Annotated in this window: 111 protein-coding genes (2 of these 111 cut by a window edge); 41 read left to right on the top strand and 70 right to left on the bottom strand. The window is 32.0% G+C overall.

Annotated elements, in window-relative coordinates; all coding sequences use genetic code 11:
• From D3P13_RS17585 to D3P13_RS17565, 5 genes are all read left to right on the top strand, one after another.
• On the top strand, window positions 1–71 hold the final stretch of the coding sequence (locus D3P13_RS17585; RefSeq protein ID WP_117884189.1) for a DUF7793 family protein. The gene continues 304 nt to the left of window position 1, outside the view; only the last 71 of its 375 coding nucleotides appear in the window; its start codon lies beyond the left edge, outside the window; the stop codon is at window positions 69–71.
• A gap of 30 nt (window positions 72–101) precedes the next feature.
• Window positions 102–1,061, top strand: coding sequence for a helix-turn-helix domain-containing protein (locus D3P13_RS17580; protein WP_117884188.1), 960 nt, complete (start codon window positions 102–104; stop codon window positions 1,059–1,061).
• Between the two features lie 130 nt (window positions 1,062–1,191).
• Window positions 1,192–1,665: a MauE/DoxX family redox-associated membrane protein gene (locus D3P13_RS22475; protein WP_394336474.1), complete on the top strand. Its 474-nt coding sequence runs from the start codon at window positions 1,192–1,194 to the stop codon at window positions 1,663–1,665.
• 5 nt (window positions 1,666–1,670) lie between these two features.
• Window positions 1,671–2,735: a hypothetical protein gene (locus D3P13_RS17570; RefSeq protein ID WP_157972954.1), complete on the top strand. Its 1,065-nt coding sequence runs from the start codon at window positions 1,671–1,673 to the stop codon at window positions 2,733–2,735.
• 83 nt (window positions 2,736–2,818) lie between these two features.
• The gene (locus tag D3P13_RS17565) at window positions 2,819–3,079 is read left to right on the top strand and encodes a DUF6520 family protein (RefSeq protein ID WP_157972953.1); all 261 of its coding nucleotides are present in this window, start codon (window positions 2,819–2,821) and stop codon (window positions 3,077–3,079) included.
• Between the two features lie 171 nt (window positions 3,080–3,250).
• Here D3P13_RS17565 and D3P13_RS17560 read toward each other — a convergent pair whose 3' ends face one another.
• From D3P13_RS17560 to D3P13_RS17550, 3 genes are all read right to left on the bottom strand, one after another.
• Window positions 3,251–5,617: a zinc-dependent metalloprotease gene (locus D3P13_RS17560; RefSeq protein WP_117884185.1), complete on the bottom strand. Its 2,367-nt coding sequence runs from the start codon at window positions 5,615–5,617 to the stop codon at window positions 3,251–3,253.
• A gap of 69 nt (window positions 5,618–5,686) precedes the next feature.
• Window positions 5,687–7,114, bottom strand: a complete 1,428-nt coding sequence (locus D3P13_RS17555; protein ID WP_232829233.1) for a RagB/SusD family nutrient uptake outer membrane protein — start codon at window positions 7,112–7,114, stop codon at window positions 5,687–5,689.
• Between the two features lie 4 nt (window positions 7,115–7,118).
• On the bottom strand, window positions 7,119–10,118 hold the full coding sequence (locus D3P13_RS17550; RefSeq protein WP_232829232.1) for a SusC/RagA family TonB-linked outer membrane protein: 3,000 nt from the start codon (window positions 10,116–10,118) through the stop codon (window positions 7,119–7,121).
• Between the two features lie 813 nt (window positions 10,119–10,931).
• Between D3P13_RS17550 and D3P13_RS17545 the strand changes: the two genes are divergently transcribed.
• Window positions 10,932–11,192, top strand: coding sequence for a helix-turn-helix domain-containing protein (locus D3P13_RS17545; RefSeq protein WP_157972952.1), 261 nt, complete (start codon window positions 10,932–10,934; stop codon window positions 11,190–11,192).
• 48 nt (window positions 11,193–11,240) lie between these two features.
• Here D3P13_RS17545 and D3P13_RS17540 read toward each other — a convergent pair whose 3' ends face one another.
• The 10 genes from D3P13_RS17540 to D3P13_RS17490 all read right to left on the bottom strand — a co-directional run bounded on the left by D3P13_RS17540 (window position 11,241) and on the right by D3P13_RS17490 (window position 20,285).
• Window positions 11,241–12,632 (bottom strand): type IV secretory system conjugative DNA transfer family protein, encoded by a 1,392-nt coding sequence (locus tag D3P13_RS17540; RefSeq protein ID WP_232829231.1) that lies wholly within the window; start codon window positions 12,630–12,632, stop codon window positions 11,241–11,243.
• Window positions 12,633–12,846: 214 nt separating this feature from the next.
• Entirely contained in the window at window positions 12,847–13,866 is a 1,020-nt protein-coding gene (gene mobB, locus D3P13_RS17535; RefSeq protein ID WP_117884181.1) for a MobB family relaxase, read from the bottom strand.
• Window positions 13,867–13,869: 3 nt separating this feature from the next.
• Window positions 13,870–14,604, bottom strand: coding sequence for a BfmA/BtgA family mobilization protein (locus D3P13_RS17530; RefSeq protein WP_117884180.1), 735 nt, complete (start codon window positions 14,602–14,604; stop codon window positions 13,870–13,872).
• 254 nt (window positions 14,605–14,858) lie between these two features.
• Window positions 14,859–15,056, bottom strand: a complete 198-nt coding sequence (locus D3P13_RS17525) for a hypothetical protein (protein WP_117884179.1) — start codon at window positions 15,054–15,056, stop codon at window positions 14,859–14,861.
• Between the two features lie 17 nt (window positions 15,057–15,073).
• The gene (locus D3P13_RS17520) at window positions 15,074–15,523 is read right to left on the bottom strand and encodes a JAB domain-containing protein (RefSeq protein ID WP_117884178.1); all 450 of its coding nucleotides are present in this window, start codon (window positions 15,521–15,523) and stop codon (window positions 15,074–15,076) included.
• A 78-nt stretch (window positions 15,524–15,601) separates the two neighbouring features.
• Window positions 15,602–15,946: a single-stranded DNA-binding protein gene (locus D3P13_RS17515; RefSeq protein ID WP_117884177.1), complete on the bottom strand. Its 345-nt coding sequence runs from the start codon at window positions 15,944–15,946 to the stop codon at window positions 15,602–15,604.
• An 833-nt stretch (window positions 15,947–16,779) separates the two neighbouring features.
• Window positions 16,780–17,274: a VOC family protein gene (locus D3P13_RS17505; protein WP_117884175.1), complete on the bottom strand. Its 495-nt coding sequence runs from the start codon at window positions 17,272–17,274 to the stop codon at window positions 16,780–16,782.
• Between the two features lie 75 nt (window positions 17,275–17,349).
• Window positions 17,350–18,165 (bottom strand): AraC family transcriptional regulator, encoded by an 816-nt coding sequence (locus tag D3P13_RS17500; protein ID WP_117884174.1) that lies wholly within the window; start codon window positions 18,163–18,165, stop codon window positions 17,350–17,352.
• Between the two features lie 414 nt (window positions 18,166–18,579).
• Window positions 18,580–19,275 carry a LytR/AlgR family response regulator transcription factor gene (locus tag D3P13_RS17495; protein ID WP_117884173.1) on the bottom strand — a complete coding sequence of 232 codons (696 nt, stop codon included), beginning with the start codon at window positions 19,273–19,275 and terminating at the stop codon, window positions 18,580–18,582.
• Complete coding sequence (locus D3P13_RS17490; RefSeq protein ID WP_117884172.1) at window positions 19,275–20,285, bottom strand: sensor histidine kinase; 1,011 nt, start codon at window positions 20,283–20,285, stop codon at window positions 19,275–19,277. Before D3P13_RS17490 ends, D3P13_RS17495 begins: the two co-directional genes overlap by 1 nt.
• 258 nt (window positions 20,286–20,543) lie before the next feature.
• On the opposite strand from D3P13_RS17490, the gene D3P13_RS17485 reads away from it, so the two are divergent.
• From D3P13_RS17485 to D3P13_RS17475, 3 genes are all read left to right on the top strand, one after another.
• Window positions 20,544–21,764: a serine hydrolase domain-containing protein gene (locus D3P13_RS17485; protein WP_117884171.1), complete on the top strand. Its 1,221-nt coding sequence runs from the start codon at window positions 20,544–20,546 to the stop codon at window positions 21,762–21,764.
• A 29-nt stretch (window positions 21,765–21,793) separates the two neighbouring features.
• Window positions 21,794–22,663: a PD40 domain-containing protein gene (locus D3P13_RS17480; RefSeq protein WP_117884170.1), complete on the top strand. Its 870-nt coding sequence runs from the start codon at window positions 21,794–21,796 to the stop codon at window positions 22,661–22,663.
• Window positions 22,664–22,784: 121 nt separating this feature from the next.
• On the top strand, window positions 22,785–23,678 hold the full coding sequence (locus D3P13_RS17475) for a TolB-like translocation protein (RefSeq protein WP_117884256.1): 894 nt from the start codon (window positions 22,785–22,787) through the stop codon (window positions 23,676–23,678).
• A 21-nt stretch (window positions 23,679–23,699) separates the two neighbouring features.
• Here D3P13_RS17475 and D3P13_RS17470 read toward each other — a convergent pair whose 3' ends face one another.
• Together D3P13_RS17470 and D3P13_RS17465 are read right to left on the bottom strand one after the other, a co-directional pair.
• On the bottom strand, window positions 23,700–24,398 hold the full coding sequence (locus D3P13_RS17470) for a LytR/AlgR family response regulator transcription factor (protein WP_117884169.1): 699 nt from the start codon (window positions 24,396–24,398) through the stop codon (window positions 23,700–23,702).
• 5 nt (window positions 24,399–24,403) lie between these two features.
• Window positions 24,404–26,086: a histidine kinase gene (locus D3P13_RS17465; RefSeq protein WP_157972951.1), complete on the bottom strand. Its 1,683-nt coding sequence runs from the start codon at window positions 26,084–26,086 to the stop codon at window positions 24,404–24,406.
• A gap of 157 nt (window positions 26,087–26,243) precedes the next feature.
• Between D3P13_RS17465 and D3P13_RS17460 the strand changes: the two genes are divergently transcribed.
• Both D3P13_RS17460 and D3P13_RS17455 read left to right on the top strand, forming a co-directional pair.
• On the top strand, window positions 26,244–27,131 hold the full coding sequence (locus tag D3P13_RS17460; RefSeq protein ID WP_117884167.1) for a TolB-like translocation protein: 888 nt from the start codon (window positions 26,244–26,246) through the stop codon (window positions 27,129–27,131).
• A 55-nt stretch (window positions 27,132–27,186) separates the two neighbouring features.
• Window positions 27,187–28,098, top strand: coding sequence for a hypothetical protein (locus D3P13_RS17455; protein ID WP_117884166.1), 912 nt, complete (start codon window positions 27,187–27,189; stop codon window positions 28,096–28,098).
• A gap of 346 nt (window positions 28,099–28,444) precedes the next feature.
• Here the strand turns inward: D3P13_RS17455 and D3P13_RS17450 are convergent, their stop codons facing one another.
• From D3P13_RS17450 to D3P13_RS17405, 10 genes are all read right to left on the bottom strand, one after another.
• Entirely contained in the window at window positions 28,445–30,370 is a 1,926-nt protein-coding gene (locus D3P13_RS17450; RefSeq protein ID WP_117884165.1) for an alkaline phosphatase family protein, read from the bottom strand.
• A gap of 66 nt (window positions 30,371–30,436) precedes the next feature.
• A complete protein-coding gene (locus D3P13_RS17445) occupies window positions 30,437–31,294 on the bottom strand; it encodes a helix-turn-helix domain-containing protein (RefSeq protein ID WP_117884164.1) in 858 nt (285 codons plus the stop codon).
• A 49-nt stretch (window positions 31,295–31,343) separates the two neighbouring features.
• Window positions 31,344–31,703 carry a YciI family protein gene (locus D3P13_RS17440; RefSeq protein ID WP_117884163.1) on the bottom strand — a complete coding sequence of 120 codons (360 nt, stop codon included), beginning with the start codon at window positions 31,701–31,703 and terminating at the stop codon, window positions 31,344–31,346.
• Window positions 31,704–31,728: 25 nt separating this feature from the next.
• On the bottom strand, window positions 31,729–32,130 hold the full coding sequence (locus D3P13_RS17435; protein ID WP_117884162.1) for a DUF1761 domain-containing protein: 402 nt from the start codon (window positions 32,128–32,130) through the stop codon (window positions 31,729–31,731).
• Between the two features lie 6 nt (window positions 32,131–32,136).
• Window positions 32,137–32,541 carry a YciI family protein gene (locus tag D3P13_RS17430; protein WP_232829230.1) on the bottom strand — a complete coding sequence of 135 codons (405 nt, stop codon included), beginning with the start codon at window positions 32,539–32,541 and terminating at the stop codon, window positions 32,137–32,139.
• A gap of 79 nt (window positions 32,542–32,620) precedes the next feature.
• Window positions 32,621–33,883: an RNA polymerase sigma factor gene (locus D3P13_RS17425; RefSeq protein ID WP_117884160.1), complete on the bottom strand. Its 1,263-nt coding sequence runs from the start codon at window positions 33,881–33,883 to the stop codon at window positions 32,621–32,623.
• A gap of 170 nt (window positions 33,884–34,053) precedes the next feature.
• Entirely contained in the window at window positions 34,054–34,299 is a 246-nt protein-coding gene (locus tag D3P13_RS17420; protein WP_117884159.1) for a DUF1059 domain-containing protein, read from the bottom strand.
• 78 nt (window positions 34,300–34,377) lie between these two features.
• Window positions 34,378–34,722: a TfoX/Sxy family protein gene (locus tag D3P13_RS17415; RefSeq protein ID WP_117884158.1), complete on the bottom strand. Its 345-nt coding sequence runs from the start codon at window positions 34,720–34,722 to the stop codon at window positions 34,378–34,380.
• A gap of 12 nt (window positions 34,723–34,734) precedes the next feature.
• Window positions 34,735–35,178 carry an SRPBCC family protein gene (locus tag D3P13_RS17410; protein WP_117884157.1) on the bottom strand — a complete coding sequence of 148 codons (444 nt, stop codon included), beginning with the start codon at window positions 35,176–35,178 and terminating at the stop codon, window positions 34,735–34,737.
• A gap of 46 nt (window positions 35,179–35,224) precedes the next feature.
• Window positions 35,225–35,587: a nuclear transport factor 2 family protein gene (locus tag D3P13_RS17405; protein WP_117884156.1), complete on the bottom strand. Its 363-nt coding sequence runs from the start codon at window positions 35,585–35,587 to the stop codon at window positions 35,225–35,227.
• Between the two features lie 106 nt (window positions 35,588–35,693).
• On the opposite strand from D3P13_RS17405, the gene D3P13_RS17400 reads away from it, so the two are divergent.
• Entirely contained in the window at window positions 35,694–36,107 is a 414-nt protein-coding gene (locus D3P13_RS17400) for a winged helix-turn-helix transcriptional regulator (protein WP_117884155.1), read from the top strand.
• Window positions 36,108–36,232: 125 nt separating this feature from the next.
• On the opposite strand, the gene D3P13_RS17395 is transcribed toward D3P13_RS17400, so the two are convergent.
• The 17 genes from D3P13_RS17395 to D3P13_RS17315 all read right to left on the bottom strand — a co-directional run bounded on the left by D3P13_RS17395 (window position 36,233) and on the right by D3P13_RS17315 (window position 48,969).
• Window positions 36,233–36,619: a hypothetical protein gene (locus D3P13_RS17395; protein ID WP_117884154.1), complete on the bottom strand. Its 387-nt coding sequence runs from the start codon at window positions 36,617–36,619 to the stop codon at window positions 36,233–36,235.
• Between the two features lie 11 nt (window positions 36,620–36,630).
• Window positions 36,631–37,221 carry a hypothetical protein gene (locus D3P13_RS17390; RefSeq protein ID WP_117884153.1) on the bottom strand — a complete coding sequence of 197 codons (591 nt, stop codon included), beginning with the start codon at window positions 37,219–37,221 and terminating at the stop codon, window positions 36,631–36,633.
• Entirely contained in the window at window positions 37,211–37,681 is a 471-nt protein-coding gene (locus D3P13_RS17385) for an RNA polymerase sigma factor (RefSeq protein WP_117884152.1), read from the bottom strand. The genes D3P13_RS17390 and D3P13_RS17385 overlap by 11 nt, the downstream gene beginning before the upstream one ends.
• Complete coding sequence (locus D3P13_RS17380) at window positions 37,681–38,613, bottom strand: alpha/beta hydrolase (protein WP_232829229.1); 933 nt, start codon at window positions 38,611–38,613, stop codon at window positions 37,681–37,683. The genes D3P13_RS17385 and D3P13_RS17380 overlap by 1 nt, the downstream gene beginning before the upstream one ends.
• Window positions 38,614–38,806: 193 nt before the next feature.
• Window positions 38,807–39,253, bottom strand: a complete 447-nt coding sequence (locus D3P13_RS17375) for a DoxX family protein (protein ID WP_117884150.1) — start codon at window positions 39,251–39,253, stop codon at window positions 38,807–38,809.
• An 11-nt stretch (window positions 39,254–39,264) separates the two neighbouring features.
• On the bottom strand, window positions 39,265–39,618 hold the full coding sequence (locus D3P13_RS17370) for a SnoaL-like domain-containing protein (protein WP_117884149.1): 354 nt from the start codon (window positions 39,616–39,618) through the stop codon (window positions 39,265–39,267).
• 91 nt (window positions 39,619–39,709) lie between these two features.
• Complete coding sequence (locus D3P13_RS17365) at window positions 39,710–40,222, bottom strand: Crp/Fnr family transcriptional regulator (protein WP_232829228.1); 513 nt, start codon at window positions 40,220–40,222, stop codon at window positions 39,710–39,712.
• Window positions 40,223–40,417: 195 nt separating this feature from the next.
• Window positions 40,418–41,305, bottom strand: a complete 888-nt coding sequence (locus D3P13_RS17360) for an alpha/beta hydrolase fold domain-containing protein (RefSeq protein ID WP_117884147.1) — start codon at window positions 41,303–41,305, stop codon at window positions 40,418–40,420.
• A 239-nt stretch (window positions 41,306–41,544) separates the two neighbouring features.
• A complete protein-coding gene (locus tag D3P13_RS17355) occupies window positions 41,545–41,973 on the bottom strand; it encodes a VOC family protein (protein WP_117884146.1) in 429 nt (142 codons plus the stop codon).
• Between the two features lie 241 nt (window positions 41,974–42,214).
• Window positions 42,215–43,033, bottom strand: coding sequence for a TolB-like translocation protein (locus D3P13_RS17350; protein WP_157972950.1), 819 nt, complete (start codon window positions 43,031–43,033; stop codon window positions 42,215–42,217).
• A 267-nt stretch (window positions 43,034–43,300) separates the two neighbouring features.
• Window positions 43,301–43,978, bottom strand: coding sequence for a hypothetical protein (locus D3P13_RS17345; RefSeq protein WP_117884144.1), 678 nt, complete (start codon window positions 43,976–43,978; stop codon window positions 43,301–43,303).
• Window positions 43,979–44,135: 157 nt separating this feature from the next.
• Entirely contained in the window at window positions 44,136–44,603 is a 468-nt protein-coding gene (locus D3P13_RS17340) for a GyrI-like domain-containing protein (protein WP_117884143.1), read from the bottom strand.
• Between the two features lie 177 nt (window positions 44,604–44,780).
• Complete coding sequence (locus D3P13_RS17335; RefSeq protein WP_117884142.1) at window positions 44,781–45,167, bottom strand: hypothetical protein; 387 nt, start codon at window positions 45,165–45,167, stop codon at window positions 44,781–44,783.
• Between the two features lie 190 nt (window positions 45,168–45,357).
• On the bottom strand, window positions 45,358–45,783 hold the full coding sequence (locus tag D3P13_RS17330) for a hypothetical protein (RefSeq protein WP_117884141.1): 426 nt from the start codon (window positions 45,781–45,783) through the stop codon (window positions 45,358–45,360).
• A 35-nt stretch (window positions 45,784–45,818) separates the two neighbouring features.
• Window positions 45,819–46,286, bottom strand: coding sequence for a histidine triad nucleotide-binding protein (locus D3P13_RS17325; protein WP_198680059.1), 468 nt, complete (start codon window positions 46,284–46,286; stop codon window positions 45,819–45,821).
• 22 nt (window positions 46,287–46,308) lie between these two features.
• Window positions 46,309–47,046 carry a DUF3108 domain-containing protein gene (locus tag D3P13_RS17320; RefSeq protein WP_117884139.1) on the bottom strand — a complete coding sequence of 246 codons (738 nt, stop codon included), beginning with the start codon at window positions 47,044–47,046 and terminating at the stop codon, window positions 46,309–46,311.
• A 714-nt stretch (window positions 47,047–47,760) separates the two neighbouring features.
• Window positions 47,761–48,969 (bottom strand): serine hydrolase domain-containing protein, encoded by a 1,209-nt coding sequence (locus tag D3P13_RS17315; protein ID WP_117884138.1) that lies wholly within the window; start codon window positions 48,967–48,969, stop codon window positions 47,761–47,763.
• A 267-nt stretch (window positions 48,970–49,236) separates the two neighbouring features.
• Between D3P13_RS17315 and D3P13_RS17310 the strand changes: the two genes are divergently transcribed.
• Both D3P13_RS17310 and D3P13_RS17305 read left to right on the top strand, forming a co-directional pair.
• A complete protein-coding gene (locus D3P13_RS17310; protein ID WP_117884137.1) occupies window positions 49,237–50,313 on the top strand; it encodes a sensor histidine kinase in 1,077 nt (358 codons plus the stop codon).
• A gap of 4 nt (window positions 50,314–50,317) precedes the next feature.
• The gene (locus D3P13_RS17305) at window positions 50,318–51,022 is read left to right on the top strand and encodes a LytR/AlgR family response regulator transcription factor (RefSeq protein WP_117884136.1); all 705 of its coding nucleotides are present in this window, start codon (window positions 50,318–50,320) and stop codon (window positions 51,020–51,022) included.
• Between the two features lie 182 nt (window positions 51,023–51,204).
• Here the strand turns inward: D3P13_RS17305 and D3P13_RS17300 are convergent, their stop codons facing one another.
• The 9 genes from D3P13_RS17300 to D3P13_RS17260 all read right to left on the bottom strand — a co-directional run bounded on the left by D3P13_RS17300 (window position 51,205) and on the right by D3P13_RS17260 (window position 58,158).
• Entirely contained in the window at window positions 51,205–51,657 is a 453-nt protein-coding gene (locus D3P13_RS17300) for a nuclear transport factor 2 family protein (RefSeq protein WP_117884135.1), read from the bottom strand.
• A 75-nt stretch (window positions 51,658–51,732) separates the two neighbouring features.
• A complete protein-coding gene (locus D3P13_RS17295) occupies window positions 51,733–52,293 on the bottom strand; it encodes a Crp/Fnr family transcriptional regulator (protein ID WP_117884134.1) in 561 nt (186 codons plus the stop codon).
• A 202-nt stretch (window positions 52,294–52,495) separates the two neighbouring features.
• Window positions 52,496–53,071 (bottom strand): PD40 domain-containing protein, encoded by a 576-nt coding sequence (locus D3P13_RS17290; protein ID WP_198680058.1) that lies wholly within the window; start codon window positions 53,069–53,071, stop codon window positions 52,496–52,498.
• A gap of 619 nt (window positions 53,072–53,690) precedes the next feature.
• The gene (locus D3P13_RS17285) at window positions 53,691–54,089 is read right to left on the bottom strand and encodes a hypothetical protein (protein ID WP_117884132.1); all 399 of its coding nucleotides are present in this window, start codon (window positions 54,087–54,089) and stop codon (window positions 53,691–53,693) included.
• A 102-nt stretch (window positions 54,090–54,191) separates the two neighbouring features.
• Entirely contained in the window at window positions 54,192–55,082 is an 891-nt protein-coding gene (locus D3P13_RS17280) for an alpha/beta fold hydrolase (RefSeq protein WP_117884131.1), read from the bottom strand.
• Window positions 55,083–55,115: 33 nt separating this feature from the next.
• Complete coding sequence (locus D3P13_RS17275; protein WP_117884130.1) at window positions 55,116–55,865, bottom strand: helix-turn-helix domain-containing protein; 750 nt, start codon at window positions 55,863–55,865, stop codon at window positions 55,116–55,118.
• Between the two features lie 805 nt (window positions 55,866–56,670).
• Complete coding sequence (locus D3P13_RS17270; protein ID WP_117884129.1) at window positions 56,671–57,609, bottom strand: HipA domain-containing protein; 939 nt, start codon at window positions 57,607–57,609, stop codon at window positions 56,671–56,673.
• A complete protein-coding gene (locus tag D3P13_RS17265; protein ID WP_117884128.1) occupies window positions 57,599–57,934 on the bottom strand; it encodes a HipA N-terminal domain-containing protein in 336 nt (111 codons plus the stop codon). The genes D3P13_RS17270 and D3P13_RS17265 overlap by 11 nt, the downstream gene beginning before the upstream one ends.
• Complete coding sequence (locus D3P13_RS17260; RefSeq protein WP_117884127.1) at window positions 57,934–58,158, bottom strand: helix-turn-helix domain-containing protein; 225 nt, start codon at window positions 58,156–58,158, stop codon at window positions 57,934–57,936. Before D3P13_RS17260 ends, D3P13_RS17265 begins: the two co-directional genes overlap by 1 nt.
• Before the next feature lie 664 nt (window positions 58,159–58,822).
• Between D3P13_RS17260 and D3P13_RS17255 the strand changes: the two genes are divergently transcribed.
• Window positions 58,823–59,719, top strand: coding sequence for a serine hydrolase (locus tag D3P13_RS17255; RefSeq protein ID WP_117884126.1), 897 nt, complete (start codon window positions 58,823–58,825; stop codon window positions 59,717–59,719).
• 27 nt (window positions 59,720–59,746) lie between these two features.
• Window positions 59,747–62,569, top strand: coding sequence for an MFS transporter (locus D3P13_RS17250; RefSeq protein ID WP_117884125.1), 2,823 nt, complete (start codon window positions 59,747–59,749; stop codon window positions 62,567–62,569).
• On the opposite strand, the gene D3P13_RS17245 is transcribed toward D3P13_RS17250, so the two are convergent.
• From D3P13_RS17245 to D3P13_RS17235, 3 genes are all read right to left on the bottom strand, one after another.
• Entirely contained in the window at window positions 62,566–63,828 is a 1,263-nt protein-coding gene (locus D3P13_RS17245) for a serine hydrolase (RefSeq protein WP_317124800.1), read from the bottom strand. The two genes, D3P13_RS17250 and D3P13_RS17245, sit on opposite strands and share 4 nt — an antisense overlap.
• A 4-nt stretch (window positions 63,829–63,832) precedes the next feature.
• The gene (locus D3P13_RS17240; RefSeq protein ID WP_117884123.1) at window positions 63,833–66,748 is read right to left on the bottom strand and encodes a PEP/pyruvate-binding domain-containing protein; all 2,916 of its coding nucleotides are present in this window, start codon (window positions 66,746–66,748) and stop codon (window positions 63,833–63,835) included.
• Window positions 66,749–67,135: 387 nt separating this feature from the next.
• Window positions 67,136–68,830 carry a histidinol-phosphatase HisJ family protein gene (locus D3P13_RS17235; RefSeq protein WP_117884122.1) on the bottom strand — a complete coding sequence of 565 codons (1,695 nt, stop codon included), beginning with the start codon at window positions 68,828–68,830 and terminating at the stop codon, window positions 67,136–67,138.
• 629 nt (window positions 68,831–69,459) lie between these two features.
• On the opposite strand from D3P13_RS17235, the gene D3P13_RS17230 reads away from it, so the two are divergent.
• The 10 genes from D3P13_RS17230 to D3P13_RS17185 all read left to right on the top strand — a co-directional run bounded on the left by D3P13_RS17230 (window position 69,460) and on the right by D3P13_RS17185 (window position 84,757).
• Window positions 69,460–69,873 (top strand): HYC_CC_PP family protein, encoded by a 414-nt coding sequence (locus D3P13_RS17230; RefSeq protein WP_117884121.1) that lies wholly within the window; start codon window positions 69,460–69,462, stop codon window positions 69,871–69,873.
• 108 nt (window positions 69,874–69,981) lie between these two features.
• Window positions 69,982–73,782 carry an efflux RND transporter permease subunit gene (locus D3P13_RS17225; RefSeq protein WP_117884120.1) on the top strand — a complete coding sequence of 1,267 codons (3,801 nt, stop codon included), beginning with the start codon at window positions 69,982–69,984 and terminating at the stop codon, window positions 73,780–73,782.
• Complete coding sequence (locus D3P13_RS17220) at window positions 73,772–75,007, top strand: TolC family protein (protein WP_117884119.1); 1,236 nt, start codon at window positions 73,772–73,774, stop codon at window positions 75,005–75,007. Before D3P13_RS17225 ends, D3P13_RS17220 begins: the two co-directional genes overlap by 11 nt.
• A 67-nt stretch (window positions 75,008–75,074) precedes the next feature.
• Entirely contained in the window at window positions 75,075–77,372 is a 2,298-nt protein-coding gene (locus D3P13_RS17215) for a multicopper oxidase domain-containing protein (protein ID WP_117884118.1), read from the top strand.
• Between the two features lie 37 nt (window positions 77,373–77,409).
• On the top strand, window positions 77,410–77,796 hold the full coding sequence (locus D3P13_RS17210; RefSeq protein ID WP_117884117.1) for a DUF302 domain-containing protein: 387 nt from the start codon (window positions 77,410–77,412) through the stop codon (window positions 77,794–77,796).
• A gap of 54 nt (window positions 77,797–77,850) precedes the next feature.
• Window positions 77,851–78,513: a DUF3347 domain-containing protein gene (locus tag D3P13_RS17205; RefSeq protein WP_232829227.1), complete on the top strand. Its 663-nt coding sequence runs from the start codon at window positions 77,851–77,853 to the stop codon at window positions 78,511–78,513.
• Entirely contained in the window at window positions 78,514–78,969 is a 456-nt protein-coding gene (locus D3P13_RS17200; protein WP_117884115.1) for a heme-binding domain-containing protein, read from the top strand.
• 139 nt (window positions 78,970–79,108) lie between these two features.
• Complete coding sequence (locus D3P13_RS17195; RefSeq protein WP_117884114.1) at window positions 79,109–80,458, top strand: APC family permease; 1,350 nt, start codon at window positions 79,109–79,111, stop codon at window positions 80,456–80,458.
• Between the two features lie 14 nt (window positions 80,459–80,472).
• Window positions 80,473–82,983, top strand: a complete 2,511-nt coding sequence (locus tag D3P13_RS17190) for a heavy metal translocating P-type ATPase (RefSeq protein WP_117884113.1) — start codon at window positions 80,473–80,475, stop codon at window positions 82,981–82,983.
• A 4-nt stretch (window positions 82,984–82,987) separates the two neighbouring features.
• The gene (locus tag D3P13_RS17185) at window positions 82,988–84,757 is read left to right on the top strand and encodes an efflux RND transporter periplasmic adaptor subunit (protein WP_117884112.1); all 1,770 of its coding nucleotides are present in this window, start codon (window positions 82,988–82,990) and stop codon (window positions 84,755–84,757) included.
• A 210-nt stretch (window positions 84,758–84,967) separates the two neighbouring features.
• On the opposite strand, the gene D3P13_RS17180 is transcribed toward D3P13_RS17185, so the two are convergent.
• From D3P13_RS17180 to D3P13_RS17145, 7 genes are all read right to left on the bottom strand, one after another.
• Window positions 84,968–86,152 carry a WG repeat-containing protein gene (locus D3P13_RS17180; protein WP_117884111.1) on the bottom strand — a complete coding sequence of 395 codons (1,185 nt, stop codon included), beginning with the start codon at window positions 86,150–86,152 and terminating at the stop codon, window positions 84,968–84,970.
• 551 nt (window positions 86,153–86,703) lie between these two features.
• Complete coding sequence (locus D3P13_RS17170) at window positions 86,704–88,005, bottom strand: toxin-antitoxin system YwqK family antitoxin (RefSeq protein ID WP_117884109.1); 1,302 nt, start codon at window positions 88,003–88,005, stop codon at window positions 86,704–86,706.
• A gap of 224 nt (window positions 88,006–88,229) precedes the next feature.
• Window positions 88,230–89,174, bottom strand: a complete 945-nt coding sequence (locus D3P13_RS17165; protein WP_117884108.1) for an L-histidine N(alpha)-methyltransferase — start codon at window positions 89,172–89,174, stop codon at window positions 88,230–88,232.
• Window positions 89,167–90,534, bottom strand: a complete 1,368-nt coding sequence (locus D3P13_RS17160; protein WP_117884107.1) for a mercuric reductase — start codon at window positions 90,532–90,534, stop codon at window positions 89,167–89,169. Before D3P13_RS17160 ends, D3P13_RS17165 begins: the two co-directional genes overlap by 8 nt.
• Window positions 90,535–90,574: 40 nt before the next feature.
• Window positions 90,575–91,735 (bottom strand): ergothioneine biosynthesis protein EgtB, encoded by a 1,161-nt coding sequence (egtB, locus tag D3P13_RS17155; protein WP_394336475.1) that lies wholly within the window; start codon window positions 91,733–91,735, stop codon window positions 90,575–90,577.
• Window positions 91,736–91,765: 30 nt separating this feature from the next.
• Window positions 91,766–92,275, bottom strand: coding sequence for a peptide-methionine (S)-S-oxide reductase (locus D3P13_RS17150; RefSeq protein ID WP_117884106.1), 510 nt, complete (start codon window positions 92,273–92,275; stop codon window positions 91,766–91,768).
• Window positions 92,276–92,354: 79 nt separating this feature from the next.
• Entirely contained in the window at window positions 92,355–92,636 is a 282-nt protein-coding gene (locus D3P13_RS17145; protein ID WP_117884105.1) for a DUF427 domain-containing protein, read from the bottom strand.
• Between the two features lie 331 nt (window positions 92,637–92,967).
• Here D3P13_RS17145 and D3P13_RS17140 point away from each other — a divergent pair, with 331 nt between their 5' ends.
• The 5 genes from D3P13_RS17140 (at window position 92,968) to D3P13_RS17120 (ending at window position 95,660) form a co-directional block, all read left to right on the top strand.
• Window positions 92,968–93,549: a sigma-70 family RNA polymerase sigma factor gene (locus D3P13_RS17140; RefSeq protein WP_117884104.1), complete on the top strand. Its 582-nt coding sequence runs from the start codon at window positions 92,968–92,970 to the stop codon at window positions 93,547–93,549.
• Between the two features lie 14 nt (window positions 93,550–93,563).
• The gene (locus D3P13_RS17135) at window positions 93,564–93,842 is read left to right on the top strand and encodes a hypothetical protein (RefSeq protein WP_157972949.1); all 279 of its coding nucleotides are present in this window, start codon (window positions 93,564–93,566) and stop codon (window positions 93,840–93,842) included.
• 75 nt (window positions 93,843–93,917) lie between these two features.
• Window positions 93,918–94,385, top strand: coding sequence for an OB-fold protein (locus tag D3P13_RS17130; RefSeq protein WP_117884102.1), 468 nt, complete (start codon window positions 93,918–93,920; stop codon window positions 94,383–94,385).
• Window positions 94,386–94,431: 46 nt separating this feature from the next.
• Window positions 94,432–94,977 carry a YceI family protein gene (locus D3P13_RS17125; protein WP_117884101.1) on the top strand — a complete coding sequence of 182 codons (546 nt, stop codon included), beginning with the start codon at window positions 94,432–94,434 and terminating at the stop codon, window positions 94,975–94,977.
• Window positions 94,978–95,156: 179 nt separating this feature from the next.
• Window positions 95,157–95,660 carry a DinB family protein gene (locus D3P13_RS17120; protein WP_117884100.1) on the top strand — a complete coding sequence of 168 codons (504 nt, stop codon included), beginning with the start codon at window positions 95,157–95,159 and terminating at the stop codon, window positions 95,658–95,660.
• A 179-nt stretch (window positions 95,661–95,839) separates the two neighbouring features.
• On the opposite strand, the gene D3P13_RS17115 is transcribed toward D3P13_RS17120, so the two are convergent.
• From D3P13_RS17115 to D3P13_RS17090, 6 genes are all read right to left on the bottom strand, one after another.
• Window positions 95,840–96,724, bottom strand: coding sequence for a DUF6268 family outer membrane beta-barrel protein (locus tag D3P13_RS17115; RefSeq protein WP_117884099.1), 885 nt, complete (start codon window positions 96,722–96,724; stop codon window positions 95,840–95,842).
• Window positions 96,725–96,923: 199 nt separating this feature from the next.
• Complete coding sequence (locus tag D3P13_RS17110) at window positions 96,924–97,877, bottom strand: AAA family ATPase (protein WP_117884098.1); 954 nt, start codon at window positions 97,875–97,877, stop codon at window positions 96,924–96,926.
• Between the two features lie 54 nt (window positions 97,878–97,931).
• A complete protein-coding gene (locus D3P13_RS17105) occupies window positions 97,932–99,305 on the bottom strand; it encodes a peptidylprolyl isomerase (protein ID WP_198680057.1) in 1,374 nt (457 codons plus the stop codon).
• A 1-nt stretch (window position 99,306) separates the two neighbouring features.
• Window positions 99,307–100,146, bottom strand: a complete 840-nt coding sequence (locus D3P13_RS17100; protein WP_117884096.1) for a peptidyl-prolyl cis-trans isomerase — start codon at window positions 100,144–100,146, stop codon at window positions 99,307–99,309.
• Window position 100,147: 1 nt separating this feature from the next.
• On the bottom strand, window positions 100,148–102,046 hold the full coding sequence (locus D3P13_RS17095; protein ID WP_117884095.1) for a peptidylprolyl isomerase: 1,899 nt from the start codon (window positions 102,044–102,046) through the stop codon (window positions 100,148–100,150).
• An 80-nt stretch (window positions 102,047–102,126) separates the two neighbouring features.
• Window positions 102,127–102,408, bottom strand: coding sequence for a DUF493 family protein (locus tag D3P13_RS17090; protein WP_117884254.1), 282 nt, complete (start codon window positions 102,406–102,408; stop codon window positions 102,127–102,129).
• A gap of 108 nt (window positions 102,409–102,516) precedes the next feature.
• Here D3P13_RS17090 and D3P13_RS17085 point away from each other — a divergent pair, with 108 nt between their 5' ends.
• The 9 genes from D3P13_RS17085 to D3P13_RS17045 all read left to right on the top strand — a co-directional run bounded on the left by D3P13_RS17085 (window position 102,517) and on the right by D3P13_RS17045 (window position 110,456).
• Complete coding sequence (locus tag D3P13_RS17085) at window positions 102,517–103,077, top strand: AAA family ATPase (protein WP_117884094.1); 561 nt, start codon at window positions 102,517–102,519, stop codon at window positions 103,075–103,077.
• Window positions 103,077–104,972 (top strand): RecQ family ATP-dependent DNA helicase, encoded by a 1,896-nt coding sequence (locus tag D3P13_RS17080; RefSeq protein ID WP_117884093.1) that lies wholly within the window; start codon window positions 103,077–103,079, stop codon window positions 104,970–104,972. Before D3P13_RS17085 ends, D3P13_RS17080 begins: the two co-directional genes overlap by 1 nt.
• The gene (gene fmt / locus D3P13_RS17075; RefSeq protein ID WP_198680056.1) at window positions 104,969–105,922 is read left to right on the top strand and encodes a methionyl-tRNA formyltransferase; all 954 of its coding nucleotides are present in this window, start codon (window positions 104,969–104,971) and stop codon (window positions 105,920–105,922) included. The genes D3P13_RS17080 and fmt overlap by 4 nt, the downstream gene beginning before the upstream one ends.
• 229 nt (window positions 105,923–106,151) lie before the next feature.
• A complete protein-coding gene (locus D3P13_RS17070) occupies window positions 106,152–106,424 on the top strand; it encodes an HU family DNA-binding protein (RefSeq protein ID WP_117884092.1) in 273 nt (90 codons plus the stop codon).
• A 246-nt stretch (window positions 106,425–106,670) separates the two neighbouring features.
• On the top strand, window positions 106,671–107,228 hold the full coding sequence (locus tag D3P13_RS17065; protein ID WP_117884091.1) for a YqgE/AlgH family protein: 558 nt from the start codon (window positions 106,671–106,673) through the stop codon (window positions 107,226–107,228).
• Window positions 107,229–107,330: 102 nt separating this feature from the next.
• A complete protein-coding gene (locus D3P13_RS17060) occupies window positions 107,331–107,726 on the top strand; it encodes a hypothetical protein (protein WP_117884090.1) in 396 nt (131 codons plus the stop codon).
• Window positions 107,727–107,944: 218 nt separating this feature from the next.
• Window positions 107,945–109,138 (top strand): dipeptidase, encoded by a 1,194-nt coding sequence (locus tag D3P13_RS17055; RefSeq protein ID WP_117884252.1) that lies wholly within the window; start codon window positions 107,945–107,947, stop codon window positions 109,136–109,138.
• Between the two features lie 355 nt (window positions 109,139–109,493).
• Window positions 109,494–109,868 carry a hypothetical protein gene (locus D3P13_RS17050; RefSeq protein WP_117884089.1) on the top strand — a complete coding sequence of 125 codons (375 nt, stop codon included), beginning with the start codon at window positions 109,494–109,496 and terminating at the stop codon, window positions 109,866–109,868.
• Window positions 109,869–109,976: 108 nt separating this feature from the next.
• Entirely contained in the window at window positions 109,977–110,456 is a 480-nt protein-coding gene (locus D3P13_RS17045; protein ID WP_117884088.1) for a hypothetical protein, read from the top strand.
• Window positions 110,457–110,693: 237 nt separating this feature from the next.
• Here D3P13_RS17045 and D3P13_RS17040 read toward each other — a convergent pair whose 3' ends face one another.
• From D3P13_RS17040 to D3P13_RS17030, 3 genes are read right to left on the bottom strand one after another with little or no spacing between them, the layout of a single operon-like run.
• On the bottom strand, window positions 110,694–112,490 hold the full coding sequence (locus D3P13_RS17040; protein ID WP_117884087.1) for a M61 family metallopeptidase: 1,797 nt from the start codon (window positions 112,488–112,490) through the stop codon (window positions 110,694–110,696).
• Window positions 112,491–112,547: 57 nt separating this feature from the next.
• On the bottom strand, window positions 112,548–113,261 hold the full coding sequence (locus tag D3P13_RS17035; protein ID WP_317124799.1) for a gluconate 2-dehydrogenase subunit 3 family protein: 714 nt from the start codon (window positions 113,259–113,261) through the stop codon (window positions 112,548–112,550).
• A gap of 1 nt (window position 113,262) precedes the next feature.
• On the bottom strand, window positions 113,263–114,984 hold the full coding sequence (locus D3P13_RS17030) for a GMC family oxidoreductase (protein WP_117884086.1): 1,722 nt from the start codon (window positions 114,982–114,984) through the stop codon (window positions 113,263–113,265).
• A gap of 161 nt (window positions 114,985–115,145) precedes the next feature.
• On the opposite strand from D3P13_RS17030, the gene D3P13_RS17025 reads away from it, so the two are divergent.
• Window positions 115,146–115,343, top strand: partial view of a GlmU family protein gene (locus tag D3P13_RS17025; protein WP_117884085.1) — the beginning only. It continues 981 nt past the right edge of the window; only the first 198 of its 1,179 coding nucleotides appear in the window; its start codon is at window positions 115,146–115,148; the stop codon falls past the right edge of the window.

Below are 115,343 nucleotides of genomic sequence, written 5' to 3'. Positions count from 1 at the left end.
AACCGTTGGTACCTTCAAAATTATTCAAAAACTATCATGAAGCCATTGAGTTTTTAAATAATTTTTTGTAAAACAATGAATGTTAGTATAGACATAACGCCATGTTAAACACCTTTGATAAAATAAGAATAAACAATATCTATAAAATGCTATTGGAAATGTCAGAAGGCAGGTTCTCGTTTCAGATTGAGAGGAATGATATTGATGATGAAATTGAGGCTCTAGTGGTCTTGGTTAATTTAATGGCTCAAGAGATTCAACAAACATTGCGATATTATAGCCAATTAAATTCCCCTGAGAGTATTTTTCAATTTGTCCAAATGATTTTTATTCTTGACAGTAACTTCCAAATCATTTATGTAAATGATGATGTTATGAATCACTTGATTAAAGATAAAAAAGAATTTATTGGCCAATCATTTATAAAAATATTGTGTGATAATTCAACACATGACTGGAAGCGAATTGCAGATAAATTACTGATAAATAATTACTATCAAATTAAGAAAAAACTACATTTCCAATTTGATAAAGATTTAACAAAAGAGGCAATCTGTAATATAACGTCTATATATCATAAAGAAAATAAAAATCAATTTATATTAGTAACAAGTTTTCAATCTAAAACACAAAGTCAATTTATAGAAGATGGATTATCATTAACGTCCAAAATTCTATCAAGAAATACTATTCAAAAAAAGGAAAAACCTAATATTTTGAAAAATGAAAAAGATATAAAAATCATTCAGAAAATACATGATTATATTTTGCAACACCTTGAAACACCATTACCATCATTAAGAATTCTGGCACACAATTTCGGTACGAATGAATACAAATTAAAATATGGTTTTAAGCAATTATACAACATTACCGTTTTTAAATTTTTACTTGATGAACGCTTAAAGAAAGCAAGTTTATTAATTGAAAACACAAGCTTATCAATGAAGCGTATCGCTATATTAACTGGCTTTAAAAGTATGCCCCATTTTTCAAAAGTCTTCAAACAGAAATTTGGACGTTCACCAAAGGCATTTCGAAACATGTCTGGATTGCATTAATAATAAGTTCTAAAACTACTCCTTCAAACTTTCACTTTCACTCACTTTGCATATAATCCTTTATGAATAAGTGAACATTCCTTAAAAATAAATGATAGTTCCGAATTTTATCCTGTAAAATAATTTCAACGTGAACATCAAAAAACAAATAAAAAAGAAACTACTTATTGAATTACTCATTTCAATGTGTGTGATACTATTTGTATATGCGGCTATTAGTAAATTTTTGGATTTTGAAAATTTCTTAGCACAAATAGGGCAATCTCCTGTTTTGAGTTCATTTACAAATTGGGTGGCGTGGATAGTTCCCATAAGTGAATTGATAGTTGCAATTTTATTAATAACACCTAGTTATCGCCTCATCGGACTTTTAAGTTTCTACAGTATAATGGTCATGTTCACCACTTATATTGTGGTTATCTTAAATTTTAGTGACTTTGTACCGTGCTCTTGTGGGGGAATATTGGAATCATTAGGCTGGAAGCAACATCTCATAATGAACATTTCGTTTTGCTTATTGGCCCTATACCTACTATTCCAAATGACAAAAACAACATCAAAAAATTTCGATGATGAACATAAACTAAATAAACATATTAAATAAGTTAAATGAAAAAGAGAGTCTTAACATATTTTTTATTGAGCTGTACTTTTTTAGGAGTAGGCATTGTTGTTTTATTATTTATAGTTTCTGAGAATACTATGCATCGCAATAATAGTTTTATTCGTCGTATTCCACCACATACAGTAGAAATATTAAAATCTCTTGACTTAAAATTCAATTCATATTATATAGCAGGAATGACAGATCAAACTATATATCTGGGAAATACTACAGCTCCATTGATCATTACCGAAATTTCATTAAAAACATTTCAACTAAAAAAACAACAAATTGTTCTTGATCAAATGCAACTCCCATATCGCTCTGTTCGAATTGAAGTAAAACCTCCTTATTTTTTTGTAGCCGATGGAAGTGTGCCAATACTGTTCAGAGGAAAAATCACTGATTGGAAAGCTCTAAAATTATCAAAAGATCTTGCTTACTTTTCTCTTTGGACCACAATTGACTCCACTTCTTTTGGAATTAGATCACTCAGTAGTAAAAATCAAGAGCAAGTTTTAGGTACACTTTACAAAAATCAAAATTATCAGGTAAAACTATCGGCTGACCTCTTGACAAAACAATTAGATGGATATTTTGATATGGATGGTCAGCTCCTATGGAATAGCAGCCTTCAACGACTAGTGTATATGTACTATTATCGAAATGAATACATTGTATATAATTCAAAATTGCATTTAGATTATAGTGGAAAAACTATAGACACGATTAAAATGGCTTCCTTTAAAGTTGCTAATCTAAAAACAACTAATCAAAAAAAATTGTTAGGCAACCCTACATTGGTTAATAAAATAGCGACTACCAATGCTGAACTTCTGTTCATTAATTCAGACCGATTAGGTAGGTTTGAACCAAAAAACATATTAAAAAAAGCAAGCATTATAGATGTTTATAATTTGGGTAATGCCACCTATAGCTTTAGTTTTTATATTTTTCATGAGAAACTTGAAAAAGGGATAAGCATAAATTCATATAAAGATTTATTTGCTATGATAAGTGGTAATCAATTATACATATACAAATTACAAAATAATTACTTTCATAAGTAATCAAACGCATATTGATCGATATCAGGAAATAAGGTTGAAAACCTGTAGAAAAGAGTAAACCATAACAATTAAAAATAATTAATATGAAATCAAATGTTTTTAAGAAAGTACTATTGCCAATGTTGGCATTATTCATGGCTGTAGGTCTGGCTTTCGCCACCAACAGTTCAGAAAACACAAACAACGCTGCAACTGTCCCTGGTTATATTTTCCAGAATGGTATTTGTGAGCAAGTCACAACTTGTGATCCAGCAGGAATGTTAGATTGTACCTATTCGGGTGATCAAGTTTACTCCAAAATTAATCAAACAATTTGTGGAGAACCATTGAAATATAATCCTTAATAGTTAGGTATTTTAATGTAAGGCGTATAGCATTTATACGCCTTTTTTTCGTTTACAAATAATAATCATTTCAGGATTTTAATGGTTGCAACAAGATCTTTTTGATTAAGAGTTTTCTATTTATAAAACCATTTTAGTTCTTTCACATCCTATCACCCTTTCTCAACCATTCTAATTTTGTCCTTTATCTATTTCTAAAAGACATAATTCAAGATGGCTTTTAGTAGATAGGTCATTTACACTATCTATTACTTTTTTAATACTATTTTTAATATTATTTAGCTCGTTAAATAGTGCACTCCGACTATAACTACTAAAGAAATACTTATTATACGCTACATAAATTGATTCTCTCTGGTGCTTTTTGGTCTCATGCTTAAGAGTGTCTATTAGATAAAAGATATATGCTATTTGGATTTCTTGACGAAAGAAATTTATTTTTATGGATTCTTCTTCAAGCTCTTTCCACAAACCAGCGTTCAAACCTTGAAGCATATCCACAATGTTATAATTACTATTTCCAGATATGCCATTTTCCTCAAGAGCTTTCAACTTTGTTGTGGAAAACAAGTTTTTAAGTATTTTTCTCTGTTTTCTAGATATTATTTCAATCGTACTGTTTATAAACCCACTTTTATCATTCATCCCATGGGCTTCGTTCGCAATGAACCTTCCTGTAATATCATCACGAATCATCCACAAAGGTGGGTTAAAAGCTTCTTTATTTAAGAATTTCAGAGCCTCCTTTTGACGATTATAAGGAATAGCAGTATATACCGAACCTTTTTGAGCATTTGATTTGTATTGAATCGTATAACCACCTATGAGAGATTCCACATATTTCATCTGATCTACCCAAAGATTAAGTGTCTCAATATAAAAGCGTTTCTTCACTTTATCATCTCGTTCATTTATAGCTAAATCTGGTATTAAATTTAGGACTCTTTTTAAATTCTTTATACCCAACTCTGCCGATTTTATCGGATTATCATTATCTACAACTTCATTTATTGTTTCTGGCCCAATATTTTGGACTTCCAAATTATATCTATACCATGGTATTGTATCCTGCTCCCTAACTATTTTTTCTAAATATGGCAATTCGTCATCCGGCATATTAATGTTGGAGAATTGTGTATATGCCCAACGGATATTATAAAGATCTGTCGGGCCAACTTTTTGATGTAATAAATTAGGAGGTATATTGTCTTCGGGTTGTACAATGAAATTTTCTCTCGCGTAATTCATTATGCTAGGAGTATGTCCCATTTTTTGAAGCCATTTTTTATTTCTCATTTTTTCAAATGGGTAAGTATATTCACCAAAATTAGCATCCTTTATACCAAAAGCATGTCCCGTTTCATGGGCTGTAAGCGATTGGATGATCTCACCCATTAGATCATCAGGAAAAGGATATTGTTGTGCCCGTTTATCTAATGGACTACATCTAGCAAAATATTTATCTACAATAACATCAATCATTCCTAACAATATATCTGATTTAAGGATCTCTCCAGTTCTTTGATCTACAATTCTATTTACTGTTCCAAAACCTACTCCTTCATGTCCTCTAAATTTTGATCTATTCTTCCAACGAATAACAGAATACCTCATACTATTTATGGACCAATCTTTATCATTTACTGGAGCCTCTTTTACAATAAGAGCATTTTTAAAACCAGCGGCTTCAAAGGCGGGCAACCATTCATAAACACCTGCCTTTATATAAGGTTTCCATTCATTAGGAATGGCAGGGTCTAAATAAAATATAATCGGTTTGATGGGTTCACTTAAAGTTTGAGATGGATACTTTTTTTCTAATCGCCATTTTGCTATAGAAGCTCTTTTGGATTCATTTAAAATATTGGAAGTTCTATCTTCACTATCAAAACCTATTCTATGATCATACAAACGTGGCATCATGGGTTCTGGAAGCAACATAACACTAAAATTAACAATGTTAGTTATTGGACCTTTTTCTGAAGTTATAGTTGTCGTTGTTTTTACCTCAACGGAATTGGCGAAAGACTTCACTTCATCTATAAATGTGGCATCCTTGACAATGGACTTCCCTCCATCTTGGAGGCCCTTTGGGGTTTGTAAAAATAAATCAGTAGCATCAATAACATAATTCGATTGATTATTCCCAATTGTCAAAATGGGAAAACTAGCAGCTGTTATTTTAATATCATAATTCCCTTCTAATAATTGAATTGTATTCCCTGCTTTAGATTCCGTTTCTTGAATAATAATTTGGATAGTATTATTCCGTTTATTTAATTTAATTATGTTTTGTTTGTCAAAACTTGAATTATTATGATTTACAAATAACAAATCTTTACCTAAGATGTTATCTGAAATCTCTAAATAGATTTTGTCATTCAAAAGATGAGTAGAGATAAAACCTTTTTCTGATATCGCTTCAATTGTGATTACTTCTTTGTATGGTTTTAACTTAGTATTGCTTTTTTGACCAAAAGTCAAAATAGCATGAAAAGACAAAACTATCGAGAAAAGAATAGAGCTTATTTTTTTCATTTATTTACTATTTTATAAGAACTGCTTCAATCTGCCTTTAAGCATATTGAAGCAGTTTGATTAGCACTATTAATATCCAGCGTTTTGTGGTGATAAATTTGGATTCACTAACAATTCATTCTCGGGTATAGGCAGTAATAAATCTTTTGATTCCCAGTTTGGTTTTATTAATGAAAGTATTGATTCTGCTTTCCCGGTTCTTTTTAAGTCAAACCATCTGTTTCCTGATTCCGTAAATAGCTCAACCCTTCTTTCTTGAAGTATAGCATCAATGAGCTCCTCTTTAGATATATTAATTAGATCTTCTATACTGGCTCTTTGTCTAATTTTATTTACATCATTCAATGCTCCATTAAAGTTTTCAAGATGTGCCCTTGCTTCTGCCCTAATGAGATATAATTCTGCTAAACGAAATATTACGGAATACTCTGTCGTAGAAGTCGTAGATGTATTTTTATATTTATTAGCATGGTACCAGACATCTGCGTTGTTAGCTATTGAAGATATCCAGGATGTCTTTCTCATATCACCTTCTTCGAATGCATTTAAAATGGATTCATTCAATGCCATTAATGGTGGCGGTACACTTACAAAATTAAAAATTGATGCTTCTAACGTATTGTATCCTTCAAGTTTTGGTTTAAGTTGCCAAATGGAGGTAGTACTTCCTTTTAGAAATACCTTGGACAAATCGGTTTCCCAGGAAAATAAACTTGTATTTTCAATAATTGAAGTACTCTCTGATTCCGCATTCTGCCAATCTTCCATGTACAAATAGACTTTGGATAACAAAGCTGTTGCAGTCCATTTATCAGGTCGAATTCGCCCTTCTAAGGCTCCACTTGTACTTAAAAAAGATTGAGCTTCTTTGAGGTCGGCTACGATAGCTTTATAAACTTCGTTTTCCTTCAACCTTGATATCCTACTATTTAAAGTGTAATCCGTTTGAATAACGTAAGGAACATCTCCAAAAAGGTTTACCAAATAAAAATGGGTCAACGCTCTAATAAAAAGGGCTTCGCCTTTGATTTTCTGAATGGTTTCAGAGGATAAATGACTATTATTTGTAATTCCTTCTAAAAGACTATTTGCCATATAAATAGTATAGTAACTCTTATTCCATAATTGCTCCTCTGAAGTATTGCTTTGAAGTAATACGTGGTTATAAAATGCATCCAATGGTTGTCCGGGTGTTCCATAATACTCTAATTCGTCCGAATACAGCCCCATTATAACATTTAGACCGTTCGAATTCCCTGTTAGCAATACATTATCTCGTAAGTTAGCATAGATAGCTGTTAAAGCCGCTAATGCTGTGGCATCATCTTGAAAGACGACTTCCCCACTAATCTGATTTTCTGGATAATCGACTTCTAAAAAATGATCGCACGAAATCATTAAAAGAACTAGCAACATGAAAACGATTAGCTGTCCCCAATTACAATTCATGCGATTCATTAAAATTATATTTTCCTTATTGTTTATTTTGTTTTTCATAATGTTAAAAATTAAATTGAACTCCCATAGTTAATCTTCTAAGCTGTGGTAAATACCCTAATACTTGCTCTGGATCTCCACCTTTGAATGAAGTAAAAGTCAGTAAATTTTGACCTTGTAAAGTCAAGAGACACTTTGTGTTTTTCAGCCATTTTTGAGATAGTTGGTACGAAAATGATATATTCTTTAGCTTCAAATAGGACGCATCGGTAACAGCGGCATCACTTAGTGTAAATTTAGAGTAGGCCAAAAGAGCTTGATAATCGCTTCCTGAAGTATATCGCTGCATAGTACTAACATCTCCTTCTTGTTGCCATCTATCTAAACTCTCTGTAGGCTGATTTATCAGGAATCCGGCAGGAGCACTATTGAAATAATAATTATACCCATTTTGTTTAGTGAACTGAAAAAAGAACACCAATTTAAAATCCTTATAGGTTAGTGTATTGGTTAGACCACCGTAATATTTAGGGGCAAGATCTTTGGTCTTCTTTCTGTCTTCTACAGAACTAATAGCACCATCCCCATTATAATCTTCAAATTCAAAAAGGCCAGAATCTGGATTGACACCAGTTAAGTGATATAATTTAATTATGGTCAATGGTTGACCAATTACATATTTATTGGCATAAGCAGAATTTTCTAGACCATCGTAAGAGATGAGCTTATTTTTAGGAATTGTAAGATTAAAATCCGACTCCCAAGAAAAGTCACCCTTTTGTATATTTCTAGAATGCAACTCAAACTCCCAGCCAGAATTAAGAATGGTGGCATTCAGATTGGCTTGGATATTCTGAAACCCTGTCGTTCCTGGTAATGGTACACCAACCAATTGATTCGAAGATGTATTTCTAAAATAGGTGGTTGATAAAAGAAATTTATTTTTCCATAAACCAAAATCAAAGGCAAGGTCAAGTTTCTTATTTTTCTCCCAAGCAAACAAAGGGTTGAATAGTCTTGTTGGCTCCAACCCAACAATTCCACTGTATATATTATTTGAAACACTATATGTGTCAAAATATTGATAATCTCCAATCTGGTCATTCCCTGTTATACCATAGCTTACTCTTAGTTTTGCCAAAGACAATGTAGGTATTGTATTTTGAATACCACTTTCTTCTGATAAAATCCACGCTGCTCCAACTGCTCCAAAATTGGCATATCTTTTCCCTGGGCCAAATCGACTAGAGCCATCTCTTCTGCCTGTTAGATTGATGATATATTTATTTTCCCAATTGTAATTAATCCTTCCATAAAATGCTTGGTAACGGTATTGATTTTTATTTTCGCCAAGAATATAAACATTGGAGGCGGCACTAAGATTTTGTAGTAGGTTATTATTTGTAAAACCGGCTGCTAACAAAGACAATTGCTCGCTGTTTTGTTCTTGAAAAGTAATTCCTAAAATAGTTTTAAACATACCTTTACCAATAGGAAATTGATAATCCAATTGCGGCTCGATACTCCAAGAGTGTCTTTTGCCTTTATTGGTGAAAATATTAGAATTGGCACTTGTCAATCCATATGCGGGATTGTAAATGGTATGCGGATTCGTCTTCCCTTCTTCAATTCGAATATCATTATATCCTAATCGCGAACTTATTTTAAAGTTAGGCAAAAGCTCGTAGGATAACACAGCATTACTCATCAAGCTAATTATTTCGTTTGAATACGCCCCATTAAGTTGTGCCAATGGATTTGTCCATGAGCTATTCTCCCAATTTAAATTCCCAGATTCATCATATAGTTCTGGGGCATTTGGAGATAGTGTACGTGCGGATTTAGACAAATCCAAACCTGGTTGATTATTATTTTCAGTAGCATAATTAGCCGTAAAGTTTAGTGTAAACTTATCATCCAATGAGGAGTGATTTAGTGACGCTAATACTGTTCCTCTTCTATAACTAAAATCTTTAGGGAATACTGTAGACTCTTTACCATAAGTTCCACTAATATTAAAATGTGTTCGATCACTTCCTCCAGACACAGTTCCTTGATAATTTTCAATATGTGCAGTACCACCTATTAACAAATTTTGCCAGTCCGTATCTCGAGTGTTACTCCAAGTTCCATTGATATCATAAGCATTAAACGGATAGTCACTAATGCCATCATTATCAAATGCTTCCTTTCGCATTTCGAGGAATTGCTCAGTATTCATTAGTTTTATCTTTCTAGAAATATTAGCTAATCCTGAACTAACACTAAGAGAAAAGGTAGTCCCTCCTACTCTATTATTTTTTGTAGTAATTAATACAACACCATTGGCACCTCTTGAACCATAAATTGCTGTAGCATCTGCATCTTTCAAAACTTCAATAGAAGCGATTGATGAAGTTGGCAAGGCATTTAAAGGGCTAATAAGTGCTCCAGGCATAATAGACCCTGAGCTACCATTATAACTCATGGATCCAGAATCATAGGGTACGCCATCAATAATATAGAGCGGTTCATTACCCGCAGCTATGCTATTTTGTCCTCTTATTCTTACTTGAAACCCTCCACCTGCTGTTCCTGTATATTGTGTAATATGAACTCCAGACAGCCTGCCCTGCATTGCTTCTAAAGGGCTATTGACAGGTTGTGTTTCAATATCCTTTGAACTTATTCGAACGATACTGCCTGTTTTTACTTTGTCATTAGTTTTATAATAGCCAGCATTAATGGACACTTCCTCGAGTTCTGTGCTTTCAGAATAAAGTAACACATCAATTCTAGTTCTGTTATTTACTAGCTCTTCAACTGTACCATATCCAATAAAAGAATATGTAAGTACTTCTGTTCCTTTTACTTGAATGCTGTAATTTCCATTTAGATCTGATGTGGTACCTCGTGAGCTACCTTTTACATGTATTGTAACTCCATTAAGAGCTCCATGATCATCTGTTGTGGTTCCAGATACGCGGTAAAGATCCTGTGCATGAACAGTATAGATAATTCCTAAAAAGATAAGTATAGGCAAAGAAAATCTTACCCACTGGTAAGAGTGTAGGTTATTTTTCATAATTTTATAATGATTTAATGAAACGTTAATTTGTTAGTTTATTAACTTTCTCTTTCGCGTAAAAACGAATTGGAGAAGTTTGTTTAGTATTTATTCATTGGCATTAATTTTAGTTAATGGCTATATTTACTCCATTCCTCTTTTATAAAACCTATCTATTTCTAATAGAAAGACTTAAAAGATTAAGGATAAATAAATGCGTATTAGGCTTTTAAACTTGGTGTGTCCAGGTACAACTAAAAATGAAAGATTCGTAGATTATGGGATAAAAAGTGGAAACAACATCTGGAAAAAGTATAGCGTGAATCCCATAACAAAATGCCTATAATTGGGCTCTTTGGCTTTTTAATAAAGAGAATGTCGAATAAGCTAACTTCCGACTTATACCTCATCCATTCCGATTTTAAATGGAATATTTGCATTTCAACTCGAGTATTTGGTATAAATATATTTAACAAAGTCTCATTAATTAAAAGTTATTTTAATAATTACGAAACTCAAGAAAAACGGAAACTGGTGCTAAGAATTGTTGAATATATTGCCAAAAAAAGGCGTAGAACTCAACTTACTAATCTGAGGTACTGGTATACCCACACATAATAAGAGAGTCCACGCCCGGGTCGTGAACACCTTGCTTATTATCCTGTGTGTTAAAAATTACCAGTTTTCAGATCAGGATTCAAAGCGAATGCTTCTATTTTTTTATAAGAAGAATCGCAAATGTATTAATTCAATTACAAATATAACAATTATTTTTTAATAGTAACCTGTGGGTTACCAAAATATTTCTTTTTAACCTTGAATTTTATGATCATGAATAAAATTGATTTTATTAAGGAGAAAAAGATATTCGGTAAACATGTTCGTAAGCTGAGAAAAACTATAAAAAGTTCTGAATATATAAATAGAAATATCTCTCAGCAAGAACTGAGCGATCGTAGTGAATATATTTCAAAGAAAACAATTGGAGAAATTGAACGTGGTGAAACTAATCCATCTTTTGAAACTCTATTAATATTAGCTAAAGTTTTGGAAGTCGATCCTAAAGAATTATTCGACTTTGAACTGGAATAATTAAAAGAAGTGCTTATTAAATGGCGTAAGCTTTTATTTCATAAAATTCTATTTAAAAATAGATTTCACCTCATTATGAATTTTTAAAAAATTTTCGTCTAGGTTTGTATTGTTAATTTCTCTCGCGTCAGGGAAGCTTCGTTTAATTTTAGGATGTATGAATTGCAACCTTTTGTCCTTTCCATCTGCAAATACAATAAACTCCCCTTGTTTTAATCCAAAAAAAGCATCAGCTCTCGTTTTAGCTACTTCCTTTTCACCATGTGTAACTCGAGTATCAAAATTTAAATTATACCCTTTATTTACACTTCTGGTTTCTTTTTTTACAATTTCAAAAAAGCGTTCGTAATACTTTGCTGTATCAGGATCATTTGCCTTTCCAAAAAACTGATAGGAAAGATTACTTAAAATAGCACGGCTTGCCCTGTCTCCGTACATCATATCGTTTTGTATTTTATCTTGCAGCACATATAGGGTTACGATATCATAACTCCTCAACGTAGCTGGAATCCTATGCATATTTAACAATCGAATGGTAGATGCCTCTTCCAACAACACAAAGGAAGGATTTTGACCACGTTCACTCATCTGCTTGGTGATAGTGTGCATGATAGTGGCAATAACAGGAGACAACGAAGCTTCTTTCTTAGGATTGTTAACAATAGAAATGACTGCCGGATTTAGAGGATTATTAACATCTAATGGAATTTCATCGGCAGAGAGCACCATAAATATTTTTTTTGTACTAATTTTTTTAAAGGCATTGGCCAAGGTACTTTTTACGCCTGCCGTTTGACGGTCCGACCCTACCCCACTTATAAATGCGTCTGCCATGGCTTTAGCTGTCAAATCTACTTTTAAAAAACTAATGAGTGCTTTTGTTTCTAAATGCTGGTATAATGCAATTAAATGTGGAATGGTACAGTAATCCTCATAATCTGTTTTGAGTCTCCATATTAAACCACCTATTAAGCCTTCTACGGCATCTTTAAAGAATCGTGACGTACTGTTGTTATCCGATTCTTTTAATTCCAAAAGATTCTCTAATAACACCCTTGATATTTCATAGACACTTTCTTCATCTGGTAAATACTTTGGAGCAATGGGATTCACCCTATGATAAATGGGGTCAAAAGAAACAATATAGAAATCAGTACTACTTTTTTGAAATATGGGATATGCCATTTCTGTGATTTCAAAATTCTTGTAATCGTGAAGGACTCCGCAGAATTCATTGTTACCAAAATGTTCCAAAAAATTATAGACCACACTTTCTGTTTTACCACTACCCGCTGAACCAATTATAGAAACCCCTCTGCGAATATTGTCCAATACAAAACGAGCGCCTTTTGTACTGAGTACCATCCTATATTTTTTATTTTTCTTACCGGTACTTTCTTCTTTGGCAACAAAAACATATAATATCATAAAGAAGAACATGAAAGGGAGGGTTAGATATAACAGCATCTTTGAAAAACCCGTTAAATCCAGAGCCAAATAACCAATACTAGATATACTGATTATACATAGACACATCAAAAAGAAACCTAAACGCACATACCGTATAATTAAATAAGCTATACTACATACCAATAGCACGTAAAAAGTCAAACTGTAGCTATTTTCCATAATTGAAATTCTTAAAAAATTAGTATTAAATACCTATTGAACCAGAGTTTATCGCTTTACCCACTCCATTTTTAAGTTTCATAAACGCTTTATATGCCAATTGCACCTTATTGGTAGGTATATTAGGAATATTTACCCCAGCCTTATGCAGTAGTTTAAAAGCCATTTGTTTTTCGTTTGTAGGCAAGCCCACGAGTGTGGCAAAAAATTTTTTAGGATTTTTTATAAACATGTTTTTTGCCTTATAACTTTCTACGAAATTCCGATTGTAACCAAATGTAGTGTCAAATCTCTTTTCAGCCGATTTATAAAATTTTTCTCTATGGAATCCCTGTTTTACTTTTTTTCCATTTAAAATGGTTTCAGATTGTTTATATTTTGATCCTGGGGACAGACTAAATGAATTGGAATTATCTTTTCTGCTTACAATGATATGAATATGGCTCTGGTAACCTTCCTTTTGCATTCCTCGAACAATGCGTCTACCTTGTTGTTGGTGTGGAGCTTCCTTTTCTAGTCTAACTATTTCTTTTTCCAGATTCTTGACATTTCCAATGGAATTACTTCCTTGAATATTTCTAATTTCGTTTTTAAGCTGGAGTATTTTGGTTGCATAGGGTTGATTTTCTTGTATCTTTTTATCCTTTCCTTTATAAGTACGCTCATGTTCCATCTTGGCATAATATTTAATATTGTCCACAGTAATTTTTTGATCCCTATAGAAGGCATCAGCATAATCCTTCATAATTTCTCGTACATACTTACGTAAATGTTTTGGGTTATTCTTAATGTGATTTAATTCCCTTGAACTAGGACTTACCACCATTGAATAAAACTTAGGGTCTTTTTTGGACAGTTTAGAAGTATTACCATCGATTTCAGCAATCACTTCTTCTGAACTAACTTTATCATTATACTGGTTAAAAAAGTTTTCCTGAAGCTCTACACTTTTATCCTCATTTTCTTTTTCCAAATAATTGACAAAATCACGAACGCTACCTTTATAGTTTGTTCCCGATTGCTGCTTTGTAATGGTGATATACATGCTTTATAAATTTTGCAATGTTCTTTTCAATTTTGTGAGTTCCTCTTCGCTGAGCTCCAATTTAAAATAGTTTTTCCCGAAACTACTTTTTACTGTTTTGACCTTATTCAGTACATCTGAAAAATTCTGTTTTACCAAATTCATTTTCTCCGTTAATCGTTCATACCGGATTTTCGGTACAGTTGTATTTTCAACAGGTTTATTTTCTAATTGCTTATCTGCAAATTTCTTTTCGACCATTAAAGGCTCTTTTTTTTCTTGTTTTAGATTTTCTTCGAACAATGATAATAGCATAGCTGTGGTCGGCTTGGTCTGTTCCTTTTCGATGCTTTTGATAATCGCAATGATAGCTTCTGTACGTTTCCTGTTTTTTATAATTTCTTGTAGCATGCTCCTTTCAAATTTATCAGACGGTAAAAAGCCATGCCATTCAAAGAAGTCCATAATTATCCTAATACTTTCAGAATGAGACTTTGATATTTTCTTAGAAAACATCCGAAACCGCTTCGCTATCGAAGACTTAAAATTTACAGTGCTATACTTATAATTGTATTTACCTTTAACTATCATTTTACGCCAAACTTCTTTAATGTTTTCAGGTGTTAAGGTTCTATTTACTCCAAACTTTTTTAATGTTCCTAAATTTTTTAAATCATAAAACCTCCATAAACACAAGACTTTGCGAAGCAAAATAAAATATGTAGCGGTGCTTTGCACGCTACCCTCTTGCTTCTCCATTTCGTCACGCCAAAGCGTGACAAAATTCTCGAACAATCTGACTATCGTCAATTGCTTTTTAAAGGTATTTTAAATCTCTAAAAAATAAAAATGCAGTATGTTCTCAAATGGTTCGTTTTGAAAACATACCCTAGTATTTTGAAAAATTCATCACTTAAAGACGTCAATTTTTCAACTATTGATGCGTTAAAATTTTAAAAACGGAATAAAAAAGCCCTTGAATATTCAAGGGCAAATTAGCAGGTATTTGAATGTTATATATTAAAAACGTATTGAAAGAAATACAGGTTTTTAATTGCTTCCTCTTCTAATATTTCATTATAATTTAAATGATATTCTTTGGCATATGCTTTAAGGTTCTTACAAAATTTACTTTCAATATCTTTCTTTGAAATTGAAAGTAAATAGTCTTGGGTTTCCTTGTCCAGATTGTTATAATTAATATTTATCATAACCTTAGTTTTTAAAATTACAATATTCCATTATCTGCAAAACTATAAAATTGACCACTAGGGGTAATTATCAAATGGTCAAGTACTTTAACATCTAGATATTTAGCGGCTTTCTTAATCTTTTGGGTAAGCTCTTTATCCGCTTCACTTGGATTTAAATTACCGCTCGGGTGATTATGAGCTAAAATAATTCCTACCGTAAGTGATTTTAAAACAATGGCAAAAAGTATGCGTATATCTACCAAAGTACCCGTAATACCACCGATTGACAATTCGTAAACACCTTTTGCTTTATTGGAGTTATTCAAGAATAGCACCTTAAAAGTTTCATGTAAGGCAATGGTGTCTTTATCCCAATTATCAAAAAGCAATTTTCTGGCATCATCTGAACTTTTAATCGCTTTTGAACTCATTATATTTCTTTTCTCTTTGTAACTAATCCGTATTTCGTTAACTTTGACTTTCATTGGTTTTTTTTTAAAATTAATGATGAAAAGAGGGTGATTATCTCCACAGTAGCACCCTCTTTGTTTTAACTCGATTAATTACTTACTCGGATTTCCGTTTAATAATAGAATTTCATTTGCTATGACTTCTGTCAAATAGCGTTTATCCCCTTCTTTGGTTTCATAACTTCGTGTCTTTAGTTGACCGACTATGCCAATTTCTTTGCCTTGGATCACATACCTTTCAATAATGTCTGCGGTCTTTCCCCAAGCTATGACTGTGTGCCAATTGGTGTTCGTTTGTCTTTCTCCCTTACTGTTTTTGTAGTTTTCATTGGTTGCCAATGATAGTCGGGCTACTTTTTTACCACTTTCTAGATTAGTAATCGTTGGTTCTTGCCCAACATTTCCGATTAACTGTACATGATTTTTAATTGTGCTCATATTTAATAATTTAAAAGGTTAATAATCCCCTCCCGACACTTCGGGATTGATTAACTGAAATCAATTTTAAGGGGTGTTTGTATAATTTCTTGCGTGCATAGCACAATAGATGAAGTGGGTTTTGTCAAGACTTTTAGAAAATAAATCAGGAGTGTATACGACGTAGTAAAATCCTTAGATTTTCAAGGAAGTAGAAACCTTATTTTTGGCTAAAACTTGGTATAGTCTTTACAAGATCCATAATGGCATTAGCGATTCTTTTAAAGCCATTTGTGGCGAGAGTGATACAGGCTAGTTTAGTGAACATAACAAATGGGTTTAATTTAGAATTGGTTATGTCATACCTGTTTTTTGTTGTCCCAAAAAACAACAAAGGCTTCCTCTATTATAAACCCTTTAAAATTGTGAGCCTAACGCTTGGTTTTTAGAAATAACTAATAAAGACTAAAGAAGTCTTTGTTGAAAATTTCGTTAAGAAAATAAAGCGATTGGCTTTCCGATGAAAAGCGAAGTTGATTCACGGTTTTAGCTTGGGAATGTAGCGATCTTTCCCAGCGTAGCAGGAAGGGTTAGTGGAATTGACGGCCAAAATCATGAATCAGTTTCAAGACTTTAGTAAAGAAGCTCATTGCACTAAATATAGCTTTTGCGAAATGCAGGGAAATGTGCTGAGTGGCTCATTAAAAATTAAGATCTATCTTAAAGTGAATATTTTGAATTTGTTGGGTGATTAAGCACTTAATTTTCGGTAAAGCATGAAGCCATATTTTAAGTATTTTATGTCTTATTTTTTAGACTCATTGATGTTCGTACGTTCGTTCTATTTCCTGCGTTTAGTTTGGGGAATGCAGACCAATTTTATTTCCTTCAGAGTCAAGAAATAGTGCATAATATCCACTTTCATCCGCGTGAAGTGACTTAGGAACAATTATTTCGCCCCCATTATTCTCAACTTTATCAAGAATGACTTGAAGATTATTTCCTCCATTTAAGTATATGGTTACGCCATTAGCCGAAGGTTTATACCCTTCCGCTCTAATGATAACCCCTGTAACCATTTGTTCTTCATAAGGGAATATTCCCATTTCCATTTCGGGCATTTCCATTTTCTCGATGTCAATGTCTAAAATTGCTTGGTAAAAATTAACTGCTCGTGAAATATCCGTTGCTGGAATTTCAAAAATTGAAATATGAGTTTTCATTTCTTTTGTTTTTTGATTAAGGTTAGACTCAACCGAGATAGGTTCGGTTTTAGATTTGTTTTGATTGTTACAGGCCGTAATGCTAAAGGAAAGAATTATGGCAGTACAAAGGATCGTTTTTTTCATATTGTCCTGTTTAAATTGACAAGACAAATTTAGATTACTTGCAAAAACTAAAATTGTATAAATGCGTCACGTTGACTATTTGTAGAAAAGGGTAGAAAGTACCATATTTTCATTTCCTAAAAATTTTTTCGGGTTTATCCCTGTAAACTCTTTAAAGTCTTTTATGAAATGTGCTTGGTCGTAATATTCACTCTCATATGCAATGTTTGTTAGGTTTTCCTTCTTTTTGTTGAGCAACATTTTTAGAGCAGTTTGTAGTCGGATTACTTTACCTAATTGTTTTGGACTAACACCAATTTGTTTTATGAAATTTCGTTCAAGTTGTCTCCGTTTTGATAAATCTTCTTTAAGAATAGTACGTATCGAAGCACTTCCGTTTGTTGCTAAAAGGGCATCAATGGTTGTTTTTACAATATTATCAATTGTTATTTTTTCATTTAATTTGTCTAAAAGAAATTTTTCAATAATTTCTATACGCTCACTACTATTTGTAGCTTCAATTATTTTTCGTTCCAATTCATTAGTGGTTTTTTCTCCGAACAATAATTTTATAGGCGTTTCCTTATTTGCCAAGTTCTTAATCGGCATTGTTACAAAATTCGCAAAACCGTAAGGGTAAAAGCGAATTGCAAAAGTATTCACGTATCCTGTGGGTTCGATATAAAAAGGGTCAATTGTCTGTCCGAGAACCATTGCACGAGGTTGTATAATAAATTCATTTTCCGAAGTGTATCGTTTAATGTCGTCTCCTAGTATAAAAGCCATTTCAATTGTTCCGTCTGGAATTATCCGTTGTTTTTGTGCATCAGATTCTGCAGAAACTTCTAAAGTCCAATAGCAATTGACAAGAGATTCCAAATCAGAATTTGGTTGAAATGTTTGGTATTTCATTTATTGATGTTTTTTTCGAAAGGCGCACAACTTGTTATAAAAGCTATAAATATAATATTATCCCATAGAAAAGTTAGATTAAGCAACTTTTTATTGAGAAAAGCAAAACTATCGGCTTTCCGACGAAAAGCGGACTTGATTCACGATTTTGACTTGGGAATATGGCATTCCTTCCCAGCGTAGCGGTTAGAGTTAGTGGAATTGAGTGCCAAAATTGAGGATTAGGTCCAAGACTTTTGAAAACAAGCTCTTTGCTCCTAATGAAGCTTTTTTAGAAATGAAGTGGTAAAATGCTGAACGGTTTATAAAACAGGTTATTTTTTTGAGAGGAGTAAGTAAATATGCTTTGCCCAAAGAGACGATAGTAGTGAATTGGGAATCTGACTGGAAAGGTTTAAATTATAAAGAGAATACTTATAGTTTTGCCAAATCTTCCAATTTTTTAAAAACAATAACTTTATACATAACACTGATTGGGACTTTAGTATTTTCTATTAATAAATGTGTTTTGGTTGCTTTTGTCACTCTATCCAAATTGATAATGTATGATTTATGTGTACGTTGAAAATGTTCAGATAACAAGGTCGTAATATTAATAAGTGTTTCGGAAATCAGATACATTCTTGAATCTGTAAATATTTTCAAATAATTTCCAAAACTCTGAATGTACAGAATAGATTCAAATGAGATATTAACAGGCATGCCATCATGCTTTATTTGAAGTTCTTCAGATCCTATATTTTTTTTAGTTTGTGTTATATTTGAAGTTGAGACTTTGTTTATTGCTTTCAAAAAACGTTCAATTTTCACAGGTTTCAATAAATAATCTACAACGCCATAATTATAACTTTCTAATGCATACTCTGAAAAAGCCGTAGTTAAAATAACTTTAGGTGGCTTTATCATAGAACGCAAAATTTCCATGCCATTAAGTTGGGGCATTTCTATATCAAGAAAAATGAGATCAAGGTGATTTTGCTGGATAAAATTGATGAATTCAAGTGGATTTCCTGTACTCACTACTAATTCAAAGTTGTCAATTTTAGAACAATAATCTTCTAACACTTTGCGTGCTAATATTTCATCATCGACGATGCCAATTCTAATCATTAATTATTTTTTAACATTGCAGTTGTTAAATCAATAGATAAATTTACACGATATAGGTTTTCTTTATCATCAATTTCTAATACGTGAGCATTAGGATATAATAGATATAAACGTCTTCTCACATTTTCAAGACCCAGTCCTATTCTTTTCGATGTAGAAACCTTGGAAGGCTTTGAATTATCCACACAAAAATAAAGGGTTGAATTTTTTATAGTTACAGAAATATCAATTGTACTCTGTTCGTTAGTACTTTTAGCGCCATGTTTAACAGCATTTTCAACAAATGGAATTAGCAACATTGGAGCAATTTTGAAGTCCGAATAATCTCCTGTAATTAAAAAATCAACAGTACAACGTTCACTTAATCTTTTTTCTTCAAGTAACAAATAATTTTCTATAAACTCAAGCTCTTCTTTTAATAAAACGGTATCTTTTTTAGAACTCTCTAATTGATATCTCATTAATTCTGAGAGCTGCATGACAAGATCAGGAGTTTCTGGAGATTGCTGCCTGGAAAGTGAATAAATACTATTTAATGAATTAAATAAAAAATGGGGATTCACCTGCTCCTTTAAATAGTTAAGCTCTATTTCTTTTTGCAATTTATCTTTTTCACTATTTTCTCTTTGAATGATTATATTTCTTCTTACAAAGAAAGCGGCCATTCCCGTTCCGGTAGTATATATTAGAAAAAAGATCATTTTATAAACACCATACCATCCATCCTTCCCATATCCTTTCAAATATGCTCCAAGAAATACACTCCCAATAAGAAGTATCATATATAAAAAATAGCGTCTCTTATCAAAAAAAGTTGGAATGAAGATAAAATGATTTATCCAAATGATGGCCATAATGGCAATTGTATAATTCAGACCATGTAAGAAAAAAGAATAATTAGTATCAAATCTATCCTTAACCGCCCACATACTTAATATCTCAAGTATAAGTACCAATAAAAGGGCGCTAATATTTATAAGGATAGTATTTTTTAAAGACCTGTTAAGCATATATTCATTTAAAAATTGGTTAAATATACCATCTATGTATACAAATTATCTTAATTATTATACAAAAGCCTGATATCAATGATGAAATGGTTTTATCATTTAATTATTGGGTTCATCCTGTTTAAGCTTGAACGCATTGATTATAATATACCTTTATCCAGTCATTAATTAAAAGTGTAAAACTACGATACACTTAAGATTGCCAGAAAAAACAGTATTTAGCAAGTCGTTAACAAATATCTATAAATAATAAAAACTATGAAAAATAAAATAGGAATACTACTTTTAATGCTACTTATACTAACAAATAGTAGCTTTGCTCAACGAAGTGAAAGTAACGCACCAGAGGCTAAAGCCGCTCAAATCGAGGCTACGGTAGATAGAATGGGGAACTTCTTTTGGGATATTCCAATTCTAGAAAAAGCCTTTATAAGTAACGAACCATCAGATAGAAAAGATGGAATACCTGTAGGTGAATTAGGCATCGATGGTGGTAACAAAGCGATGATTCTAAAGCTCGCCCAAGAAATCGCTGACACTATACATGGTAAATTCGATAGCTTTCTTATTTCACATAAAGGGAAGCTGATATTTGAATCCTATTACGCACGTGGTCGTGTCAATCTGCCACATCCACAGGCGTCTGCAACTAAAGCTTACACCAGTTTCTTACTTGGCCGAGCTATTCAGTTGGGTTATTTGTCTATTGCGGATTTAGACAAACCGTTGATCAGCTTTCTCAAAGACCTTGACCCGACAAAATTAGTTGCTGGTGCAGAAAAAATCACCCTGCACAGAGCGCTGACTATGAGTTCTGGCATCCGTATCAGTGAAGAACAGAGAGAAGAACTCAATAAAAATCCTAGCCAGTTAAAAGGACAGGGAAAAGTTCAAGCTTTACTCGAACATAGTGCACAGATCACAGAAGAATCCCAAAGTTTCAAATATGGAGGTGGTCCAGATTTGGTGATGCAAGTTATTGAAGCCGTCGTTCCTGGTGGTGCCAAAGACTTTATTAAAAATGAATTTCTAGGCAAATTGGGCATCACGAATTATGGCTGGCACATTAATGATGTTACAGGCTTGCCAGAATCAGGTTGGAAACTTAGCATAACATCGCGTGCTATGGTGAAGTTAGGACAGTTGGCTATCAATAAAGGCAAATGGAATGGCGAACAACTAGTGCCAGCAAACTTTGTGAATAAAGCTATTCATAGAATTGTTCTCGATAGCGATGATGAAAATTTCTCTGACAATGGCAATATCTCTAATACCGGTTACGGCTATTTCTGGTGGCAGGCAGACATGAAAGCCGGCAATAAGAACTATTTCAGTACATCTGCTCGAGGTGGTGGTGGTCAGTATATCATTCTGATCGAAGAGCTTGATTTGATGGTTGTGACCACTGCTCATAATGGTCGTGATGAAAATACACTGCAAATAGTGGCAGATAGAATTTTACCCGCTTTTAGTAAGTAGTAGTAACAAGCATTCTAGAAATCTAAACAATGAAAAAAATACATTTTATTTTAACACTTGTATTTGTACTATTATTATATGCTTGCGGTACTAAAAAACAGAAAGTAAACGATTCTGATTTCCCAAGCTTAGCGAATCCCTTTTATGGGCAAAAACCACCAGGTTCGATTCCTGAAATTTTTGCTCCTCGTGTTGTTACGACAGAGAACGGTGAACTAAATGCTGACTTTTCACCAGATTTAAAAGAGTTCTATTTCCGCAAATATGATGAGGGATTAGAAAACGATGCCTTGGTTGCCCTTCAATACAAAGATAATCTGTGGACCGAAACTTTTGTGGTACCCAGAGGCGAGATTTCTCCTGACGGTCAGATACTGTACATAGGAAACGAATATAGGGAGCAAACCCATTCTGGCTGGTCAGAGGTGAAAAGTCTTGGCGCACCGTTTGATTCTATTCCCATTATGCGCCTTACAGCTTCATCTAAGGGGACTTATTATTTTGATGATGTGTCATCCTTTGCTGAAAAGCCACCTATAGTACATATTCGTTATTCACGATTAATAGACGGCAAACATGAAAAACCGAGAACATTGAGCGTTGATACGGGAACAAATTTGAAATTCCACCCATTCATCGCTCCAGATGAGTCCTACATCATATTTGATAGTAAACTAGAAAACGGCAATGCTGATTTATATATTAGTTTTCGTCAAAAAGATGGTTCATGGGGAGCTGCAATTAAGTTAGGCAATAAGATAAATACAGAACTTTCAGATGTTTATGGCAGCGTGACATCAGATGGGAAATACTTTTTCTTTACACGGACGCTTAGTAATGGTAAGAAAAATACAATGTGGGTAGATGCTGGGTTTATTGAGGCACTCAGACCAAAATAGGTTATTCAAGATCATATTACCCCGTGGATGATTTGACTTGGATACAATAATTAATAAAGAGTTTTCTTCGCTTCCAATCGGATTTGACCAAAATATAAATTTCAAACACAAAAAAGAAAATATGAAAACAACGAAATTATTAATATTGTCATGTGTTTTATCGCTAAACACTGTATTTGCTCAAAAAAATAAGGTAAACGACCCTGATTTTCCACCTTTGGAAAATCGCTATCTCGGACAAAAACCACCAGGTTTAATTCCAGAAGTTTTTGCTCCTGATATTGTTTCGACTGAAGCATATCTTGAAACTGTTGTTACGTTTTTACCCGATATGAGCGAACTCTCATTCACTAGGTCTGGTGGTGACTATAAAGAACCTAAATTGTTTGTGATGTACTACAATAATAATAATAATAATAATAATAATAATAATAATAATAATAGATGGAGTAGGAAATCTATTTCGTCAACCGATATCAATAAATATGAGGAACGATTCAACCCTAGTGTATCAGAGATAAAAAGCCTTGAACCTTTCGAAGATATTCCCATCGTAGGTTTCTCGGTCTCATCTAAAGGGACCTATTATTTTTATGTTTTAAATTTCAATGATGGTGGCAGTGGGTATATGAGTTATTCACGCCTTATAAACGGCAAATATGAAAAGCCTCAAAAAATGAGCGAGGCGATTAACACAGGAAAATATATTGCCCATCCTTTCATTGCTCCAGATGAATCCTATTTAATATGGGATGCTGAGAAAGAGGGAGAAAGCACTCCTGATATCTATATTAGTTTTCGACAGAAAGATGATTCATGGGGAACAGCAATTAACATGGGAGATAAGATTAACACACCACGCTATGAACAACGTGCCAGAGTTACACCCGATGGAAAATATTTATTTTTTTGGAAGGGAGATGTAAAGACAAGAGAAGATGGCAGTAGATATGCGATAGGAAGTCCTTATTGGGTAGATGCGAAGATTATTGAAACACTCAGGCCCAAAGAATAAGCCATAAAACCCCAGACCCTTTTAAAGCCACTTCGCTTTTATGTCTTTGTATTTTGTTCTTCCGATAGGAATAAGAGTCGCATTTTTAAGCTCGGCCATATATTTGCTCCCGGGTTTTATTATAATTCCCTTTACTTCAGATATCTTTACTAAGTATGATTTATGAATACGATCAAAAGTATGCGATAACAGTTGTTCTAATTTTTCGAGTGATTTGTCATGCAGTTCTTTTTTTCCATTCGCTAGAAAGAGTTCTGTATAGACACCAGCTCCTTTTATGTAAAGTACATCTTCAATAGGTATGAGTAGTATCCTACCTCTTTTTTTAATTGCTAAAAGTTTTATCTTATTGTTTTCTGTTTTTTCTTTTTTAATTGCCCGATTAAAAGCTTGCTGCAGCCTATCTCTGTTAAAAGGCTTAGGTACAAAATCCAAAACACCATATTCAAAAGCAGTAATTGCCTGATTTTTATTGGCAGAAATAACTATCGTGTGAAACGATTCAGAAACCACTGTAGTGAGCATGTCAAAACCATTATCACCGTTTAGATTCAAATCTAAGAGCACAATATCCAATGCGTTATTTTCAATGTACCGCAATGCCTCTTGGAGCGTATTTATATGTTTTAATGATTTTAAGGCATTGCCAAAAATATCACGAGTCATTCGTTCAATTCTTTTGGCGATTCTTGATTCATCTTCAACGATTAATATGTTCATATTCCTTAGGTATATATTTTCACAGTGTTTTTCCAACCGTGATTTGTTGGTTCAGAGGTGAATTCCCATTGGGAATGATAACTTTCTGTCAATCTAGCCTTTATGTATTTTAGCCCTGTGCCTTCTTCTCTATTACTTGTTACTTCTCTCACAGCTCTAGCAAACGTTAAAAAGGTATAACACTTGTAATCATTATTAGATTCAAATATCAGCTTAAACTTAATACTGTTATCTTCCAGAGGTAAGCTATGCGTAATTCCGTTTTCCAAAAGCGTATGAAGAATTCCTGGAGGTATTTCTTGCTCAAGGTCTATGCCTTCTTCTTCCCAAGAATAGTTGATTTCTTTCCTGTACTCCATAATTTCAAGATGAGTACGACAAAGTACTATTTCTTGAGCAATAGGGATCAATGTTTGATTTTCTATCTGATTAAATAGATCAAATTCTTTGGCCAACGCTTCTATGAACAAAACTCCTTTTTTTGGAGATTCTTCCACCCAATCTATCAATGAGGTCAGAGTATTCATTAGAAAGTGAGGTTGAATATTCTTTTTTAGTAACTCCAGGCGTAGTCGTGAGGATTGAACTAAAGAATTTTCATAAGCCAGCCGTTGTTCTTTAATTCTAAGAGAAAGCAAATAAAACATGCCAAGAAGGATTAGACTGAAACCCGCGAAAAGGCTTTTGTTAAATGGTGTGACAAAACCAATAGGCACTGATAGTAGGACTGTTAATAGTACTAGTCGAGCACCTTTCAACTTTTTATAAACTCCAAACACCACAATCCCAAATGAAAACAACCACATGCTGAAGGCCATATTATTGGCTGTCAATTCGAAGACATGTTTAGATAGAAAAATATACAATAGAACGCCTGCATAAATGGTCAGCAGCAATTTTCGTTTAGGAAAAGGGAACTGCTTGGAAAAATAGAGGGGAATTAAAAAGGAAATACCAAGCATAAGAATGCCAATGATTCGCAAGCGTATAATATGCATGCTATAATGGATGGGCATATAGGCTTTACTGAACTCTGCCAATATCAAGACAAAAAAGAGAAAACAGCTAACACTGAAAATCAGTGTAGCATACTCCTTTTTGTTACTTAAAAACAGAAACAGAAAATAGAAAGAGGCGATTAAAAAAGCTCCTGCAAAGAGATGCATATAGGAAGATTCGATCAGCCGGTCGGTTAATATATCATCATAGTAATCTATTTTCAGTTCATCAATTCCTGCATGATCCGGGAAATAATAAAGACTTGACCGTATGGACAATAGATGCTCCCCCTCTGCTGTTAGATGAATAGGAATGCTAAAAGTGGCCCACATTTTACCTTCAGGCGGTAGTACCCCTTCCTGACCTGGATTCCCATTTTTCCCAATCAATACCCCATCCCAAAAAACCTCATACTCTCCATAGACATGTAACTGAAGACCATATAGATGTAATGACTCAGGGGCCTTTAAAATTTCAATTTTAGTTCTGGACCAGAAAACTTGACCGTCTGGCACTAATATTATGCGTTTTTCCCAGTCCATGTCATTCCAGTCTTTCCCGGCCCACTCTTGTTGATCTCCAACTTGAAATACAGTCTGGTACTTTTTGTAAACAGGTCTTTGAGAACAAGAAGACACAAGTAACATAGTGCATACTAAAAGTAAGTATAGTAAAGATCTTAAGTTCATTTTGACGCGATTTTTCTGACGCAAGCTAATCATTCCCCGATGGTTTCTTTGAGTAGTTCATTAGGTTATAGAGCAGTTGGCAAAATTTACATTGAATTCATGAGAGAAAAATACAACTTTTACAAGATTGAAAATTATCAAAAACACATTGAAAACAATGAAAAAATCACATTTTATTATAATACTCGTATTCGCACTATTTTTAAATGGGTGCAGAAGTATTAAAAAACCGTATTCAAAAGATAATGATTTTCCAACCTTAGAAGAGCGCTATCTTGGGCAAAAGCCACCTGGCTTAATACCCGAATTATTTGCTCCGGACTTAATTCAAACAGAACATAGAGAAGCAGCAGCTGCCTTTACACCCGATTTAAAAGAGTTCTACTTCCGCAGAAGGGGTGGGGAGTATAAAAATAATACGTTAGTTGTTATTCAATACAAAGATAATCGATGGATTGAGTCTGTTGTGCCACCCTATGCAGGAGAACCATTTATTTCTACTGACGGCAAGATTCTGTATTTGGGCAGTAAATTTAGAGAACGAACCATCTCTGGTTGGTCAGATGTAAAAAGTCTTGGCACTCCATTCAATGACATCCATATCATGCGGCTTACGGCTTCATCAAAAGGAACTTACTACTTTGATGAGGCAACTAGAACGGGCTTGGGTACACTCCGATATTCACAACGAATAGGCGGAAAACGTGAAACACCTAAAGCCTTACCCAAGGAAATTAACACGGGAAAATGGAACGCCCACCCCTTTATTGCACCAGATGAATCCTATTTAATATGGGATGGTGAAAGAGAAGACGGTTATGGGAATTCTGATTTGTATATTAGTTTTCGACAGAAAGGTGGTTCATGGAGCGCTGCAATAAACTTAGGAGAAAAGATAAACACAGAATTCGAAGATGCATTTGGCAGTGTGACACCCGATGGAAAATATTTTTTGTTTCATAGATCTAGATCTCTTGGCGATGGTAACCAAGCAGATATATTCTGGGTAGATGCACAATTCATTGAGAATCTCAGACCGAAGTAATAAACCATATAATAATAATAATAATAATAATAAGAAAATATGAAAATATGAAAATATGAAAATAACGAAATTAATAATATTGATATTTACTATATCGCTTAACACGGTCTATGCTCAAGAAAATAGTGCAAACGATGCTAGCCCTCCAACCTTAGAAGATCGTTATTTTGGAGAAAAGCCACCGCGCTTAATTCCTAAAGTGTTTGCTCCTAACATTGTTTCTCCAGAGGGGCTTTTTGAAGGAGGTAGGCTTTCTCCAGATAAGAAAAGTTATTATTTCACTAGAAAAAATGGGAAATATAAAGAACGCACATTTTTTGTTATTCGCTATGAAAATGGGAGTTGGGGAAACGAATCTGAAACCGAACTAAAATGGCCCAGATTCTCTAAGGCTGGAGATACTTTATACGGTGGAAATAAATATAGAATTCGAACCGACACTGGTTGGTCAGAATATAAAAGTCTTGGACCACCTTTTTCAGATAAGCATATCATGGGGATATCGTTTTCAGACAAAGGAACTTCTTACTTTGATGAATTTGGCTTTGATCAATTTAAAAAACCTGATACAATTGGGGCTATCAGTTATTCACGGATTATAGACGGCAAATATGAACCTCGTCAAAAAATGGGCAAGGAGATTAACACCGGAACATGGATTGCCCACCCTCACATTGCACCGGATGAATCTTATTTGATATGGGATGTTAGAAGAGAGGATGGATATGGTGGTTCTGATCTCTACGTTAGTTTTCAAGCGAAGGATGGGTCATGGCTACCAGCAATTAACATGGGAGCTCAAATAAACACAGAACTCTCGGAAAGTAGCGGACATGTGACGGATGATGGAAAATATCTATTTTTTTCGAGGGGAGCGTGGGAGGTTAAAGAAGATGGAAGTGAAAATTGGGTTGGAAAACCATACTGGGTGGATGCTCAGATTATTGAGAATCTCAGACCCAAATAGTAAGCATACGAGAACATCATCTCTGGGGAATTAATTGGTTATTAACCAAACGTAGACCATATGATCTTGAATGAAACTATTATAAAAGAAGACTTCAATTAAAAAATTTATAAATATGAAAACAGTATCTCAATTCTCTTAATCATAGTTCTTTTTCAATCTTGTGAAGAAGAATCGAAGATTGATAATACCTTTGATTTAATTAAAAGGCAGAAACTGGTCTCCCAACTCAGGTTTACATAGAGGGTGATTCAACATGGTCTATTGAAGAACGTATGAAACACTATGGTATTATGGGTATTAGTATTGCTGTAATTCATATTTAAAAATTGCATGGATTAAGGGATCAGTTTTTAATAACCACAGCGCCCTTCGCTTTACTTGGTGGTTTAATTTTAAGAAGGCTAGAAACTGTTGGAGTGACATCTAAAGCACTTATGACTCCTATATTTTTTTGTGAAACTTTAGGTCCAAAAGCATAAAATATGGCGTGCATATTTCTATCGCCTCCTAGATTACCATGTACACCAAGTCCAGTCTCGTTCATGAAACCAGAACTTAAAAATCGCTGTATATTTTCGTTTAAATGTGCATAGGCGTCCTTATTAAAGGAATTAGGAATAGTAACTGGTATTCCAGAAACAAGTTTGGAAGAAAGAGACCAGCCAATTCTAGCACTTACAAAAATGTCTCCTGACCTATTTGAATGGTTCAACTGTAAGTTTTCTAACTCTGAAGTTTCGAGAACAACTGAAAAAATAGGCGAACCCGTCAGTGGATCTTTCAGCTCCTTACAAGCTTTTGAAATTTTTGCAATATATTTGGGAAGCTCACTTTTTGGAACAGTACCATTTTCTTGTCTTCCTTTTACATTTACATAAATATGTGCTGCGGGTCCTGAACTGTACGCTCTTGCTTCGATTGAATCTCCCGTGATGGATATTCCATTTTCTTCCAAAAGTCTATTGATGAGCACTACTGAATGGATAGGAGCGACACCATGATCCGAAACTATAATAAAATTCACGCTCTTGGGAGCAGCTTGCATGAGTTCATTGAGTAGATTGTCTATTGTTTGATAAGCCCATACCACATAATTATCGTATCGTTTTCGTCTTTCACCTTTTTCCATGTTGTAATCTAACTGCCTCGAATCTTTTAATAGAAATCGATGCTGTACATCATCAATAAGCGTAAAGTATCCACTCAGCAAGTCCCAATTGTTCTCGTTTATATTCGCCAATAATAAATTTTGATAATATTTTACTAAACGTTCGGCTTGGTCAAACCACATTTGTTCGGTCATCAAACCTTTATTGAGCTTCATATTATCCTGCTCGCATGGCCACATTCCGACTTCATTTTCCATTTTTTCTTTAAATGTATCTGGGCTAGAAGGGTTGAAACCGATTGCTCCAAAATAAACTTTAGATTCGGCAGTTACAGAATTTAAATCCATGAGATAAGACCAACTCAAAACTTTTTGTCCATTTACATCAAATGAAATTTCTGACCATTCATTGGCTTTCAATTTTCCTGCATGACCATTCTCTAGATTTTCGTCAAAGTCAACTATAACTGTATCGTAGTTAATAATATCATCAAAGGTACTATCTGCAATAAAACAGAAAACGGGAACATCACCCCCTTTGAATAATTTAAAAGCGGCAGTTGTTTGTGAACTAAGTTTTCCTATACGCTCAAATTTAGAGGAACCATTAGTCATGATTATTTCGCCCAGAAACATTGATTTCACAACAGAATTGGCCAATTTTTTCCCATATCCAAAAGTTCTGGTTCCCATTCGGTCAGAAGAAGAATTGTCTTGACCAACAGCATTTATATTTGTAACATTTTTACCTTGTCGCATTACGGCACTCCACAACGTTTCGGTTTCTATCGGAGCTAAAAAACCAGAAGTTCCTCTAGGTGATTTTATTTCTTCTCCCGGCAATAATATATTGTTACCTACAATTCCATGAACGTTGGGTTGCACACCAGTAAATAAAGAAATATGCGAAACTGCCGTTGCACTAATGCTAACTGGGATCATACTTTCTGCGTAAGTGCCTTTTTTTCTGATAGTAGAAAATGCACCGTTTTTTTGCAAAAGATTTCTGTCGAGTAAATCATCTAGAATCCAATCTGCCGCACCATCGATTGATATTAGTACAACTTTAGAATCTTCGGTTTTTTCTTGACCAAAGGAAGTGACACAGCTAAATATTAATAAAAAGGAACATGTAAGTGTAGGGAGAATTTTAAGGTTCATCTGATGTATTTTTATTGCTAAGGTCGAACCAGAATCTCTTTACATACCTATCATTTAAGTTCTTATTTATATCTTTTTGCTATTCATTCTGTATTCTAAAGGGGATATTCCCGATAGCCTTTGAAAAAAACGAGATAAGTTATTGGGTTCACTAAAATTTAAGTCCAAAGAAATTTCAGATATCGTTTTGGTCGTGAAAAGTAGTTCGTTTTTTATCTCCAGTATTAATCTTTGTTGAATCAATTCCTTTGAAGTGACTCCAAATTGTTTTTTCACTAGGATGTTCAATTTGTTGCGTTCAATATTTAAAAGGTTAGTGTAATCGCTAACCAAATGAAGATTTCTAATATTTTCTTCCAAGATGTTTTTAAAGGAATAAGCAATAGAGTCTGCAAAAGAGGATAACTGAATATCATAAAAATCTGCATATTGACGATTTAGTTTTGTTAGAACAAAATATAAGAGTGAACGGATAATATGACGACTATCTTCCCTAAAACTTTCAATTTCTTTAGTTATCAATTCTAAACTGTAGGTAATGGTATTATATTCATCTTTATCCATTTCGAAGAATTGTGGTAATACAGCATTGTAAAAAAAGTGTAGTTTGTAGACAAATAGTTTATCTGAAAAGAAATTTGCCAGAAAATCATCTTTGAATACTAAATGATATCCCTGAGCAGATGATATAGCATTTGTTTTCTTTTGATTTGGTGAATTGCAAAGAATGGTATATGGTTTTAAAGAAGTATCGAAACCATTAATGTTAATATGCCCTTTACTGTTTTTTAGGAACATAATTTCGAAAAAATCTGTAGTATGCACTTTAGGTTCAAAATAATTTGCAGACCGACCTTTCAACGAATGCAAATCCATTGTTAGTTCATGTCCATATTTCTTTTCATCAAATTTAAACTTGCGCATTATATTAAATTTTACTGAATTCCGTTTTTACTCTGCTGTTTTGTCTGACTCAATCATTAATTCCGTCCACTTTCATAATCGGGCGAACTTCCATTCTCCATTTTCCGTCCTCAAATCTTGGGTCAGATTTTGCAATTTCAATCGCTTCTTTTAAATCCTTTGCTAAAATGTGGTAATAACCTGAAATAACCTCTTTGGTTTCGTTAAATGGTCCGTCTGTAAAACTACCATTTTCAAAGGATAAAATACTGCCTTGCATTTCCAAAGGTTGGGCAGCTTTCATTTTTCCTTGGCCAACCATTCTTTTTATAAATCCTCCAACTTTTTGAACGTGTTCTTGTTGTTGTTCTGGCGAAAGGTTCGCTACTGGATTTCCTTCGCTTCTAATAAATAACATAAATTCATTCATAATTGATATTTTAAGTGATTGTTTTTTATTTCCATAATGTTAAAATTATTGCTGAAGTTATCAGCATTGATAGCGTATGGAAAATATCTAAAATTAGTATTCCTAAAGGTAGTTTTGCAAATTTGTAATGGGGAATACTATCTGGTAAAGTAACTCCAAACCAAATTAAGGTGGCTAAACCTATTGCAGAAACTATATTATTTGTGTTAGTCCATAACAATATAAATGCCATCATAAAAGACATAAAGAAAGCAGTTAGTAAAGCTATTAGATGAGGCTTTTTCCCCATCGCTTTTATCTGTTCAGGATTGGTGTTTAATAATTTCATCCATTTGGTGCCAAATAGAAAAGGCGAATACCATAAAAAACCAATAAATTGAATAACGAATGCTGTGACAATTACAGCTATATAATTGATTTGTTCCATAATTATTTAATTTATTCCTTCGACTTTTTTAATTGGACGAATTACAATTTCCCAACCCTCTTCCTCGAACCTTGGGTCTGCTTTTGCAATGTTTATCGCTTCTTCCATATTTACAGCTAAAATATGATAATATCCAGCGATAACTTTTTTGTCCTTGTTTAGTTGAGTTTCACTAAAATTACCTTTGTTACTTGATATTTTAGTTCCTTCCATTTCTAAAGGTTGCGCGTCTTTTAGTTTTCCTGTTCTCGCTAAATTTTCAATGTAAGCACCAACTTTTTGAATATGTAATTTTTGCTTTTCGGATGTTAGGTCGGTAATTCGATTGCCATCTGAATAGACATAAAACATAAATTCTTGTTGAACTTCTTCTTTGCTGTCAGTTTGAGAATAGCTGTTTGAAATAGTCATAAAGACTATCAAGATGATAAAAATTTTCTTCATAATTTGTTTTAATTAATAGATTATACCCTTATAACAATTGAGTTTATTAAATAGGGACAACTTCTATTAATTTTTTTTGAAGCAATTTTATATCTCGTTTATTTTTGGTCAAGGAAATAGCAGTTTTATAGCTATTTTGAGCTTTTTCCGTTTCGTTTTCCAATTTGTAGAGTTCGGCTAAAGTTGAATGAAAAAGATGGTTTTTGTCAATTTCGGTTTGTTTTTCAAGATTTTCCAATTCCGATATTGCTTTTCTGTTTCCTTTTACTTTTGAAAGTGCAACAATTCTATTCAGTCGTATTATTGGTGTGTCTTCTAACTCAATTAGGCTGTCGTAAAGCGATAAAATCTCTTCCCAATCCGTTATTTCATAGCGTGTTGCAATACAATGATTGGCTGAAATAGTTGCCAAAATTAGATAAATAGAAACTTGGTTTTCGCCAATAGCTTCATTTAGATAGTTAATGCCCTTATTGATTAATTCTTGATTCCAATTTTTTCGGTCTTGTTTGTCCATTTCGATAATGGAATTGGTCGAATTCATTCGTGAATCAAATCTTGAAGCGTTTAAATACATCAGTGCCAAAAGAGCGTAGCAATCAGGTTTTTTTTCAAGAATTTCGCTGTTTACCAATATTTCGCATAACCGAATTGCCTCAAGACACAAGTCGTATCTTATAAGTTCATTTTTTTGGGTTGGACTATAACCTTCATTAAAAAGCAAGAAAATCGTTTTTAAAACAATCGGAAGATTTTCATTTAGGTTGTTCGGAAGTTTAAAACTCACATTGTTAATTCGCAATTGCTTTCGACCTCTTACCAAACGTTTGTTAATAGTTTCGTTAGATGCGAAAAAAGCATTTGCTATTTCCGAAATACTAAAACCACAAAGGATTTTTAAAATCAAACAAATTTTTGAATTTTCAGAGATTTTTGGGTGGCAACAAACGAACATCATTTTTAACTGCTCGTCAGAAATCAGTTCTTTGGAAATTTCCAAATTTTCTAATTGTTCCGAATTTTGTTCAATTGTTTGGTCATTGAATTCCGATTGCTGTTTATTTCGTTTTAGGATGTTGAGTGTTAGGTTTTTTGCAGTTGTATACAACCAAGCCTGTGGGTTCTTTGGTATTCCGTTGTGTTGCCAATAATCAACTGCTTTCAGTAAAGTTTCCTGTACAATATCTTCCGCAGTTTGGACATTCGCTGTTCCGATATATTTTGTAATAACAGAAACCATTTTTCCGTATTCATTTCTAAAAAAATGTTCGGTCAATTCTCTACTATGTTTCTTGTTACTTACTTTCATTTTTTAAATTACTTACAAGGTTAAGTTTAAAAAACGTAGTACCATTAACAAGTACCATCGTTACGGTTTATAACGAATACTAAAAATAATATTTTGCTTTTATTTTTCATTTGAATGCCAAATTTTATTTTTAACCATTGTTGTATGTAGTGCTTTTCCTTTTTCTTGATTTAACTGTTTTCAGGTAACGCTAAAAACATTTCTTTTTTAGTTTTCATCCAGTTTTGCATATCTTCAGAACTTTGAGATTTCATATTCTCTTTCATTTCGTTCATAACTCGAATATGTTCTTTGTCGCCTTTTTGAAACATTTCCATTCCGTGTTTTTTACTTTTTTCAATCATTTCTTCAAAAGTGTTAGCGTGAAACTCCTTTTCGCAAGGTCCGCCTAATTGTTTACAAGTCATTGTTTTCATAATTATATAATTAAAAGGTTAATTTATATGCTCTAACTTATCAGATAGATCAATTTACAACTAATTTCTAGATACTGCCTATGTTGCTTTTCTATTAAAATCCAACGCTTTATCAATCCAATATTCCAAGTCCTTATCCAAATCAAATCCATTCGGAATTATGAAAACATACCCTTTCATTGGTCTGCCTGTAAAGTCCATTGGTAAACAAACATCTTTTTTTATTTCTGTTTCGTATGCTTCTGTTCCAATTTTCACCATTAACAGGCTGTCTCCATATTTCTTATCTATATGGATTCCACAACACATTTTCTCGTTAACCATAAAAATCAATCCTCCTATCATTTTTTTGTCGGAAAACTGGACTTTCTTTAATTTTAGTATTTGTCGGATTCTATCGCCTAAATGTTCATCATATGCCATTATCAAAAGGTATTAATTTTCGGTATAGGATTTTAGTCCTCCAAGAAACTCCTTGATTCCTTTGTCAGATTGTTTACGCATTATAAGAGTGTCAAGAACCTTACCTAAAAAACCAAATTTAACTTGATAATTCATTATTTGTTTGACCTTCACCATATTTTCTTTTTGTTCAAAAGTATAGGAATGGTTTAAGTTTTTAACTGGAAATGAACAATCTGTCAATTCATAAGTCAATGCTTCATTCTCTTTTGAAACCGTACATTTTTCCTCAAACCAGTTTTTACCGTCTTTCATTGTTACTTTTCGAGAAGCTCCAATTCCTTTTGTTGTTTGTGACAGCACCGTACATTTTTTAACTGTGGGGTCATATTTATCCAATTCTCCGACATTTGTAAGTGCCTCCCAAATTTTATTAATTGGTGCATTAATTGTTATTTCGTTTTGTATTGTTGCCATAATATCTATATTTAATTTCTGTAAAAAGGGACTTTTTCAAGATGACTTAAGCCATTTCTTTTCTAAATTCTTCAGCATCATAATAAATTTTGATGCTCTGTATTTTTCCGTCTTTTATTTCATACCATTCACTCATATCGAGTTGAACGGTTTTACCGGAAGGCATTGCAATGTCCATAATAACTTGAGTGATTACAAAATTTCCGGCTTCTAAAACCTGTTTCATTTCGTTTCCTATTATCATTGGCATAAAGCTTTCATTTAATTTTGCGAACGCTTCCAAACCTTTTACTTCGTCAACAGGTCCTTTAAACATTACATTTTTTGCTACTGCTTCTTTCCAAGAATCAGTTCCTGATATCAAACCTTGTCCGAAGGCTTGATATACTTCCATTGGTGTTTTTCCCATTACTTTTTATTTTACAAACCGCAAATTTAACTTGCAATTCCGAAGCGAAGTTACAATTTAACTTTGATAATACAAGTTAAATGAAATTTTTATTTATCTTTGTCTTATGAAAACACGCTCACATTGTCCGATTAATTATACGCTTGAACACTTTGGCGATAAATGGTCTTTGTTAATTATTAGAGATTTGATGTTTAAAGAAAAAAGACACTACAACGAATTTTTGGAATCGGACGAAAAAGTCTCAACAAGCGTTCTTGGTGATAGATTGAAAATGTTGGAACAAAACGAAATCATTACGAAAGGTGAGGATGAGGTAAAAAAATCACGTTTTAAATACAGTCTTACAAAAAAGGGAATTGGTATGCTACCTATTCTAATTGATATGATTGTTTGGGGTGGGTTTTATGATGATAAAACGGAAGCAGGAAAAGTCTTTATAGCACAAGCAACTAAAAGCAGGGAACATTTAATTTCTTCAATCCAACAGAAGTTGGAAAAAGAACATTTATCTAATTAGATGATTTTCTTTGTCAAATCTTGACTTTGATTTCTGGTTAGTTAAGTCCATACTTTAAATTACTGTTAAGGTTGTATCACATTTAACATTGTTGTCTTTGCCTAATCTGTTTCTAACTTTCAATTTTACGTTTTCGTCGGATTCTTTCTAAAGATATAAAAAAAAAGAATTGTAAATATTAGATAAACCACAGTAAGCGAAATAACTATTTCTGAATGTGACTGGATGCTAGAAACAACTTTGAATAAGGCAATTGCACCAACTCCAAAATGCATTAGATTTCCAACGACAATAGGTCTATTATAAATCCCTCCTATTAGCGTTCCTTTTAGCATCCAGTTTAGCATTCCAAATCCCAAGTATAATGAACTCATAAGCATAAAAAAAAGTATTGTAATACTATTAGGTTCAACAGATAGATAGTCGGCTATTTCATTTGGTAAAAAGGAAAGTACGCCTCCAATTACCCCCATAAACAAGGCACTTGTGGACATTACTATTTTTGTATTCATAATTTTCTTTATTAAACCGCTAGTTGTTCATTTAAGTCTTTTAGTTGAGCTATTAGTTTATCTAATTGTGCCTGTTGCTTTTTTATGGTTTTTGGTCTAAAATAAAACGCATTTATAGCGATCCAAAAAAGAACGATGCCATAGGTGAAAATAGCCCAAGGCAATGTCATTCTAACTACATATTCATACATATAAAGACCTAGTCCTAATGAAAGTAAAATGAAATACCCATTTAATAGGGTTGTTTGTTGAAATCGTTGCTTTTCTTTTAGAATTAGCAATTGTTTTAACTGTGCTTTCGCATCTAACTCAAGTTGATTACCAAATAGGAATGGCCTCAATGTATTGTGGAAAGCCAGGTATACAATCATGGCTATAATGCACAGAAGAATTCCAATTTTTGTGCTTAAAAATGTAGGTTGATAATAAAACCAAACAAAACTGATGATCATACAAGTGGCGAGTAATACAAAGTTGGCTACAATTAGTTTAAAGCGTGTTTTTGTTTTAAATTGATTGGCTTTTTTTATTAGTTCATCTAGTGCTGGAGTTTCAATTTTTTGTTTATTCCAGTACTGTTTAAAGTCTATGTTATCTTTCATATTGCTGGAATTTTTTGGTTAATTTTTCTTTTATCCGATGTATTCTTACTCTAACATTAGTTTCTGAAAGGCCAACTATTTTTGCTATTTCCCTTTGTTTCAATTCTTCCAGTTCCAATGATATGATGATACGTTCAATTTCAGGCAGTTGTGAAATACATTTGTATAAAAATTGTACTTGAGGTTCGCTGTTGAATTCAGTCTCTTCAAATATTTCCCTTGGAAATTCTGATTTAGGCATCTTTTTATCTTTCCTAATTTGACGTAAGCAGGAATTCACTGCAATTCTAAATATCCAAGTACCAATGGAAGATTCTTCTCGAAATTTAGGAAGTTGTTGCCATACTTTTATAAAGGTTTCTTGAGCGATATCTTTAGCTACGTCAGGATCATTCATATACCCCATGCACTGCCGATATACTTTTGGCCAATATTCGTTGTGAATTTCTTCAAATGTCATTATAAAATCCAAGCTTTTAAAGAATCAATAAACTGATCTTGTTGGTCAATAAAAACATTATGAGAACAATTATCCATATACTTAAAATTATGTTTTGAAATAATATTTTTGAGCTTCATAATTTGCTCTTCCGAATATAGACCATCTTCAGTCCCGTAAAGCCCAAAAACTTGAGTTTTATTTTTCAGTACGTCATTCAAGTCTTGTGTTAAATCTATTGAAGTATAATTTTCATTTTCCCAAAAACCTTTTGGTGCTTGAAAGGTCATTGTCGCACCTTTAGCCACAAATAGAGGATTTGTTTTTAATTTTGTGTAAATGACCAAGGCTTCTTTTGAGGGAGCTTTTGGTGTGTAAAGACCATTTTGCATGGCGTGTCCAAAACTATATGAGCTATATTCTAAAGAATATTTATCCATTTTTTCAAGCATTCCAATGTACATTAAATTGATGCTATCTTTTTTATTTTCGTAGATACTTTTGGAACTTTTTATAATGGTAGAAAATGTTTCTTGTAAAGATAATGGTGCTGCGACCAGAACTAATGATTTTATTTTTTCTGGGTACTTCTCCGTGTATAATGTTCCGATTACGCCTCCAAAACTATGCCCGATTAAGGTTGCGTTATCCAGGTTGTATTTTTTATAGATGGCATCTAAATCATCATATGTTTCTTGAAACGTAAATTTTGCATTTTGATCTGGAGATCGACCTTCACCACGTCTGTCATAAACAATGACATAAAATCCGTTTTCACTAAGCCTCTTAGCCGTTGAAATTTCAAAACCTATTGAATTGTATCCTGGACCACCATGAAGATAAATTAGTGGTTCATTAGTTGGGTCACCAAATGCTTTTGAATATATTGATTGAGAATCAGCAATAATTGTTGTTAATATAAATGCGACTAATATTATTGTTTTTTTCATCATATACCTTATGTTTTCATTTAGATACAAAAAATGTAAAAATGTTACAAAATATTTTTGTTAACGTTTAGTGTAAGAGTGGCAGTAGAATAGAACGCACTTATATTTCGAATAAAAACATATTCAATAGTAAGCTAAAACGGTTTGAGTAAGCTCCCAAACCGCGATTGCTTTTTTACTTACCAAAGCACAGGCTTCATGAGTTCACTCTCATATTCCTGTCAAATGAATATTTTCCACTTCCAATAATTGTTAATGCTATCGCTATTCCAATCCATAAGATGAAGTATTCATAGCCTTCTCCAGCTTGATTACCAAACCAGTTCATAAAGAACCCGTTTTCAAAGTGAGAGGTAAATGTAATTCCAAGTGCTAATAGAATATAAGAGAAAGCAACAATTCTTGTCGCAAAACCTGCTAATAATACTATTGCACCAATTGATTCAAGTATGATTACTAAAAATCCGATAATCCAAGGTAATCCAACCGTTTCAGTAAAGAATTCCATTGTTCCTAAAAATCCATAGCCTCCGAACCAACCAAAAAGTTTTTGAGCTCCGTGTGGAAAAACGACTATTGCAAGTGCAGTCCTCAATATAAATCCTATGTATGAATCGTCTGTTTTAAATATTTTGTTTTTCATAATTTTTGGTTTTAATAATTGTAGTAAAATTTTTCACAGATGATTTGACCGTCTTTCCATTTTTGAACAGAAACTTGAGTGTAGTTTCTTTCTCCCCAATCTATATGAGTGTAGTCATAATACCATTCAACCATTGAGACACCCTCGCCAACACTAACCTTTAAAGGTTTTGCACCTCGAAATTCTACGATTGAGGAAAAAAATTCCTGTTCCCGCTCTCTATTGTTTTCTTTTCCGAGAGTTGGTGGATTATCGTTTTCTTGCATTGAAACGTCTTGATGGTAATACTTCTCAAAAGCGTCCATGGCTTTTCCTTGAAGCACTAAATCGTTCAGGTCGCTAATTTTTTCTAATAAACTTGTCATAACTTATATGTTTAAATTAATAATACAAAGTTCTATGACTTGTTAGCGAATAAAAATAAGGAAGGTTATAAAATAAGGTTAATCTATATTACTATTGTTCAGCAATAATTTGACCTCGAATTTTACTTAAAAATTCTTTTGTGATTCCTAGATACGAAGCAATCAGATACTGTGGAACTCTTTGTTCGATTTGCGGATAAGTTTTTTTGAATTCTATATATCTTTCTTTTGCAGGAAGACTGAAATTTCTAACAATGCGTTTTTCGGATGCCACAAAAGCCTTTTGTATGATAATTCTAAAGAATCGTTCAAGTTTTGGGATTTCTTGATATAACAATTCCATTTTGTCGCTAGAGAATTGAATGACTTCAGTGTCTTCGATACATTGTACATTATAATCAGCTGGTTTTTGTGTCAAAAAACTACCAAGGTCGGCAGTCCACCAATTTTCAATGGCAAATAGTACAACGTGTTCTTGTCCCTCGTTGTCAACGTAAAATGTTTTGAGACAACCTTTGATGACAAAACTTTCAAAACGGCAAATGTCGCCTTGTTGAACGATGTATTGTCCTTTTAAATATTTTCGATGGATCGTATTCTCCAATAATAGATTATTTTCGATCTGTGTTAAATTTACATAACGATTGATGTATTCTATAAGTCGTTTATTGTTCAATGTCGGTTGTTTTTTTGTAGAATCTTATGTTTTCATTTGAAAACAAGTAAGGTTAAAATTTTTCAAATTAATTTTAGCTCACATTCATTTCAGTTTTCGGTAATTGTTAGCTGAAGATGATTGTTAATTATTTAGTATGCTAATTATTTCATTCAAGGCAATTTTAGCTTCTTTCATAACGGGTAGTATAGGCCAAATATGTGGCATATTCATTCCCACAATAATTTCATGATTAACTTTTGCTTTGACAAGTTTTTGAATTGCTAATTTTTGATCCGGATAAGTAATATCATTTTCTGCAAGAAAAAGTATTGTTCTAGGGAAATTTTCGAAACTTCCGTATAATGGTGAAATCATTGGGTTTTTCAAATCATTATTCTCGACACACATTATTTTCGCACTCAAAACACCATTTTTAGACATCATGGGGTCAATGTAATCTACTTTTTCAATTTCAGGGTTAGACATGCTTGCATCCATAACAGGTGATATGAGAATTATTTTACTCGGTATTTCAATATTCTTTTTAATTAGGCGTTGCATTAAGCTTGTAACTAGAGTTCCACCTGCAGAATCTCCGATAAAAGAAATTTGATTTGGTACATAGGTTTTTAATGCTATTTCGTAGACCGAATCTATATTTTCTGATATAAGTGTTATTTTATTTTCAGGTGCTTTGGGATAATTGCACATCCAAATCTTATAATTTGTTTGCTCAGCGACTCCTTTAATAGTATCCCAATGGTGTTGTCCTGGACCAGAAATAAACGCACCTCCGTGAATGAATATCAAAAGTTTAAAGGAATTTTCATCTATCCCTATTTCAGTAATTGAGGTATCTGAAACTTTAAAGTTCCGCAATCGATTATGTTTAAAAAATTTACCTTTCGGATGATGTACATCTTGTTTTCTAATTTTTTTATAGTTAATCGGGTCTTTACTAAAATCACTTTTAAGTCCCTTTAGTTTAATAACCAATAAAGTAATATAGTAGGATAGGCTTTGTTTCATTTTTAGTTTTTTTTAACTAAACATAGTTAAGGTTATAAGCCGGTTTGTATTTGAAGAGTAGCGATAAAAAAAAGGCGTTAACTATTCGGATGAAACACAAGCCATATTTGAAAATTTAGCTACTTTTCAAAAATGTTAAAACCTTTGTGTTAGCAAATACTTCCGCTATTTTTATATAGGTTGTTTTTCGTTCGGCTTTCTCAACGCTGTTTTTTTACTCCGCTCAAGGTTTAGTCAGTTTATATTGGCTCCCACAATTCAATTTTATTGTTGTCTTTGTCTAAAATATGCACGAATTTTCCATAATCGTAAGTTGCGATGCTATCAAGCACAGTCACTCCGTTCTTTTTTAATTTTTCCACAAGTCCTTCGATATTTTGAACTTGGTAGTTAATCATAAATTCCTTTTTAGAAGGTAAAAAATATTCATCTCCTTTTTTAAATGCTTTCCATTGAAGAGAATTTACAACATCAGGATTGTCCATATCCCTGCTTTCAAAATTCGATGAACCCCAATCGTTAGTTTCTATTCCTAAATTCTCTGCATACCATTTCTGCGTATCGTCTGGATTGTCAGAATAGAAGAAAATTCCTCCTATTCCAGTTACTTTTGGCGTATTATCGGTTTTTGAGGCTGGCTTTTCTGTTTCATCTTTTTTGTTTGTCATATCGTTAGTTTTTTTAGTTTTCGAGTTGCAACTTAAGAGTAAAATTACAATCAAAAAAGTTAGAATTATTTTGTTCATATCGCTAATTTAATTTTATTCAATATTTTTATGGTCGTTGTCTGATCAATATCTGCTAACTTGTTTTAGGCATTAAACTTGGTAAATGAACTTCAGATAAGAAGAACCCTGTTGCTTCTTAAATAGACTAACATCAAGCTGCTAATTTATACGGTAATGGTTATTAGATATTGTTTATTTCGGATTCTATATTCACCCATTTTACTTTCCAATTCTTTTCAAGATGTTCTCCAGTTGTGAAAAAAAGAAATTTGTTGTCAGGTGTTACATATGGGTTTCCTTGTCCTTTATTATTAATTTTAGTATTCAGTTTTTTAGTATTCATCCATCCACCTTTTCCGTCATTATAGCTAATCATTAAGTCCAGTTCGTTTCCAATCGAAGCAAATATTAGGTAATCTCCTTTTGGTGAGACATAGGGTGTACATTTTTCTAATTTTGAACGCATTGATATTAACGTCTTTTCGGCATTTTCAAACCTACCATTCACATTTTTTGATTGATAAATATCCATTTCACTATAGTCTAAATTACTTGTGTGGAAATATAGGACTCCCGAAGCAGTAATCGTAGGATGAGAAACTAACTTGTCTCTCAAATTTTGAATATCAATAAAAACTGGTTCATTCCATTTTCCGTTAACCTTGTCCGATTTCCAGATGTGCCAAGTTTGAAGAACTCCACTAACATGAACAGGTCTTGTTGAACTGAAGTAAAGCGTATTTCCATTTGGCGAAAAACTCATTCCGTGTTCGCTATATGTACTGCTAAAGAAAGCTTTTTTTGGTTCAGTCCAATTTTCTTTATTTCTCTTTATAACGAAAACTTCAAATTTCTCAAAGTTTTTATCAGAAATGGTATAATAATATTCTTGTAAGTCAGGACTAAATATTCCTTTATGAATAAGTTTGTTATGAGGAATTAAATTTTGCTTAAACGCAATCGGTATATTGTTTGGGATTTTTTCGTTTAAAAATTGCATTTTAGTATTTTCTGTCTCATTTTTACAACTCAAAAAGATAATTGTAAGCAGTAAGATAATTTTATATTTATTCATTATATAAGTAATGCTGACTGTATTTTATATCGCACTTGGTATGTAAAAAAGTTACTAACTTTTCAGTTTGGCACAAGTCAAATTTTTAATTTCCCCCTTATTAGTTTAAAAATTTAGTTTTCATTCAAATATACCGTAATTACGTTTAAACATCTAATAAGCTATATATGGTGTTAACCACCTTTATTTTTATTAAGAGCCAGAATAATAGCTATAATCATATTCAGTTTTAAATTGCGAACTGAATAAAAACTCTTCTTTAGATGGGAATTTCATTAATTTTAACTGAAAGTTTCCTTTTATCAAAAACTCATCATCATTTATTTCTTCTATTGATTCTATGTAGAATTTATTTTTTTCGTCAGGCATTACAACTAAATCGGTACCAAAAGTTGATAAAAATATGTCTTTATCTATATTTGGATATTTCTCAATTATATTAGTATAAACGTTCATAGTTATTGCATCATTACAATAAAAAGTACCCTCTTTATTGTTTTCAATATAATCCTGATCACTTTCAAATCCTTTTATGTTATATATGCCCAATTGTAATTTAGGAGGTAGAGTTTTTTTTGTGCAATTAAATTTAATTATAAAATTCTTTTTCCCAAAAACATCTTTAGTAAATTCAATTTTCAATTCATTAATTAATCCTGATACTGTACTACCTCCACCACTAAAATCACAATAAGTTTCTTTTATTTCTTTGCCATTTATTTGAGTTTTCAGATAGGTTTTTGATTCATTATTATGATCTTGTTTATCTGTGTTTTCAATAAGTACTTCATTCCCTTTTGAAGTTTTAGAATTGTTTTTACAAGAAGAGGTTGTTAGAATTAATAATAATAATAATAATAGGTTTTTCATTTTTCGTTTGTTTTTAATTGTGTAACGGTTAGTTTATGAAAAGTAGGCGATTTTGAAACACTAAACTTTCGGATAAGCATTAAGTTTGACACGAGCCAAAAGTCTTTAATTTAGCACAAATTTGCCTATTTTATATATATTGTTAGGCGTATATTCTTTATTCATTTACAGATATATAAGTTTCTACTTCTGCATTATCTCCATCATAATATTTTTTCCCATGAATAGTGAAATCTGCTTTATAAGCTCGAGTTTGGTTCAAGTCATTATTTCCCCATATTTCCATCCAAGTATTAACAACAGCTTCTGGCATTTTCCCTTTTGAAACAAATTTTTTATATGTTTCTTTTTCTATTAATATTGCTACAAAACCTTTGGGTATGTTTTCTAACGAACTTACGGGCAATCCAATTATTGTTGTGTATGCTCCGTTAAAATCGGTTTCATAATCCGTGTAAACGGCATAAATATTATCATTTATTTTGTTCGGAACTTGTTCTTGGATTTTTTCACCCCAAAACCTCTCCCATATTGCTTCTATGTCTTTGGCCGATTGTCCGTTTTCATTGGTTGTTCTTACGGAAATTCCGATTATTTTATATTCTTTAATTATTTGATTGTTCATAATTCTATTTTCTGTATTTCTTTGTATTGATACGCCTTTACATCAAGTTTATATTTCATTCACAGATACGTTAATCTAACGTAGTACTTTTCTGTCATTTGATCTCGTAATATTTCTTTCCGATACCTTTAAATTTTATACATTTCAGTTTTTACAACTATTACTGTTGTTGTTGGTTCATTTTTTACCTTTATGTAGAATTATCCAAATTAGAATACAAAAAGTTAATGTCAACAACGTGAAGAACTTCTCGAAATTAGTTTTGGCTAAAATATTTCCAACAGTATTCAGTCCAAATAACACAAAGAATATCCATAACGTAATATTGATAATTTTCATTGGTATAAACTCTCTTATATATTTCCCTTTTAGAAGAAGGATGATGCATAAAAAAAGGTTTATTAGTATTGAAATAGTTTCAAAAGCATACATCTGAGTGTCATTTTTAAGCCTCCCTCCCCAAGTTATTTCATATGGAACTATTTTTAGAATAATACTTATATGAAAAAGTATTACTACTACAAGCATCCATAACATTATTTTAATTGCAGTTTTTTGATTCATTCTTTTTTATTTTATTTGAAATGACATAAAATTTCCTTTGTTCTATATTTGGCAATGTATTCGCATACGGTTTGTTTTATGGCTAAGTACTCAAGTTAGTAAATAAAACATAAGCCAAAAAAAGTCCTATCGGACTTTTTTAAGTTGCTGATTATCATAAAAAAAAACTACGCGTGGTTTAAGTTTGGTTTTAATAAAATATAAAATTTAAAAATTCAACAGTTCCCGATTCATTAATTGTAGTTTCTTTTTCTGCAACAACTTTAGAATCAACCTTTATTTCCAGCTTAATGACGTATGGATTAAAAGGAATTCCAACTCCTCCCCCCGAGTTATCTTTGTAATGAATACCTAAACTTGTAGAATAAGGAATGGATTGAGATAAATAACTTTTCGCATTAGGTAAATGTGATTCACTATATGATGCCTCTAATATATTTACTCCATCACCTTCAATAGTGTATTCTATTTCGGACAAACGATTATCATCTGATGATGTTATAGAAAAAGTAATATCCTTATTTTGAGGATAATTATCTCTTGGGTCATCATCCGAAGAACAAGAAATTGTTAAACATACTAATGTGATAATTGCTAATAATCGTTTTTTAATCATAACTGTTTATTTATTTTTATTTTTTTATCAAGAATTTATTCTTCTTGTGCAACCATAGGCCCTAATTTTTTACCGCCTAACAAATGCATGTGCAAATGAAAGACAGACTGTCCTGCATCTTCATTTATATTTATGGAAAGCCTATAACCAGTTTCAGAAACACCTTGTTCTTTGGCTAGTTTTTTAGCCACTAAAAATAGTTTGCCTAATAGTAGCGTGTCTTCTTCGGATACTTCATTAATTGTGTGAATTTCCTTTTTAGGAACAATTAATAAATGCACTGGTGCTTGAAGTCGAAGAGGAACAAAGGCAATAATATCATCATCTTCATACACAATGGTAGCCTTAATATCTCCATTAATTATTTTTGTAAATACAGAACTCTTTTTAGTTTTTTTCGTTTTCTTTTTTTGATATTCTAAACTCTGACTTGAACAAATTGAAGTGGTTAATAATAAGAGCGTGAAGAAAAAAGTTGAATTTTTCATTATGTTTTTTTTCATTGCTTAGTTTAATTTTTGTTCATTATTCCACCAATTCCATTAGCATCTTTCTACCTCCAAAGTCAATTTCTTGTTTCAGTATTTTTCTTGTTGATGTGTCTATATAATAGGTGCTTACAGCAGTATTATTTGAAATATCATCTGTAGTTTCTACTTTCCAAACAGATCTCTCCTTCCCATTAAAATTAATAGTTATTTCTTCTGCATTTTTAATGGTTGCAGTAATTACTCCTATTTCGGCTGTAGGATTATAGTCAAAAATTGAAATGGTCTTTGAGTATCCATTCATTAATGGAAGAAATCTTATTAATTGAGGATAAAAATTACTATCAAAAAAAGAGGTCTCCACTTCTTCAGAAATTTCGGTTTTGGTTTCTGTTTTTTTATCCAAGTAATAGCCAGTAATTTTTTCTCCGAATTCTAATACCATATCTCTTTGCTGATTGTATGAGGAGTGATATTTAGGCTCAAAGTTGAGTGTTCCTACAATCGTACTGTCAATCCATTTTGTAGGTGACTGTGCCATATCAACTGTTGTTATAATATATATATTCTTTTTTTTCTTCTGGATTTCTGTATGTACTTTTCCAATTTGTACTTTAAGTGTATCTTGAAACATAAACCAATCCATCTGTGATGTTTCGGACTTAATTAGTTTATTGATAGCTGGATTATTTATTGGACTTAATAATGTTTCCTGGCTAAATACATTAACAGAGACACTCAAAGTAAATAGTAGAATGTAAAACGTTTTTTTCATTTGTCTAATTTTTTGTGGGAATTTTGATTATTTAATTTTTAAATAAAATGCACAGCGTAATTACGCTGTAAACTTAGGTGCTATTAATTTATCTCTTATTAACTTAAGTGAATGTAGGTTCCTCAAATGAATAGTAAAATGTAAGGTGATTTTTCATTTTTTGATGTGCAAAGTGTTTTAAACATTTTTTCCTTTTAGATACATGAAATATCAAAATGTTACATTTTTTTAAATCAATTAGTTCCGTCCTATGTCTATCATTTAAATAAATATTTATATCCTTTTACCACTCACAATAGTCTTTGAAAAGAAAAAAGATGAATGGTTTTTTTAAAATTTAAATCCAAAGTAATTTACGTTATTTCTCATAATAGAATTACGTTAGTACTATGCTTTAAAATCTTATTACTCTTTTAAACTTCGGGTTTATTTAAACCTATAGAATGGAGAATAACAAGAACAAAGTTACTTATTAGGCATGTTAGAAATTTGTAAAAATCGGACGTTTTCGTTGAACTAGAGGTTTTTCAGAAACAATCGGTATTAATTATTTATATCCGCATATTTCTAGTCGTTTTCCCGAACTTAAGTTTGTCCAATTTTCACTGTCAAAATTGTGCCCTTTAGGGCTTGATGAACGATTATTTTAAGTAATTTAAATTTTAGATATTTTTTCATGCTTCTTTTAATTATTTACGATTTCCTTTTAATTTATTAATTTGAATTGAAAAATAAGCTAGCTAGTTTATGAGGTAGACTAAAGAATAGGTTTTTTGTTTCTTTTGATGATGCATTTCTGTTCATTGTTACAGCCACTGTTAAATTATATTCTGGCACCAAAATCAACATTGCTGTTGAACCCATTGCTACTCCTCCGTGATGAATAATGTTCACATCGTGTCCATCTTTATGGATGTTTTTTTTCATATCGTTTCTCCAGCCCATACCATAATTATCACCATTTATTTGACCAGAACGAAGTCTTACTGGCTCAAACAATTTTACGGTAGTTAATGAGTCTAGTACTCTATAATTAAGAACAGCATTCCCCAATTTTACTAAATCGTTTGTCGTTGAAAGAAATCCACCTCCGGCCCATTTTACACTATTGTTAACCTCGTAAGATTCTTTAATTTCTCCATTTTCTATCTCGTAAAACTTTGCTACATCCTTCCTGTTATTATTCTTTCTGTCAGCTTTGGTCTGAGTCATTTGTAAAGGTTGAAATACGTTCTCTTGCATAAAGGGTAAAAACTTTTTTTCTGAAGCCGTTTCCATCATTGCACTCAACAATGTATAGTTGTATGAGCTGTAGCTAAAGCTTGAACTGGGTTCAAAAAGCAAATCGTCATTGTTAAAAACGGCCACACTTTCCTCAATTGAAGTATATTCATGATTATCGTAATATTCCCAAATAGGAAAACAATAGCAAGTTCCATAATTTCTGATTCCTGATGTATGTGAAGCTATTTGCTGTAATGTTAATTTAGATAATTTATTACTTGCATATGGTACGTAGTCTCCAACTAAAGACTGAGTCTCAAGTTTTTTATTCTGAATTAAAATGCCTAAACCAACAGATGTTAAAGCCTTTGATGTACTGCCAATTCTGAATATAGTAAGTGAATCTGCAATAATTTTATTTTGAACATCGGCATATCCAATGGTATTAGACCAGATATTAGTATTATTTAATCCAATGGAAGCTGATAAAGCAGGTGTTTTAAGTTTATTGAATTCTGATAATAATAAACTGTCAGCTTGTTTTTTAATTTGATTACTGTGATTTATATTTAGTTGTAAGTGCTTAAAACCCTCTAGCTTTTCTTTTCCAAAATTATGAATGATAATAGGTTTAAATAAGTGGTAGCATAATACGAGTATTATAACTACGGGAACTGAAATTTTTATTATTTTTTTCATGATACATTTATTTTATTCTATGTCATTCTTACAAACATAAATCTGAATCTATTGTGTGGGGAAGGTTTCAATTTAAATTCAAGTCAAAAGTATCAGATAGATATATACTGTTTTTATAAAGTAGACGAACTTAAGATATCAAATGACGGACATAATATTACTTATAAAAATAAAATCAATCAGAAGTGAATCCTATTCTGTATGTTGCTATCGTGTGTTGGTCTATTTAAAGAGTTTCCCTGATTTTATTCTATATCTTTGTGTTCTATGAAAAGTAATAAATCAATTATTGATGAAATCATTCGGAATAGAACAATTAATCATTTATTATTTTGGGTTTCACTTTTATTTATTTTCATTACAATAGCAAAAAGTTCTGGACCAGGCTCACTTAATACATACGCGATTATTTATCTTTCAATGCTGCCAGCTCAAATAATGGCAGCTTATATTTTAAATTATTATCAAATACCGAAATTGCTTCTAAAGAAGAGATATTTGTTATTTTTCTTATCTTTAATTTTTTGTGTATTTATCTTTTCTGCTTTAGGAAGAATGGGTATTGTCTATGTGGCAGAGCCATTTGTTAGAGAGGATTTCGTACAGGAATCTCTAAGAGAGATTTTATCAGATACTAAATATTTATTTTCTATCTATTTTCCTTCAGTTTATATTTATGCATTTATCATGTTTATAGTTAAAATGATAAAAAATAGATTTGAGGTAAAACATCAAATAGAGATTTTGAAAAAAGAAAAAGCAACAAATGAACTTAAATTTTTGAAAGCACAGATTCAACCCCATTTCTTATTTAACACACTCAATAATCTATACGCTTTAACCCTAATCAAATCCGATTTGGCACCAGAAATTGTGTTAAAATTATCCGCTTTATTGGACTTCATTTTGTATCAAAGTGATGAGCCTACTATATCAATTAATCGTGAAATAAAATTGATACAAGGATTTATCGATTTAGAATCATTGCGTTATGGTGATAAACTAGATTTAGTTTTTGAGCATCATGTGGATAATTCGAATACAAAAATTGCACCCTTGGTGTTATTGCCAATTATTGAAAATGCATTTAAACATGGATCAAGTGGAAATCCTGATTCTGCGAAAATATATATAAAATTATCTGTTGTAAGTAATGCACTCAATTTTGAAGTCTATAATAGTAAACCAAAGATTCACGCACATGCTATTGACCCTAATAAATCCGGTATTGGAACTGTTAATCTTAAAAGACAATTAGAACTAAATTATCCAGAGAAGAATCAATTAGAAGTAAAAGATTCTTTGGATAGTTATCTAGTGAAATTATATTTGGATTTAAAATAAAAATATGGAAATAAGATGTTTAGTTATAGATGATGAACCTTTAGCTCTCCAGGTGATACAAAAACATTTGGATAAAATTCCTGGTGTTGAAATTGTAGCGACTTTTCAAAATCCAGTAGCAGCTTTTGACATGATAAAATCGACTAAAATAGATCTTATTTTTTTAGATATAGAAATGCCTTTGTTATCTGGAATAGACTTTTTAAAAACTTTGCAGAATCCGCCAAAAGTTATTTTTACGACGGCGTACAGGAATTATGCTACTGAGAGTTATGAGTTGGATGTTGTTGATTATTTGTTAAAACCTATATCGTTTCCTCGTTTTTTAAAAGCTCTAAATAAATATAAGAATCTTGTAAATATGACAGTTTCGGAATCTATAATAAAAGAAGTTGAAGTTCATGATTATTTGTATGTGAATTCTAATAAAAAATTTATTAAGCTAAACTTCGAAGAAATACTTTATGTAGAAAGTTTAAAAGATTACGTTAAAGTATATTTAAATGATTCAAGTGTTATTACTAAGGATTCAATTAGTAATTTTAAACATAAATTACCTAAAGAATTTTTAAGAATTCATCGCTCATTTATTGTGAATACAAATAAAGTTACAGCGTTTACTAAAGTAGATGTTGAAATCGGTGAAAGAGAAATACCTATTGGTGCAAGTTATAAGGATGATGTTATTGAGTTCTTGAAAGATTTCTAGTGTTTTGGTTTTGGACTATTAAATTTTGCTAATAATGGTCTTTTTCCAACCTATTAGAACATTGGCAATATGGTTTTTTGGCTTAGAACAGCCCTATAGTCGTCAGGCTTGATAAGTTAGAGGCATCACGTATGTACTGTGAGAGGTTTAGGGGTGAAATCCCCCTTTACCTACTCGCCTGTCTACTTCTTCATTTTTTCATAAAACTTTCTCCATTCCGAAGTGTCGTATATCAACTTTGATTCTTTTATGAAACCATCTTCAACCCTAAACCATTCCGTCGCTGTGTTTGATTCTAGACCTTCAATAGATGATTTAAAATCATAGAAAACGGCTATCCAATTTCCATTTTCAGCAATATTAATAATCTCTATCCCTGTAATAACGGCTCCAATTTGTTTTGCTAATTCAATAAATTCAGTTTTAGAATTTAGTTCTACCATAGGATTTTTAAATTTATAATCATCTGTTAGTAAATCCAAAGATTCTTGAATCTGTGCAGGATTATTAAATCCGTTTAAAAATTTTTTTACAATTTCTTGATTTGTCATAGTGTTACTTTGATTTTGTTGTGCATAGCCATTAATTGAACATATTGTAATTCCGATTATAAATGCATATTTCATTAATCTCATAATTATCTTTTTAATTTAGAATGAGACAAATTTCTGAAATCTATAGGATTCTAATCTTGGTAAAAACCAAGATTATTAAACTTTAACTGTATTGATTAATTTGCTGAAGTTAGTAGCGTCAATTCGTAAATAAGAAGCAATATCTTTTTGAGAAACCATATTTAACAAGTGTGGGCTTCTCTGGATAAAATATTTAAAACGAGTTTCTGTATTGAAAGCCATCAGTTGATGATGCCTCTCTATAATACCTAATAAAAATTGTTCTGTTATTTTTCTAAATAGCGTTTCAAGTTCTCTATTTTCTTTTATTAATTGTATATGTTTTTCATATGATAAACGTAATAATTTACTGTCGGTAATTGTTTCAAGGTAATATTTTGAAGGTGTTTGCGTAAGGAAAGATTCCATAACACCGCTAAATGAAGGATTATAAGCAAAGAACATTATATGTTGTTTTCCATCATTTAAATAATATGATTTTTGAATACCTTCTTTCACAAAATATATATAGCGTTCAGTTTTCCCTGATTCAGTAATAATTGTTTTTTTTGGTATCTTGTATTCGGACCAATATGAAATATACTCATCTAGAAGATCATTATTTACTTTATAAATATTTGATAGAAATTTTCTCAATCGTATTTTTTTCAATTATAGCCATCGTGTTTATATGGCCCGTTATATTAGTAAGAACTAAGTTAATAAAAGAAAACGAACCTAAGGAAAATCCGTGGAATTTTCCGAAGACGCCTAGAACCAGTATTTAAATACACACTTTGTTATCAAACGTATTTTAGATTAGTAGCAAAATTCTGTGTGCTAAATTTATTGTTACTTGTTAAAAATTAACTGGTCTTAATTTATCAATAATTTCTGTGCTTACCCAATAGAAATTTGATAATTCACCCGCTTCGTTAGATCTACTAAAAAATAAATATTCACCATCTGGCGTGATACTTGGACACCTTTCGTTAAAATTAGAATTTACTTCATTTCCAAAGCTGATTGGATTTGTCCATGTCCCGTCTTTTTCTTTAAAGCAGACATAAATATCTGCATCATTTCTTTTTTCATTCTCGTTGTTTTGATTCTGTACCAGCAAATACTCTTGAGATGGAGAAATAAACCCGTGATGACCAAATTCAATTTTAATTTCCTTTACATCGGGATATTCCCCGTTTATGCTGGGTGCATGATTCATTTTTATATTTGACACATTGGTATAAAAAAGATCTCCATTTTTAGCTTGATTCAAATAAAACACTTGATCATCATTTATAGGTGAATCAAGCAGAATTGCATCACTCCAGGAATCCATCAAACGGTTTACATACCAAATTTTAGTATCTGTATTATCTGAGGTATCGGCCGTAAAATAAATCTTGTCATCGCTAAAACTGACAAATGGATACACTTCGGCTTCTTTTTTCCCTTTTGTAAAATTTGCTTTTCTAGGATTTGTCCATTTTTTGTCTTCGAGTTTTGAGAAATAGATAGATGATGATTCTTCATCTTTTATATGTGCTGAAAAATATACTTCGTCTAAATCAGGAGAAACTGAAATACTATGTGCATTCCTTCCATTGATGGAGACAATTCCAGGAGCGAAAACTTCTGGAATTAAACCTGGTGGTTTTTGTCCAAAATAGATTTCTTTTGTAATTGGTGATTCATTGTCTTTTGCTTTCTGATTTTTTTGTATTGCAAGCGCTTAAAACCATTGCAAAAACAAGTACAAAAATACTAAGTTGTAGTTTCTCATTGCTTAAAATTTTAAAATGTTTTGGTATATACATTAACATGAATACGCAATGTAAACGTTAGTATGTAAGGAGTTTTTTTATTCGACTATTTTTATAGCTATTTAATTTTTAGTAAAATGCACTTCGTATATGAATTTCAAACCTAGCTACATTTAATGTATTTCTTATTAACTTAAGTGAATGTATTTGTGTTGTTTTTGGTAGGTGAGATTGTCTAAAACAAACCTTTCGATCGAAAGGCAGTTCAAAAAAATATTTTATCCGTTATGTTTAGTCTTTTTTAGTTTTTGTTAACACAAGTGATAGAATTAAAAATAAGAAAGCTATTCCAAAGCCTAAAACTCCAATATTAATTCCTAATATAGTCTTTTCACTTCCATCTAAATATTTCATAGAACCACCATAACCATCTTTTAATAGGAATGCTAATAAAAACCCTCCGGTAACTATAAGGCTTAATAAAGCACTTAATTTAACCTCTTTCTTATACCAAACTAACCACAAGCATAAGGCTCCAATACTTGAGTTTGTAATCAATTGCCAGACTTCATGGATTCGAACATGAGGTGTCCAATCTGGATTCCAAATATGCGTATCACTGATGTCCAGAAAAGGGACTACAATTGCATATAGAAATACACTAAATAGTATTGCTGTTTTTTTTATCATTATTATTTGTTTTTTAGATTAAACACTACTGATGTTATATGGCGTAATTTATTTCAAGCTTTCTTAAGTTTGAGAAAACCTTTTTTATCAATAAAGTTGCTATTAAGAATTTTCATGAATTTCGTTTCTGAATTCTTGATAAAAAGACAAAACGCCAGTTGGGTCTTCAATTTGTGGCCAATGTCCAATATTTTGTGTAAGTAACTTTACATTAGGGTTTGGAATTAGTTCTTTATATCGATTGGCCATATGAATACCAGAATTAGGATCAAATGGTCCATTGATAAAGCACATGGGAATTTTTGTATTTTGCATTGCACTTATCCATTTTTCTTGATGGTTTAATTTTTCAAAAACTAACCTCCCAATCAAATATGCGATAGACTTGCCTTCATTATAATTTAAAATATCCCAGAATTGATTAATGAGTTGGTCGGTAGGTTGGGTGTTTGGACCAAAAATTGGTCGTATCGATTTTTCTAATTTCTCTTTAGATAGCAATTTGCTCAATAATTTCCCAATAGGCTTGGGAGATTGTGAAAGCAATCGTTGTATCATCCTAGGTTTGTAACTATCCATAAACAAACCTCCGTTCATAAATACTAATGATTGTATTTTAAAGCAGTTCTTTGAATCTATATCCCTAGCTAATAATTCTTGTGCAATACTGACTCCTAAATCATGTGACAGAACATGAGTTTGCTTAATGCCCCAAAATCCGATTAAAGAATTGACTATTTCACAATGTTCATGAAAGCTGTAGTCATGATCTTTAGGTTTATCTGAAAATCCCATACCCAAATAATCAAAAGTAAAAACGGTGTATTTTTTTACTAGATCATCCCAAACAGATTTCCATTCAAAGGTGTTGAAAGGATACCCATGTAGAATTAAAAGGTTTGGGCCACTACCTTCTTTTATATAAAATACTTGATGACCGTTTACATTTACTATTCGACCTTTGTTCTTCCACGCAACCACTTCTTTGTCCATTCCCAGTTTATTATGGTTTGTAATACGACAAAGTTACTTCTTAGGAATGATAGAAATTTGTAAAAATCGGTCGTTTTCGTTGGTAGATAGGTTTTTTGGAGTGTGGTTGGTATACTTTTTTATTTCTTTATTAAAATGGGACCTATCATAATAGTTTTGGTTTGATAATAAATCTCCTTTTTTAATGTCTTTGTATGCCGCTGAACATCGTAATATATTACAATAGCTTTTTAGTGAGAGACCGAACATTTGAGTAAAATATCTGTTTATTTGCCTGCTAGACCAAAATACTTTATCAGCATAATAACTCACGCTGTGATTGCCCTTAGTATGACTTAATAATCTGAAAAGATTAAGTTTTCGATTGTCTTGATTATCTTGTTTATTGACTTCCTGACTTATTATTGAACTTATTTTATCAATCGTATCTACGTTTTCGAAAAAGTCTAATTCATTTAGATTCCAAAAATCATTGGGCAATTTTTTTTCGGAGTTTAACAATGGAGCAATACTTTCACCGAATATATATTCAGCAGCTTGTAACTTGAATTGAATTCCGAAAAGTTGATGATTTGTTGGGATAACAACATCAATCTCTTTTGTATAGGTTCCAGTTAAAACGGTGCTTTGGTATTTGTAATTATCAAAACGAACGATAGTATCAAAAAAACCGTCAGGCAAAATTGTGTAATCAATGTTTTTTAATGAATCGTTATCTAGCCACCAAAAACATCTAATGTACGGTTTCAAATTCTCATTGACCGCTTGCTGGTGGTATGTCATATTCTATAGTTTATAGTTTATTTCAATTTATGCAATATAATCTTTATTGACCTCTTCCAATATTTTGGTGCCAGTCAATAATTATTGAATACCAAATGCTGTAAATATAGTTTCATAAAATAAGTTAAAATTACGACTAAAAAGAACTACAAATAGAACTGGTACTATAGATCTCCAAGGCCGTTCATTCTAGTTTATATAAACAGCCATTTTACGGAACAAGTTGATGATATATATTATACTAATTATGCACCAGTGCATTACGCATAACCTTCTTAAAATCCCTTAAAAATTTAAGCGTTGTATTATTTACGTATAATTTTTCGTATTTTAGAAGAAATGCAAAGTCTTTGATTGCCTTATAATTTACACCCTTAAGAAATATCTAAAAATAACCAATCCCATTAGAATTGGGAATAATTTCAAGTGTCAAACAGAGAACTAATTGTTTATCATTTTGGATTGCCAAGAAATTGGAATTAGAATTAGAATTAGAAATTTAATCTTTTAAGATTAGATAATCTTAATACATTTCTATCTAACAATTTTACAACAAGAAGTCATGATTAAAAACAAGACTTTTAATTAATATTTTTAGCACTTGACTCAAATCAAAATTTAGTTAATAAAAAACAATGCATAATAAAAGAAATCAAAAAGGTATATCTTTTTTACACCTCAACCCCAAATACACCAGTATTTACAGGGCTTTCAAGGTATTGTGTCGGGGAAGTAGTCAATAATTTTATTTTTACGAATACTGTATAAATTTACACAAAAAATTAGTTGACGTTCGATTTCTCAATCAAAATATCTTAGCATATCTCACCTCCATTGTCTCTTTGTAAAGCGTTTTCATATTTTCAGATAGAAAAGAATTTTTAATCCATTTTAAACCTTCTGATTTTAATTTATAAAATCTTCCAAATACACCTTCTATCTGTTTTGAAGTGAGATTTAAATTATCCCCCAAAGCCTTAAAATCTATTTTTTCCAATTTATTCTTCCTACCATTCAGCGTTAAAGCCATTTCTTCTTTATCCTCAGGATTTACAATAGTTGCATTCAACAAATCATAAGCTGGAGCCAATGACCATCCAATATCAGTTTCTATCATCGAGAAATTCTTCAAATGCATATCATTATTACCAGTAAGAAAACTGAATAATGTCAGCTCAAAAAAGAACAATTTATCTAATAAGGTATTACTAGAATAATTGCCAAGTGCCTTACCTATTTTTTCTGAAGAACTTTTGTATTTATCAAAGGCTTCTGTTATTTGAAACATGTCCAGCATGTGTTTCTTTTCTCCACCTTCTCTTCTGTCAATCCGTTTGGTTATATAGGATAATTCGCCCGATTGTAAACGGATTAAAGAAGATGGTACTGTTTGTATTCCGAAGGATTCCGCTATACGCATGGTGAGATGTTCATTGGCGGGCATTTCTGAATAATCATTTGATGGTGGTTTAAAAATATAATTACCACCTAAAGCCCCAACTATGGTTAATCTACTATGAGCAAGCTCATTGGTTTCATCTATTAAAGACATAGATAATTTGGGCTGAACCCCTGGAACTGTGATACTCCTTTCAACTACATTTTTAGCCAACTCTGCCATTTGATCAAAATTGTAAGGTAGTGCAGGAGCTTCTTTTTGACCAAAAAAAGTTAAGCTACATTTTTCATGAAAATCTACTTCATTTTTTAATCGTTTGTAACAATATAAACACTTATTCCTCATCTTTTTCTATTATGGGTACGACACTTACTGCTCCTATACAATTTTGACAACAGGCCAAAAGTAAGCCCATTCTGTCATTCTTATTTATTTTCCAGTTTTTGGAGGCTATATCTAATAACCATCCTTCGGGAATTAGCCCTTCAAAAAAAGAGAAAAGTCGGTTACTTACATGGGGTTCTTTTGTTACAGGCATAGTAAACGTAATGAATTGTTCTGGATGATTTATTACGTAATCATCGGTATACTGAAATATACACTCGCCTTCATCTGTTTCTGTTAAAACACCTGCCAGAACATCCTTATAAAATATATTGGCTCTTCTCATTACTCTCGATTATCTGATTCGTCTAATTCTCGTCTATCAACAGCTGCTAATTGATGCCCAAACATTCGTAAGACAAGATTAACCTTTTCCATATTTAGATTGGTCTTACCTTGCTCAATTTTTCTTACTACTGTTAAAGCAACACCTGCACGTTCAGCAAATTCTTCTTGTGTAAGGTTTACAGATTTTCTTCGTTCTTTAACAAAACTTGCTAGCTCTTTCATTATATGCTTTTAAATATAAACGAAGTAAATATACAAAAATTATATGTAATTAGATATAATTATAATAATATAATCTAATTTATATGTATTTACATATAAATATGAGATCATTATAAAATTGTTTTAGATTTGCCGTATTGGTACTTATTAACATAATAGTAACCTATAATCTAACAACAGAAAACAAAGGTTTACATCATATTTACACCACAAGCAGCGGTAAACCCAGTGTTCATAAGGGTTGAAATATTTTGTATTGGAAAATAATTATATATAATTAAAAATAATTTTTTAGAAAGTCTTTATAAAATTACTTCATCCAAACATAAATGTTTTACTAGTCCTATTTAGAAAATTTTATAAGATACAATACTTTTCATTTGAAATAATGATAAAAAGCTAACGAAACAGCACCTTATTCAAACATCAAAAGAAAATTAACTTACGAATTTAACACTTCATCTGGTCCTTGATAATTAAAATCATGCAATTCACAATCTATCGTGTTGCTCAATTTTGGGCACTAATCAACTTTTTTTAAGTCTAACAATATATTGCTATACTACTGATAATTAATTATTTGTTAAATATCATTCAAAACATTTTGCAATGTTAAAATGTGTCATTATTATAACTAATATTGCAGATTATTAATACCTATAAAATGAAAAGAAATTTTTTAATATATTTAGTTGTTTTTACTTTTGGTTACGTTACTATTTACGGTCAGCAACTTCCTTTTAAAGTTAAAAATACTCAAATTCCATTACGCCAATTGATTGATTCTACCTTACAATTGAAATTGGAAAAAACTATTAATTCCAATAAACAATGGAAAACTCTTATTGATCAAAACAAAATGGCAGTTGGAGTTGTAGATTTAAGTGATGTCGACCATATAAAATTTGCTAGAATTAACGGTAATAATATGATGTATGCGGCAAGTTTACCAAAAATTGCTGTATTATTGGCAGCCATGGATGCTTTTGATTCAGGGGAATTATTAGAAACTCCTGAGATTAAAAAAGATATGAAATTAATGATAAGTAATTCCAATAATCAGGCTACGACCAGAATGATAGATCGACTTGGGTTTAAAAAAATTGAAGAAGTACTTACAAGTGACCGTTACGATTTATATGACAAAGAATACGGAGGTGGACTTTGGGTAGGAAAGCGTTATGCTTCTGGAAGTGGAAAAACCAATAGAGATCCATTAAAAAACTTAAGTCATGCCGCAAGTGTTACACAAGTCTGTAGATATTATTATTTATTAGCTCAAGGTAAATTAGTTAGTGAAGCAAGATCAAAACAAATGCTTGATATTATGGAGGAGCCAGCATTACATCATAAATTTGTCAATACATTAGATAAAATTGCTCCGAATGCTCGTTTATTTCGTAAATCTGGTTCATGGAGAACCTATCACTCAGATTCTATTTTGGTTTGGGGCCAACCGAGTAGACGCTATATTTTGGTTGCCTTGATTGATGATGCTAATGGTGAACAAATCATTAGAAAACTGGTTGAACCTATAGAAGAAGTATTAAATATTCAGTAAAATCCAAATAGAGTTGAATTAAGTTTAATGAGTAAATCTCTAAAATTATACATAACAAGGGTTTTTGATATTAAAGAAAGTGAGTTGCATAAGACCTTATTATTGCAACTTAATATATTCTTAATTATTACGGCATTACTTATTGTCAAACCAACAATTAATTCAATTTTTCTCTCAGAACTAACGAGTAGTGCTCTTCCATTGGGATATGTTCTAACTGCAATTGTTGCCATGATTGGCTCCTTTTTTTACAATAAGGCTTTAGAAAAATATGCCCTCAATACGATTATTCAAAGTACAATAATAGGTTCAGTTATTTCACTCATTATTTTTGGTGTTATCTTTAATTTTAAGACTAATCATGGTATTTTATTATACATACCTTATGTATGGGTAGCCATTTTCGGGCTCTTAACAGCCTCTCAGTTTTGGATTCTAGCCAATTTAGTATATAATGTGAGAGAGGCAAAACGGGTCTTTGGTTTTATTGGGGCAGGAGCCATAGCCGGTGGTATTTTTGGAGGATATCTTACTTCAGTGTTAACTAATATTATTAACACCGAAAGTTTACTGTTTGTGGCCGCTTTATTGCTCATTTTTTGCATTCCAATAACGAAATATATTTGGAAAAATGAAATTGAAAAACTAAATAATTTTCAAATTTCTATTCGATCAGATTTTAAAGAAAAGTCTCCTTTAAAACTAATTAAACAATCAAAATTATTAAGTCTTATTGCCATTGTAATAGGTATTAGTGTATTTGTAGCAAAATTAGTTGATTATCAATACAGCGATTATGCTTCTAGGTTAATCGAAAATCAAGAAGATTTAACCTCATTTTTTGGCTTTTGGTTTTCTACATTAAGTGTAATATCATTAGTAATTCAGTTATTTGCTACCAAAAGACTGGTAGGTGTTTTTGGAGTTGGTAATTCCTTATTATGGCTGCCTTCTGGCATTTTAGTAGGTTCGTTTATTTTATTGTTCATTCCACAATTATGGGTAATTGTATTAATTAAAGTAATTGAAGGTAGCCTTAAACAATCAGTTAATAAAGCGGCCACAGAGTTACTTTCTATACCCATACCAATTGATATTAAAAAGAAGACTAAAACTTTTACTGATGTAGTAGTCGATAGCATTGCCACAGGATTAGCAGGTTTAACATTAATATTTTTTATAAATGGTCTCAAAATTTCTTCAACTAATGTCAGTTTAATTATAATTACATTAATAATTATTTGGCTTTATTTTATATATAATTTACGAAAAGAATACATCGTTTCATTTAAGAAATTATTTGAAAGTACAGCTGTAAAAAAAGAAAAATCAGCTAAAGAAGAAATAAAAGTAACTTCAATAGTTGATACCGTAATTAGAGTTTTAACTGTAGGCACCGAAGGACAAATTATACATATGCTTCAAAAAACATTAGAGGTCAAGGACGAACGATTTTCACCTTCAATAGAGTCACTTTTAAATAATGAATCGCCAAAAATTAGAGCTTTAGCTATTGAGAATCTGTATTTTTTGAGGAGAAAAAATCTCAGGTCAAAAATTGAATTGATGATTAATGATAAAGACCAACACGTTACAACTTCAGCATTTAGATATTTGCTTAAAAGTAATGATGCTAATATTATAGAATTATTTAATAAATATTTAAATAGTAGTGATAATACAATTTCAAATGCGGCCTTGGTGGGTCTCGCTCAAGAGCTGCGAAATAATAAAACTTTACAGAATAAATTTTCTTTAGAAATTAGACTACAAAAGGCATTAGAACAGTATAGAATATTCACTAATAAAACAGAAAAAACAAATAAATTGTTAGCCATTTTAGAAGCTATTGGCGATGCAAGAATGGCTAATTTCTATTCAATTATTTCCGACTACTTAGTTTCAAAAGATAATGAAATCTTAGAAACGGCAATTATAAGTGCTTCTAAAACGCTAGATGCTCAATTTATTGATCCTATTATATCTCATTTATCGATTAGAGAAACAAGGAAAGTAGCTATTGAAGCTTTATATAATTATGGAGAATCGATTATAGATATACTGTTTGAAAAGATTAAAAGTGAAAAAAATGATTCAGAAAATACAAAATACACCATTCTGGTTATTGAAAAATTTGCATCTCAAAAAGCGATTAATACACTAATTAAACTAACTGAAGATACTGAACATGCTTTAAAAGTGTTGGCAATAGAAGCCGTTAAAAGATTGAAATGGAGATATGGTAACTTACTTATAAAAGATAGATTGGTAATTGATAAAATTCTGGATGAATGTCAATTATATCAAAATACACTATCTGCCGTTTATTCGCAGGTTATAATACAATTTAAAAAGAAAGAGGAAAAACATCAAAATATAGAAGAACAAGAAGCAAGAAAAGGATTAATATCTTTACTAGAGCATCGTCTTGATAGACAATTAGAGCGAATTTTTAAATTCTTAGGTATAACATATCCTCCAAACGATATTGAGCCCTTATTAGATATCATTTTAAACGGAAAGGAAGAACAACGTATTCATGCCATTGAGTTTTTAGATAATATACTTGACATTCAACTAAAAAAAGAACTTATTCCAATTGCTGAATCGGTTCTGGTTGATTCGTTTTCAGAAGATAAAATCAAAAAACTTCATTTAAAAATATATAGCGAAACCGAGTGCTATAAAATTTTACTAAGCAGAAAAGACATAAAACTTAAGTTTGCCGTATTATATCTAATCGAAAAATCTAAAGACCGTAAATTTATACCTTTAATTAAAATGGCAACTATAGATTCAAATGAGAAATTAAATAAAATGGCATCTCAAATGCTAAAAAATTTCAATTAGGATTTTTCTTTAATTGCTTTATCAACACTTCCCGCCAAAAACATATGGTCACTCGCAGAGTTTTTTCTCAATACGTTGGTCATCAGACATACCATATAAGTAGTTCCATCAGGATGTTCAACAATGGCTACTGAATTCATAAAATTTTGAATATTACCTTTATATTTACCACAAGCTTCTCCTTTAGATCTATCGCACTTATAAAGACTCCCCGATTTAAAATACACTGCCGCTTCACGCAATTGCGGTGCTTGTGCATAACGTATTCTCCTGTCGGTCATGTACATCAATCTTTTAATCTCTAAGCTCGATTTTTCGTCAATTACTTTCCCTTGTTCTAATTGTAACATCCATTTCATGAGACCTAAAGGTGAACCTATACTGCCATCTTTGGCACCAACATATTGATTGGCTCCTCTAGTAAAAAAAGTTCCTAATCGCCATTCATCAAAAGTAATTCCTAATTCCCTCAATGGTAAATTTACCACATCATTTCCTAAATTAGTGATATCATTTTTTGGTGTGTTTTTAAAATAATTCGCAGCTTCATCTTCTGTCAAAGCGGGATACTTGTCACCAAAAGCTGCCATTAATAAAACTTCACGCCAAACAACGCTTGCAGCTCCATTATTACTTACTGACAAGGCATGGTCTGCCCATTCAAATAATGTAAACACATCACTAGCAATTACTTGTCTTTTAACTAATTTGTTGGTTTCAATATTAAATATAGGTACTGTATGCTCATCAGTTAATGCCCATTGACCAGCTTTAACGGATTTTGTTTTCAATAAATTAGTTCTTTTTTCATATGAATCTGGATATATTTTGGCTAATTGATAAAACAATCCTGTAATTACTGCAAGTTTACCAACACTGCCCGGTTGATAACCTCTGGTTTCATTTTGTTGAGCGTAACGGATACTCTTAGGGTCAGTGATATCAAGAACAGTGATAGAATAACTCTTATCTAATCTTGGGAAAATAGCGTCAATTTTTTTTTGTAGTAATTTATCTACTACCAATAGACTTTCGGTAGCATCTTTTTTTCTTGAAACTAAATGTAATTTAATATCATTGATTGATTTATAGGCACCTGGCGGTAATCCAGCATCAGGCAAATCGCCAGCTATTGACAATTGCAACCTTTTTAACCTCTTAATTCCTGAATTCTGATAGCCATCAATGGGATAGTTATTAGGTATGGTAAATGCCATAAATCCAAATGCTACGATTAATAATTTAATATTTCTCATCATTTTTTTATAATTGGATTGCTAATGAAATTTCTTTTTTCTTATTTATTTTTGGGGTAATAGAATCTAAATATTCTGAACCTAATGCTCTTTTATTTTCAACAAAAGGACGGATTTGAAATAACCAAAGTTTATCATTTTGAAAACCTAATTCCACATCATAAGCTCCATTATATGACGATTTTGTTTTTTTTGGGATTACTTTTCTAATCGTTGAAGCAAAATCTCTAATTTCATTAATATTCTTTTCATTGAGTATTGACTTTTCAAAAGTAGTCACCTTTTTTCCAGTACCACCTTCTTTTGGTAGTGTGTTTTGATATGCTTCTCTTGCGGGAGAAATCAACCTATAACCTGTTTCGGTTATTACATAGGATTCAGCCGACTGACCGTCTACAGCTCCTCCAGCTCCTCTGCTAAATGCAATTGTTAAATCATCATCAATTCCAGAGGTGATTCCTTTTGTAATCAAAACACCTGAATAATCAACATCTACAGAAGGAATAACCAAAATAGAAGGAAAAACATTTTCAGGGTTCAACAAATATTTTTGTCGCCATTTAAAACTTCTCTCTGTATAAGGCGATGCCCAAACATCTTTTATACCTTGGAAAATGATATTTTTGTCTAAGACATTGAAGATAGTAAGATTTAAACCTGCACCAGTAAAATCCTTAAGATCTTCCATATTAGTGTCGCTTCTTAAAAAAACAGGGACTTCTCCCATAGATTTGCCTAAAATATCTTTAAACCCTTCTTCTATATCCCTCGTAAAAGCAGCACTTAAAGGCATCTTTTTAATAGCTGCACGTAAAATCTCCAATTGTCTTAATTGATAATTTTCAACTTCCTCTTCAGAAATATTCGCATTTCTTTTTTTATCAGCTTCCACAAACATTTCACTCAAGAATTGCCAATACGTTTTACTTTGTTCTGGCATATGCTGATTCATATGTTCTCTAAAAATTCCGAATGGAATGACAAACCCTTCTACAACTTTTTCAGGAAAAAGGGCCTTTAATTGACCTAAATTAGCGGCTTTAGGGCCACAAAGCTTACCTGAATCATTGGCATTAACATTTTTTAAATTGATTATTTTTTTCTGATCTAAACGAATTTCTTTAATAGGAACTTCTATTTTATCTTCACTTCTTTTCTTAACTGAAAATAAGGCTTTCTCTTCTGTAGACATTTCAGCCTCTGTTTTCAAAATCACATTGCCCCTATTAGAAACTGCATAGAAAACTTTTTTGCCACTATAAGCTATCAAATCTTTTAGATTTTGATCTGAAAGAGCTGCATTAGGAATACCCAGATTCCTTGCTAATAATTGTACATGCGATACTAAATTCCCTTCTGAAACTGTGGCAATTCCGGCTACTGGCTTTAAATCAGCAGGAGCACGTTCAAAAATATAGATCTTATCTCCAGAAACTTTAATATCATCTGGCGAACCGTTAACAACCACCAATTCTCCAAAAGCATAACCGGGATTTAAACCTCTGAATGTACTTTGGTTTTCCAAGTTTAAGATTTTATTTGTTAATGAAGATTCTTTTGCTAAAAATTCACCTAGTTCACCAACCGTCTTACCTAATTGTAATGCGATGGACGCTCTTATCCTATCATCAATAAAACTATAAGCTAAAGGTTCAAATGCATTATATATATTAACTTCTTCTTGATAAATTGCTTTTACACTTGCCGCACTCCATTCTACCAAACTGCGAGCTGTTTCTAATTTTTCGGTAAGTTGCTCTAAAGTTAAGGTCTTGGTTTCACTTACTTTTAAGATAGATTCAACTTTATTCCATTCCCATAGTTCTATAGCTCCTGTGCCAGTTGCAGCTTTTCCCAGCGTATAAATTTTTTCCAATTGTGCTCCTAAATTTTTAGGTTTCCAAAGAGCCGATTGCTTAAATATTAGCGATTCTAGTTGAGCAGCTATATCTAATATGGTTAATTTATCAAGACTATTTTTTTCAAAAATGATATCTTTTCGTATCTGTAATAAAAGTTCTGCACTAGCTTTTGCTAATTCATCAGGTTGATTATTATTTGAATATTTTGTACTAAAATTCTTTAACACTTTTACTAAAGTACTGCTAGAAGTGATTTTCTTAGATATTTGATTTATGTTTTTTAATTCTTGTAACTCATAAAAATGACTCATCGTTATCACTAACTCATCAATTTTTTTGCTAATACTAATAGAAAAATTTTTAGAATTACTTTTTTTAAATTCATTTACTTTATCAATATCTCCAATTTCAGGGTTATTATGAATCTTCACGCGTAAATCCATAAATCGAGTATATTGATCAGAGATAACTTTAGATTGAGAACGCATTAATTGAGCGAGATTGTCGTCAGAATTATGAGGAATATCTTTTAGTGATTGCATCACAAAAAAATAATCCTTTTCTATGACTTCTTTTTTGGCGAGTAGCCATTTATAGAACTCTATTCCCCATGCGGCTTCATCTTCAATTTGAAGTGCCCCTCTATAAAACTGACCTTTTCGATTGATCCAACCATTATCAATTCGAGCTAAATACTTACCAATTTGATACTGCTTTAGTCTAGAATGATTGTGACTATTATCCCAAAATTCAACAATATCAGTATATGCCAGTATTTGTCCTATATAAATATGATTACTTTTAGCTAAAGCAACAACTTTATCTTTATAAGTGGCATGTTGTATACCTCCAATCTTTTCAGGGCACGGATCTTTTGGGTCTCTTGTACTACCATCATTACAGAACCAACGAATGCTTTTATATGGTCCTCTTATGTCGCTCTTGTAAAAGTTAATTTGATCGCTAATTTCTTTGTTGGTAAGTACTTTCTGACTTAGAACTTCCTCCGAAGTTAAAATAGATACTGCAATAAATAAAATAAATAATAACCGTTTATTCATTATGTAAATAATTTAGATATAATTTGTTTAGAATGAAGCAAATATAGTTCAAATGTTGTTCCAAAATATATCTAAATAAATATTTAATAGAAGATTAAAAATAGGGCTGTAGTTGGATAAGTTGTGTCAACTTTAATCCTATAAACAATCCTCAATAGATATTTCCATACAAAATGATGAAATCTATAAATTAGCAAATGATTCTAGACAATAGAAAATTATTTGTGTTTTTAAATCAAGAACAAATATATTTTTAACTAAGAACAACTAAAATTGTATCTCACTTTTATTATACAACCTATAATACCCTTATATTTATAGAGCTTATTAAAAATTGTATCAGCAAATAAAGTACTGATTTTACACAAAAAAAAGATAATGTCTAGTTTACATACTATAAAATTCAATCAAATTTGCTTCATAATATTGATCCCCTAATTTGGCCAATAAATTCCGAATCACATTACTGTCACCATCGATCGCCAAAGCAGAATAACCTACATTATTCAATTTTCCTAACCTTAAATCAATAATATTAATATTTTTTGAAGACAAAGCGGATAGCAATATCAAGAGCACTCCAGGAGCATTATTATGCTTGGTTAGTATTACTTTATCACTTAATGCCAAATTCAATTTAACACCATCCATTTCTAATAAATAAACACCTTCTCCGTAGTAATTGGGTAATTGGGCATTCTCCTTATAGGTCAAATTATGAAACAATTCAGCACTTGCACTTGTACCATTTACAAAGTCAATAGCACTTTGTACATCACCTTTAGAACCTTTTATCGATAAAAATGCAACTGCAGTACCATCGTTATTAGATTTTAGCCTTGCTGTCTCAACATTTATACCTTCAGAAGCCAAGGTATTAAATAGCGAAGAAATGACTCCAGGCTTGTCTACATGTTCAGAAAACAATCCATTTACAGTTTCGTTAGTTGACATTGGAATTTCATTTGTAACTGTTATTGATTTTCCCCATTTACGGATTCGAATTGCATTATAGTCACCCATTCCAATAGAGTTTTTATAGATGTCTAAAAACTCCGAAAATGAGCCCCCAAAAGAAAAATCTGGCATAATTCTTCTATGTGCTATATCCAATCGTTGATTTAACAATTCTATACCTTTATTTAATACGGTATATTTAACTTTTAAATCGTGATTATCATAAATGGTTCGATTCTCAGGAATTAATTTAGAATAACTAACATAGCTCTCGTATCCAGCTTCCTGAATATACTCTAGACTCTCTTTAAAATTTAAGCTATAATAACGTACATGATGCGTATCTGTTCCAACACAAACCGGAATTTGAAGTTCATTTGCTCTTCTTAATATACTCTGAATCGGATAAACACCTACACCTTTAAATTTACCAGCCATATCTACATCTATTGAAAGATTTCGATCGGCAATCAACTCTAATAATGTTCTGACTTTATTTGCTAAAGGATGTGAACTCGTCTCAAAATTCAATAATGCTTCAGGCATATCAACATTCAGCTTCGGTAAATCTATATGCCCAACAATTTGAATCATATCACCAAAACATTCAATCATTTGAATAGTTTCATTAAAATAACCATCCCAATAGGCCTCCAAACTTCCTCTCATTTCCAACAATTGAAGAGCTTCTTCTTTTGAACCATCATAAGGCAATCCTTCTGGAGCAAAATGAACTGAGCCAATAACATAATCAGCACCTTCTGCCTGAAATATTTTTGAACGACTCCACTGCAATCCTAAATCAGCACCCATCCATTCTAACTCAACACCGTATTTAATATTTATTTTACCTTCGTACTTTTTACGAAGACCTGCAATTCGTTTTGGATAATTTAAATAAGATCTATTGCCACGAATAAACTTTACGTTTGTTTCTCTTTCCGCTATATATCTAAAATTTGTTAAGCGAGGAGAGTGTATTATAAAGGTAATACTTGGATGGTTTGCTTCTATTGCTTTATCAACAACTTTTTCTAATTTATCAATACCATGCTTTACACGATCTTGCTCGGTTCCGGCATGAATACCATGTGTCTCCCAAATAAAGTCATTCAGTTTTTTCATGTGTTTATGTTTATTGTTTTAGCGGACACATGCTGTTCGCAAATAATTCCCTTGGGTGTTAAAAACTATTAGCATGCTCGTTTCATCAATCAATTGCTTTAAATTTTGTTTACTGACTTACAAAATTAACGATTGGTTTAGAATTAATGGCTAAATTTTCATTTGTTTTGAATTTAATTCAATAGCATATATCTATAATTCGACTTTCATAAATGTAATGTGACTAGATAACACAAGTATTATCAATACTAAAATAATAGTTTTTAGAAAACAATAAAACATTCATTGTCAAAACATAACTCTATTTTTGATGATAGTTCATAAAACTAAATAACAAGTAGCCACCTGTAAAAAATAACCAAAAATGTACTATTTTAGTGATATTTCCCTCATCAACTCTCTTATGTTTAAAACGTTATTAAGATATAAGTCACGATGTAATTATGATATGGAAATTAATAGATGTTGTCTAGTAAAACCTGTATTAGTGGTACAAAAAATTATAAATAAATACCAACACAATCTAAATCATACTTAGTTTCTCGCAAAGCGTTGATTGATTAGAATAATCATTTTTTAACAAAACATTTAACTATTACCATGCTATTTATCATACCTTTGTAGCACTGATGAAACAACTATTTTTCAAAATATCATCCTTTTTAATGGCAATTGTAGTTCTATTCTCTACAATGTCTTTTACTGTGGATATGCACTATTGTGGCGATTCTCTGGTCGATTCTGCAATTTTACATAAAGCAGAAAATTGTGGAATGAAAATGCAAAATCCTTCATCTGAAGATTGTAACATTACAATAAAAGATTGCTGTTCTGATAAACAAATAAGTATTGATGGACAAGTCGAATTAAATATATCTATAGATACATTAACTTTCGACCAACAATTTTTTGTAGCATTATTTGTTTATTCTTATAGTAACATTTTTGAAGAATTAGAAGAAAATATAACGCTACATAGAGATTACACTACCCCACCCGTCATAAGGCAAATCTACAAGCTTGACGAGACGTATATAATTTGATTTTTAAATAATAGACTTTTTTATCCAATGGATATTTTCCATTAGGATAATTCTTTGTATGCGGTGTTTTCTTAACACCATTTTCTAATTGTTTAATAATCAAAGTCAATGCTAAATAAAAGCATAAAATTTCTAATAGAAAACAAACTAGTTGCAGTATTAATGCTTATCCTTTTTATAGGATGGGGTACAGTCAATGCTCCTTTTAATTGGGATACTGGTTTTTTACCAAGTAATCCGGTAGCTGTTGATGCTATACCAGATATTGGTGAAAACCAGCAAATTGTTTTTACAAAATGGGATGGTCGTTCTCCTCAAGATATAGAAGACCAAATCACGTATCCATTAACCTCATCACTTCTAGGAATTCCTGGTGTAAAAACTATTCGTAGTTCCTCAATGTTTGGATTTTCAAGCATCTATATCATTTTTGAAGAGGATATAGAGTTTTATTGGAGTCGCAGTCGTATTCTCGAAAAACTCAACTCATTACCAAGCGGCTTACTACCTGAAGGTGTTAATCCTGCTTTGGGGCCTGATGCCACAGGATTAGGACAAATATTTTGGTACACGCTAGAAGGTCGTGATGAAAACGGAAATGTAACGGGCGGATGGGATTTACAAGAATTGCGAAGTATTCAAGATTATTATGTGAAATATGCACTATCGTCTGCAAGTGGTGTTTCAGAAGTAGCCTCTATTGGTGGATACGTTCAGGAATATCAAATAGATGTGAATCCCGAATTGATGCGTCAGTATAAAATTGGGCTGAATCAAGTTGTAAAAGCTGTTAAAGAAAGTAATAAAGACATTGGTGCACAGACATTGGAAATAAACAAAGCTGAATACTTGGTTCGTGGCTTGGGTTATATAAAATCTATTACCGACATAGAAAATGCGGTTGTCGCCTCCGAAGATTATACAGCAATCAAAATTAAAGACATTGGCAAGGTGTCTTTAGGCCCTGCAGCCCGTAGGGGAATACTAGATAAAGAAGGTGCTGAAGTAGTTGGAGCTGTTGTAGTAGCTCGTTATGGTGCCAATCCGATGGAAGTCATCAATAATGTAAAGGAAAAAATAAATGAATTGAGTGCTGGGTTACCTTCAAAAGTATTGGCCGATGGTAGCACATCACAAGTAACTATTGTCCCTTTTTATGACAGAACGGAACTTATACAAGAAACGTTGGGAACTCTTAACGAAGCTCTTACTTTAGAAATACTAATTACCATTTTGGTCATAATTATTATGGTTTTCAATCTTCGTGCATCTATCCTGATATCTGGATTGTTGCCCGTCGCTATTTTAATGGTATTTGTAGCCATGAAATTCTTTGGTATTGATGCTAATATTGTGGCATTGTCAGGAATTGCCATTGCCATTGGTACGATGGTAGATGTTGGTGTCATACTTTCAGAAAACATCATTAGGCATATGGATGAGGATACGGAAGGTTTACCCATAAATACCGTCGTTTATAATGCTACAGCAGAAGTTTCTGGAGCAATAGTAACCGCAGTAATGACAACGATTATTAGTTTTATACCTGTGTTTACAATGATTGGTGCGGAAGGAAAATTATTCAGACCATTAGCTTTTACGAAGACATTTGCACTAATTGCTGCACTGGTAATCGCACTATTTTTAATTCCACCATTTGCTGCCTCCATATTTAAAAAAGTGAATCTTAGAAAAACAACAAGCTATATTTTAAATAGCTCGCTTATAATTCTGGGTATTATAACGCTATTTTATGGGTATTGGATTGGTATTTTATTAATTGGTTTTGGAATTGTTGCGTTTTTAAAAGGAAACAATAAGCTCACTGATAAAAAAGCAAACCTTATTAATATTATAATCTCTGTATTAGCAATAGTCTTTCTTTTAGCTGAGTATTGGAGACCTTTAGGAGTTGATAAAAGCATCATTTTAAACCTCCTTTTTGTTGCCATTATATGTTTTGGTTTGTTAGGTACTTTTCTGCTATTTCAAAAAAATTACAAGCATATTTTAAATTGGGCATTACACAATAGATTATTGTTTTTAATCATTCCAACTTCACTCGTAATTTTCGGTTTTTATATCATGAAAAACACTGGCAAAGAGTTTATGCCATCCTTAAATGAAGGCTCCTTTCTTTTAATGCCTACTTCTATGCCACATGCCGGAGTTGAAGAAAATAAACGTGTGCTTCAGCAATTGGATATGGCTGTTGCTAGTATTCCTGAAATTGAAACTGTAGTTGGTAAAGCAGGTAGAACAGAATCTGCTCTAGATCCTGCCCCATTATCTATGTATGAAAATATGATTCAGTATAAACCTGAATATATATTAAATGAAAAAAGAAAACGTCAACGCTATAAAGTAAACGATGAAGGATTTTTTAAATTGAAAGATGGTCGATTGGCTATGGATGGCAGTGAAAGGTTAAAAGAATTGTCAGGTCGAGTTTCACGAGGTACGAGTGATGTATCGAGACCAACTTCTCGATACAATTCTGATGAAAAATCAGAATTGCTCGAAGTGACAACTCATGTTTCTAAATCTCAACTCATTCCTGATGATGACGGAGAGTTTTTCAGAAACTGGCGACCAGAAATAAATTCGCCTGACGATATATGGAAAGAGATTGTGAGCGTCACCAAATTACCAGGAGTTACTTCCGCACCTAAATTACAACCCATTGAAACCCGATTGGTAATGCTTCAAACGGGAATGCGTGCACCCATGGGAATTAAAGTAAAAGGGCCAGATTTAAAACAGATTGAAGCTTTTGGAATTCAATTAGAAACTATTTTAAAACAAGCTGAAGGTGTTAAGCAGGAAGCCGTTTTTGCTGATAGAATTGTAGGGAAACCGTATTTACTAATAGACATTGATAGAGAGAAAATTGCACGTTATGGTATTTCAATACAAGATGTACAAGATATTTTAAAAGTAGCTGTTGGTGGCATTGTTTTAACCCAAACAGTAGAAGGAAGAGAACGTTATGGTATTCGCGTTCGTTATCCAAGAGAGTTACGTAGCAATCCTGAGGATTTAAAAAGTATTTATATTCCTGTTCAAAAAGGTAGTCCTGTACCTTTAAGCGAATTGGCAACCATTAGATATGAGCAAGGTCCACAAGTCATAAAGAGCGAAGACACCTTTTTAGTTGGTTATGTATTATTTGACAAGATGGATGGTTTTGCGGAAATAAATGTCGTTGAAAGTGCACAAGCACTTATTAAACAAAAGATAGCATCAGGTGAATTGGTCGTTCCAGAAGGAATTAGTTACAAGTTTACAGGAACGTACGAAAATCAATTGCGTGCTGAAAAAACCTTATCCGTAGTGGTCCCTTTAGCACTAATGATTATTTTTTTAATACTGTATTTCCAATTCCGTTCTGTTTCAACATCGCTTATGATTTTTACTGGTATTACGGTAGCGTTTGCTGGAGGTTTTATTATGATGTGGTTATTTGGTCAAGATTGGTTCTTGAATTTTAGTCTTTTTGGGGAAAACTTAAGAGACCTTTTTAATATGAAGACTGTTAATTTAAGTGTTGCTGTTTGGGTAGGTTTTATTGCCTTATTCGGAATTGCAACAGATGATGGTGTGGTGATGGCAACCTACTTAACGCAAACTTTTGATAGGGAAACACCTTCAGATAAAAAAGGAATTAGATTGGCAACATTAGAAGCAGCTGGAAAACGAATTAGACCATGTTTAATGACCACAGTAACTACCGTCTTAGCATTACTTCCTGTGTTAACATCTACAGGAAGAGGTAGTGATATTATGATCCCTATGGCGATTCCAATTTTTGGAGGGATGATCATCGATATTACATCTTATTTTATTGTTCCTGTTTTATATAGCTGGAAAAAGGAATATCAACTTAAAAGATTAGCAAATGAAAAATAAACAAATGAATATAAAAGGAATCTTGATTCTTAGTTCATGTTTCATGAGTCTATTTGTCAATGCACAGCAATTAGAAGATTTTATTCAAGAAGCATTGGTTAACAGTCCTGAAATCCAAAAATTCGAATTGCAATATGGCATTGCTTCTGAAAAAATAAATGAAGTAAACGCGATTCCAAATACTGAATTTTCCGTTGGTTATTTTGCAAGTGAACCAGAAACGAGAACAGGTGCTCAACGTTTCAAAGTGTCTGCCAAACAAATGATGCCTTGGTTTGGCTCAATTACGGCAAGGGAAAATTATGTAAGCTCTTTGGCCGATGCTAAATATGAGGATATTGTAATTGGAAAAAGAAAATTACTCGCCTCTGTTTCGCAATCCTATTACAATTTATATACTAATGAAGCAAAGCAAAAGGTGTTAGTACAGAACATTGAATTATTAGAAACCTATGAAACTTTGGCATTGACTTCAGTTGAAGTTGGTAAGGCATCAGTTGTAGATGTATTGCGGTTACAAATGCGTCAAAATGAAATGCAGCAATTATTAGATGTATTGCATCAACAATATTTAGCAGAACAAACTAATTTTAATAAACTGTTAAATCGGGATAAAGATATTGCTGTAAATATGATTAATGAATTATTGATTCCCTCTGAGATTAACCTCATCAATTCAGAAAATTTAGCCCTGCATCCAGAGTTGATTAAATATGACAAACTCTATCAATCTGTTGAACAGTCCGAGTTGTTAAATCAAAAAGAAAGTAGTCCGATGATTGGCTTTGGATTGGATTATATCAGCGTTGATAAACGACCTGATATGAATTTTAGTGATAATGGAAAAGATATTGTAATGCCAATGGTCTCAGTATCAATTCCGATTTTCAATAAAAAATATAAATCTCAGACCAAACAAAATGAGTTGCAACAGCAGGAAATTACCGCACAGAAACAAGAGCGATTGAATAATTTGGAAACTATTTTGGATAAAGCGGTGAACGATAGGATTTCTGCAACGATCAGTTACAACACCCAAACTAAAAACTTAAAACAAGCTAATGATGCCGAAGAAATTTTAATTAAAAGTTATGAAACTGGAACTATTGATTTTAATGATGTTTTGGACATTCATGAATTGCAGTTGAAGTTTCAAATTAATCAAATAGAATCTGTAAAAGCTTACTATTTGCAAAATACTATTATTAATTATTTAACGAGCTAAAACTTTTTTAAACGAGGTAATATTCATGAAATATTTGGTTTAACTCTGTAAATAAAAAACATAAACAATGAAGAATTTAATATATACATCTCTACTTATTTTATTGGGATGCCAAACGGTTTTTGGTCAAAACCTTTTTGAACAGTCGCGTGAAGGGAACAATGAAAATCTGCCTGTTCACGAGTACACCTTGACCATCAAGGAAGAAATGGTAAATAAAGCAGGAAAAGAGGTAAAAGGAATGACCGTAAACGGATCAATACCTGGCCCAACCTTGGAATTTATCGAAGGCGAATATGCCGTTATTTATGTGATAAATGAAATGAATGTGGAAACATCCGTCCATTGGCATGGTATTATTATTCCTAATTTTTATGATGGTGTTCCCTATTTGACCACACCACCCATTCGCCCAGGTGAAACTTTTAAATATGAGTTTCCCATAACACAGGCAGGCACCTATTGGTATCATTCCCATACCATGTTGCAGGAACAGAGCGGTGTTTTTGGTTCTCTTGTTATAAACCCAAAAGAAAAAACCTTGGATTATGATAAAGATTTGGTATTGATGCTTTCAGACTGGACAAATGAAAAACCAATAAATGTACTGCGAAACCTAAAACGTGACAACGAGTGGTACGGAATGAAAAAAGGAACATCTACGCCGTTAAACCAAGTTATTGCCCGAGGTGCGATTGGTGCACAGCTCGATTTTTGGAGGCAACGGATGGAAGGAGCTGACATGGCGGATATTTATTACCCAGCCTTTTTGGTCAATGGGAAACAACAGCCCGAATATCCGGATTTTAAAGTGGGAGAAAAAGTGAGATTTCGAATTATAAACGGCTCGTCATCTACCCAATTTTGGATGACTTTTGGGGGAGACACGCCTACTTTAGTTTCTGCCGATGGTCTTAATGTTGAACCAATACAAAAGAACAAAACGTTCATAGCTGTTGCGGAAACTTATGATTTTATTATAACCGTTACACAAAACGGAAAGATTGAGTTTAGGGCAATGGCACAAGATGGTTCAGGTACTGCTACTGCATTTATTGGAAACGGAAAAGTGCTTCCTGCGGAAGTAGTTGAGAAACCCGATAAAATAAAAATGATGCAGCAAATGGCAAAAATGGATATGAAAATGGGAGCACACGCTTTTAAATTCCAACCCAAAAAAGATGAACGCTTTGAAATGAAAAAAGAATATGGGATGCAAATGGATGGAATGAATATGGATAAAACAGTCGAAATAAAATTGAAAGACGACAAGAAGAAAATGGATATGCCCAAAGATTCAGAAATGGCGGATGATAATATGAAAATGCAACATTCGAGTAACAAAGGAATGGATATGTTTTCAGAATATAATTATGATTATTTGAAGTCTCCAGAAAAAACAACCTATGACAAAGAGGTTCCTGTTAAAGAAATACTATTGAATCTTACCGGAAATATGAATCGCTACATTTGGAGTATGAACGGTGTGCCGCTTTCGGAAACCGACCATATTAAAATAAACCATAAGGAGGTTACACGAATAACTTTAAACAACCTCACGATGATGCACCATCCAATGCACTTGCACGGACACTTTTTTAGGGTCATCAACAAGAACGGAGAATATTCGCCTTTGAAGCATACCGTTAATGTGCCACCGATGGGAGAAGTTACAATAGAATTTTATGGCAACGAGTATGGAGATTGGTTTTTTCATTGCCACATTCTGTACCATATGATGAGTGGGATGGCAAGGGTTATCAGTTATAACACGCCAAGAGACGACCGTTTGAACGGTTATCCCATTAGTGGATTGCTTACCGAAGCCGATAAATATTATACGTGGACCATGGTGGATGTGGCATCGCATATGACTGAATTTAATTTTACAACCTCAAACATCCGAAACCAATTTAATGTGATTGCAGAATATGGATGGAATGAAAATTTGGAAGCAGAGGTTACCTACGAACGTTATCTACACGATTATTTAAGTGTGTTTGGCGGTGTTAATATTGAAAATGAAATGGAAGATAGTCTGGATGAACTTTCAACCACAGCAATTGTAGGAATTCGATATTTAACGCCTTATCTCTTTAATCTCGATGTGCGTATCGATAATAAATTGAGGCCACAGATTAGTTTGAGCCGTGAAATACTCATTTTCCCGAGAACCGCCATTTTCGGCAATTATGAGTACCAAGCAGATTTTGGATGGGTGGACGACCTTCCTATAGGGGACAATTTTGCAAACGAAGTTGTTTGGAACGCAGGTGTCGAATATTTTTTATCACGAAACTTTTCATTGATGGCAAGCTACGATAACCGTTTTGGTGCAGGTGGTGGACTATCAGTAAGATTTTAATAAATTAAAAACGAGTATTAATTAAAATTAAAAAACAATGAACTATTATTTTAATAAAACAGTCAGTGGAACATTTGAAGAGGTGATTGAAAAAGTCACAGTAGCCTTGAAGGAAGAAGGTTTTGGCATTCTCACGGAAATAGATATAAAAGAAACCCTCAAGAAAAAACTTGATGTTGATTTCAAGAAGTATAAAATTCTTGGTGCCTGTAATCCACCCTTTGCCTATAAGGCGTTGGAAGCAGAGGATAAAATTGGAACCATGTTACCCTGCAATGTTATAGTACAAGAAATTGAAGAAGGAGTTATTGAGGTAGCTGCGGTAAACCCAATGGCATCAATGCAGGCTGTGGAAAATGAAAAATTGAATGATATAGCCAATGAAATAACTTCAATGCTGGAAAAGGTAATTGAAAAATTATAAGGCTTTTTTAAAGGATACATGCAAAATATAAGTATAAACTTAAAACAAAATGAAATGAACTTTTCAAAGAAAAATCACGAACACAAAAACAACAATAAAAAAGTTGTGAGTAAAAAAGTAAAATTAACAACAACAATTATGGTAATGGCTTTTGTAAGCCTAACAGCAATGTCTTGTAAAGACGGCAAAAAGGAAGAATCTAAGGATACCATGCATTCTGAAATGAATCACGATGAAAGTATGGATCACGACAATATGAGTGCATCCAATGATAAGATGGATTCAAATGCACAGAATTCAGATGCCAAACAAGTCTTGGCGGATTATATGGTACTAAAGGATGCTTTAGTTGCCACTGAGAAAGATGAAGCTGCAAAAGCTGGTAAAAAGTTAGAAAGCACCTTAAAAGGATTTGATGTGAGTAGCTATACTGCTGAAGAGCAAAAAGAACTTAAGGACATCATTGCTGATGCCATAGAACATGCGGAGCATATTGGTCAGAGTGAAATGGACCACCAACGTGAACATTTTAAGACATTGAGTAAGGATATTATAGATATGGTCGCAATCACAGGAACGGACAATACTTTATATCAACAATTTTGCCCTATGTACGATAAAGGGAGTGCTTGGTTAAGTATGAACGAAGACATTAAAAATCCTTATTACGGTAGTAAAATGTTAACCTGTGGAAAAGTACAAAAAGAGATAAACTAAATGAGAATTGTGAAACTCATAGCATTGGTTTTATTGGTGGCTTTTGTGGGCATACAGTTTGTGCCCACAAAACGAAACCAAAGTGAGATTGTGCCAAAAACCGATTTTTTGTTGGTAAATAATTCTCCAAAAAATATCAGTACACTATTGCAAACATCCTGCTATGATTGCCACAGTAATAACACGAACTATCCTTGGTACAATAAAATTCAGCCAGTAACATGGTTTCTAGAACACCATATAACTGACGGAAAGGACGAATTGAATTTCAATGAATGGGAAAACTATTCCAACCGGAGGAAAAACAGCAAGTTAAAATCAATCATCAATCAAATTAAAGATGATGAAATGCCACTTTGGTCATATACTTTGGTACATCAGAATGCTAGTTTATCTGAATCTGAAAAAACATTGGTAATTGATTATATGGAGCAAATTAAAGACAGTTTACAATAAGCCCTGATGTGGGAAGGGAATGGATTTTTTTCATTGCTAATTAGTTAAACCCCTTCCCAAGTCAGGCACTAAAAAGACCAAGATGAAAGATTGTTGCAAAACAATGCGAAAAAAATTGAAATAAATAAAGATTTAACAAATGAACCGTTTAAAATTAAATACTCAAAAACTCTCATTATTAGGTTCTATATCATTAGGCACAGGCGTGATGATAGGTGCTGGTATATTTGTGTTAATGGGGCAAATAGCCGAATTGGTTGGAGATTTATTTCCAATTGCCTTTATTGTAGGAGCTGTGGTGGTAGGATTTAGTTCTTATTCGTATGTTAAATTTTCAAACGCTTATCCTTCTTCTGGAGGTGTAGCGAAATTTTTAACCAAAGCATATGGGCCAGGTACTGCTGCGGGTTCTTTTTCTTTGCTAATGTATGTGTCAATGGTTGTTGCGGAGAGTTTAGTGGCTGGGACTTTTGGGGCATATGCTTTACGTCTATTTCCACAAGAATATGCGGGTTACGCCTCTGTTTTAGGGGTGGTCCTTATTGGAATTGCATATATTGTAAATATTTCAGGTAATAAGATTATCGAAGCAACTGCCACCTTTACTGCAATTATTAAAGTCGCGGGTATTGCGTTGTTGGCTATTACGGGTTTGGTTGTTTCGGGTTTACCTACTATTACGGGTAATTATTTCACTTCCAATAGCCAATCCTTACCTCAAGGTTTTGGGTTTATAGCTGCATTAGCTTTATCTATTCTTGCTTTTAAAGGATTTACAACCATTACTAATCAAGGAGGAGATATTAAAAACCCACACAAAAATGTTGGACGTTCTATTATTATTTCAATTGTTATTTGCACAATTATCTATGTCGTTTTGGCATTATCTGTCGCAGGTGCTTTAAGTGTTGAAGAAATTATTATTGCAAAAGATTATGCTTTGGCAGCAGCTGCAAAACCAATATTTGGCGAATGGGGTTCTGTACTGACTATTTTTCTTGCTATCATAGCAACTGTTTCCGGTGTAATTGCCAGCGTGTATTCTGCCTCAAGAATGTTAGGAATGTTAAGTAAAATGAAACAAGTTCCTGGTCTGAATAGAATAAGAAGTCTTAAAAATCCTGCTTTAATTTTTACCGTTTCTTTGGCAATTCTCTTAACTATTTTGTTCGACTTAACTCGAATAGCTTCAATTGGTGCTATTTTTTACTTAATAATGGATATAGCTATTCATTGGGGACTTTTTAGACACCTAAAAAAAGAAGTAAAATTTAATCAAGTTATTCCAATTATTGCCATTCTAATGGATGTAGTTATTTTGACCGCATTCATTTATTTAAAATATTTAAACGATCCTTTTGTACTAATAGTAGCAGGTATAGGGATCGTTCTTATTTTCCTTTTTCAATTCCTTTTTATGAAATCTCATACTGATAAAGACGGAAATATGAATATGGAAATGAATGAAGAAGAAATGATGAAAATGTAAAAATCACTATTAATATGAAACATAAATATCACATACACGGAATGACCTGTAACGGTTGTCGTAATCACGTTGAAGAAACACTTTCTAAAGTTGACGGTATTTCTTCTGTTACCGTTAATTTAGAAAAGGCAGAAGCTATCATTGAAATGGAAGTTCATGTTCCCATTGAAAAATTTCAAGAAGCGTTAAAAAATGATGGTGGAAGCTACAGTATCCATAACCTTGGAGAGCATACGCATTCCGAAACCAAAAAAGAAGAAAAACCTAAAGGTAAAGGAACTGGTACTTTTTATTGTCCCATGCACTGTGAAGGAGATAAAACATATGACAAATATGGCGATTGTCCTGTTTGTGGTATGGATTTAGTTGAAGAACAAAATTTATCAGCCACAACAACAGAGCAATGGACCTGCCCAATGCATCCAGAAATTGTAAAAGATGAAGCGGGCTCATGTCCTATTTGCGGTATGGACCTAGTCCCCATGCAACCAGACCTATCCGCAGAAGAAAAAACGTATAAAAAGCTCTTAAAGAAATTTAGAATAGCCACGTTATTCACGTTACCTATCTTTTTAATTGCAATGAGTGAAATGGTTGCTAACAATCCATTATATGATGTAATGGAACAAAAATATTGGAATTGGATTCAGTTTGCATTATCTATTCCAGTCGTGTTTTATGCCACTTGGATGTTTTTTGAACGTGCCTATAGAAGTATAAAAACTTGGAATCTTAATATGTTCACACTTATCGGAATTGGTGCGGGAGTGGCTTGGTTATTTAGTGTCTTCGGAATGTTTTTTCCAGATGTTTTCCCAAGTCAATTCAAAACCGAATCAGGTGCTGTTCATGTCTATTTTGAAGCTGCGACTGTTATTCTTACACTAGTACTTTTAGGTCAACTTTTAGAAGCTCGTGCACATAGTAAAACGAATTCAGCGGTAAAAGAATTGCTAAAACTAGCTCCTAATAAAGCCATAAAATTAGTAGATGGTGAGGAAGTTGAAGTAACCATTGAGGACATAAAATTAAACGATATTTTAAGAGTAAAACCAGGAGATAAAATTCCCGTAGATGGGGCGATAACTGAAGGAGATACAAGTATAGACGAATCAATGATAACAGGAGAACCCATTCCTGTAAATAAAACCGTAGATGATAAAGTAAGTAGCGGCACAATTAACGGTAATCAATCCTTTTTGATGAAGGCTGAAAAAGTAGGTAGTGACACTTTACTTTCTCAAATTATTCATATGGTTAATGATGCCAGTCGAAGTCGTGCACCTATTCAAAATTTGGCAGATAAGGTGTCTGGTTACTTTGTGCCAGTAGTTGTTCTAATCTCATTGATAACCTTTGCTGTTTGGGCAATTTGGGGTCCAGAACCCATTTATGTTTATGCCTTTGTTAATGCTATTGCCGTATTGATAATTGCGTGTCCCTGTGCCTTAGGATTGGCAACACCTATGTCAGTAATGGTCGGTGTGGGTAAAGGTGCTCAAAGCGGTGTCTTAATTAAAAATGCAGAAGCCCTCGAAAAACTAGACAAAGTAGATACATTAATCATTGATAAGACAGGAACGATTACCGAAGGAAAACCAACAGTTGAAACTGTAGGTTCTTTTGATGCTAATTTTAACGAAAAGGAGATTCTCCAATATATTGTATCATTAAACAAAAATAGCGAACATCCATTGGCAGAAGCAACAGTAAAATATGGAAAAGAGCAAAATGTCGATCCCGAAGCATCGGGACTAAAATCAGATGGGTTTAGTGCAGTTACCGGTAAAGGTGTTGAAGCCACTATTAACGATAAAAAAGTAGCACTAGGTAATCCAAAAATGATGGAATATGCTAATGCCGACATAACCTCACAAATGAAGGCAGAAGCTGAAACTTATCAAAAGCAGGGGAAAACAGTTTCTTATTTATCGATAGATAAGATAGTTGTTGGTTATGTAGTTATAAGCGATAAAATCAAAAAAACAAGTGCAAAGGCGATTGCAGCCCTTCAAGAGAGAGGTATTGCAGTCATTATGCTCACAGGCGACAATCACAATACTGCACAAGCTGTTGCATCAGTACTTAACCTTACTGATTTTAAAGCAAGTATGTTACCTGAAGACAAACTCAACGTGGTAGAGCAATTACAAATTGAAGGTAAAATAGTCGCTATGGCGGGTGATGGTATTAATGATGCTCCAGCCTTGGCAAAAAGTGATGTTGGTATTGCCATGGGCACTGGTACAGATGTGGCTATTGAAAGTGCAATGATAACCTTGGTTAAAGGTGATTTACACGGAATCGTTAAAGCAAGAAATTTAAGTCATGCGGTAATGCAAAACATAAAGCAAAATCTGTTTTTCGCACTTATCTATAATACAATAGGAATACCAATTGCTGCGGGTGTACTGTTTCCATTTTTTGGGATATTACTATCACCGATGATAGCTGCTTTAGCAATGAGCTTTAGCTCTGTTTCTGTCATTGCCAATGCATTAAGATTAAAAAATATTAAAATATAACAAAATGAAAAAATATATAATTTACATTGGAATACTAGCTGTTGGATTGGTTTTAGGATGGGTTCTATTTGGTAATTCGTCAAATAAGGAAACAGGGCATGATCACAATGAGGTAGCTGAAACCAATCAAATGTGGACCTGTTCCATGCACCCTCAGATTATGAAATCAGAACCAGGTAATTGCCCTATTTGCGGAATGGAGTTAATTCCTGCGTCAAGTGGTGCAGATGGTTTGTTGGCAGATCAATTTAAGTTAACTGAAAATGCAATGGCTTTGGCCAATGTACAAACATCTATAGTGGGTAATGGTAAAGCAAATAGTAATGCCATAAAACTATCAGGAAAAATCGTTGAAAATGAAGAATCGAATGCGGTTCAAGTCAGCTACTTTTCTGGAAGGATTGAACGGTTAAATGTTAGTTTTACAGGTGAAGAAATTCGAAAAGGGCAATTATTGGCCACTATTTATTCCCCTGAATTATATGCGGCTCAACAAGAATTATTAACAGCATCTTCATTAAAAGAATCGCAACCAGCTTTGTATAAAGCTGTAAGAAACAAATTAAAACTATGGAAACTTTCTGAAAACCAAATCAATAAAATTGAAACCTCCGGTAAAGTTTTAGAAAATTTTCCTGTTTACGCGACAGTATCAGGGACCGTTTCAGAAAAGTTGGTAGAGCAAGGAGAATCTATAAAACAAGGTCAACCACTATTAAAAATAGCCAATCTAAATACGGTTTGGGCAAATTTTGATGTTTATGAAAATCAGATTGATTTATTCAAAAAAGGGCAAGAAGTGTCAATCACAACCAATGCATATCCTAACAAGGAATTTAAAGGTAAAGTTTCATTTATAGATCCCTCATTAAACACACGAACTAGAACTGTAAAATTGAGAGTTGTATTAAACAACTCAAAAAATAATTTTAAACCAGGTATGTTTGTTGAAGGTGAAATTGATGGTGTTTCTTCTAGTAAAGGAGAAGTGTTAAGTATTCCGTCCACGGCGATTCTATGGACAGGAGAACGATCGGTAGTTTATATAAAAACAAATCCCAATGAACCTGTTTTTGAAATGCGTGAAATAAGATTAGGAAATCCGATAGGAGAAAATTATGAAGTGTTAAGTGGATTAGAGAATGGTGATGAAATAGTGACCAACGGAACTTTCACAATTGATGCCGCTGCTCAATTACAGGGTAAAAAATCAATGATGAATAAAAAAGGTGGAAAAACAAGTACTGGCCATGAAGGACATCTTGGAATGGAAGCCTCAACTAGTGAAAGCAAAGAGCATTCTAAAATAAATGAACGCATTAAAGTGTCTGTGAAATTCCAAGAACAATTAAAAAGTGTTTATGAAAACTATATAAATTTAAAAGATGCATTGGTCAATGATGACTCTAAAATTGCAACAGAAGCAGCGGCATCCGTTGTGAAAAGTTTGGAAAAAATCGACATGAAATTGCTGTCCGATCATAATGCTCATAACCATTGGATGTTGTTACAGCGTCAAATAAAAACGGCAGCAAATTTAATTGCCACTGAAACAGGAATCAAACAACAAAGAAAAGATTTTGAACAATTATCGTCACACTTAATAAGTGCTGTTGAATCATTTGGTATTAACGAAAAAGTATATCGCCAATTCTGCCCTATGGCAGATGATAACAATGGATCGTATTGGTTAAGCAAAGAAGAAAAAGTATTGAATCCCTATTTCGGTAAGGCCATGCACAATTGTGGTAATGTGACCAGTATCATTGAATAATAATTATTTGAATAAAAACAAAACCAAATTCTTACTTAAGGAAAATAAAAGAATACATCCTATTTTATTTATAATCATCTAAAAAAGACTAATGTTTACAATCTTATTAATATAATATATCTTGTAATAATCATTCTTATTTCGATTGGTACATTTCCCTTTTGAAAGAAAATAATAAATTTTAATTTATTTAGAAAAATAATTGATATGCTAATTTTGCATGGTATGGTATTCTTGCTCAGACACCTCATTACCTTTAACATCAAAAAAATAAGGTTTATTTTTTAGCTTCATTTTTACATATGTATTACTAAAATAATATGTATCTGCTTCATCATAAATTATAGGAATAACAATTTGCCCATTTGAGTTTATAAATCCGATTTTACCTTTTAACTCTACCCTCGCTAATTGGCTTTCAAAACCTGTAACTCTATCATAAAGTAATGGAATTACAAGTTTACCAGTTCCATCTATAAATCCATATTTATTCTTACTTTTTACGATCGCACTATTTTCTAAAAATGGATGTACATCATCATAACCAACAGGCGTGAATACCTTTTTATTCTCTAAATTGATAAAGTACTCCTCTTGATCCCAACTCTTTTCCACTAAAAACAAGCCATTGCTAGAGGCAGTATGTTGGACATATGAATATTCAATTGGAATTATCACTTTTCCGCTATAATCAACAAATCCGTACTTATCATCTCTTTTTACTCTAAAAAACCCATTTTTATAAGCTAGAACTTCGTCATATATCATTGGAACCACTATTTTTCCCAAACTATCTACTACACCATGCGTACTATAGTGTCCAATTTTATTTTTAATTTTATTGTTGGTTAATGGTTGTTTATATCCATAAGCTAATCCCTGACTAAAACTAGATAAATTTATATATTCACAAGGAATAATTGATTCTCCTTTACGATTTATATAACCGCGGTAATCTTCCTTCTCAACTTTAATTAATCCGTTTTTATCGTCCAACCTGCCAAGCTCGTCATATGTAGTAGTTGTAATTTTAGCTCCATTAAAGTCATAAATCTCCCATTGCTCCTCTTTTTTTAATCTGAATAGTTTTTGGCCTTCCCACATTTGAGCTTCATCATATATAGGTTTGACAATTTCTTCACCTTTGGTATTGAGATACCCTTGATTTAATAAATAACTATAATCATCTTCCTCAATTCTTATTTCTGCTACATGAGCAATGCCATATTTAAAATCTGAAACATAAACATAGTTGTACTTGGTTAACTTTTTTCCTTCGTTACTAAACAAAGCATATTTACCTTTTCCATCCTTTTTAAAATAAGGCAACGTATCTTTTTGTGCAAAACAATTTAATGAAATACCAATAAGGAAAAGAATAAGTGATTTTTTCATTTTAATAGGTTTCAATAAATAAAAACAGTTTAATGTTATATGATATAAAAAATGTATTTACATTTAAATCTGATAACGAAAATATTTTAATGCATCACGAACAAAGCTGTCGACAATGGCTTGCCCATCAATAACACCCTATATTATTGGTGCAAATACTAAAAAATAAATAATATATTTTACTATTTTATTTGACACCTCTTTAGTAAACAAGATCATAAGGTATACAACTAAATAATAAACAAAAAGAATTCCAGACCCTATACTAAGAATCGGCCTCCATGCTCCCATAAATAGCATAACTATTGTGGCGATTAGCAATATGCCCATAATTATTATAACTATAATTTTTTACTCTTTTCATTCTTTTTATTTTAGTAAGCTACTACTATTTATAAGGCTATTAATATTATGTATCAAAAGTAGACCTTATATATTTCTAACCAAATTATCAATGTTTATTTGCAGAATGCTAATTTATATTTGTATGATTAAAGAACAAAAAAAAACCGCTAATAGCGGTTTTTTTTATTAGAGTCTGATCTAATGAATTATTTTTTCATTTTCTTATGTATCTGTTCTATAAGTTCTGTTGTAGAACTATAGGTGTCATCATTTTTTTTGGCAATTCTAATTGCTTCTTTTGCCAAAATTAACGATTGCTTAAGGTTACCTGTTTTAAATAACAGTGCCGCATAGGTATCTGTATTAAAATAATCTTTATCTAGCTCTATAGATCGCTTAACCATCTTAATTCCTTTTTGTAGAATAGCTGCATCTGTTTCATTCTCATAGATATCCCAAGCCATATTATTAAGTTCAAATGCATCATTCCAGTCAATTTCTTCACCATTAATAATCTCTTTGGTTGAAACTAATTTATTATCAGAATTATATTCTTTTATTGTTCCTTTACCCGCTTTCAGCGTTCCTTTATCCAAGGTTTTTCCATTTTCATCAAAGTAGGATATTACTTCAATAATTTTACCTGCTTTCCATAATTGGATCTTTTTTATTTGACCATTATCATAATAAGAAGTCCATTTTCCATATTTCCTATCATTTAAATAATTACCTATTTCAATAACGTCACCACTCTCATTATAAAATTCCCATTCACCATTACGTCTATTTCTATAATAATTTACACTTTCTACTGCAGCATCACCCGCGACTTCAATAGCATCACTTGCGGCTTCAGCAACCGCCTCAATAGCACCTTCTTCTATTTCAACATATTCTATTATTTCTTCCTCCACTTCTTCCACTTCAGTCTGTTCAATCTTATGAGAGACATCAAGAACGGTATCTTCACTTTCAAATGCATTGCTATTTATATCATTATTTTCCCATTTGCTAATTCTGACATCTTCTTTATAGTTTTCAATCTTAAACAATTGGCCAGATTCCGTGTAATAATTCCATTGGCCATGCTTTTTACCATGTGAATAATCACCTTCTAGTTTTTCTTGCCAATTGTCATATTGCTGTTTCCAAGGACCATCCTTTTTTCCATTTTCATCAAATCCACCTGAGACCATAAGTCTACCATTATCATAATATATTTCATTGCTATATATTACGCCATTATAATACCTTGTTATTTTCTTATTTGTACCATCATAATAATACTCATTCCAAGTTCCTATTTTTTCTCCATTCTCATAAGATCCATATTCTTTAAGTTCTCCGTTTTGATAAAACGACTGATAACTTCCATTTTTTTCACCATCTTCATCAAGAATGATTGTCGTTTTCACGTTGCCATTACCCCAAAAGGTTTTTTCTTCTTGAGCATGCAAACTCGCTGCTAAACAACTCAAAATAATAATTAAGATTCCGTTTTTTTTCATTTTAATAATTTGATTACGTTTTAATAACCTTTTTGTAAGGTGATTATTGTTTTATGAGATTGTAAAATTAGGCTTAGCTTATCAATCATCAATGAGCAAATGTATATTTGTTTATATTGAGTCAATAATCGTTTGATGCCCTATTTGTAATTTGGAGGCTCTACTTAAAATTAAGTTCTAGTATCATAAATTTTTCATGACTCACATTTTGTGAATTTTAAAAGTTATGATTTAATCATTAATGAATCTGTAAAATAGTGTTTGCTATCTAAAAAGTGCTTATTAATTCTAAATCCACTTTGTTCTGCGAGATGGTCTAATTCATCTAAACTATATTTTTTAGATAATTCTGTCCATATCAATTCATCATAAGCAAAATTAAAACGCTCGTTTAACTTTTTAAGTAGTACTTTCTGATTACATAGACTTACAATATAGCTACGTACTTCACCATTTAATGGATTATAATGACAATAAAAATCGAAATCGTCAATTTTAAAATCACCATCAAACTCTCTATTAATTCGTTTCAACAAATTAATATTGAAGCGTTTGGTAATTCCATGTTTATCTAAATATGCATTTTGTATAATTATTGGATTTTTCTTTAAATCTACTCCAAGTAAAAGGGCATCTCCCTTTTTCATATTTTCATTAAATAATTTTAAAAGATTTAGGGTCTCTTCCTCCGTATAATTACCAATATTACTTCCTAAAAATAATAACAAACTCGGAATGTTAGTTTGAACATTTTCTTTTGACAACACCTCGAAGTAATCACCAACCCTCGGATGAATAGATAGTTTTGGAAGTCTCTTTTTTAAATCTGCCGTCAACAAATCCATAGCACCTTGAGAAATATCAATGGGTACATAATGAAAATCTATATGATTATGTACCAAGAATTCCAATAATTTAAAAGTCTTTAATCCGTCACCAGCACCTAATTCTACGATATTGAAAGTCTGCTTAAAATTAACCGCATCAATTATTTGTTTGGCTTGTAGCGATAGAATTTCAAACTCACAATCTGTTAAATAATACTCTTGCATCTCCATAATTTCTTGGAATATGCGACTACCTATATCATCATAAAAATATTTAGAAGATAAATGTTTTTCTTTTGCAGACAAACCTGCAACAACGTCTTTTGCAAATGTATTATTCATGTATCGCTTTTAGTTTTTCTAAAGTGGTTGGTATTAATTCCGAAATGGTAGGATGTAAAACCACAGAATCTCTTATTAATTTATAGGATTTTTTAGCGTACATCACATTTAAAATACTAGTAACAATTTCATCTCCGCCTGTACCTAAAACACTAGCACCAATAATTTGATCGGTATCCGCGTCTACCAAAATACTCATAAAACCATACGTTTCTGCTTTTTCTTTGGCCCTGGCAATTCTAGACATTTCACGTTTGCCTTCTAATACATTTATTCCTTTAGAAAGTGCTTCTGCTTTTGTCATTCCACAACGACCTAATGGTGGATCTACAAATAATCCATATGTAGATATTCTATCAGAGATTTTTCTGCTCTTATCAGCAAATAAATAATTTTCAACAATTTGATAATCATTATATGCCGTATGTGTAAATGCTCCTTTTCCGTTACAATCTCCTAATGCGAAAATGCCTTTCACATTAGTTTCGCAATAGTCGTTTACATTTATAAAACCTCTTTCATTTACTGAAATAGTTGTATTTTCTATCTTTACAATGTCAGTATTAGGCTTTCTACCAATGGCTAATAACAAATGAGATCCTGAAACTTCAACATCATCATTTATCTTTAAAGAAACTTGATTCCCATTATAGGAGGGTGTTATTTTTTTTGCATTTAAAACAAATTCTATACCATCAGCTTTTAAAAACTTTAGAATTTCATCGCTAATAGCAATATCTTCTCTACTTATTATACGCTCACCTCGTTCTATAATAGTTACTTTACTTCCAAAACGCTTAAATATTTGTCCAAATTCCAATCCTATATAACTTCCACCAACAATAATAAGGTGCTTTGGAAGCTCTTTTAAGTTTAAAATAGAGACATTGGTTAAATGCGGAATATCTTTATATTCATCAGGTACAAATGCTCGTCCACCTACATTAATAAAAATTTCATCAGCCGTTAAAATTTCATCATTTACGCTTACTACATTATCTGAGACAAAATGAGCTTCCCCTTTAAAGAAATGAATATGTTTATTATTTTCAATGGCACTATGTATACCTTGTACTGACTTTGCAATTAAGGCATCTTTTCTATCCTTTATGGCATTCATATTGGCTCTAAAAGAGCCTTCAAAATCTACACCAACATCATTACTATGTTTAATATCCCACATTCTTCGGGCACTAGCCACATAGGTTTTAGTTGGGGTACAACCTACATTTAAACAGGTACCTCCAACATGTGTTTTTTCTATAAATGCTACTTTCTTACCTTTTGATGCTAATGAAAATAGCAATGGTGTACCCGCTTGACCTGAGCCTATAATGATACTATCAAATTTTTGTTTCATATTTTATATTTATGTTGTGCCATTTTAAAGCTGAAATAGCTTAACGTGAGCCGAGCCTAATACCAGAGAACATCCATTGTAAGCTAGAATGAAAAAAGTTTCTATACGTCTTTCTACTGTGGTTTTTTGGTGTTGCTATGGAGGCTCCTCGTAATACTTGTAAATTCACCATAAATTTTCCGTTGTACTCACCTAAAGCTCCATCTGCTTTAGTGAAATTTGGATACGGTTGGTAAGCACTTGCGGTCCACTCCCAAAGTTGTCCGTAATTTAATTGGTCAGCTGCTATTTCCCATTCAAATTCAGTTGGTAAACGCATTTTTTTCCATTCTGCAAATGCATATGCTTCATAATAACTAATATGCATTACAGGTAGATTAGGGTTAATATCTTCCAATCCATTAAATTGATAATATTTCCAACCTCCTTTAGTGAAATGCCAATATAAAGGTGCTTTTAAATTATTTTTCTGAATAAAATCCCACCCTTCAGCATGCCACAAATTAAAATCCTGATAACCTCCAGCTTCCATAAACTCGAGGTATTCTTTATTAGTCACCAATTTATTTGAAATTTCAAAAGGCTGCACATACACTTTATGTACACCTAACTCATTATCAAAACAAAAGTCATCACCTTTATACCCAATCTCATAAACACCTTCTTTAAAAGGAATGAATTTTTGTACTTGTTTTTCTTCTTGAAGAAAAATATCACCATCATATTTAGGAAAAGTAGGTTGATTTCCTAAAATATATTTGATATCATACACCAATAATTCTTGGTGTTGTTGCTCATGATTAATTCCAATTTCAATCAATTCTAAAAGTTCATCTGATTGATTCTCTTTTAACAATTCATTTATATGCTTCGTAACATATTGACGATACTCATAAACCTCACTCACCGTTGGCCGTGTCATCAATCCTCGATTAGGACGTAAAACGCGTTCACCTGCATTGTTGTAGTAACTATTAAATAAGTAGGCAAAATCATCATCATAAACAGGATAATTTTTTTTAAACTTCTTGAGTACAAATTGTTCAAAAAACCAAGTAGAATGAGCCAAATGCCATTTTGGTGGCGACACATCAATAATGGGCTGAACAGAATAATCTTCTATCACCAAAGGTTTACATATGTTTTCTGTTCGTTTTCGGATCTCATTAAACGTATTTAGTATTGCTATTTTCAAAGGAATTAAAATTTATATTTATTGATCGTTTTTATGTTAATCTGCCAATTGCATATTTTCACTTTTTACATAATCTGAAAATTTATCCAACAATAATTTTAATTTAGGATTTATAAAGGTTTTGCAAAAAGGTTTTTCTGGATTTGTTATATAGTAATTTTGAATTTGTACTCTTGATGCCTTAAACGCAATAAAGGGCACTATTTTTGTAATAATTTTACTTTCAAATCTCGTTTGTAAATTTCTTAGTATTGTTTCACTCTCTTCATATTGGGCCGTAGAAAAAGTATAAATTGCAGATCTATATTTATCACCCCTGCTATGGTAAACTGTACTCTTATGGGTATGTAAATGAATTTCCGTGAGAACATTCAATGAAATTTCATTATCAAAATGAACAATAACAGCTTCTGAAAATGAGTTGTTATCCCCATTAGAAGCAATCCACCCCTGCTCTACTTTTACTACACCTTTTAAATATTGAAACACAGCTTCTGTACACCAATGACAACCTCCTCCAAATCCTATTTTATGTAAACTATTCAAATTTAAGCCATGAGCGTTACTAAATTCAATTTTATAATTAAGTACTATTTGTCTAATAAATAAGCCTAATACTAACCTATTAACTTGATACTGTTACATCTTTCCAGAAGGCTACGTGATTTTTTATTTGTTTTGCCGCTTCCGAAGGGGTTTTGTAATACCAACCAGCATCCTTCGATACTTTACCGTTAACCTCTATGTCGTAATAGGATGCTAGACCTTTCCAAGGACATGTACTTTCATGTGAACTTTCTTTAAAATATTGAATATTCAAACTCTCTAATGGAAAGTAGTGGTTGCCTTCTACTTCTATAGTGTTATTACTCTCAGCTATAATACTATTATTAAATATTGCTTTCATATTATGTATAGATTTTAATTTTAAACTGCCTTCTATTAATCAATTATAGAAAACTTATTTAGACTTTTACCTTTGGTTTATAAAGCATTCCGTTTTACTTAATAATTGCTTTATAAACGCATACTCCAACTATTTCATTTAATAATAAATAGTATTGAATCTTTTAAAAATAACTATTTATATTTAATAAACATAATTTAGTTTATTTTCAGTCACCAATTTGCAATAATGTATTCTCACATTATTTCAGATATATAGGTTTATAATACAAATTTTTGAAAGGTTTTAAAATAGTATATTTGATTTATTATAATTACGGACTTAAATTTTCATGGAAGTTAAAAAAGGTAATACTACAATTGTATTTGAAAACTGGGTCAATCAGTTTAGTGATGCTCTTTATTCATGGGCATTATACAAGACTTCTTCTAAAGAAACAGCAGAAGATTTAGTTCAAGATACCTTTGTGTCTGCTTTTCATAAAATAGATAGTTTTAAAGGAAAAAGCCAACCCAAAACATGGTTATTTTCTATTTTGAATAATAAAATCATCGATTTTTATCGTAAAAACGCGAAAATTAAAAAGCACGAATTTAAACTATCCGAAAAGGCAGGGTTTCAATTATCTGATAATTTATTTAATGAAACTAATGGCTGGAAAACAAGAGAAATAGACCCTATTTGGGATCAAGAAGAGGAATTATTAGACAACCCAGAATTTAATGGCGTAATGGCTGCTTGTATTGATAATTTACCAGAAAAATGGAAAACCGCTATCACTTCAAAGTATTTAACAGATAAAAAGGCGAAAGAAATTTGTCAGGATTTGGGGATTACCGTGTCGAATTATTGGCAGATCGTGCATAGAGCTAAACTTTTACTAAAAGAATGTTTAGAAACAAATTGGGTCTGAAAAGAAGTAATGTAATGAAAAAGATACTACAAAAAATAATGAATAAATTAATTAACTCTTGTAAAAAAACAACTGAGTTAATAGATAAAGAGGCTATTTCTAAATTATCTTTAACAGAAAAAGCACAATTACAACTCCACAAGTCTATGTGTAATACATGTAATGCATATGCACATCGTTCAAAATTTTTAGACAATGCTATTGGTAAATTATTTAACCATAACACTCCACATAATAAGGCGAAACTTTCCGATGATAGCAAATCTAAAATTCTTGAAAAACTAAAAAAATAATAATTTTTAATATTTTTTGTCAGGAAATTAAAACTCAGAGTCTATTCTTTTGTAAACCAAAAAATAGATAATAAAATGAGTATCACAAAAAAAATAGTAATAGGTCTCGGTATCGTGATTATAATCATTGGCATTATTGGAGCCATGATGTTTTTTAAGCCACAAAGAGATGTACAAAACACAAAAACAGATTTCAGTTATCAGGCAAGTGAAATCGTAAATGAATACCTTACGGATTCAAATAAAGCAAACAATAAATATTTAGACGAAGAAGGCAATTCTAAAGTTTTAGAAATAGAAGGTCTTGTTGCTAAAATCTCTGAAGACTTCAATAATCAAAAAGTAATCCTTTTAAAATCTGCAACGGATAAAGCCGGTGTAAGCTGCACTTTTACACAAGACACAAACGAACATACATTAAACATTAAAACAGGTGACAAAATAACCGTAAAAGGTGTGATTCGATCTGGGGCCGCATTTGATGCTGATTTAGATATGTATGAAAACGTAATATTAGAAAAGTGTGATATTATTTCTAAATAGACAAGTATATAAAAAGTATAACAATAATAATTAAATTTTAAAATAAATGAAAAAATCATTCTTAACAATCGTAGCATTAGTAGCAATTACAGTAAGTTCATTTGCTCAAAAACAAGTAAGTTCAAAGACGCACATGAAATTTTTCTCTACGACACCCGCAGAGGATATTGAAGCGAACAATTACAAAGCTGTAAGTACATTAGACACAAGTACAGGAGATCTTGTATTTTCAGTACCAATGCAAAGTTTTGAATTTGAAAAAGCCTTAATGCAAGAACATTTCAATAGTAAAAAGTTTTTAAATACAAAAGCCAATCCTAAGGCAAAACTAAAAGCAAAAATTATTAATCTTGGTAATGTTAAATTTAACACTGATGGTTCTTATACTGCAAATGTGGAAGGTGATTTAACCATAAACGGGGTTACAAAACCAATAAAAGAAAAAGTAACTTTTAAGATAGAAGGAGAAAAAATTAATCTTACTTCTAAATTCAACCTTACGTTGGCAGATTATGAAGTGGCTTTCAAAAAAGGAAAACCTTCAACAAATATTGCTAAAACCGTAGAAGTAACTGTTGAAGCAAATTTTTAGTTTTTGATTTTGAGTTTTTAGAAAGGATGCATAGCGACCTTTCTAGTAAATACCAGTGAGTATTATTTTCACTGGTATTTTTCTATTAATTTAAGTAATGTGTCAGTGCATTTATTTTTGCTGTCTTTCATTAAAATATAGGTATCAAATCCAATTTGAAACTTTCTATAAATTGAAGTATGAAAATTTTTTGTCAAGAAAATTTAAACGAAATAAAAAAGGTATTGCAACAATTAACAAATGAGCAATATAACTTTCCTTCCAACACGTTATTTGGAGCCACTATTGGGCAACATGTAAGACATATTTTAGAGTTTTACCAATGTGTTCTATCGGGTATAAAAACGAATACAATTAACTATGACAGCCGTAAGAGAAATCCTTTAATTGAAACAGACACACACTATGCAATTCAAATAATTGATAATATAAATACTGGTTTAAAAACAATTAATTCTGATAAGTTGCTCATTCTTGAAGGCGATTTTTGTGCTGTAGAAGGAAAACAAATAAAAATACAGACTTCTCTTTTAAGAGAATTAGCATATTGTTTAGAACATAGTATACATCATCAAGCATTAATTAAAGTTGGTTTATTAGAACTAAATAGCATATTCTTAATAGAAGACACTTTTGGATTGGCACCAGCAACATTAAGATACAGAAAACAATGTGGAAAGTAACATTTCGATTATTGGAATGTTGGGTGAATACAACTTTATTAGCAACAAAAACGTTTTGAAGATGAACTTTTATTTCTCGCGTTTCTTTTTATTAGAATTTTATTTCTTATTAATAACCAGTTCATTAGTAAGATATATAGTACCGTTTGTTCTTTTATTTATTGTTCTTTAGTATCCTTTTAAATTTTAAAACGTATTCCAGTTTTAAAATAGTAAAAGTTGTTCTTATTGACCGTAGTTACCGTATTATGTTTTTTGTCTTTTAATTTGGCACTACTACTAATGATATTGGCGAGGTTTGCATAGAGTTCCAGATGTTTGGTAATTTTGTATTCATATCTAAAACCAGCAATGATAATGGACATGTTTGCCTTACTTGCGATATCTTCATCATTCACTAAAAGTCCATCTTGAATATTGGCTGTAAACCCGTCCAATTCGGCGACCAATTTAACTCTAGATTTTTCAGACAGATGGTATTGCAAATTTGATTTAGGAACCCCTAAATTATAAGACCACTTGGGATGAAATTTTCGATAATAACTAATAAATGGAAGTGGAAAGGGAATTCCCCTATTTTCTGAATAGGATACACCGAGAATCAACCGATAAGGTTTAGACACTGTACTATCCTTTCTTTTGTCATTAATAAAAACTAAATCACCTGAGAACACCGCATCTTCAAAGGTTAATTTCTTTACCAAATTCGAGCTATAACCCGTTGATAAGCGGACTCCAACACGCCAATTATCATTCATCTTGTAGGTATAACCTAGGTTTAGGTCTAGTAATTGAAAGTCCTCAATGGCATCGATATCAAAATTGGTAACACGTTTATCAAAAGACAATTCAATTTTACTGTAGTCCAGCCCTACCAATAAAAAACTATCCTCATTTAGTTTTATGGGATAATTGAACAAACCTCTAAAGCGGTCGTAACCTACATCTGAATTACCTATTGGTAGTCTTGTATAATCTATTTTAGCAAGGTTAGACAATTGTGCTGAGCAAAGCATTGTACCCATTAAAAAAATGATTACAATTTTAAATAAATTTTGTCTCATATGTAATTTCTAAAGTAGCTATTTTACAAGGTTTATTATGTTTCGAAAAGTAGAAATTATATTTTTTTAACATACTATTAAATATAGTAAATACATAGTTCCTTAAGAAACCAATAACTGATTAGCCTTAATCCAATTTTATAACTTAAGAAATCTGATTATTAATTATAGTACTGGCAATAACAAATTATGAAAGCAGTTAAAACAACTCCTTTATAATTTGTTCTTCTGTAATACCTTCTGCTTCTGCCTTATAATTTTTCACGATTCTATGGCGTAAAATAGCTTCTGCAACCGCTTGTACATCTTCAATATCTGGAGAGAATTTACCATGAATAGCAGCATACCCTTTCGCTGCAATTATTAAGTTTTGTGAGGCTCTTGGACCAGCTCCCCAATCTATATAATCATTTACAATTTGTGCTGCTTTTGTAGAATTAGGTCTTGTTTTAGAAACCAAACTTACGGCATATTCAATTACATTATCCGCAACAGGAATACGTCTTATTAAATGTTGTAAATCCAATATTTCTTGAGCAGAGAAAATAGGGTTAATTACTTTAACCTCATCGTTTGTTGTACTTTTAACAATATCCACCTCTTCTTGATAGGTAGGATAATCCAAAAATATAGAAAACATAAATCGATCCAGTTGTGCTTCAGGTAATGGATAGGTCCCTTCTTGTTCAATCGGATTTTGCGTTGCCAATACAAAAAACGGAGCATCTAATTTATATTGATGTCCTGCTACAGTAACTGACTTTTCTTGCATTGCTTCTAATAAAGCAGCTTGTGTCTTAGGTGGAGTTCTATTAATTTCATCAGCTAAGACGATATTAGAAAATATCGGTCCTTTTATAAATTTAAAATGTCTATTCTCATCTAGTATCTCACTACCAATAATATCAGAAGGCATTAAATCTGGCGTAAATTGAATCCGCTTAAAATCTAAACCTAAAGTTTGTGAAATAGTATTTACCAATAAAGTTTTAGCTAAGCCTGGGACTCCAATAAGTAAAGAGTGACCTCCACATAAAACAGAAAGCAATACATGGTCTATTGCATCGTGTTGGCCAATAATAATTTTACCAACCTCTTGTTGAAGTTCTTTATACTTTATTACTAAATTTTCGACTGCTGCTACGTCAGACATTGACAACTATTTAATGAATTAATGTATACTACTAATGAATTACGAGTTCACTGACTATTGAGTACTTTCTTTTTTCCAATTGTTTTTAAAATCACAATTGCTATAGTCTTTATTTATTTTAATATAAGTATCTCCTATTTTATCTTTAGTCCATTTAGATATAGTTTCTTCTTTTTTCTTTTGTAAAGCTAGGCCTTGTATTTTCACATAATCCTTAACTAAATCAGCCGTATGTGCATCCGTTCTAGATTTCATTAAGATTATTTTATACATTTCTTTTCCTTCTCTAGTTCTATCTAAAAACACATCAGTTACTTCTCCTTTCTTTAAGGTGCTAACACGTGCATATAGCGTAGGATCCATTCTTGTTAAATCGAACTTAGAGTCATTCGTTTCAGGATTCATTAATAACCCCTTATTCGCTTTTGTTTCTTTTTCTTCAGAATACTTTACAACTGCATCATCATAAGATATCTTTAATTTTAAGATGTTTATTCTAACATTTTCTAAAGAATCTTTTACTTTTTCTTTCTGCTCATCAGTAACTTCTGGTTGCATTAATAAGTGTCTGGCATCACGTTGTTTCCCCTTTACCTTTTCAACTTGTAAAATATGATACCCATAATCAGATTTAAAAGGCTCAGACATTTCACCTTCATCTAAACTAAAGGCCGCTTCTTTAAATTCTGTTACAAATTGACTTTCTCTCGTAATGGTATACAATCCACTATTTTCAGTTACACCAGGATCTTCTGAAAACAATATAGCTTTCATTTTAAAATTACTACCATTTTCAACGTCCTTTTTAATTTCCTTAAGTTTATCAATTACTCTTTCTACTTCCTCTTTAGATGGCTCTGCATACATTACAATTTGTTGTAATTCAATTTCTGCACCAATTTCAGGTAAATTATTTTCGTCTTCTAAACTTTTATAGTAATTCCGAACCTCTTCTGGGGTAACATCTACTTCTTCTGTTAATTGAAGTTGCATTTTTTTAACCATTAAACCTTCTTTCTCAACTTCATTAAACTCCTTTCTAAGATCAGCCATATCATTAAATCCATAAAACGAATAGACTTTTTCTTCGGAGCCTAATTGTTGTAAGAAATAAGCGATTTTTTGCTCTACATTAGTATTTATCTCAGCTTCAGTAACGACAACACTGTCAATTACGGCATGATGAGATAATAGTTTTCTTTCCATAATTTGCTCTAGCATTTCACAGTCAGATATATCTACTTTACCTTCACTTTGCTGTTCAAATTCTAATTTATACGCAGCAATTTCAGATTCTAATACAATGTTTTTTCCAACAACAGTAGCAACACCATCTAATTTTACTCTTTTTTGAGTTTGAGTAGAATCTTGTGCTTGCGTTGTAAACGTAAATCCTAATAATATAAGTACTATAAACTTTTTTAACATATTAATATATTTGAAATTCTTTATTTTTAATAGCATCTTCAGTTAATGTTTCTTCAATTTTCTTTAATAACTCAAGCTTCCGCTTGTGCAATAACATTTGTTTTATGGTAGGTATGGCATAACTCATTGGAGCTGTATCATTCCGCAATAATACATCTTTAATTTCAACTAGATAAACCCCTATTGAATCTTCTTTATGAATAAATTTATTTTTCTTTAAAAAATCATTTTTATCATAACTTTTTAAGAAAGAGGCATTCTTTAAAACATCATCATATTTTATCCAAATAGAATCATTTAAATTATGAGATTTTAACTGTAGTTCTTGTTTCATAATTTTAATATCAGAATCATGTTTATCATCTTTAAATAAAGAAATAAACTCCTTTGCATTATTAATTTTTTCATCAAAAAAGATATACCTAAATTTAACAAGAGCTTCATTCAATTTAAAAATCTCCGTATTATCTCCATAAAACCTTTCAATATCCTCTTCAGTAACTAGTGTATCTAATTCTTGTTTAACTACTGCTTCTTTATATTTGTTTATCAATAAATCTTGATGATATTGATTTACCAATGTATTAATGTGCTCTTTCTCTTCGTGTAGATTAATTTTAGCTTTTTGAACCAATAATTGTTCTCTGGCCCACTTATTTATATAATTTTTTACAAAAATCAAACTATCTTCTTTTGAAATATTATCAGGCAGCAGTTCATTAAGATCTTTTTCATATAAAACATTTTCATAGACTTTAGCTACAGGTTTCCCTTCATTTTCAGATCGTTTACACGAAAAAATGGCTAAGGCTACTACTATGTATATGATCCTATAATTCAAATTAATTTTGTTTTTGTTTAATCATTTTTTTTAAAAGCTTTTTATTAACTTTTACTGGATATTGTTTTTTTAATTCTACAATCCAATCCTTTTCTAACTGTTCTTGAAAATCATTGATTACCAAACCACGAGCCTTCTTAAATTGCATAGGTTCTGATGGTAAAATCTTTATCGTTTTAACAACCACAAAGTTATTCGTATTTTCTTCATAGACATCAGAAACTCCAATAGAATCTAAAGAAAAGTTCTTTGGGAATTTTTTGTGATTTTCTTCTAAAATTCCTTTTGTAAAAATAACATGTATTAAAGGGTTTTCATTTACCGCTGCTTTTATCTCATCTAGACTTTTTCCAGACTCAAGCATACTTTGAACAACATCAGCTTTTTCTTTTACGGTACATGATGCTAAAATAACATCTCCTCTTTTCTTTAAAATATATTTGCTTGAATGTTCATTAAAATACTGTTGTAACGCAACCGTATCTTTTTCTGCTTTCTTCCACACTTTGTCTTGCAAAAGCTCAAAAAGTAATAAACCATCTTTATACTCTTGCATTGTAATAGCGAAATCCGCTTCTGTTTTTTCTAAATTGGCCTTGAAATAATCAAGTACTTTTAATTCTACAAAACTATTATAAATCTCTTTCTGATTTGTATTTTTCCCATTACTATAAGCTACTAATTCAGATACTTTGATCGTATCCCCATTAATTGTAAAAAGATCCTGATCTAACTTTTTATTGAGCTCAAGCGTATTATTTTTTAAGAACAGCAGTTGTAATTCTTCATCTTTATTTATAGTATAAGAATTCATTAGTTTTTTTACCACTGACTTTCCTGCTCTTTGAGAACGTTCGTTCTTTTCAATTTTCTGAACCAACTCCGCTCTTCTACTTTCTAAATCTGTTATGGGATGTTTCTTTATTAATTTTACAATGTGCCATCCATAAACGGTTTTAAACGGTTTGGAAACATCATTAACTTCTTTTATAGAAAACGCCACATCAGAAAATGACTTTATCATTCTATTGGCACTAAATTTTGGCAGTGCTCCTCCGTTTAAAGCTGATGTTTTATCGTCCGAATGTAAGTTCGCTAAAAAATGGAACGGACTTCCTTGCTTCACTTTAGCATATACCTCTTCAATTTTAGTTTTGGCATATAGTGAATCTGTAGGGTTTTCCTTTATCATAATATGAGCTACTTCAACTTCGCCTTTAGATTCTCTTTTATTATTTACTTTAACAATATGATATCCAAATTGGGTTCGAAACGGCATTGAAACCTTATTTACCTCTGTATTATAAGCAGCATTTTCAAAGTCATATACCATATCAAAAACAGTGAAAAACCCTAAATTACCACCATTTTGTTGAGCTGATGGATCTTCAGAATACTCCTTAGCTACTTCCTCAAAAGGTTGCCCGTTTACAACTTTTAACCTCGCTTCAATTATTTTCTTATATGCTTTTAAAGTGTCAGCAGGTGAAGCCTTTTTAGGTACTCCAACCAAAATATGACTGGCATTAATTTCTAACTGACTTCTTTCAAATGCCTCTTGCACTAATGCTTCTGTAATTTTACTATCTGTTAAGTAAGGAATAATTAATTGCTCTCGATAAGAATTTAACTCCTTTTTAAATGATGCAACCGTATCATACTTAAGGTCATAAGCTTGTTTTAATTTCAGCTTATAGTTAACATATAAATCTAAATATTCTTCGACAGATTTTTTATTTTCCTCTGCAACGATATCTCTGTTTTTATTAAAAACTCGCGTAAACTCATCCTTATAAACAGGTTCATTTGCAACAGCAAATAGTATATCTTTTTTGGTTTGTGCCCCAATGTAAAAATAGTTTACAAAGAAAAGACAAATCAATAGGTTCTTTAAATTCATAAAAAGTTTAATGTTGTAAATTCCGATCGTTTAGAACGCCCAAAAATATTTTATATTTATATATAATCCTGTTAAAAATATCACAAAGATATAACACCTTCTACTTTGGCAACTTCTTTATATTTTTCAATAATTACATCTGCATTAGCCATTTGAACTAAAATGGATAAACTGACATATTTACCCGTTTTCGAAGTTTTCTTCTCAATTACGGCTCCTGTATGATCAAACATCACTTCAATTTCTAACATCTTACTATCATCTGCAGGGATAATAAACTTATACAAATATTTTGTAGGAAACTCAGTAGTTTCTTCTAATCTATGCTTTAATTTTTTATAAAATTCAATTTGTTCGCTCATCACTTTTTTTATAAGATATAAGGCAATTAATGTACCATATCGAGTTGTCATTATATAAAATGACCAATCACTGACAAAAATACAGATAAAATTTAGTTTCTTTGTTATATGACAAGCAATCTAAAAACTTCTCCAAAAAAAATTGTAATCACTGGAGGCCCTGGAACAGGTAAAACTACTTTAATAAACGAACTAGAGCGTAGAAACCTTATCTGTATTCCTGAAATATCAAGACAAATCACTTTAGAAGCAAGGTCTAACGGTATTGAATATTTGTTTTTAAACGATCCTTTATTGTTTAGTAAACTACTGTTAGAGGGAAGGGAAAATCAATATTTAGAAGCTCTAAAATTGGATGCTGATATTATCTTTTTCGATAGAGGTATTCCAGACATTCATGCCTATATGAATCATACCGAGACTCAATTTCCCAAAATTTATATTCAAAAAAGTGAAAAATATAAATATGATAGTGTGTTTTTACTGCCTCCATGGGAAGAAATTTACACCACAGATGACGAACGTTATGAGAGTTTTGAAATGGCTACCGATTTGTATCAACATTTAAAACATGCCTATACCGAATTAGGATATAACATCTTAGAAGTGCCTGTAGGCGAAATAAATTTTAGAGTTGATTTTATTCTAGACAATGTGAAACCTAACTAATGGAAACTGCAAGAACGCTACTGAATACCTATTGGGGCTACCCCAACTTTAGAGCTTCGCAAGAACAAATTATTAATACCATTTTAGAGGGTAAAAATGTAGTTGCTATTTTACCAACTGGCGGTGGAAAATCTATCTGTTATCAAATACCTGCATTATTAAAAAAAGGAGTTTGCTTAGTTGTATCGCCTTTAATTGCATTAATGAATGACCAAGTAAGCAATCTAAAAGAAAAAGGTATTAAAGCCATTGCTATCACTTCTAATCTAAATCAAGAACAGGCCATACAAGCATTTGATAATTTACAATTTGGTAATTATAAATTCTTATATGTTTCACCAGAAAAATTACAATCAGATTTTATTCAACAAAAACTAAAACAATTAGATATTAACCTAATTGCTGTTGATGAGGCTCACTGTATCTCTGAGTGGGGCCATGATTTTAGACCTGCATATTTAAAAATTCCTGCAATTAAAGAATTGGGTATTGATGCCCCAATACTTGCCTTAACCGCCACAGCAACCCGTCGTGTTTTAGACGATTTAATGAAAAATTTAGAAATAGAAGATGCTACTGTTTTTAAACAATCATTGGTTCGAAAAAAATTAGCTCTAAATATATCAAGACATGAAGATGTATATTTTGAGATAAAAAAGCTACTTAAAAAAAGTAACAATACAACGATTATTTATGTAAATAGCCGTCGACGTGTACAAGATTTTAGCAATCATTTAAACAAAAATAATTTTAAAAGCTCGTATTATCATGCGGGGTTATCTAATGAAGAAAAGCAACGTTCTTTTGATAATTGGATGGAAGAAAAAACACCCATAATGGTAGCGACCAATGCTTTTGGAATGGGGATAGACAAAGATAATGTTGAATTAATTATCCATGTCGATTTACCTTTTAGTTTAGAAAATTATATGCAAGAAGCTGGTAGAGCCGGTAGAGATGGTAATGACGCCAGCTCCATTCTTTTTGCGAATGATCACACTATCAATAACCTAAAAAATCAGTTTCAAAAAGGTGTGGTAACAACTGAATTTGCGAAAGAAATTTATAATAACTTAAATCAATATTTTTACATTGCATTTGGAGAAAGACCAGAATATCAATTTGAATTTGATCTTGCTACATTTTGCCACACTTATAAAACGAATATTTTAAAAACATACAATGCTTTAAAATTATTAGAACGAGAACAAATACTTTTATTTAACGAAGGTTTTAACAAACAATCTATGTTAAAATTTATAATGCCTCCAAACCGGGTATTAGATTATGCGGAGCGAACCAACAACAGTCTTGTTAAAATAATTTTGAGAACGCACGGAGGTATTTTTGATAATTTTATAAAAATTAATGAATCTGTTTTAGCAAAAAAATTAGAGACACAAGTCTCAACAATTAAAGGCATGTTGATAAAACTAGAAAAAGATGGTTTGCTCAAATATAAAAACAATAAAAACACAAGTGAATTACAGTTTTTAGTTCCAAGAGAAGATAACAGAACTATTAATGCCATTTCTAAAGACATTAACCAATATAATAGTATAAAATTAGAAAAAATCAATGCCATTATAGATTACGCGGAAAATGATACTATTTGCAGAAGTAAATTGCTACTCAATTATTTTGATGAAAAATTAAAAGTAAACTGTGGTGTTTGTGATGTTTGCTTAGCTAACGATTCTATGGCAACAACCAATACCAATTTATCAAATCAAATTTTAAAACTATTAATGGTAAAAAAACAATTGTCTAGTAAAGAAATTGCTACCCTTTTAAATGTCCCTTCTTCTACCCTATTAAAGAGCCTACAAAACCTATTGGATACTGATAAAATAACTATAAATTCGCAAAATAAATTAGAACTAGTACCAAAATGACTGATGTTAGAATAGTATTTATGGGCACACCCGATTTTGCTGTGGGTGTATTAAAAGCCTTAATTGAAAACAATTATAATGTAGTAGGCGTAATTACCGCACCTGACAGACCGTCTGGTAGAGGGAGAAAATTAAATCAATCTGCTGTAAAAAAATATGCTTTAGAGCAAAACCTACCCATTTTACAACCCACCAATTTAAAAAATGAGTTATTTCTAAAAACACTAGAAGAACTTAATGCCAATTTACAAATTGTAGTAGCTTTTAGAATGTTACCTAAGGTAGTATGGCAAATGCCAGCAATAGGCACTTTTAACTTGCATGCATCTTTATTACCAAACTATAGAGGAGCTGCACCTATTAATTGGGCAATAATTAATGGTGAAACAACAACCGGAGTCACTACTTTTTTTATTGATGATAAAATTGATACGGGTGCTATCTTATTAAAGGACGAGATTTCTATTGATAAAAATGATACAGCTGGAACTTTGCACGATAAGTTAATGGAGTTAGGTAGTGGCCTTGTAGTAAAAACTGTAAAACGGATTGAAGAAGGCAAAATTGAAACCACTCCGCAAAATCAATTTGATGAGGATCAATTAAAAGACGCTCCAAAGATTTTTAAAGATACTTGTCAAATAGATTGGAACAAATCATTAGATGATGTTTATAATAAGATTAGAGGCTTAAATCCTTATCCTGGAGCTTGGACGGTTCTTACTAATAACAAGGAAACTTTTGAAATGAAAATTTTTAATGCAAAAAAGGAAAAAGAACAGCACCACCATTCTATTGGAAAATTAATTGTTGGTAAAGCAGAATTGAAGGTTGCCTTAGATAATGGATACCTTATTATTGAAGAGTTACAATTACCAGGTAAACGTAAAATGAAAGTTGGCGACTTACTCAATGGTTATAAATTTGACCAAAATGCACAAGTTCAATAATATTGTGTAGGCAAAGCTAGATTAACAAAAAATTAACACGAATGCCTATTATCACTGACTTAGCGTTAAAAAAATGGATTAGAAACCCATGGTTATTAACAATTGACCCCGTTTTATTAACAAAATAAGACTTTTTTATAGGTAAAACTTGCGTTAACCCTTATAAAATCTATATTTGTTCAGCTTAAACAAGCAATTAATTATTAATCAATTTTAAATTTAAAAAATTATGAACAAATCAGAATTAGTAGAATCTATGGCTGCAGACGCAGGAATTTCAAAAGCAGCTGCAAAAAAAGCATTAGATTCAGTTATGGGTAATGTAGAACAAACTTTAAAGAAAGGCGGAAGAGTTTCTTTAGTAGGTTTTGGTTCTTGGTCAGTTTCTAAAAGAGCTGCTAGAGATGGAAGAAATCCTCAAACTGGAAAAACTATCAAAATTGCTGCTAAAAATGTAGTGAAATTTAAGCCAGGTGCTGAATTAAAAAGTTCTGTAAACTAATTTTAGTTCACACAAAAACTTAAAGGCTCTCATTTTTCAATGAGAGCTTTTTTTATGTCTATTTCTTTATTATTTACTTCTACAATTACTATTAGGAATCAATATTACTATTGAACACAATCATCTAATGTAATTTTTTTCCTTAAAAAAGAATCTCCCTTATTTTATATAATCCATTAATACTGGTCAATCACACCCATGTATTTCTAATAAAAATTACTATATTAGAGGGTAATTAAATAACTTATGGGACAAACAGAATTAACAAAAGGCAAATTGCTTATTGCGGAACCCTCAATTTTAAACGACACCTCATTCAATAGATCTGTAATATTATTATCTGAACACAATGATCAAGGTTCAATCGGTTTTATAATTAATAAGCCATCACAGTATGTTTTAGGCGATTTATTACCAGAAATAGATTCTGATCTTACCATTTATAAAGGTGGGCCAGTTTCTGAAGAAAATTTATATTTTGTGCATCGCGTACCACATTTAATTCCTGATAGTATTGAAATAACAGATGGTATTTTTTGGGGAGGTGATTTTGAAGTTGTACAAGAATTATTAGTAAAAGACGAGCTTGAAAAAGAAGATATCCGCTTTTTTCTGGGTTATTCTGGATGGAGTAAAGATCAACTTCAAGACGAATTAGAAACTACTTCATGGATCGTTATTGAAAACCAATACCAAAATATATTTGGAATTTCTGACCAATCTTTTTGGAAAGATCAATTGATGAAATTTGGTGGTGAATATAAATTATGGGCAAATGCCCCCGAGAATCCGAGTTTGAATTAAAATTTATTTTATGAATATAATGGCTATAAACGCAATGCGTTTATACCATGTTGCGCAACATTTGTCACAACCAATCCGAATTATGAAATATAAATTTAATTTATGAAAATAGAATTCGCAAGAGGGATTATAATTATGTTCGGAATTTTTATTATTGTAACTGGATTTATAATGCTTTTTAATCCAAAAAAAGCAAGAAAGACATTAAGAAAATTTGCCAGCACCAATTTTATAAATTATACAGAAATCACATTACGACTCGTTGTTGGAGTAGCTTTTATTTTATATTCGGATTTTTGTAAATTTCCAGAAGCATTTAAAGTATTAGGGTGGTTTATGCTGATTACGGCATTGATACTTTACTGTGTTCCCAGAAAATTACATCATAAATTTTCTACAGGAAGTGCTGATATTATTAAGCCATTTTATTTTAGACTTATTTCGCCCTTTGCATTTCTATTTGGTGGATTGATTATTTATTGTGTAAATTGGATATAAGTACAAACAAAAGTGTTAAGAATAAAAAAAACTTGCACAAAAAAGTATAAAATTAATTGCTAGTGCAAGCTTACCATAAGAAAACCCTCCCAAGTTAAAAGCATGTTGGGACTAACTTTCTATTCCGTTTAAATTTGTTAACTTCCGTGCATAATCAGGCAACAATCCAAGAACTAGCCAATTATTATAATGATAACCACAACCTTGAAATTATACATATGAAATATTTAGTCGTATTATTTTTTGTTTTAGCCTCTTGTAAACAATCCCCAGAAAACAAATCAGAACCCAAAACATTAGACGAAATTCATAACCAAGCCCTACTAATTGATTCACATAACGACATTCTGCTCCATACAATGGAAAAAGGTTTTGTAATTGATGACGACCTATCAGGAAAAACACATAGTGATTTGAACAGAATGAAACAAGGTGGTTTAGATGTTCAATTTTTCTCCGTGTGGAGTGATGGTAATCAAGTAAACCCATATAACTATGCCAATGCACAAATAGACAGTTTAGATGCCGTAATTAAAAGAAATCCGACTAAAATAGTTAAGGTTGCCAATACCGAAGAACTATTAAAAGTTGTAAAGCAGCATAAAATAGCAGCACTCATTGGTTTAGAAGGAGGTCATCAATTTGAAAATGATATACATAAGTTAGACACACTTTTCAATCGCGGTGTACGCTACATAACCCTTACTTGGAATAACTCTACACCATGGGCAACAAGTGCCTCTGATGAAACAAATAAAGACGGTACTCTTAATTCGGAAGGTAAAAAAGGATTGACTGAATTAGGAAAGCAAATTGTCTATAAAATGAATGAATTGGGTATCATGGTTGATATTTCACATGTTGGAGAGCAAACCTTTTGGGATGTTATTACGACTACTACAAAACCTATTATAGCCTCACACAGTTCTGTTTATACTATCTGTCCTCATCCAAGGAATCTAAAAGACGATCAAATAAAGGCAGTTGCAAAAAATGGTGGCGTTATTCAGATTAATTTCAATTCTGGCTTTATAGATGCTACCGTTGCTAAAAAGGAAGAAAAATTTCTTACAAAACATAAAACTGAAATAGATTCTTTGAAGCAACTAGGTATAAACCCTTATGTAGCCGAAGAATCAATGTATTCTAAATATCGTCTAGAAACAGAAGAATTAAAAGCTCCATTTCATCTAGTTATTGATCATATTGAATACATCATCAAATTAGTTGGAGTTGATTATGTTGGTATTGGTTCTGATTTTGATGGTATTGTTTTACCTCCTAAACAATTAGATGACGTTACAACATATCCATTAATTACAAAAGCATTAATAGAAAGAGGGTATAACGAAAAAGATATTTATAAAATACTTGGAGGAAATATCTTAAGAGTATTAAAAGCAAATGAATAAAAAGAATGCAACTTCTTACCTATTTTCAAAATTGAAAACGCAAATATCCTTAACTCATGTCTAGTTAAAATGTAATTATTTTACTCTCTACATGTATTACACAAAGAACCTAACGGTTACTTTAGCAGTTCATCACAATGACTTCTTTAAAAGAAACAGTTACAAATATTGATAGGATTACAACCAATACAATTTAACAAAATTTTTACCTTTTATTTGGTAAAAGAACTAAATTTGTACCGTCTAAATAAGACAAAAAAATAATGCGTACGAGACATCAATTTTTGATTTATCTAAGAGTTTTTTACTATGATTGCAATTAATAACATATTTTCTAAAGTTCAAATAGCTTAAAATGAAAAGGTGGAATCAAATACTTAGTGTAGTTCTACTCATTTCAGTGTACTGTTTTGGTATATATGTTCCTGCAAAAACATCTTTATCTTCAGACACACCAGTAATTGAACAAAAAAGTGAACAAAAGGAGTTTTCAACGACTCTTTCTAATGTTCTTTACCCTCATACGCAACAATTTGAAAATTTATTTTCTGAATTTACAGAATTTACATTGCCTATTTTTAAATTGGGTAGTGAAGGCTTTTGGGCCGTTTTCCGCTCAAATGAAATACTGCTTAATGCAAAATTTAAACAGTATAAAAGTCATCTAAAAACACAACTGATTCGGTCTAGAAAGACTGATCTCATATTTCCTTTCCATAATTTTTGGTAATTTTTTTTCGTTTAAGCTACTTTTTTCGTAGCTACATTTAACGTATTGATATGTTGTGATTTATCACTTCATACAGAAATTATTATATCAAAATTTAAAAAACATACCATGGATTTAGGAACAACCATTATAGGAGGAGTAAGTGTTGCAATATGTGCAATGCCCTTCGTATTAACAAATAGAAGTAAAAAGAAAAAAGTAAAACAGCTATTAATTTCGCTTAAAAATCTAGCGAAAGAACACAATTCTGAAATAACACAGCATGATATCTTCAAATACTACGCTATTGGTATAGACGCGTCAAAAAATTCCGTTTCTTTTATATTAAAAACAGAGGAAGAAGAGCAATCCTATTTTATTAACCTCTCTACGATTAAAAAATGCGAAATCGTTAAGGTGGGTAGTTCAGGTGCTCATTCCGATAAGGATATTGACAAACTTGACTTAAAACTTAGCCCTGTCGATAAGAATAAACCCGACATTATGTTGGAGTTTTACAATGCTGAAGTTAGCTATCAATTGAGTGATGAGTTACAATCAATAGAAAAATGGAATAAAACAATTAATAACTTGCTGCACAGTAAATAATGCAGCTCAGTAGTAAATAGTATATATAAGCAATAGCAGTAAATCAATTATTACAAAGTATTATTCGTACTTGAGTTAACTTTGACCTATTATTGATAAGTTAGAAATAGAGATTTGCTATTGCTTATATATTAAACAACTTGAAATAATTACCTCTGACAAACACGTATCAAACTAAAAATGAATTAGATAATGCTAATTTTAGCAGGGCTTTTTGAAATATCAATTTATGCTTTTTTAATTAGTCCGTAACCATTGCTCTCTGTTCTCCTTAACTTTTTTACTTACCTTTTCTTGTAATTTGGTGCTATAATCATTGCTGGCCTTAAAAGTAAATTGCGTTTCTCTTTGCTTACCAAAACGATTATAAATTAATTTTACAGTTTGGTTAGGTTGAAACTGCCCAAAATATGTTGCATCTTTAGTTTCAGCGTTTATCACCATATCATCTAATGAAATCAATTCATCACCTAATGCTAACCCAGCATTATAAGCAGGCCCACCTTCTATAGGGTTTGAACTTATTTTAAAGTTACCTATATGAACTCCTAAATCTAATTCATTCTGGTTAGATTGATTAAAATCAACTCCAACCGAAGCCAATAACGTTTTATAAGCTGGCATTTTACTCTCAAAAATATAATTAGAGAAAAAATCTGTTGCAAATGTTGCTCCCGCATATGTAGTCAGAACATTTTGTAAATCTCTAACCGTATAAGGTATTTCATTACGACCATAAGTTTTCCATAATAATTTCATGAAATCATCTAAATTTTTGTTTCCATCTAAATCTCTCAGAGATAAATCAAGAGCTAAGCCCAACACACTTCCATACGTATAATAGCTAATAAAAGTATTTTCTCTATTTACAGGGTCAACTGATCTAGCTGCATCTACAAAAGGAGCTTGATAACTCATTTCTATTGGGGTAAAATACTTTCGTGCAGGCGAATTCCATACATAATTAAGTCCACCAGATAAACCTTCAACATACTTTTTCTCCGTTATTAATCCCGCTCTACATAAAATTAGATTGGTATAATAACTTGTAAACCCTTCTGCAAACCAAAGCTCGCCAGACATATTAGCCTCAGTATAGTCAAACGGCTCTAAAGTTTGTGGTCTAATCCGTTCTACATTCCAGCAATGAAAAAACTCGTGCGAAACGGTACCAATATTTCTTTCCATTCCACCTTCAGCTAAACTCCTTGTACTGGTTACTATGGTAGAATTTCTATGTTCCATACCATCACCAGAAGCATTGGGGATATAACATGCCAAAAAGGTGTATTCTCCAAAATCATAATCAGGTAATTCTCCAAAGACTTTTTGCTGTTCTAAAACTACTTTTTTTACTTTTTCAAAATAGGTATCAAGCTCAGCCTCTGTTCCGTTATGATGTAGTGCAAAGTTTATTTTTAAATCTTTCTCCCCGTTTCTAACGATAAAACTTCTAACAGAATGGTTGCTAATTTCGGTCGGACTATCCATGAAATAATCTAAGTTTGGAGCATAAAAAGTGTTATTATCCAACTTTTTCAATTGTGTTGCCACTTTCCATTTTAAATCTTTACGAACATCAAACTTCACCTTAATGGGTCTATGTTCATAATCAAGAGCATACATAAATGTAGCTGGAATGTTCAAATGAGCATGCGTTTCATCAATCTGACTATACGTACCATCTCCCCTATTTCCGAATAGTGTGTACGTTACTTTTACGGTTCCATCATGACTACCAATGTTCCATTGATGAGGGTCAGAACGTGTAACTGATAAGGTATTACCTTTGCTATCTAATGCTTTAACATTGTATACATTCTTTGCAAACTCATGCACTGCATACCTTCCTGGTGATGTTCTACTCATTCGCAATTGCAACACTTTATTTTCTAGATTAGAAAACACTGCAGTTATTTGTGCCTCATGTTGCTCAGCCTTATCAAAGGATATGGAATATTCATTTGATGTTTGACTGAAACCAGTAAATGATAAAAGTAAAATTAGTAAAACGATCAGAATTCTGTTTTTCATTTTTGTTATTTAATTTAAATTTTAAGTAGATAATTATGCATTTGGTTAGGGTAAGATCTAACTAATTAAATTACCGTCAGCATCCCATTTGGCTAATTCTCCACGTTTAGACTGATCTACACACTTTGCCAACCAAACAGCATCATATTCAAACCCATGTGCCTTTAACACATCCTCTGGAACGCCATCCCAAACATTTGGCGTATTTCCTTTATAGCCTAAGTCTTTTATTCCCATTTCAGTAGTGTAGTATCCCGTTAGGGTTAAATTTCGCATACTGGTAAAGAATTTTTCTCCTTGATTATGTTCAGGTTTTGTTTTTTTGGGATAGGCAATTAAATCGCAAATGGCTAATTGCTCCTCAGTTGAACACCGTTTGAATTCCTTTCCATTATTTTTATTGCTATAGCTATCTAACCACATGATACCACCTCGTATAGGTACTTGTTGGTAGGGCATGTCTTTCATAATAAACTCTATAAATTCAGGAACTTTTGCATCTGTTGCGGATCCAAAATCATCGTTCTTTGGCAAAATAATATCACAAATAACAGCAATAGTTTCTAACTCATGTTCATTAAAAAATATTTCTTCATGAAGCCTTTTATCTCTAGCTTTTTCGTCTGGAGTACGTCCGTAAAAAGGTGTATTCTCCGCTTTAGGTAATGCAGCTGTTGCACTATCTTCTTTAGGAGCACAGCCTTGTACTGTTAAACCTACAGCTACAGAACCTAATAATAACGACTTAATAGTATCTCTTCTGTTCATCATACTATATGTTTTGTTTATTTAATTGATCAACTATATAATCGCATGTTCTCCATGATAAGGCTAAGATGGTCCATGTTGGATTTTTATCTGCCTGCGAAACAAATGGTCCACCATCAACTATAAAAACATTATCAACATCATGCAATTGCATATATTTATTGGTCACTGATTTTTTAGGATCATTACCCATACGGGTTGTGCCTACTTCGTGAATAATCTGACCTGGTTTTAGTAAACCATAATCTCTATCTGCTCCGGGTCTTTCTCCGCTAATCACTTTACCTCCCATTCCATCTATAATTTCATCAAAAGTTTCAACCATATGTTTGGCCTGTAACTTTTCGTGTTGCGACCAAGTATAATTAAATCGTAAAACGGGTATACCCCATTCATCTACCATGTCAGGATCAATTTCGCAATAATTATCTTCTCTTGCAATACATTCTCCTCTACCCGCCATGCCGACAATAGAACCGTAAAAACGTTTAACATCATCGCGTAAAGCATTGCCATAACCACCTATTTCTCCGCCAATATATTCGTTAAGATTGTTGGCGTTAAAACCAAATCCGTATGACGGCATACCCAACCCTCCCCAAACTTCAACATGATACCCTCTCGGAAAATCTAACTTTTTATCATTACCCCACCAAGGTGAATATACATGCATACCACCTACGCCATCTTCATTATAAATTTTACGATTCATTAATTCTGGCACAAAGCCGATACGGTCAGCCCCAGTAGAATCATGAAGATATTTACCAACCATTCCGCTACTATTACCTAAGCCATTTTGATGTGTTTTACTTTTTGAATTCAATAAAATTCTTGCTGTACTACATGCTGAAGCCGCTAAAACAACTATTTTAGCATTAAGTTGATATTCTTTTCTATCTTTTTTATCGATATAAATGACTCCTGTAGCTTTACCACTATCATTTGTAACTACTTCTCGCACCATAGCATCTGTAAACAACGTTATTTGTCCACCAGATTTTTGAGCCGGAAAAATAAGACATGATCCCGATGAAAAATCGGCATAAACACTACAAGACCGACTACATTGGTTACAGTAAAAACAGATTCCTCTATCTTCATTTATTTTCTTGGTAAGAATGGAAAGTCTTGACGGAATAACAGGAATACCCATTTTTTCGGCACCCTTTTTATAATACATTTCATGTAATCTTGGTTTGGGAGCCGGTAAAAAGAACCCATCTGGCTCATTTGAAATACCTTCTTTACTACCAAATACACCTATTAACTTATCTACCTTGTCATAATACGGTTTTACATCTTCATAAGAAATAGGCCAATCATCACCTAAGCCATCATGACTTCTTCGTTTAAAATCTAAAGGACCAAATCGCAATGAAATTCGCCCCCAGTGATTAGTTCTCCCTCCTAGCATTCTGGATCGAAACCATTCAAATTCAGTTCCATTTTTTTTAGTGTAGGGTTCCCCTTCTATATTCCACCCTCCATAAGCAGCATCAAATTCACCAAAAGCTCTTGTAGAACCTGCTCCTCTTCGCGGAGATTCATAAGGCCATTTTAATTGATTTTTTTGTTCTGGATCAGCAGGATCAAAATGAGGACCTGCCTCTACAACGGCTATATTTAGACCAGCTTCTGAAAGAATTTTAGTAGCCATTCCTCCTCCTGCACCAGATCCTACTATAATTACATCAAACTCTTTAGGTGATTTTTTTATTTGCATATATGATGATTGATTTTCATTGAACTGACTTAAACTTTTCGCTGAAATGCAAATAATTTAAGTCAGTTCTTCAAATATAAGTAATCTAACTTACATATTATTTTACCTTAACAATAAAATATTTATTAAATAGTTTTAATATTGCATAATAATAGAACTTGATGAACTATATCTTATATGACGGAAGTGTACGGACCAATTTGTTGCCATTTACCTATACACGCCCTGTTGCCGATATTAGAATTGGTATTTTAACCATTAGAGAAAAATGGGAAAAACACTTAGGTCTAACTACTACCACACTAACTGAAGACTATTTAGAAGAAAAATATCCAATGGTTGAAATGGAAACCAACGTA

The organism is Aureibaculum luteum, assembly GCF_003449015.1.
Classification (GTDB): domain Bacteria; phylum Bacteroidota; class Bacteroidia; order Flavobacteriales; family Flavobacteriaceae; genus Aureibaculum; species Aureibaculum luteum.
This window is presented reverse-complemented; position numbering and strand designations above follow the sequence as displayed.

What these genes read in the sequence shown, in the direction of transcription:
- D3P13_RS17580 (WP_117884188.1), top strand. Translation starts at nt 102, where the DNA reads ATGTTAAACACCTTTGATAAAATAAGAATAAACAATATCTATAAAATG.
- D3P13_RS17570 (WP_157972954.1), top strand. Translation starts at nt 1,671, where the DNA reads ATGAAAAAGAGAGTCTTAACATATTTTTTATTGAGCTGTACTTTTTTA.
- D3P13_RS17565 (WP_157972953.1), top strand. Translation starts at nt 2,819, where the DNA reads ATGAAATCAAATGTTTTTAAGAAAGTACTATTGCCAATGTTGGCATTA.
- D3P13_RS17560 (WP_117884185.1), bottom strand. Translation starts at nt 5,617, where the DNA reads ATGAAAAAAATAAGCTCTATTCTTTTCTCGATAGTTTTGTCTTTTCAT.
- D3P13_RS17555 (WP_232829233.1), bottom strand. Translation starts at nt 7,114, where the DNA reads ATGAAAAACAAAATAAACAATAAGGAAAATATAATTTTAATGAATCGC.
- D3P13_RS17550 (WP_232829232.1), bottom strand. Translation starts at nt 10,118, where the DNA reads ATGAAAAATAACCTACACTCTTACCAGTGGGTAAGATTTTCTTTGCCT.
- D3P13_RS17545 (WP_157972952.1), top strand. Translation starts at nt 10,932, where the DNA reads ATGAATAAAATTGATTTTATTAAGGAGAAAAAGATATTCGGTAAACAT.
- D3P13_RS17540 (WP_232829231.1), bottom strand. Translation starts at nt 12,632, where the DNA reads ATGTTCTTCTTTATGATATTATATGTTTTTGTTGCCAAAGAAGAAAGT.
- mobB (WP_117884181.1), bottom strand. Translation starts at nt 13,866, where the DNA reads ATGTATATCACCATTACAAAGCAGCAATCGGGAACAAACTATAAAGGT.
- D3P13_RS17530 (WP_117884180.1), bottom strand. Translation starts at nt 14,604, where the DNA reads ATGGAGAAGCAAGAGGGTAGCGTGCAAAGCACCGCTACATATTTTATT.
- D3P13_RS17525 (WP_117884179.1), bottom strand. Translation starts at nt 15,056, where the DNA reads ATGATAAATATTAATTATAACAATCTGGACAAGGAAACCCAAGACTAT.
- D3P13_RS17520 (WP_117884178.1), bottom strand. Translation starts at nt 15,523, where the DNA reads ATGAAAGTCAAAGTTAACGAAATACGGATTAGTTACAAAGAGAAAAGA.
- D3P13_RS17515 (WP_117884177.1), bottom strand. Translation starts at nt 15,946, where the DNA reads ATGAGCACAATTAAAAATCATGTACAGTTAATCGGAAATGTTGGGCAA.
- D3P13_RS17505 (WP_117884175.1), bottom strand. Translation starts at nt 17,274, where the DNA reads ATGAAAAAAACGATCCTTTGTACTGCCATAATTCTTTCCTTTAGCATT.
- D3P13_RS17500 (WP_117884174.1), bottom strand. Translation starts at nt 18,165, where the DNA reads ATGAAATACCAAACATTTCAACCAAATTCTGATTTGGAATCTCTTGTC.
- D3P13_RS17495 (WP_117884173.1), bottom strand. Translation starts at nt 19,275, where the DNA reads ATGATTAGAATTGGCATCGTCGATGATGAAATATTAGCACGCAAAGTG.
- D3P13_RS17490 (WP_117884172.1), bottom strand. Translation starts at nt 20,285, where the DNA reads ATGCTTAACAGGTCTTTAAAAAATACTATCCTTATAAATATTAGCGCC.
- D3P13_RS17485 (WP_117884171.1), top strand. Translation starts at nt 20,544, where the DNA reads ATGAAAAATAAAATAGGAATACTACTTTTAATGCTACTTATACTAACA.
- D3P13_RS17480 (WP_117884170.1), top strand. Translation starts at nt 21,794, where the DNA reads ATGAAAAAAATACATTTTATTTTAACACTTGTATTTGTACTATTATTA.
- D3P13_RS17475 (WP_117884256.1), top strand. Translation starts at nt 22,785, where the DNA reads ATGAAAACAACGAAATTATTAATATTGTCATGTGTTTTATCGCTAAAC.
- D3P13_RS17470 (WP_117884169.1), bottom strand. Translation starts at nt 24,398, where the DNA reads ATGAACATATTAATCGTTGAAGATGAATCAAGAATCGCCAAAAGAATT.
- D3P13_RS17465 (WP_157972951.1), bottom strand. Translation starts at nt 26,086, where the DNA reads ATGAACTTAAGATCTTTACTATACTTACTTTTAGTATGCACTATGTTA.
- D3P13_RS17460 (WP_117884167.1), top strand. Translation starts at nt 26,244, where the DNA reads ATGAAAAAATCACATTTTATTATAATACTCGTATTCGCACTATTTTTA.
- D3P13_RS17455 (WP_117884166.1), top strand. Translation starts at nt 27,187, where the DNA reads ATGAAAATAACGAAATTAATAATATTGATATTTACTATATCGCTTAAC.
- D3P13_RS17450 (WP_117884165.1), bottom strand. Translation starts at nt 30,370, where the DNA reads ATGAACCTTAAAATTCTCCCTACACTTACATGTTCCTTTTTATTAATA.
- D3P13_RS17445 (WP_117884164.1), bottom strand. Translation starts at nt 31,294, where the DNA reads ATGCGCAAGTTTAAATTTGATGAAAAGAAATATGGACATGAACTAACA.
- D3P13_RS17440 (WP_117884163.1), bottom strand. Translation starts at nt 31,703, where the DNA reads ATGAATGAATTTATGTTATTTATTAGAAGCGAAGGAAATCCAGTAGCG.
- D3P13_RS17435 (WP_117884162.1), bottom strand. Translation starts at nt 32,130, where the DNA reads ATGGAACAAATCAATTATATAGCTGTAATTGTCACAGCATTCGTTATT.
- D3P13_RS17430 (WP_232829230.1), bottom strand. Translation starts at nt 32,541, where the DNA reads ATGACTATTTCAAACAGCTATTCTCAAACTGACAGCAAAGAAGAAGTT.
- D3P13_RS17425 (WP_117884160.1), bottom strand. Translation starts at nt 33,883, where the DNA reads ATGAAAGTAAGTAACAAGAAACATAGTAGAGAATTGACCGAACATTTT.
- D3P13_RS17420 (WP_117884159.1), bottom strand. Translation starts at nt 34,299, where the DNA reads ATGAAAACAATGACTTGTAAACAATTAGGCGGACCTTGCGAAAAGGAG.
- D3P13_RS17415 (WP_117884158.1), bottom strand. Translation starts at nt 34,722, where the DNA reads ATGGCATATGATGAACATTTAGGCGATAGAATCCGACAAATACTAAAA.
- D3P13_RS17410 (WP_117884157.1), bottom strand. Translation starts at nt 35,178, where the DNA reads ATGGCAACAATACAAAACGAAATAACAATTAATGCACCAATTAATAAA.
- D3P13_RS17405 (WP_117884156.1), bottom strand. Translation starts at nt 35,587, where the DNA reads ATGGGAAAAACACCAATGGAAGTATATCAAGCCTTCGGACAAGGTTTG.
- D3P13_RS17400 (WP_117884155.1), top strand. Translation starts at nt 35,694, where the DNA reads ATGAAAACACGCTCACATTGTCCGATTAATTATACGCTTGAACACTTT.
- D3P13_RS17395 (WP_117884154.1), bottom strand. Translation starts at nt 36,619, where the DNA reads ATGAATACAAAAATAGTAATGTCCACAAGTGCCTTGTTTATGGGGGTA.
- D3P13_RS17390 (WP_117884153.1), bottom strand. Translation starts at nt 37,221, where the DNA reads ATGAAAGATAACATAGACTTTAAACAGTACTGGAATAAACAAAAAATT.
- D3P13_RS17385 (WP_117884152.1), bottom strand. Translation starts at nt 37,681, where the DNA reads ATGACATTTGAAGAAATTCACAACGAATATTGGCCAAAAGTATATCGG.
- D3P13_RS17380 (WP_232829229.1), bottom strand. Translation starts at nt 38,613, where the DNA reads ATGATGAAAAAAACAATAATATTAGTCGCATTTATATTAACAACAATT.
- D3P13_RS17375 (WP_117884150.1), bottom strand. Translation starts at nt 39,253, where the DNA reads ATGAAAAACAAAATATTTAAAACAGACGATTCATACATAGGATTTATA.
- D3P13_RS17370 (WP_117884149.1), bottom strand. Translation starts at nt 39,618, where the DNA reads ATGACAAGTTTATTAGAAAAAATTAGCGACCTGAACGATTTAGTGCTT.
- D3P13_RS17360 (WP_117884147.1), bottom strand. Translation starts at nt 41,305, where the DNA reads ATGAAACAAAGCCTATCCTACTATATTACTTTATTGGTTATTAAACTA.
- D3P13_RS17355 (WP_117884146.1), bottom strand. Translation starts at nt 41,973, where the DNA reads ATGACAAACAAAAAAGATGAAACAGAAAAGCCAGCCTCAAAAACCGAT.
- D3P13_RS17350 (WP_157972950.1), bottom strand. Translation starts at nt 43,033, where the DNA reads ATGCAATTTTTAAACGAAAAAATCCCAAACAATATACCGATTGCGTTT.
- D3P13_RS17345 (WP_117884144.1), bottom strand. Translation starts at nt 43,978, where the DNA reads ATGAAAAACCTATTATTATTATTATTATTAATTCTAACAACCTCTTCT.
- D3P13_RS17340 (WP_117884143.1), bottom strand. Translation starts at nt 44,603, where the DNA reads ATGAACAATCAAATAATTAAAGAATATAAAATAATCGGAATTTCCGTA.
- D3P13_RS17335 (WP_117884142.1), bottom strand. Translation starts at nt 45,167, where the DNA reads ATGAATCAAAAAACTGCAATTAAAATAATGTTATGGATGCTTGTAGTA.
- D3P13_RS17330 (WP_117884141.1), bottom strand. Translation starts at nt 45,783, where the DNA reads ATGATTAAAAAACGATTATTAGCAATTATCACATTAGTATGTTTAACA.
- D3P13_RS17325 (WP_198680059.1), bottom strand. Translation starts at nt 46,286, where the DNA reads ATGAAAAAAAACATAATGAAAAATTCAACTTTTTTCTTCACGCTCTTA.
- D3P13_RS17320 (WP_117884139.1), bottom strand. Translation starts at nt 47,046, where the DNA reads ATGAAAAAAACGTTTTACATTCTACTATTTACTTTGAGTGTCTCTGTT.
- D3P13_RS17315 (WP_117884138.1), bottom strand. Translation starts at nt 48,969, where the DNA reads ATGAAAAAAATAATAAAAATTTCAGTTCCCGTAGTTATAATACTCGTA.
- D3P13_RS17310 (WP_117884137.1), top strand. Translation starts at nt 49,237, where the DNA reads ATGAAAAGTAATAAATCAATTATTGATGAAATCATTCGGAATAGAACA.
- D3P13_RS17305 (WP_117884136.1), top strand. Translation starts at nt 50,318, where the DNA reads ATGGAAATAAGATGTTTAGTTATAGATGATGAACCTTTAGCTCTCCAG.
- D3P13_RS17300 (WP_117884135.1), bottom strand. Translation starts at nt 51,657, where the DNA reads ATGAGATTAATGAAATATGCATTTATAATCGGAATTACAATATGTTCA.
- D3P13_RS17285 (WP_117884132.1), bottom strand. Translation starts at nt 54,089, where the DNA reads ATGATAAAAAAAACAGCAATACTATTTAGTGTATTTCTATATGCAATT.
- D3P13_RS17280 (WP_117884131.1), bottom strand. Translation starts at nt 55,082, where the DNA reads ATGGACAAAGAAGTGGTTGCGTGGAAGAACAAAGGTCGAATAGTAAAT.
- D3P13_RS17275 (WP_117884130.1), bottom strand. Translation starts at nt 55,865, where the DNA reads ATGACATACCACCAGCAAGCGGTCAATGAGAATTTGAAACCGTACATT.
- D3P13_RS17270 (WP_117884129.1), bottom strand. Translation starts at nt 57,609, where the DNA reads ATGAGGAATAAGTGTTTATATTGTTACAAACGATTAAAAAATGAAGTA.
- D3P13_RS17265 (WP_117884128.1), bottom strand. Translation starts at nt 57,934, where the DNA reads ATGAGAAGAGCCAATATATTTTATAAGGATGTTCTGGCAGGTGTTTTA.
- D3P13_RS17260 (WP_117884127.1), bottom strand. Translation starts at nt 58,158, where the DNA reads ATGAAAGAGCTAGCAAGTTTTGTTAAAGAACGAAGAAAATCTGTAAAC.
- D3P13_RS17255 (WP_117884126.1), top strand. Translation starts at nt 58,823, where the DNA reads ATGAAAAGAAATTTTTTAATATATTTAGTTGTTTTTACTTTTGGTTAC.
- D3P13_RS17250 (WP_117884125.1), top strand. Translation starts at nt 59,747, where the DNA reads ATGAGTAAATCTCTAAAATTATACATAACAAGGGTTTTTGATATTAAA.
- D3P13_RS17245 (WP_317124800.1), bottom strand. Translation starts at nt 63,828, where the DNA reads ATGATGAGAAATATTAAATTATTAATCGTAGCATTTGGATTTATGGCA.
- D3P13_RS17240 (WP_117884123.1), bottom strand. Translation starts at nt 66,748, where the DNA reads ATGAATAAACGGTTATTATTTATTTTATTTATTGCAGTATCTATTTTA.
- D3P13_RS17235 (WP_117884122.1), bottom strand. Translation starts at nt 68,830, where the DNA reads ATGAAAAAACTGAATGACTTTATTTGGGAGACACATGGTATTCATGCC.
- D3P13_RS17230 (WP_117884121.1), top strand. Translation starts at nt 69,460, where the DNA reads ATGAAACAACTATTTTTCAAAATATCATCCTTTTTAATGGCAATTGTA.
- D3P13_RS17225 (WP_117884120.1), top strand. Translation starts at nt 69,982, where the DNA reads ATGCTAAATAAAAGCATAAAATTTCTAATAGAAAACAAACTAGTTGCA.
- D3P13_RS17220 (WP_117884119.1), top strand. Translation starts at nt 73,772, where the DNA reads ATGAAAAATAAACAAATGAATATAAAAGGAATCTTGATTCTTAGTTCA.
- D3P13_RS17215 (WP_117884118.1), top strand. Translation starts at nt 75,075, where the DNA reads ATGAAGAATTTAATATATACATCTCTACTTATTTTATTGGGATGCCAA.
- D3P13_RS17210 (WP_117884117.1), top strand. Translation starts at nt 77,410, where the DNA reads ATGAACTATTATTTTAATAAAACAGTCAGTGGAACATTTGAAGAGGTG.
- D3P13_RS17205 (WP_232829227.1), top strand. Translation starts at nt 77,851, where the DNA reads ATGAACTTTTCAAAGAAAAATCACGAACACAAAAACAACAATAAAAAA.
- D3P13_RS17200 (WP_117884115.1), top strand. Translation starts at nt 78,514, where the DNA reads ATGAGAATTGTGAAACTCATAGCATTGGTTTTATTGGTGGCTTTTGTG.
- D3P13_RS17195 (WP_117884114.1), top strand. Translation starts at nt 79,109, where the DNA reads ATGAACCGTTTAAAATTAAATACTCAAAAACTCTCATTATTAGGTTCT.
- D3P13_RS17190 (WP_117884113.1), top strand. Translation starts at nt 80,473, where the DNA reads ATGAAACATAAATATCACATACACGGAATGACCTGTAACGGTTGTCGT.
- D3P13_RS17185 (WP_117884112.1), top strand. Translation starts at nt 82,988, where the DNA reads ATGAAAAAATATATAATTTACATTGGAATACTAGCTGTTGGATTGGTT.
- D3P13_RS17180 (WP_117884111.1), bottom strand. Translation starts at nt 86,152, where the DNA reads ATGAAAAAATCACTTATTCTTTTCCTTATTGGTATTTCATTAAATTGT.
- D3P13_RS17170 (WP_117884109.1), bottom strand. Translation starts at nt 88,005, where the DNA reads ATGAAAAAAAACGGAATCTTAATTATTATTTTGAGTTGTTTAGCAGCG.
- D3P13_RS17165 (WP_117884108.1), bottom strand. Translation starts at nt 89,174, where the DNA reads ATGAATAATACATTTGCAAAAGACGTTGTTGCAGGTTTGTCTGCAAAA.
- D3P13_RS17160 (WP_117884107.1), bottom strand. Translation starts at nt 90,534, where the DNA reads ATGAAACAAAAATTTGATAGTATCATTATAGGCTCAGGTCAAGCGGGT.
- D3P13_RS17145 (WP_117884105.1), bottom strand. Translation starts at nt 92,636, where the DNA reads ATGAAAGCAATATTTAATAATAGTATTATAGCTGAGAGTAATAACACT.
- D3P13_RS17140 (WP_117884104.1), top strand. Translation starts at nt 92,968, where the DNA reads ATGGAAGTTAAAAAAGGTAATACTACAATTGTATTTGAAAACTGGGTC.
- D3P13_RS17135 (WP_157972949.1), top strand. Translation starts at nt 93,564, where the DNA reads ATGAAAAAGATACTACAAAAAATAATGAATAAATTAATTAACTCTTGT.
- D3P13_RS17130 (WP_117884102.1), top strand. Translation starts at nt 93,918, where the DNA reads ATGAGTATCACAAAAAAAATAGTAATAGGTCTCGGTATCGTGATTATA.
- D3P13_RS17125 (WP_117884101.1), top strand. Translation starts at nt 94,432, where the DNA reads ATGAAAAAATCATTCTTAACAATCGTAGCATTAGTAGCAATTACAGTA.
- D3P13_RS17120 (WP_117884100.1), top strand. Translation starts at nt 95,157, where the DNA reads ATGAAAATTTTTTGTCAAGAAAATTTAAACGAAATAAAAAAGGTATTG.
- D3P13_RS17115 (WP_117884099.1), bottom strand. Translation starts at nt 96,724, where the DNA reads ATGAGACAAAATTTATTTAAAATTGTAATCATTTTTTTAATGGGTACA.
- D3P13_RS17110 (WP_117884098.1), bottom strand. Translation starts at nt 97,877, where the DNA reads ATGTCTGACGTAGCAGCAGTCGAAAATTTAGTAATAAAGTATAAAGAA.
- D3P13_RS17105 (WP_198680057.1), bottom strand. Translation starts at nt 99,305, where the DNA reads ATGTTAAAAAAGTTTATAGTACTTATATTATTAGGATTTACGTTTACA.
- D3P13_RS17095 (WP_117884095.1), bottom strand. Translation starts at nt 102,046, where the DNA reads ATGAATTTAAAGAACCTATTGATTTGTCTTTTCTTTGTAAACTATTTT.
- D3P13_RS17090 (WP_117884254.1), bottom strand. Translation starts at nt 102,408, where the DNA reads ATGAGCGAACAAATTGAATTTTATAAAAAATTAAAGCATAGATTAGAA.
- D3P13_RS17085 (WP_117884094.1), top strand. Translation starts at nt 102,517, where the DNA reads ATGACAAGCAATCTAAAAACTTCTCCAAAAAAAATTGTAATCACTGGA.
- D3P13_RS17080 (WP_117884093.1), top strand. Translation starts at nt 103,077, where the DNA reads ATGGAAACTGCAAGAACGCTACTGAATACCTATTGGGGCTACCCCAAC.
- fmt (WP_198680056.1), top strand. Translation starts at nt 104,969, where the DNA reads ATGACTGATGTTAGAATAGTATTTATGGGCACACCCGATTTTGCTGTG.
- D3P13_RS17070 (WP_117884092.1), top strand. Translation starts at nt 106,152, where the DNA reads ATGAACAAATCAGAATTAGTAGAATCTATGGCTGCAGACGCAGGAATT.
- D3P13_RS17065 (WP_117884091.1), top strand. Translation starts at nt 106,671, where the DNA reads ATGGGACAAACAGAATTAACAAAAGGCAAATTGCTTATTGCGGAACCC.
- D3P13_RS17060 (WP_117884090.1), top strand. Translation starts at nt 107,331, where the DNA reads ATGAAAATAGAATTCGCAAGAGGGATTATAATTATGTTCGGAATTTTT.
- D3P13_RS17055 (WP_117884252.1), top strand. Translation starts at nt 107,945, where the DNA reads ATGAAATATTTAGTCGTATTATTTTTTGTTTTAGCCTCTTGTAAACAA.
- D3P13_RS17050 (WP_117884089.1), top strand. Translation starts at nt 109,494, where the DNA reads ATGAAAAGGTGGAATCAAATACTTAGTGTAGTTCTACTCATTTCAGTG.
- D3P13_RS17045 (WP_117884088.1), top strand. Translation starts at nt 109,977, where the DNA reads ATGGATTTAGGAACAACCATTATAGGAGGAGTAAGTGTTGCAATATGT.
- D3P13_RS17040 (WP_117884087.1), bottom strand. Translation starts at nt 112,490, where the DNA reads ATGAAAAACAGAATTCTGATCGTTTTACTAATTTTACTTTTATCATTT.
- D3P13_RS17035 (WP_317124799.1), bottom strand. Translation starts at nt 113,261, where the DNA reads ATGATGAACAGAAGAGATACTATTAAGTCGTTATTATTAGGTTCTGTA.
- D3P13_RS17030 (WP_117884086.1), bottom strand. Translation starts at nt 114,984, where the DNA reads ATGCAAATAAAAAAATCACCTAAAGAGTTTGATGTAATTATAGTAGGA.